We start from the raw sequence: 115,343 nt of genomic DNA, 5'->3' as shown, positions 1-115,343 counted from the left end.
AGGCCCTAAGGAAAATCGCCCTCGTCGCTTAGAATTAGCTTGGAGTGCTATAGAGACCAATCAGGTTGGAACCAATGAATTTATTGACTGGTCTAAAGCAGTAGGGGCAGAAGCAATGATGGCTGTTAATCTGGGGACAAGAGGGATAGATGCTGCTCGCAATTTATTAGAATACTGTAATCATCCAGGTGGCACGTATTGGAGTGAACTGAGAAGAGAACACGGTTATGAGCAACCACATAAAATTAAAACATGGTGCTTAGGGAATGAAATGGACGGGCCTTGGCAAATTGGCCAAAAAACAGCCCATGAATACGGTCGCCTAGCTGCTGAAACAGGGAAAGTAATGAAACTGGCGGATCCAACGATTGAATTGGTAAGCTGTGGGAGTTCAGGTTCGGGAATGCCAACATTCCCGGAGTGGGAAGCAACAACTCTTGAACACACGTATGAGTTCGTAGATTATATTTCTTTACATCAGTACTATGGTAATCGTGATAATGATACAGCAAATTATTTGGCCAATACATTGGACATGGATAATTTTATAAAAACAGTTATTGCAACCTGTGATTATATAAAAGCCAAGAAGCGAAGTAAAAAAACAATTAACTTAAGTTTTGATGAATGGAATGTATGGTTTCATTCCAATGATCAAGATAATGAACTTGAACCATGGTCAATTGCACCACCACAACTTGAGGATGTTTATACATTTGAAGATGCAATTTTAGTTGGTTCTATGATTAACACATTACTTAAACATTCGGATCGAATAAAGATTGCTTGTATGGCCCAGCTTGTAAATGTTATTGCGCCAATTATGACTGAAACTGGCGGAGGAATTTGGAAACAGACCATTTTCTATCCATATTACTATACGTCTGTTTATGGCAGGGGAACTGCGTTGAATTCAATAGTCAAATCACCGAAGTATGATAGTAAAGACTATACAGACGTGCCATACCTTGATAGTTCAGTTGTTTACAATGAAGAGCATGAGGAACTTGTCATTTTTGCTGTAAATCGCCATCTAGAAAATACGTTGAAGGTTGATATAGATATTCTATCATTTGGTGGATTAGAAATAGTAGAACATGTTGTGCTTGAAAATGATAATGTGAAAGCTACGAACACGCTTCATCAGCAGCAGGTAAAGCCACATTCTGAGGGACAATCTTTTATAGAAGATCAAAAGCTAATAGGGATATTGCCAAAAATGTCTTGGAACATGATTCGATTACGAAAGTCTAACTAATTTTAACGATAAAAGGGAGAAAACATGGAAGATTAATAGATAGTTATGCGTTTGGTTTGAAAATAGCCCAATAACATTTGTTTGATGTTAAGTGATGTTAAGGGATAGTGTAGATTTAAGAACAAGGATTATGAAAATATAATCAAGAAGCGTAAAAAACATAAAAAAGCAGATAGCATCTTATGCTATCTGCACTTATCCAATCGTGTTCATCTATTTTTTGCTATAATAAATAACCCCTGCAAGCGCATATAAAACAACCGTCGAAACAAAATGTGCTGAATTCTGATTTGAATCCTGTTGCGGGTAAACCTCCACAAAATCCATCCCAACAACACCTTGTTTACAAATTTCATGCACGAGTGTGAGCAATTCATAAGAAGTTAGACCATTCCCATCAACCGGACCACCGGGATTAAAAGCAAAATCCAATACATCGCTACAGATACTTAAATAGACACAGTCGACATCTTTATTTGCCATCGTGTGCAGTTCGCGAGCGAGCTGTTTCAAATCTCTATGCTCCCGAACATCATTGATTGTAACGGTGACAGCACCAGCATCTCGTGCATTTTGGCCAGCTTCTGGTAAGTTCCTTGGTCCGTGAATGCCGGTATGAATGATGCTTTCATTACGTACCCCATCTTGTTCATAAAGACGGGCGAAGGGACTGCAACGAGCGTACTCATCCCCATTGTGTGAAGGAAGGTTATCGTAATGCGCATCGAGATGGATGATTCCAACCTTTTTCCCTTGTTCAGCAAGTGCTCGAATGATCGGATATGTAATTCCGTGATCCCCGCCGAATCCAATCGGGAATTTACCAGTTTCCCAGAGTTTGCTTGTGAAGTTTGTAATTCTGCTCATTGTTTCCTCCACATCAGCTGGAACTACGTCGATATCACCCATATCCCCAAGCGTTAGATGTTCAAATACATCAATATGATCAAGTTCTGGCAGGTAGCCACTGTATCTTCCAGATGTTAACCGCATCACTTTCGGGCCGAGTTCACAGCCTGTATAATCACCCCAAGTGACAGCACCCTCCCAGGGTACACCATAAACAACAGCATCAACATCTTCAATTGATTGACCTTTTGAAAGATTTTTTGCTCCGAGGAAGGTCGGTGTATTTCCGTAAATATATTTTTCCAAAAATATCAATCCTTTCCATAGAAATCATCTTGTTTAAATAAAAAAGTAGAAAGCTATACGCTGTTCCACTTCCCTTCCTAGCCATTTATAAACATGCCGATGTTTCCTTATTGCCCTTCAATCGAGTTATAATGCCATATCTATTTTTTTCCCCATCTTTATTTAATGTTAACGTATTGGTTCCTTCATCAAATGTAACTTCTTTTAAAGAAGAATGCTTATCCATATCAATCGTTATACGGAAATTAACGAACGATATACCAAATGCACTGGAGAATCGTTCTATAAAAGATTGTTGATTTGTCATGCACTTCAGAAGCCAATTTCATTAGAAACGACGGGTTTATTTCAAAGGATGATTTGACAAGATACATCTAAGATGATAATATAAATTATTGAGTAACAAATAAGCACTCTGGCATTCTGCAAATGTTTTTGAAGATGCTTATTCAAACTGGAGCGACTAAGGGGTCGCAAGGACGCAAGAGCAGGTAGGGCTTGTGTTGCTTAAGTTAGAGAACATCCAGTGGAACACGTACCGCGGTTAAGTGAAATTCTTGAAATAACAAGTATAATTCATGCTGCGTTTTGAAATAATCACCCAATAACTAAAATTAAAACGAAGAATTTCCCACCCGAGATATTCGGGATATAAAATATTAAAAATAAGCTTATATGTTACTGAAAGATGAAAGGGATACTCCTGTATGAGGGGTATCCCTTTTCCAATGGAAGAAAAAATTAATAAATTCTATCTTCTGTCTCTACGTCAAAGAAATGAACTTTATTCATATCAAATCCTAATTTCACTGTATCTCCAGCTTTCACATCTGAACGAGAGTCGACACGGGCGATGAAGCTTTGATCAGCAACTTTCGAGTAAAGGAATGTCTCTGCACCGTTTAGTTCGGCAACTTCAATGCCAGCAGATATCGTTGACTCTGGTGTTGATTCAAGGAAAACAAGCTCATCTTTAATATCTTCCGGACGAACACCGAGAATCACTTCTTTATCAAGGTAGCCATTATCTTTTAATGGCTTCAATTTACCTGCCGGGATTTTAATTTTTACGTCACCCATTGTAAAGTAGGAATCGTTCACTACACCTGTAAAGAAGTTCATAGCTGGTGAGCCGATGAAGCCACCGACAAAAACGTTATTAGGATTCTTATACACTTCCTCAGGAGATCCGATTTGCTGGATATCTCCGTCTTTCATAACGACGAGGCGAGTGGCCATCGTCATTGCTTCCGTCTGGTCGTGTGTAACGTAAATTGTAGTTGATTGCAGCCGTCTGTGCAGTTTTTGAATTTCTGTACGCATCTGGACACGTAGTTTAGCATCAAGGTTTGATAAGGGTTCGTCCATTAAGAACACTTTAGGATCACGGACAATGGCTCGACCTAATGCGACACGCTGACGCTGACCACCAGAAAGTGCTTTAGGTTTACGAGTTAAGTATTCTTCCAAACCTAAAATCTTCGCTGCTTCATTTACACGCTTATCAATTTCAGCTTTTTTAAACTTCCGCAGTTTTAATCCAAATGCCATATTATCGTATACACTCATATGCGGATAGAGGGCATAGTTTTGGAAAACCATTGCGATATCACGGTCTTTTGGAGAAACATCGTTCATCCGCTTATTATCGATATACAGATTACCTTCCGTTATTTCCTCAAGACCTGCAATCATTCGTAGTGTAGTAGATTTTCCGCAACCGGATGGTCCGACGAATACGATAAATTCCTTATCTTGAATATGTAGGTTAAAGTCTTTAACCGCGACGACCTCTTTATCATATTTCTTTTGAATGTTTTCTAATACGAGTTCAGCCATAATGAAATCCTCCTTCAACTATATGAAAACGTTTTTATTTGTTGATTTCATTATAGGTGAAAACGGTTTCTCTTTAAATGGTAATCCTGCACAAAGCTTTGGATGTGTTTTAGGCAACTTTACAAATAAGTTTGTTTTATCCCGTCTTAACGGTCTGTAATCCCCACGCCTCTTAATATAAGGAAAACCCAACATCTGAAGGCGGGTGATAAACAGTCCGTAAATCTCTGATTCTGTTTAACTAACATTCAGTGAACCCTCACTGAAGAAGTTTCACTTTATCAGTAATGCTAAGTAAACTGTCAGTGCGTGATGGAAGTTCCGAATATCCAAATCGGTCTTTTCTTTGAATTTTTCAATTCGATATTGAAGACTGTTCCGGTGCATATACAATTTCTTAGCTGCTACAGATATATTTAAATTGCTCTTTAGAAAAACTTCCATCATTCTCAAGAATTCTTTGTCGTGTTGAAATTCCTGCGGGATCAGATTTTGTAGTTCGTCTTTTAATTCCAGTGTCAGTTGTTCAATAAGCATATAAGGTATTGCTTCAATATAAGAAATCACATTATTATCCGAGTAGGAGAAGACGATGCTTGCTTGGGAGATTAATTGATTAAAATGGTATTTGGCTTGCTCTACTTCTGTGAGATATGGGCTTACGAAAAAACGAATTTTTGTATATAGGTCACTCATTAAAACATCGATAATTTCCTCTAACGAAATTTCCTCTTCATAGTCAGCGAGCTTTATATCAACAATGACTCCTTTTATTTCACTTTCCCAAAGAATAATAATATTTTTTTCAAATAATTGATTCAGCGCGTCTTTGAAATCTGCCGGTTGCAATTGGTCTTTCGAGATTTGGAAAAAGATCAGGCGGAACGAATTTTCTATTTTTGGTAGTTCACCGTCTGCTTGAATATATTGCTGCCACTTTATTTCTTCTTCCGTCCTTGGTGGGAAAATATGTTTATAAGGTTTAAAAAGCATATGTAAAAGAACAGATTCTTTCTCATTGATTTCAGATGGGTCGATGCTGATAATTTGTCCACTCTCTGTAAAGAACCACGTCAGCTTTTCGTTGAGTTCGGTCGGTGTTTTTTTATAGGATTGTAATGAAGGAAAATATTTTTTTAACTGCTGGAGCATGGAAAAACCTCCTGGTTGTGTGTTGAACACCTAAAAAAATAGTAAACCATAATAGTATATAGTTTACCATTTTTCTGTTAAAGGTGCCTGGTAGAAGACATTTGTAAACGACAGATTTAGAAAATGTTAGATTAGTGCCAGACACCAACTATCTAATTCCCATCATACTCCGCAAACTGTTCAAACATCTTTTCATTTTCTATCAATCCACAGACTCCACATTGAACTCTGTATTGCGGCCCATTATATGCTTGATGAAAAGGAAGCGTATTCCCGCTTGTATATTCCTCTAAAACTTCCCCCGTTTTCGCATCTAGCTATACAGGAGTTGCGGTCTGCTCAATCAAATTGAAGCGTGATCTGTTTGTTTTGCAATTGGGACAGCGGTATGGTTTATCCATCATGCACCTCCGTATATTTCTAGCATCTTATTCAATCCATCCATCATTATTTTGACTTATTGAATGAATTTCATAATTACCAAAGTCGGCTTTTCCATCACCATATGTAGTTGGGAACGAACTAACTCAACTACATATGGTGATGGAAAAGCATTATGCTGTTAATATACGAAAAATGCATGATTAAAATTCAGAAATTAAAAAGATACGACTTCACCAAATCTCTAATACATCCAGCATGACGAAGATAATTAGCGCTGGGACGATATAGCGGACGAGGAAGAACCAAGCCTGGAATATGCCGTACTTTAAGTTACTGCCTCGCCTTAATTCTTCATACAATGCAGTTTTTTTCATTTTAAAAGATACGAAAATCGAAATGAACAATGCCCCAATTGGCATTAGAATATTACTCACGGTGTAGTCTGCCAAATCAAAAATCGATTTGCCGAATAATGATACCTCGCTTAAGACACCGAAAGATAGTGCGGAAGGGACACCAAAGAGAAAGATTGCTAATCCGACAATCCATGCCCATTTCTTCCTTTTCAAAGGATTTCCCTTGGAGATTACTGCAACAATAATCTCTAACATCGAGAATGCCGAGGTTAACGTCGCGAATAAAAAGACAACAAGGAACGTTGCGAAAAACAACATTCCGGCAGGCATTTGACTAAAAATGGTAGGAAGCACGTTAAATAACAAGGTTGGTCCTGCATCCGGCTCCATCCCGAATGCGAATACCGCTGGAAATATCACAAGACCAGCTAAGAGGACGACCATGATATTCATGACGACAATCGAGATTGCGGACCTTGGCAGGCTGTGATCCTTTGATAAGTACGAACTATAAGTGATCATTCCGGAAACACCGACACTTAAGGTGAAGAAGGATTGCCCCATCGCTTCAAGTACAGTCCCTGATGTCACTTTTGATAAGTCAGGCTGGAATAAAAATGAAATACCGGCAGAAGCGCCGTCCAGCGTAACGGAGCGGATGACGAGCACGGCAAAAAGAATGGCGAGTGCTGGCATCATAATTTTATTCGTCTGTTCAATTCCGTTTTGTACCCCTCTACTGATAACAAAAATGGTCATGATAATAAAAATGAGCTGTGTGCCAAGGCTAAGCGCAGGGTTCGCTATCGTGTCTGCAAACAGTTCGGCATACTGGGCTTCATTTAAACCTGATAATCCTCCGGTCACGACTTTCCATAGGTACGTAATAATCCATCCGCCAATTACGCTGTAAAAGGAAAGTAGAATAAAAACACTTATCATCCCAAGAATCCCGATAAAATACCATTTCGTTCCGGGTGCGATAACTTGGAAGGAACGAACGGCATTTTGCTGTGCAGTTCTGCCTATCGTGAACTCAGCTAACAATAATGGAAGTCCGAGTATGATTGTAAATAAAAGAAAGATAAGAAGAAATGCGCCACCGCCATTTTGTCCTGCGATATAAGGGAATTTCCAAATGGCGCCAAGGCCAATCGCAGCTCCTGCGGCTGATAAAATAAATCCAATTCTTGATGAAAATTGCTCTTGCTGACTCAAATAAAACTTCCTCTCATGTTGAATATCTATACTATTTTCTATTATCAAGAGGGAAATGTCAAAGAAGGACGAGGTTACCTGACATACCTTAGGTTGTTTCGAAAACCTATAATTATTTATCATAAGAGCGTATTTTTACAATATGCAGATACGAAATCATTTAAATTACAGTTGTACGTTGTTATTTAGAACGAAAGAGTGCCCTTATAATCAATAAGGGTGCCCCAACTGAAACGATTTAATTCTCGGTGAGAGAGGTTTATAACAAAGGAGGAATAACATGAGCAATCAAAGGAAGGTATGGTATGAAAATACTGCACCTAAACTAGATCCAGGCTTAGTGGAACAGTTACGGAGTTTTCCGAAAGCAAACCTGAAATCAACGAAGCGCGATGAGATTCCCATTATCCTTTATCTGAAAAAGAATTGCCAGCAAGATAAAAAAGACGACCTCCTAAAAATATGTAACATGGATTCTCCTAACAAACTAAGTAAAGGATTACCGAGCATTAATGGAGTAAAAGGTCATTTAACACCTGATAAAATCAAACAAATTAAGGATCATGAGGCAGTAGACCGGATTTTTTACGACCGGATTGTAACATCTTATCTGGATATTGCCTGTGAGCAAATAGGAGCGATTCAAGTGCGAGAGCAGTTAGGTTTAACAGGTAAAGGAATTTCCATTGCTGTGATTGATACAGGTGTTCATCCGCATGAAGACCTTGTTCAACCCTCAAATAGAATCATAGCTTTTCATGATTTTATAAACGGGAAAGAGGAGCCATACGACGATAATGGGCATGGAACACACTGCGCAGGAAATGCTGCTGGAAATGGCAGTCTTTCTAGTGGAAAATATACAGGGCCTGCATCAGAAGCTTCCATCATCGGATTAAAAGTATTAGATAACCAAGGTGGAGGCAGGCTTTCAACGATTATTGAAGGTCTGGAATGGTGTATGGAACATAAAGAAGAGCATCATATTCGAATTGTCTCTCTTTCACTCGGAGCTCCTGCCTACGAGTCTTTCAGGGATGACCCGTTGTGCTTAGCTGCTCAAGTTGCTTGGCACCAAGGAATCGTTGTATGTGCCGCTGCCGGGAATAGCGGTCCTGATCAAACGACAATCAGTACGCCAGCAATTGATCCATTCATTATAACGGTCGGATCAACAGATGATCATAACACATTAGACCGGGAAGATGATCAGATAGCAGATTATTCCAGTAGGGGACCTACAATTGATTCGTTCGTCAAGCCTGACATTTATGCACCTGGAACCAATATTGTATCCCTGCTTGCACCAGGATCAAGCATCGAATCGGAATTGCCAGAGATGATTAGAGATGAACATTATATTGAGTTGTCTGGCACATCGATGGCAACCCCGATTTGCGCAGGAGTCATTGCTCTTATGCTCGAAGCGAATCCGAATCTCAGTCCAAACGATGTAAAGAGCATTCTAAAAGCTACGGCCCACCCGACTCTCGGTGATATATGGGGGTATATGGATGCAGAACGTGCCGTAGAAATGGCGAAAAATCATCGATTACATTCTTCAACAGAAGTCGTTCAGGAATGGTAAATTTAAAATAAAGGGAGGACCATAAGTTCTCCCTTTTTCTTTGGTTTGGGAATGATTTGAGGGATTGTTCTTTATTTATTATATGCGACTTGAGGAGGGGCTTGTTAAGCATGTACAATCATTGGCAGTAAAGGGGCGAAAGTAAGAAAAATAAAGAGGCATGGGATATTCTCCTCCCACTTGAAGAATACTTGGGGAGATTTGCGTTATGTAGCCGTTCCCCTGAAAATGAAAGGGAACGGGACTTAGTGGCTGACGATAAATAAATTTGGTAACTCTATGATTATATAGAATTTGTATCCTCTCCCCCTATCATGAATGTTTAACTGGGTAATTAGAGTTTTCTTTTGCTTGATGTTTTGTTCCATGTTGTTCCTTTAATCGATTGGTAAATTCCCAAAAACCGTACGTATTATTGTAATCATACTTCCTGATAATCTCTATCACTCTAATTTTTAGTTCTTGGTATAAATCGGTCTGTTCTTGAGGTGAGGTTTCTTTTAATGATGCTCTGATTTTAGGTTCGAATAGGGTAAGAACAATTTCAAGTGATTCGGCATCATTATACTTTTGCACTTTTTTCGTTAAATCAATGAGTCTCGTCACGAAAGATCCCTCCTTAATTTGTTGATCGTATCCGATAAATCTTTAGAATGTTTTTCTAAACGTTCCATCCTGATTTCATAGCGTATTAGTAAAAACAATGCTACGATGACGGGGAATCCAACATTTTCTATAATATCAATCAAACCGGAAAGAGCAGAGATATCCATCATGTTTTATCCTCCTCTGCCAATAGTTGTCTTTTAAGCTCCTTTAAAGCTCTGTTTCTCGTCTTGGAAATGGATTGTTGGGATACACCTTCTTTAGCGGCGATTTCCGTATCAGACATGTTGCAAAGATACGCTTGATTTAAAATTTGTTTCTGCCTGGAAGTAAGGGAAGCAAAAGCTTGAAAAAGAGTTGGATTTTCAATATAGCATAGCAAATCCTGGTTATTTGCCAGCACTGCTTCATCAACAGGGATAGCATGTTTATCTGTGATAACATCTTTGAAGGAGATGTTGTTCTTCGTTTCGTCATGGATTGGCTGGTCCAAAATTAGTAATTGATTTCCTCTGTACATGTTAACCTTTTTGTCATAACGAATGGCATGTCTTCGCAATTCGTTTGATAATTGACTAATTAGCCTAATCTCGGCAAAATGGTCTTGGAATGCCTGATCTAAAGCTTGATTCGTTTTAGGCGTCGGATGGCGAATGGATTGATTGAGTAGAAAAAAATTTTCCTTCTTAAGCAAAAAAGACTGTACTAACCGATTTCGGAAAATTAATTCATTTTCGGCAATAAATTTTTTTGCCCACATGTACTCACATTGTTTCCCATCAAAAATTATAGTTTCTTCCATCCTTTTTTTCCTCCTTTCTATTTAATAAAGGCAAAATTGACGATTATTATACAACCTTAGACGGGCTTCAATTAGTCAATTATAATAAATATTTACAATAATTTCTATATAACCTAAAATTGCTCATTTTGACGAAAAAAAGTCTTATTCGGGACATTTATGATACTTTTTAGAAAGATAGGGAGAATATAACTAAGCTTCAGGTACTGAAATTGCAAAGACTGGGGGAAGGGATATAGAAAGTCAGTGGATTCAATCGACAATCGTGTACAATGGATTAGGACCAAGGCGCCTAAAAACTTTACAATTCATTGGATAACAGGGGTAAATGTTTCGGGAGTTTCTGTATTTTTAATTTTCGTGGTTGTTGTTAAAAAAGCTAGAAAGGATGAACGCAGTTGATCAACAATCCTAGCTTTTTTACATCATGTTTATAATGTTGATTCCGCTTCCATTAATCTGTTCTTTTGATATCATTAAACTCTTTTATACCGGTACATTCATGCTCATATTTCCGCCGCCGTCCTTATGCCGTTTTTGAATGTACCAGATCACTAATACTAAAACTAAGCCGATCGTACTGCTTACTATATTTGGAACGATCAAAATAATACCAGCCATGAAAAGAATAACCCGCTCCCAAAAATAAGAATTCCGAGCAAAAAAGCCGATGACTGCACTGCTTACAGCAATCATACCTAATAACGCTGTTGCGAGCGTAATGACGAGCCTTATAGGTGTAACGTCTACTAGTACGAGAATAGAGTCATAAACAAATATATACGGGATAATAAATGCTGCTATTGCGAGCTTCACAGCGATGACCCCAGACTTAAACGGATTTGCCCTCGCTATTCCTGCCCCTGCGTATGCGGCGAGACAGACAGGTGGTGTAATATCCGCTGCAATACCGAAATAAAAGACAAACATATGTGCAGCGATTGGGGCGACACCGAATTCATTAATAAGCGCTGGCGCTGCAATCGTCGCTGTTACCACGTAATTTGCCGTTGTCGGTAATCCCATGCCAAGAATCAAACAAGCAATCATCGTGAAGAATAGTGCTAAAAATAAATGTCCACTTGATAATGCAATAATACCAGAAGCAAATTTAGAACCGAGACCAGTAATACTGACTACTCCCGCGATTATCCCTGCAGTAGCAACGGCAGCTATTACCGGTAAGGCGACACGCGCTCCTTGCTCAAGTACATGGATCGTTTGTTTGAAACCCAGCCTTGATTCCTTTCGAATTAAACTGACTAAAAATGCGGATAATATCCCTAATAAAGCTGCCCGCTGTGGGGTAAATCCAATCATCACTGTTCCGATGACGACAGCTAAAGGTAAGAGCATATATCCATACTTAAACATTAATTTTCGAAAACTTGGAAGTTCTGATTTTGGCAGACCGACAATACCTAATCTTTTAGCTTCAAAATGTGTCCCAATAAATATCCCAGTAAAATACAAAACGGCAGGAACTGCAGCTGCAATCATAATCGTTGCGTAGGACACGCCTAAGTATTCCATCATAATAAATGCGGCTGCCCCCATTACGGGCGGCATAATTTGTCCACCTGTTGATGCTGATGCTTCCGTTGCCGCAGCAAACTCCGGTTTAAATCCAGCCTTTTTCATCATCGGTATTGTAAAGGAACCGGAAGCAACAGTATTACCAACAGAACTTCCAGAAACCATTCCTTGCAACGCACTAGCCGCTACAGCTGCTTTTGCCGTTCCACCAGTATATCTTCCGGTTAATGCGAACGCAAGATCATTGAAAAACTTACCGATTTTAGTGTGTACGAGCACTACACCAAAAAATAGAAAGAGGAAAATAAACTTCGCTGAAATTTGAATGGGTGTCCCGAACACTCCACTTTCCTTATACCATAAATCGGTTGCCAAGCGGTCAACTGCAAACCCTGGGTGAGACAAGATCTGTGTTGGTATAAAATTACCAAATAAAGCGTAAAGGATTGTTACGCTAGCAACGATTACAATCGGTAAGCCAACCGTACGGCGGGTTGCCTCGAGTAAGAGAAGGATACCCAGTATAGAAATGATCGTATCGGGCATACTATAGCCTGCAATCCGACTCTCTAAAATCGAATCGAAAAAGATGACTTTATGATACGTTACATACATAGCGAAAAACGCGAGAAGAACGTCATACCAAGGAATCGTCTTCTGTATTTTCTGCAGGCCGCTTTTTGCTGGGAAAAGTAAGAAGATAATACCGAGTGCCGTTCCTAAGTGGACAGCACCTTGTTGTTGGGATGGAAGATTTCCGAAGTAACCTGTATATAAATGGAAAGCGGTTAAGGCAACACCTAAAAATGTTACAATCCATGCCCATTTTCCGATACTCTCTCGGAAATTACTCTCTTTATCGTATTTCTCCAAGATTTCCTTAACATCGATTTCTTTGTAATCTTTCACCCCATCACATCCTTATCCAAAAAGATAAACGATGAGGGACCTTTACATAAAGATCCCTCCAACATTTGCGAATGATGAAATTAAAAGTCATCGAGACTTTCGATACCAGTAGTTTCACGAGTTATAATTTGGATAACTTCTGGATAAATATGACCGATAAATGCAGCATTTTCAACTTTCTCTCCTTCAAAATCGGCTTCCCCGTTAATCGCAGCTTGTGCAGGAACGTGAACGGTCATGCCGAGGTCGATATCCCCGTTCCGTATTCCAACAAGGTTTTCAATCGATGCTCCGGTTTCTGTATTCGTTATATTGATGTCATCAATATGATTATTCCAAATATTAGCCATTTCCCCTCCGAGTGGATAATAGGTTCCTCCCTGACTGCCGGTTCCTAAGATTAGCTCAAGCTTCGAGTCCGTTGTATTTAATTCTGCTACAGGGTTATCTACTGTTAAACCTTGTTCTTCATAATAACGTTTTGCACCCGGATGGATCGGCAGTCCCTCTGCTCCGAGAAGCGCATTTTCTAACGTCATATGTTGGGACTGTGCATGTGTATTTTCGTTCGCATGCTCAACCATACTTTTAGCAAGCTCATAACCAAGCTCTTCATCAATTGTATCAGTGCTTGCCATTAGAATGGCATAGGCCGTCACGGTGTCGATATCTGATTCAAGAAAATCGTACGTATCTTGTGGAATCGTAAAGCGCCTATATCCACTATTATCTTCAATATGTGCGATCGCTTCATCGGACAGCTCCAGCATTTTCACATCACCAACAGATGCTTGTAAGCTTTCAATGTTACCTGCAGGCAAACCTAAAATACCAATTGAAATATCAATGTTTCCGTCCTGAACGCCATCTGCCGCATCTCCAAAACCTTCTTGAAAGGCATTGTAATCACCATCACCAATCCCGTAAGCATCGAGAATTAAACTTGATGCCGTATTCGTTTCACTTGCTGGAGGACCAATTGCTATATTTTTCTTACCTTCTCCACAAGCAGTAAGAACGAGTAACATGCTCCCCATCAACAATAAAAAATAAATTAAATGCTTCATCTTCAACTTTATCGATCCCCTTTTCCTATTTAATTTGTCCACTTTTTAAACGTTCTTTGGTAACACATAGAAAAGGCAAGCTAGCCAAGTTATTACAAAATATGATGCAGAGCCTATTCGTATTACAAAAACTTTAAATGGGAGCAGTTTACTTTCCTAGAAAATTGTTATTCCTTTTCTTCTAAAAATGTGATTCTTTCAATACGATAGAACAAGACAAGAATGATCTATTTGGGAGGTAAAAAATGATTACGGTAGCTGATAAGGTGAAAAATTTACCGGCCTATGTATTTTCCGAGTTTCAGCATAAAAAAGCGGAACTTGAGAGAAAAGGAGTGGATGTGATTGATTTAGGGATTGGCGCTCCCGATTTACCTACGCCCGATTTCGTTTATGAGCGGCTCGTGCTTGAGGCAAAGAATCCTGCTAACCATCGCTATTCCCCTTACAGTGGCTGCTCTGAATTTAAAGAAGCAGTAGCAGAATTTTATAAAAAACAATATGACGTCGATCTGGATCCCGATAAAGAAATATTGGCATTAATCGGTTCGAAAGAAGGGATTGCCAATCTGTTCCAGGCGGTTTTAAACCCAGGTGATGCGGTGTTCGTTCCTGACCCAGGTTACCCGATATATACAAAAGGTGTTCTTTTAGCTGGTGGTGAAAGTATATTATTGCCATTGCATCAAGAAGCAGGATACATTCCGCAGTTTGGCAGGATTTCAAAAAAGAACAAGCAACGGGCTAAGATTCTGCTGTTAAATTATCCAAGCAATCCGCTCGGTGCAACTATTGAATTAAACACATTTAAGGAAGCTGCGACTTTTTCAAAGAATAATAATATCTTGCTTGTCAATGATGCGGCATATGATTTGATAACGTTTGACGATTATAAAGCTCCAAGTGTCCTGCAAGTTCCAGGCGCAAAGGACCTAGCTGTGGAATTTGGTTCGCTATCGAAAAGCTTTAATATGACAGGCTGGCGAATCGGTTATGTAGTCGGAAATAAAAATATTATAAAAGCTTTAACCACATTAAAAAGCAATATTGATTCTTCTCAGTTTCTTGCTGTGCAAAAGGCTGCCGCTACAGCGTTACGGAGTGATTTAGCTGCAGTCAGGGAGCATAATGCCATTTATCAAGAGCGGATGGAAAGACTACACACTGCACTAAACGAATTAGGGATTTATACGGAAAAAACGCGAGGAACAATCTTTCTTTGGGCAAAGGTGCCGGCCGGTTTTACGTCAAAGCGTTTTGCAAACAAACTGTTGGAAGAGGCAGGAGTGATTGTTACCCCAGGAACAGCTTTTGGTCCAACAGGCGAAGGGTATATTCGAATTGCTCTAACGGTGAGCACAGCTCGATTGGATGAAGTCGTGCATCGTTTGAGAGAACTCAGGTTGAAGGGAGAGTATGGTTCGTGACTGTTGTAAACAATAAAAAAATGTCCGCGGCACACGCCCTTGTCGAATGTTTGAAAAGGGCGGATGTGGAAAAAGTGTTCTGTGTGCCGGGTGAGAGTTATTTGCCGGTTCTGGACGCACTTTATGATGCGGAGTCGATTGAAGTTATTTCCGCAAGACATGAAGGCGGGGCTGCTTTTATGGCGGAAGGCTATGCAAAAGCAGCCAGCAAAGCAGGGATCGTTTTCGCGACAAGGGGAGTGGGTGCGGCGAATCTGTCTATTGGCGTACACACGGCTATGCAAGATTCAACGCCAATGCTCGTCTTTCTTGGTCAGGTCCATCGAAAGTTCAGAGGAAGAGAAGGGTTTCAGGAAGTGGAATTGACACAGTTTTTTGCGCCAATTGTGAAGTGGGCTGTCGAAGTGAAAGATCCGGAAAGAATGCCTGAAATCGTGGAACGTGCTTTTCGAATAGCTGAAACCGGGAGACCTGGACCGGTCATCATTTCCCTACCCGAGGATGTTTTGCCGCTTAAGGGAGAGATGCAATTTGGCCCACTACTACAAATACCAAGACCAACCCCTAGTGAAAACGATATCCAGCGAGTGGAAGAAACACTGTCTAAAGCAAAACGTCCAATCATCATTGCTGGTGGTGGCGTGAAACGTGCAGAAGCAGAAGCGATTTTACAAAACGTTGCTGGAAAATTCGCTATTCCAGTACTAGCTGCTTTTCGGAGACACGATGTTTTTCCTCATCATCATCCACTATATGCCGGTCACCTCGGACTTGGGACGGACCCAGAAATAGTGAAGACAGTAGAAGAGGCAGATGTCATTCTTGCATTAGGTACGCGTCTATCGGAAATAACGACACAGGATTATTCCATTATTACACCGGAGAAAAAACTGATTCATATTGATATTGACTTTGATGCGCTTGGGAAGGTGTATGCTCCTGATGTGGGAATTGTTGCCGATATAAAAGAAGCCTTAACCGTAATGGGGAAAATGACTGTGAAAGCTAATTGGGTTGAATGGGTGAAGGAACGAAGGCGAGCCTATACGGCTGTGAGCAATTTAGACATAAAAGAAGGGGAAGTGATGAATAAACAGATTATCCATGCGCTTGCAAAAAATCTTCCTGATGATGCACTCCTTACAACAGATGCAGGTAACTTCGCCGGCTGGCTGCATGCATTCTTTCCGTTTAAAGAAAAACAACGCTATATTGGACCCACGTCTGGTGCAATGGGATACGGCATGCCCGCAGCGCTTGGAGCAAAGCTAGCATTCCCAAGTCGACCGGTTATCGCCTTATCCGGTGATGGGGGATTTATGATGACGGTTCAGGAATTGGAAACGGCCGTCAGACATCGTATCCCTGTTATTTGTCTCGTATTTAACAATAATATGTATGGTACAATTCGCATGCATCAGGAAATGCATTATCCAGAGCGGGTAATCGGAACTGATTTAGGCTATGTCTCGTTTAAGGATTTAGCAAAAAGCGTCGGAGCGGATGGATATCTGGTTAATACTGCTGAACATTTTGAACAAGTTCTGCGTGTTGTATTATCTAAAAATAATGTTGCGGTGATTGAAATCCTCATAAGTAAAGAGGAAATCTCTGTTTCATCTACTATTTCAAAGATACGAAAATCGTAATCCATGATATATTTATAATAGAGAAAACTCTTTATATGAATGGAGATGGAGAGAGATGAACACAGTCTTTATCGCAGGGCATTCAAGACTACCATCAGGAATGGCGGCAAAAAATATCTATGAAACATTGACAATTACTGCAGAAATCGATAAGAAGTATGGCGTGATCGTGACAGCAAGTTGTACACTCGCAACAGAGCATGGTAGAGATTTTGTTCAATATTTACTAAAAGGGCATAGTTTGCAAGATGGAATTGATAAGCCCGTGCAAGCGATTAGAGAGCATTATCTGGGAAAGGCCGGTAACGCGCTCGCTTCGGCAGTGAAGGATTTATATAAACAGTACGAGAATATGGTTAAAACAGTAGAATAAATGGTTGAAAAAATGACGAATTCCTCTAGTTGGTTCGGAGGAATTCGTCATTGAATTTAGATACCGTGCACGGTTGAAGATTCTTCCCAAGCAGGCAGCATGTGATTAAGGGTTTTATCCTGACGAAGCCCGAGGACATATTCCGCTTGCATAATCGTATGAATTTCTCTCGTCCCTTCATAAATAACAGGGGCTTTTGAGTTACGTAAATATCTTTCTACCGGGTATTCATCAGAGTAGCCGTATGCCCCGTGGATTTGGACGGCGTCATCCGCAGCCCGGTTGGCAAAATCACAAGCCTGCCATTTGGCAAGGGATGTTTCTCTCGTGTTCCGTTTGCCTTGATTTTTTAACGCCCCCGCACGATAAACGAGCAGTCTGCTCATTTGAAAACCAGCTTCCATTTTGGCAATCATCTGTTGTACAAGTTGATGCTTCCCAATTTCTTTCCCGAAAGTTTCCCGTTCCTGACAGTATTTCACACTAGCCTCGAGACAAGCCATAATTTGCCCAACGGCACCGGCTGCAACGGTAAAGCGTCCATTGTCAAGGGCTGACATGGCAATCTTAAAGCCTTCTCCTTCTTCACCAAGCAGGTTTTCTTTCGGTACCTTCACGTTATCGAAAAAGATTTCCCCAGTATTCCCAGAACGGATACCATGTTTCCCTTTAATTGCTTTAGAGGAAAAACCATCCCACTCCCGCTCCACGATAAAAGCGGAAATTCCTTTATGTTTTTCTGACCTATCACCAGTATAGGCAAACACTAAAAAGTTGTCTGCGAGATCACAAAGGGAAATCCATGTCTTTTGACCGTTTAAAATATAATGGTCTCCATCTTTAACAGCGCTCGTTTCTAAAGCTGCAACATCCGAACCAGCAGCTGGTTCCGTAAGACCGAATGCGCCGATTTTTTCCCCCTTTGCTTGTGGAACGAGATATTTCTGCTTTTGTTCTTCTGTCCCCCATTGCAGCAACGTCATGCTATTTAATCCGGTATGGACGGAAACGGCAGTACGGAATGCCGTATCGCCGCGTTCAAGCTCTTCACAGACAATCGCAAGGGAATTGTAATCCATGCCGCTACCGCCATATTCCTCTGGGATACATACCCCAATGAGACCGAGTTCGGAAATTTTGTCAATTATACGTGGATCAAATTGTCCTGTGCGGTCCCAATCGGCAATATACGGCATGATTTCTTTATCGGTAAAATCTCTAACTGTTTTACGTAGCATATTTTGTTCTTCCGTGAATTCAAAGTTCATCTGATCATCTCCCAAATTTAGTTTTTTGTTTTTTGATTCATGAATTCCTCATTATGCTCCCCAACGTTAGGCGGGTGGTGACGGTATGTTACGGGAGTTCTCGATAATTTGAGTGGACTGCCAATCATTTTAATATGTCCGGCAGTCGGATGTTCGGTACTGATAAACATTTCTCGAGCAAGGAGCTGCGGGTCTTTCGTTACCTCTTCTAAATTTTGTATCGGTCCGCATGGAATATTATTTTCATTACAACGCTTTTGCCAATAGTTGGTGGGTTTCGTTGCAAATACTTCTTCTAACAATGGAACTAATTGTTCTCGGTGCTGTACGCGATCTGGGTTCGTTAAAAATCTAACATCTGTACTTAATTCTGGTTTTCCGAGAACGGTACATAATGCTTTATATTGGTTATCATTGCCAACCGCAATAACAATTTCGCCATCTATTGTTTTAAATGTCTGGTATGGCACGATATTGGCGTGATGATTACCGAGTGCTTCAGGGATTTTCCCTGACAGTAAATAATTACTCCCAATATTAACGAGCGAGCTGACCGCGCTGTCATAGAGTGAAATATCAAGTTTCTGTCCCTTGCCAGAGAAGTTTCTTTCAAGCAGTGCAGCTTGGATGCCGATACAGGCATATAGCCCTGTTAACACATCTGTAATAGCGACACCGAGCTTTTGTGGTCCAGAAGTTTTATCACCGGTAATACTCATCAAGCCGCTCATTGCTTGCACGATAAAATCATAGCCGGGCATCGCCTTATTTGGTCCTGTTTCGCCAAAACCGGTGATGGAGCAGAATACAATTCCAGGATTTAAGTTTGAAACGGTTTCAAACCCGAGTCCAAGTCTTTCCATTGTGCCAGTTTTGAAGTTGTTGATAATGACATCACTTTCTTTTACTAATTTCTTAATGAAGCTGATTCCTTCCTCCGTCTTTAAATCGACCGTAATACTTTTCTTGTTCCGATTCGCACTTAGGTAATAAGCGCTCACACCTTCTTGGAAGGGAGGACCCCATTTACGGGTATCATCACTCCCGCCGGGTGCTTCGACTTTAATCACTTCTGCACCGAGGTCACCTAGAATCATCGTGCAATAAGGACCGGCGAGTACCCGGGACAGATCTAGAACTTTAAAATTGGAAAGAGCCATGGATGAACCTCCTTTCAAATGTATTAAAAAAGCCAGCTCAAATGATATACAGCATCCTGTAAATCAATTTGAACTGGCTTTTGACTGTTGGAACAATCCTTGGAGGGACTGTAAACAGATTAGGCAGTTTTACTATTTTAATTGTTAGATTGATCATGTGGCACGAGCGTGGATGCGCCTTAACACGATTCATTATTCTTATTATAATATATTCTAAAATTTTTGTAAACAATGATTAAGCAATACGGTCAATTTCTTTTTTCATATGTTCCTCCGCGTTTTCTTTCCCGTATTTCCGCATCGAATAGTTATAAAAAACAGTTCCAATTAAAAACCAAAATCCGATAATAATCCATTCCGGAATGCCTAAAGCAGATGGCATGCCCGGTAAATATAAAGTGGCGATTCCAAAAGCAAGAATGGTTGCAATCCAGCCAATTACCGATCCGCCGCGAAGTTTGAATGGGCGCTCCATTTCCGGTGCCTTTTTTCGTAGGATGACAAAGGAAAGGGCGACCATAGACCAACCGATCACAAGTCCGATTCCCCCAGCATCGACAAACCAGACAAGGGCAGGGCGACCGAGCAGTGGCGCCATCGTGGACAGAAGTGCGATCAAAATAATTGCTTTATGCGGGGTTCGGTATTTAGGGTGTAACTCGCCTAGGAACTTTGGTAACATGCCGGCTTTTGCAAGGGCATAAATTGCTCTACTGCCACCAACGTAAAATCCTAACCAACTTGTCAAAATCCCACCGATTCCACCTAAAACAAGAATGTTAGCCATTAATTGACTTCCGCCAAAAGCATTCCCCATTGCATCCGCAGTTGCTAAATTTGTTGCTGCGAGTTCTGAGGGTGTCATCACGCGAGATACGCCGAATATAATGGCAACATACCAGATGACGGCTAAAATAACAGAAAAAATGAGCAGTTGTCCGATTCGCTTTTTAGGTAGATTTATTTCTTCTGCAGCCTGCGGGATAACGTCAAACCCTACAAACATAAATGGCGTCATCACAACGACAGTCAGCAATCCGGCAAATCCATTTTGAAAGAATGGCTCCATTGTTGCAGTGGTACCAGTAACGCTACTACCTGTAATGAGTAATATACCAGCGATAATAATTAATAATGTCAGGATAATATTGATGAAAGAAGTTAATTTAATTCCACGATAGTTTACCCAAGCGATGAAAATTGAACCGATCATCCCTGTACCAGCCCAAGTGATTGTTACATCCCAACCTTGGATAGTGTATAAATAGCCTTGACTAAAGTTCGGAATTAAATATTCGAATACGGTCGGTAAGGCAACAGCTTCGAATGCGACAACAGATACATAGCCAAAAATGATAGCCCATGTTGTAACAAAGGACATAACCCGCCCCATGGCTTTATACGTATAGACAAATTCACCACCAACGAGCGGCATCGCAGCAGCGAGTTCCGCATAAGTAAGACCTACGAAGATTACCATGATCCCACCGATAACAAAAGCTAAAATTGCTCCTAATGACCCAGCTTCATTAATCCAAATCCCTGTCGTGACAACCCAGCCCCAGCCAATCATAGCGCCAAAAGCAAGTGCCAATACGTCTTTATTGCCTAACAGTTTTAGTAGCTTTTGATCTGAATCCATTTAAGCCCTCCTTGCTGGAATTTGGAATGGAGAGTGGGATTCATTGTAAGGATGGAATCCCACCTGTGAAAAAGTTTATTTTAAAACAGCAGATAATCCCTTTCTCACTTCTTGTATCGCATCATGCAGTTTCCCGATCATTGTCTCAATTTGTTGTTCATTTATAATGAGAGGCGGACAGAAACAGATAATATCGGTTCCTTCATATGTTACCGCTCGGCAGATCACACCGCGCTGATGCAGTGCTTCGATTACTTTCGGAGCTACTTGCAAATCACTTGCAAACCGCTTATTTGTGGCAGGATCTTCCACAAGCTCCACGGCACCAAGTAAGCCAACAGCACGAACATCTCCAACAATGTCGAGTTCTTCTTTTAGCTTTTTAAAACCATTAAGCATTACTTCTCCCATTTTCCGTGCGTTCTCTAGCAGTCCTTCATTTTCCATGATTTCAATATTTTTTAGACCAACAGCAGTCGCAGTAGGGTGGCCACTATACGTGTAACCATGGAAAAGAGTACCAGCAGACTTTTCTTTTAATACATTATGGATTTGATCAGAGACAATAACGCCACCAAGCTGGATATACCCGCTTGTAACCCCTTTTGCAAAGGAAATAATGTCAGGAGTAACGCAATAATGTTCAACACCAAACCACTTTCCAGTTCGTCCAAATCCAGTGATTACTTCATCTGCAATATACAAAATTCCATATTCGTCACAAAGGTTCCGGACTTCTTGCAAGTAGCCTTCTGGTGGCACGAGCACACCGCCGGCTCCTTGAATCGGTTCTGCAATAAAGGCGGCGACTGTTTCAGGACCTTCACTTTCAATAACGGAACGGAGTGAGGAAAGGGCTTTATCTTTGCCATTGCCATATGGATTATCTGCATGATAAATATCTGTCATCATTTTCCCTGCCATATTCCAAAATTCAGGAATCCCTGTAGCGCTTGTCGAGGCAGCAGCAACGCCATGATAGGCTCGGTTGATTCCAATAATTTTCCGTCTCTCCGGTTTATCCTGAACGCGCCAATAATGTCTTGCGAGTTTTATTGCTGTATCATTTGATTCTGAGCCACCGGATGTAAAGAAGACTGCGTTTAATCCTTCGGGAGCAAGAGAGCTGATTTTTTCAGCAAGTACTATCGCTGGCTCATGGCTGAAAGTAGAAAAAGTTGAACTAAAAGCTAACTTTTTCATTTGTTCTGCGGCCGCGGTAGCGAGTTCATCTCTTCCGTGTCCCACATTCACATTCCATAGAGATGACATCGCATCGATGTAAACGTTATCATTTTTATCCGTCAGATAAATACCATCTCCTTTCTCAACAATCATTTTCGCTCCGTCTTTCTGCTGTTGCTGAATCGATGAAGTTGGATGGATGAAATGCCTCTTGTCTAACTCAATTAATTTTTCTTGATCCATATTCACGCCTCCTTAAAATGATGGAAAATATAAAAAACCAGCAATACTGCGAAAGGCATAGGAAAGAATATTTCCATAGATCTGCACAATATAACTGGTTTTATCTAATGAGTTGCCCTATTTATGCAATAGAGTCGATTAGACTAAGCAGCTAATAATATTCTATTATTTTTAATTTAACGAATATTGAATTGCTTGTCAAGAAAAAGTTATTTTAATATAAGTGCTTCATTTTTGGATGATAATCTAAAAAAACATTGCTTTCTAATAATTGTTTGTTATAATAATACCAAAGATTCAAAAAATACTATCCGGTAGGTTAGTTGTTAGAATAAAATATGAGGAGGAATAAAAAAATGGAATTTACCTACACAGAAAAAGTAGTTAAATTGCAGAAAAAGCTTAATGACTTCATGGAGAAGTATGTCTATCCCAACGAGAAGGTTTACAAGGAGCAGTTAAATCAACAGGAAACTAGATGGTCCACTGTACCTCCAATTATGGAAGAATTGAAAGAGAAAGCGAAGGCAGAAGGATTATGGAATTTGTTTTTACCGGAAAGTGAATATGGTGCAGGATTAACAAATCTCGAGTATGCTCCGCTTTGTGAAATAATGGGAAGATCCATGATAGGTCCTGAAGTATTTAATTGCAGTGCACCCGATACCGGTAATATGGAAGTATTAGTACGTTATGGTTCAGAACAACAAAAAAAGCAATGGCTTGAGCCCCTTCTTGAAGGTGAAATTCGTTCATGCTTCTCGATGACAGAGCCCGATGTTGCTTCGAGTGATGCAACGAATATCGAAACGAGTATTATAAGGGATGGTGACGAATATGTTATTAATGGACGTAAATGGTGGACGTCCGGTGCTGGAGATCCTCGTTGTAAAATTTCAATCGTCATGGGAAAAAATGATCCAAAGGCAGAGAAGTATGAACAACAATCTATGATTCTTGTTCCGTTAGATACAAAAGGCGTTAAGATTGAGCGCATGCTTCCAGTTTTTGGTTATGATGATGCGCCCCATGGTCATGCAGAAATTGTTTATGATAACGTAAGAGTTCCAGCAGAGAATATGCTTTGGGACGAAGGCAAAGGGTTTGCTATCGCTCAAGGACGTTTAGGCCCTGGAAGAATTCATCATTGCATGCGTTTAATTGGAGCTGCGGAACGTGCACTTGAAGATCTGTGTAAGCGCGCTCAACACCGGGAAGCTTTTGGTAAGAAAATTGCTGAGCAAGGTGTTGTTCAGGAATGGATTGCAGATTCCCGTATTGAAATTGAGCAAGCACGTTTACTAACTCTAAAAGCCGCATACATGATGGATACGGTAGGAAATAAAGAAGCAAAAGCTGAAATTGCGATGATTAAAGTTGTTGCGCCAAGTATGGCACTTAGAGTCATTGATCGAGCCATTCAAGCACATGGTGGTGCAGGGGTTAGTGAAGATTTTACCTTAGCAAACCATTGGGCAAATTCGCGAACACTTAGACTTGCGGATGGACCAGATGAGGTGCACCGCCGCCAACTTGCTAGATTAGAACTTAAAAAGCATAAGCTAGCTCAGGAGGTATATTAAAGTGACTGTATTCGATTTGTTTCGATTAGAAGGAAAAACAGCAATTATTACTGGTGGTGGACGTGGATTGGGGGCACAAATGGCACAGGCTTTTGCAGAAGCAGGAGCAAATGTTGTTGTTTGTTCCCGGAAATTGGAGTCCTGTAAAGAAACAAGTGAGGAACTAAAGAAGTTAGGAGTCGATTCGTTAGCATTTAGTTGTGATGTAACGAACCATGACGATATAAAGAGGGTTGTTAAAGAAACGGTAGAACATTTCGGGTCCATTGATATTTTAGTGAATAACAGCGGAGCTACATGGGGTGCATCAGTTGTTGATATGCCAATAGAGGCATGGCATAAGGTGATAGATGTGAATATTACTGGAACTTATCTCATGAGTTTAGAAGTTGGAAAGGTAATGATAGACCAAAATAAAGGGAAAATTATCAATATCGCTTCGATCGCCGGTTTTGGCGGTACAAACCCTGAAGTAATGGATACGATAGGATATAATACGAGCAAAGGTGCTGTTATAACGTTTACAAAAGATTTGGCAGTAAAATGGGGAAAACATAATATAAATGTAAATGCGATCGCCCCAGGTTTTTTTCCAACAAAAATGGCACGGGGATTATTAGAAAAAGGCGGAGACGAAATTTTACAAGGAACACCCTTGAATCGATTTGGGAATGACCAAGATTTGAAAGGAGCTGCATTATTTCTCGCGTCAAAAGCATCGGACTTTGTAACAGGTGATATTTTAACTGTTGATGGCGGATCTCACGCTTTTGCTTAGTGAAATATTACAGACCTTGTGGTAAGTTAAGAGTAACAAAATTATAAACTTGCGAGGTCAGACAAATGAAAAGTGAAATTGTAAAACAAAGTATTTTATTATTTGAAAAAAAGGGCTTTAGTACCACTTCCATTCAAGATATAGTGGATGAACTAGATGTTACAAAAGGTACATTTTATTACTACTATTCTAGTAAAGAGCAATTATTAATGGATATTCATGAGGAATATATAACAAAATTATTAGAAGCTCAGTATGAAATTATAAACAGAAGTTACACATCATATAAAGACCAATTAATTGAAATTATTCGTTTAATAATTACAGACATTGTTGAAAATGGTTCAAGTGCTCGTGTCTTTTTCCGTGAGATGCGACATTTATCCGAAAAGCACATTAAAATAATCAAAGAGAAGCGTAAACAATTCCGCTTAAATATTGAAAGTATTGTTGAGGAAGGAATTAAACATGGGGAAATTAGAGATGATTTACGTCCAGATATGATTTCATTTGGAATAGTTGGGATAACAAACTGGAGTTATAATTGGTATAAAACAGAAGGTGAAGTAACGCCAGAACAATTGGTATCCATTTATTCTAAAATGATACTAACTGGTATAGAAAAGTAGTATTGTAACTTTGGCTCTACAAATTTCATTTATACTATTTACTAATAGAATATGCTTTGCATGCTGACCGGATAGTATGCAAACGAAAGTCCCGACATATTGCTAAGAAGCTGCATAATGAGCAGTGTCGTGAGAGGAGATAGATAGGTGAAATCTTTATATAGAGACACAATGCCTGTTAGAAAAGGTGAAGAGCTGGATAGGAAAACACTTTATCATTATATTCGGGAAAAGATGCCTGAAGTTCCAAGTGGAGAATTAGAAATTGAACAATTCGGTGCAGGAGCATCTAACCTTACCTATCTATTGCGAATAGGAGCGTGGGAGGCAGTATTACGACGACCTCCCCTTGGACCGGTTGCTCCAAAAGCTCATGATATGGAAAGGGAATACAAGATATTATCTAGTTTATATCCATTATACCCAACAGCACCAAAACCTTATCACTTTTCGAAAAATGAGGAAGTTGTGGGAAGCCCTTTTTTTATCATGGAACGCAGAAAAGGCATAGTTCTTGATTCAACTTTTCCTGAAGGGGTAACTTATGACGAGCAATTAGGAAAGAAAATTTCAAAATTAATGGTTGAAAGATTAGTTGAATTACATCGTATTGATTATAAAAAAACAGAATTAGTGCATATCACAAAACCAGATGGATTCATGGAGCGTCAAGTAGCTGGTTGGATTAAGCGTTATGATAACGCAAAGACAAGTGAGATTTCTGGACTCAAAGAATTAACAAATTGGATGCAGAAAAGTATTCCATCTTCACCTAAACCGACAATTATTCATTATGATTATAAACTAAATAATGCAATGTTTTCTGAGGACTTTAGTGAAATGATTGGTTTGTTTGATTGGGAGATGACAACTGTCGGTGATCCCCTTGCAGATTTAGGTGTTGCTTTATCGTATTGGACACAGCCAGATGATCCTGAACAATTGAAAACAGGGTTAGGAAAAGCATCTGTAACAACATGGGGGGGATTTTTTACTCGAGAAGAATTTTCGGAACATTACGCAAATAGGAGCGGTCGTGACGTATCAATGATTAATTTTTACCTTACTTTTGCTTACTTTAAACTAGCGGTAATATGTCAACAAATTTATTATCGGTACTTTAAGGGACAGACGAGTGATCCAAGATTTGCTCAGCTAGATCAATATACAGAAACTTTAATTCAATATGCATTGGATTCTGCGAGGGGGCTGTGATTCGTTGAAAGTTCATTTGCTTCTCAAAAAGGAAGAAATAGATACGGTACAAATGAGTGACGATAAAATTGCAGTTGTGTTTGATGTATTACTGGCAACCTCCACAATCATTTCATGTTTGCAATTTGGTGCAAAAGAAGTAATCCCTGTAATGAATGGGGAAGAAGCAATTCTTATGGCTAAGGGTTATAAAACAGAGGATGTTGCCCTCGTTGGGGAATATGACGGTATTACAATTGATGGTTTTTTAAGCCCAGCCCCATCAAGATTAGAAGAACATGTAAAGAATAAAACAGTCTTACTATCTACTACGAATGGAACCGTTGCGATACGGCAATCAGCTCCAGCGAAAGAGGTTTATATTGCTTCCTTGTTAAATGGAGAGGCTGTAAGTAAACAGATTATAAAGACCTATGATAATGAGACAATAATTGTCGTTTGCTCTGGATCATCGAATCAATTTTGTCTTGAAGATTTTTATGGGGCTGGTTATTTTATTGAGCAATTGGTAAAAGAGTATGGTTTAAATAATATTGAATTAACGGATAGCGCATTAGCATCTAGAATATTCTATCAAAATTTATCCCATGAAGCCTATAATGTTCTAAGTGAATCAAGAGTTGGCCAAATGCTACACTCCCACGAACTCCAACAAGATCTAGCATTTGTTAGCAAACAAGGTGAATCATCGATTATACCCATACTATTGGAAAAGAAAATAATTTGTTTGGAAAAAATGGAAACTTGTAAGGGAAAATAATGAGTGAGAATCGGGAGGAAAGTGGAATGATGAAAGGAATTCAATTTAAAGAATTTGGTGGTCCCGATGTGTTGGAACTCATCGAGATGGAAATACCAGCATTTAGTCAAGATGAAGTATTAATTGAAGTAAAAGCTATTGGTGTGAATTATGCTGATACCGCCAGGAGGGAAGGTAATTATGTTGTACCGACACCGTTACCATTTGTTCCAGGCGCAGAAATCGCAGGGGTAGTAAAGAAGGTTGGAAAAAATGTCCAAGATATAAAGGAAGGAATGCGAGTTGTAACGTTAATCGGTTCAGGAGGGTATGCGGAATATGCTGTTGTGCATCCGAGTCAGCTAATTCCTATTCCTAAAGATGTGTCTTTCGAAAGAGCTGTTGCATTACCACTACAAGGGTTAAGTGCTTATCATATTTTGAAAACAATGGGGAGATTGGAAGAAGGAGAAACAGTGCTTGTTCACGCAGCTGCGGGAGGAGTCGGCTCTATTGCAGTACAGCTTGCCAAAAAAATAGGAGCAAAAAAAGTGATCGCAACGGCAAGTACGAAGGAGAAATTAGCTTTTGCAAAGGAGATGGGAGCGAACTACACTGTTAATTATTCAGAAGATGGATGGGAGAAGGAAATCCGTGAATTAACAGATGGTAAAGGTGTTGATTTAGCTCTAGAAATGGTAGGGGGAGAGGTTTTTAATAAAACAGTGAAATGCTTGGCCGCTTTTGGTAGGCTCGTCATTTATGGCGCAGCGAGCGGTGAACAGTCAGAATTTGATCCAAGAATTTTAATGCGACGTAATCAATCAATTATTGGATTTTTCCTACCACAGATAATGAGTAAACCTGCTTTGTATCAAAAGAGCTTACAGGAACTACTAGAGTATATGAATAACGGTGAATTAGTACTCACAATTGGCGGAACTTATCCATTAAGCGACGCTGCCAAAGTTCATAGGAAGTTGCAGGGAAGAGAAACAAAAGGAAAGCTTGTGTTACTTCCGTAGTAAAGATAATTTCATGCAATAGCTAAAGAGGAGGAGTCTATACATGAATAAAAATCATTTTAAGTTTTGGCCGCCTCGTTTATCTAAAAGTTTAACAATACCGAAGACAACCATATATGATAACCTAGTCATTTCAACAAAAAAATATCCTGATAAAATTGCCATACATTATTATGGAAGAAGTATTACGTATACAGAGCTACTTGAGGAAGTCGAGATACTTGCTGGGTATTTAAAAAAGAAATTAGGGGTAGAAAAGCAAGAGAAAGTATTGTTGTTTATGCAGAATTCTCCACAATACCTCATAAGCTTCTTTGCTATTTTGCGCCTACGGGCTGTAGTTGTTCCAATTAATCCGATGAGCACGACACAGGACTTAGCGTTTTATGTGAAGGATTGCAATATTAATTATGCAATTATTGGGGAGGAATTGTATGACAATATAGTCCCATTAATAAAAGAAACTTCCTTGAATAATATCATAGTAACTTCGTATTCCGAATACTCAGGTGAGTATAACGAGAATAATGATTTCAAACCTAATCTTGCGAATAATAATCAAAAGCTATCTAATGTTATTTTTTGGAAAGATGCTTTAAGTGAAACCTATCAAATAGATGAATATGATGGCTTAGAAGATGATGTAGCAATGATTCCCTATACGTCTGGAACAACAGGGATGCCGAAAGGATGTATTCACCCCAATAGAACAATTCAGGCAAATACTGTAGGAGCAAGCCTATGGATGAATATGACAGCTGATGCGATTCCATTGTTAACTCTACCATTATTTCATGTAACAGGGTTAATTCACAGTGCACTTGCCCCTATTCAATCAGGTAGTACGATCGTGATGATGACCCGTTGGAATCGTGATTATGCAGCGAAGGAAATGGAGAGACATGGTTGTACACATTGGATTAATATAAGCACGATGTTAATAGACTTTTTATCAAATCCAAATATGAATAGTTATAGCTTATCTTCCTTACAAGTAATAGGAGGTGGAGGAGCACCGCTTCCGGAAGCAGTAGGAGAACAATTGTATGAGAGAACAGGTCTTCGTTATTATGAGGGATACGGTCTGACAGAGACCATATCACATACGCACTTCAATCCACCAAATCGTCCTAAATTACAATGCTTGGGAATCCCTTCATTTGATGTGGATGCTAGAGTAATAGACCTAGCTACGGGAAGTGAGGTTGGACCTCATGAACTAGGAGAGCTTGTGGTCAATGGGCCCCAAGTCTTTTCCGGCTATTACAATCGAGAGGATGAGAATAAGGTATCACATATAGAGATAGATGGAAAACAGTTTTTTCGAACAGGTGATATTGTGAAAATGGATGAAGAAGGGTACTTTTTTATTGTGGATCGATTAAAGCGAATGATAAATGCTTCAGGATTTAAAATATGGCCGACAGAAGTAGAAGCTATCTTATATAAGCATCCAGCCGTTGAACAGGCATGTGTAGTAAGTGCTCCAGATAAAAAGCGTGGAGAAACTGTAAAAGCCTTTATCATATTGAAGACTGATTTTATCGGTAAAATAAAGGAAGATGAAATTATAGAATGGTCGAAAAGTCAAATGGCAGCGTATAAATATCCACGTATTATTGAGTTTGTCGAAAGCTTTCCAACAACTTCAAGTGGAAAAATATTATGGAGAGAATTACAAGAGAAAAGCTAACAGAATCTATTATTTTAAATCCTTTAAGGAGTTGATAGGTTTGGGCGAATGGATTGAAACGGTCACAGGTAAGATTCCTGTCGAAGATATGGGAAAGACATTAATCCATGAACATTTTATATTTGGCTATCCAGGATACAGTGGTGATGTAACGAATGGTCCCATTAATGCAGACGAAGCGTTAAGTGCGGGAACAAAGGCTGCAAATGCTGTTAAGAAGTATGGAATTAAAACAGTTGTAGATCCAACCCCCAATGAATGTGGTAGAAATCCTGAACTATTAAAACAAATATCTGAGGCTACAGGGATTCAGATAGTTTGTTCTACTGGCTATTATTATGAAGGGGAAGGGGCTACAACCTATTTTAAGTTTCGCGATTCGTTAGGAACGGCGAAAAAGGATATTTATGAAATGTTCATGACGGAGATCAACGAAGGTATAGCAGGGACTGATATTAAACCAGGAATAATTAAGCTTGCTTCAAGTAAGGATGAAATCACCCCGTATGAAAAAATGTTTTTCGATATAGCAGCAGAGGTGCATAAAGAAACAGGTATTCGAATTATTACGCATACGCAGATGGGGACAATGGGACCTGAGCAGGCTAGATTGCTTATTGAATTAGGAGTAGAACCATCTAAAATTATTATCGGTCATATGTGTGGCAATACAAATATTGATTATCAAAGAGATACTTTAAAAACTGGAGTAAAAATTGGTTTTGATCGATTTGGAATTCAAAAACTGGTTGGAGCTCCAATGGATGAAGAGCGTATAAATACGCTTATAAAGTTACTTGAAGAGGGGTATGAAAAACAAATCATGCTCTCCCATGATTCCATTAATTACTGGCTAGGGCGTCCATTGGAAATGAACGACGACACTGCAACATTAGTAAAAGATTGGTATCCGACTCACATTTTTGAAAATATTATACCAGATTTAAAATCACGGGGTATCTCAGAAGAAATTATTAAGCAAATGTTTTATTTAGAAACATAGGATGATAGAGGCGGAATGACTAGTACTAGATGTTATATAGTAAGCGCTTGCATAGTAATTTTTAGGGGGTATTTGTTCATGGATAAAGTATGGCTAAAACATTATCCGGATTATATAAGAAAGGAAATTAGTATACCTGACGAACCAATAACCGAAATCCTAAAGAAGTCCATCACCCATTATGGTGACAACCCGGCCCTATATTTCTATGGAAATGAGATGACCTATAAAAGGTTAGGGGAGTTGGTAGATTCTTTTACTGCCGCACTTCAACAAGAAGCGTTTGAGCAAGGAGAAAGGGTAGCAATTATGCTCCCGAATTGTCCACAATATGTCATTAGTTATTATGGAATATTACAAGCTGGTGGTATCGTAACACAGCTGAACCCAATGCTTGTAGAAAAAGAGTTGGAATACATTTTAAATGATTCAGATGCTGAAACGATTATAATTTATGAACATTTACTACCGGTTTTGAGGTCTATTATTGAAAATACATCTGTTAAACGAATAATTACAGTTAATTTTGAAGGTAAAGATACGAGGGACAGTGTAGCAATTGAATTTAACAGCTTTTTGAAAAGAGCAGAGCAATTACCAGTCGAAGTTGCCTTCAATCCATCTGAGGATATAGCAGTTTTACAATATACAGGCGGAACTACGGGACGTTCAAAAGGGGCAATGTTGACCCATCGAAATTTATTTGCAAATGTATTACAAACATACGAGTACTTTCGAGATACTATGGAACTAGGAAAAGAGCGGACTCTAACTGCAATACCACTTTTCCATGTGTATGGAATGACTTCAGCGATGAATCTTTCAATCTTTATAGGTGCAAAAAGCATATTATTGCCTAAATTTGAAATTCAGGAAGTCCTACAAACAATAAAGGAGACCAAACCAACATCATTTCCTGGAGTACCTACTATGTATATTGCATTAATCAACCATCCAGATGTAGAAGCATATGGTCTGGATAGTATTCGTACTTGTAATAGTGGTAGTGCACCAATGCCGGTAGAGTTATTAAAGAAATTCCAAGAAAAAACCGGTGCGAAAATATTAGAAGGATATGGTCTCACAGAAACCTCACCAACAACACATTGTAATCCGTCCTTCGGTAATAGAAAACCTGGGAGTGTTGGTATTGGAGTACCTTCTACGGATTATAAAATTGTTGATTTAGAAGAGGGTTCGAAAGAGCTTCCACCCGGTGAAATTGGCGAGGTTATTATTAAAGGACCACAAGTAATGAAAGGGTACTGGAATATGCCTGAAGAGACAGAGAATGTACTTCGCGATGGTTGGCTCTACACAGGAGATATTGCTTATATGGATGAAGGAGGCTATCTGTTTATTGTTGATCGTAAAAAGGACTTAATTATCGCAAGCGGGTATAATGTGTACCCTCGCGATGTGGAAGAAGTTATTTATCAACATCCCGCAGTCCAAGAAGCTGTCGCTATAGGGGTTCCTGATTCTTACCGAGGAGAAACAGTGAAAGCTGTAATCGTCTTGAAAGATGGGATGAAATGTGATGAGGAAGAATTAATTGCTTTCTGTAAAAAGAATTTGTCAGCTTATAAAGTACCGCGGATTATTGAGTTTAGAAAGGAATTACCTAAAACAGCTGTTGGCAAGATTTTAAGACGGCAAATTAGAGAAGAGACGGTTTGAAACGATGATATGAAATGCAAATGTGGAGGGATTTAATATCAATAATTTTGTGAATGAAATTTTATTATCTACAAATCAGTAATAGAAAAAATAGGATGTAATGAACAATGAATCGTTATAGCTTACTGGGATGCTACCGTGGGATTGAAGAAGGGGTTACTTTCAGACAGGACTCTTATACCAGGAGGTAGAGCAAATGAAATCCATTTTAAAGAAAAGCTGGCCAAGTGATATGCAGGAAACATTGCACTATCGTCTAGGTGAGAAACCATTACATGAATATTTGCTACAAAACGCGATTAACCATCCACAACAAACTGCCTATACTTATTACGGAAACAATATTACTTGGCAACAACTAAGTGATAATTCCCGCCGATTTGCACAGTTTCTTAAAGGGGAGGATGTTTCAAAGGGCGATCGAATTGCATTATATATGCAGAACTGTCCCCAATATCTGATCTGTCATTATGCAATTCAAATGATTGGTGCAATAGTCGTGCCATTGAGCCCAATGTACAAGGAAGCAGAGCTCCTCTATTTTATTAATGAAGCTGAAATTAAGGCTATCATTTCGGCTCAGGAATTGTATGAACAAGTAGAAGCAGTAAAACAGCAGACGACCTCGCTCCAATTTATCATAACTACTCATTATACAGATTTCCTTCCTGAGGCGAAAACATTACCATTACCAGACGAATTAAAAATTGAAAAAAAGAAACTTAATAGTAATTTCGATTTACTAGAAGAAATACAATCAAATAATCCAATTTCAGAGACTGAACAGATTGATATATGGGAAGATGTTGGCTTGATGGTTTTTACCTCTGGAACAACGGGAAGGCCAAAAGCAGCGATGCTCACATATGGGAATGCTCTGTTTAAAACAGCCGCAACAGCTCAAGGATATCAAATGAAACAATCAGATATTACGTTGGCAGTTGCACCCCTTTGTCATATTGCTGGCATGGTGATGGGAGTTAATCTTCCTGTTTATAATTCTTTATCATGTATTTTGCTGACGCGTTTCGATGTAGAAACAGCTGTAAAGGCAATTGAAGATTATAAAGTAAATAAATTATATACGGTCGCTACAATGAATGCTGCTATTCTTAATTTCCCAGAGATTGAACAGAGGAATTTAACATCACTTGAACTAAACTTCGCAACAAGTTTTGGAACGAAAGTGGATCAAAACCTAGCCGAAGCTTGGGAGAAAGTCACTGGAGGCTGTGTACTTTTAGAAGCTTCTTACGGATTAAGTGAAACACATACATGTGATACATTTATGCCGATTGAAAATATTAAATTTGGAACTTGTGGTATTGCTACGTATGATACAGAAATACGTATTGTAGATATAGAAACAGGTGAAGACTTACCACCAGGAGTTCAAGGAGAAATTGTTATAAAAAATCCTGGAGTATTTAAAGGTTATTTAAATCGACCAGACGCAACAAAGGAAACACTAAAAGATGGTTGGGTGTTTACAGGTGATATTGGGATGCTTGATGAGGAAGGATTTCTATATTTTAATGGTCGGGTAAAAGAAATGATTAAATCATCAGGGTATAGTGTCTTTCCTGAAGATGTTGAAGCTTTATTGAATGATCATGAGGCAATTTTACAAGTAGCGGCTATCGGTGTGCCTGATAAAAATAGAGGAGAGAGTGTAAAAGCTTACATTGTATTGAATCCTGCTTATAAAGGAAAAGTTAGTGAAAGGGATATCATTAAATGGTCAAAGGAAAAAATGGCAGCATATAAGTACCCGCGTGATGTAGAATTCCTTGATAGCTTACCAGCAACAAGTTCTGGTAAAGTTCTACGCAGACTTTTAATAGAGGATAGATAAATAAATGGACTATAACGAAGAAGGAGAAATTATATGGACGGGATGATAGAGGAATTATGGGAGCGAAAAGAGCAAGCAAAGTATGGGGGTGGAAAAGAAAAGCTTGAAAGATTGCATAAACATGGTCATTTAACTGCTAGAGAGCGAATAGAAAAGCTTGTCGATCCGGATACATTTTTAGAAATAGGATTACTTGCCCATTCGGACCAATTAGGTTCTGAAGAGAAAAGTGCTGGTGATGGAATAATTACGGGTTTAGGTAAAGTAGAAGGAAGGCCAGTTGTATTGCAGGCAGCTGATAAAACAGTTCTTGCTGGAACGGAAGGAATGGTTTATTTTCGTAAATCAAAGGCAGCACATCAATTTGCCGTTAAGCGCGGATTTCCGTTATTGAATTTAATGGAAGGTGGAGGCTTAAGGATGCCTGATGGTATGGGGTCTGACGGGATAAGCCAGATGTTGTTTCCGCAAGAACTTTTGCTCCACAATCGTAAAGTTCCATTAATAACTGCAATTTTAGGAGATAGCTTTGGCGGCCCAACATGGACAGCTGTAACATCAGATTTTGTAACACAAGTAAAAGGAAGCGCGATGGCAGTAGCGGGGCCACGTATGTTGGAAGTCGCTACAGGTGAAAAGATTTCAAATGAAGCCCTCGGTGGTTGGGAAATTCATGCAAATTATACTGGGCAAGTAGATCGCTTTGTTACGAGTGAGGAAGACTCTATACAGGAAATGAAGGAATATTTAAGTTATATGCCACTACATTCAAGTGAAGAGCCGCCGGTTAAAGAGACAAAAGATGATCCATATAGAAGACTTGATGAGATTGTTAATCTCGTACCGACTAGACGACAACGTGCCTATGATATGAAAAAGGTTATTCGTCAAATTGTTGATGATGGGAATTACTTCGAATTAAAATCTTTATATGGAACTGCGCTTATAACTGTTTTTGCTCGTATTAATGGAAAAGTAGTAGGTATTATCGCAAATCAACCATTGAAATACGCGGGCGCAGCAGGCCCTAAGGAATGTGAAAAGGCGACTGAATTTATTTGTCTTTGTGATTCTTACCATATTCCACTTGTTTTCTTACATGATATTCCGGGGTTTAGAGTATCCGGTGAAGCTGAAAAATTAAAGATGCCTACAAAGATTATGATGTGGAATCAAGCTCTTGCGCAGTCAACAGTACCTAAAATTTCAATTGTTATTCGAAAGAGTATTGGTGCCGCTTATGGGAATATGTGCGGCCCAACAATGGGGGCTGATTTTGTAGTTGCTTGGCCAACAGCCGAGATAAATTTTACTGGCCCTGAAGTTGGTATAAATGTTGTTTATGGCCGTGACCTTCAACAATCGCAAAATGCGAAAGAGGAACGATTAAAATTATTAGAATCATGGAGTTTCGACAGTTCCCCATATAAAGCAGCAGGGAAACATCTTATTGACGATATCATCGATCCAAGAGACACAAGAAAGTTTCTTTCTCAAACATTAGAATATGCCTGCATGAAAAATGGATCCATGAGTGAACGTAGACTTGCTAATTGGCAGACAGGGTTTTAAGTATTGAGAGATAAAATCCAAAGTGAATAGGCTGAATATACCGTCTATAAATGCATTTTATAAGCAAACTATACGTTTAGTATAATTATTTTGGAAAACGATTTTTTTAAATTCGAAATATAGGATGAAGGAGCGAAGAAGGAGGAATTTTAATGCGTAATTGGAAGGTAACGAAATTAGGTAATCCACGAGAAGTATTAGAATTGCAAGACCATTCACGACCGTCTATTCAGGAAGGTGAAATACTGATTGAAGTAGAAGCCTCTTCACTTAATTTTTTTGATATATTACTTTGTCAGGGAAAGTATCAGGAAAAGCCCCCAATCCCATTTACGCCAGGAGCGGAGATTTCAGGAGTAATTCGTGAAATTGGAAAAAACACTCAGTTAAAAGTGGGGCAACGTGTGATCGCAACTCCTCCATTACCGGATGGAGGGTTATCTGAATGGGTGAGTGTTCCAGAGGAATCTGTTTATCCTATTGTAGATTCAATGGCTGCAACGGATGCTGTTGCAATGTTCATAACCTATCAAACTTCTTATTATGGGTTATATTACCGAGGTAATCTCCAAAAAGGGGAGGTACTTTTGGTGCATGCCGGTGCGGGTGGAGTAGGATCAGCAGCTATCCAACTTGGTAAGGCAAGGGGGGCAAAAGTAATAGCAACTGCCGGTGGTCCTGATAAAGTCCAGATATGTAAAAATCTTGGAGCGGACATAGCTATTGATTATATAATGGATGATTTTGTAGAGGTTGTGAAAAGTGAGACTAACGGGCGTGGAGCAGATGTTATCTATGACCCAGTAGGAGCAGACGTGTTTGATAGATCACGTAAATGTATTGCATTTGATGGACGTTTGTTAGTAATCGGTTTTGCTGGTGGACGCATACCTGAAGCACCTGTAAACCATGCACTCATTAAAAACTATTCAATTGTTGGTGTGCATTGGGGATTATTTGCACGGTTACACCCTAGTAAAGTAAGGGAAATCCATGCAGACTTAATGCGACTTTACGATGAAAAATCGATTTGCCCATTAATATATCAAGCGTATGATTTTAGAGAAGTTCCAGACGCATTAGAAATTTTAGCCGATAGGAAGACGTATGGGAAATTGATTGTTAAGCCATGAGGCCACTTATTTAATAAATAGGTTTAACAATCCAGATATTAAGGGGGGAAGTCTATGCGCTTAAAAAACAAAGTTGCAATCATTACCGGTGGCGGTGGAGATATCGGTAAGGCAACAGCGATTCGATTTGCAAGGGAAGGAGCAAGGGTGGTCGTCGTTGATTTAAATGAAAAGACTGCATGTGAAACCGTAAATCTAATAAGAAAGGAAAATGGAGAAGCTAATTGTATAAAGACTGACGTAACTAATGATCATGCAGTACAAAATATGATTCAAGAAACGATTGCTAAGTATGAACGGCTCGATATTATGTTTAATAATGCTGGAGTAAATAGTGTAGAGAAAAAATTGCCCGATGTTTCATTTGAGGAATGGAAGAAAGTTATGGATATAAATATAACAGGTGTATTTCTTGGTATGAAATATGCCATTCCGCATATGAAGTCGGGAGGTTCAATTATAAATACAGCAAGTATTGCAGGCATAAAAGGGCAAAAGTTAGTTGCGGCATATTCGGCATCAAAAAGCAGTGTTATTGCACTTACTAAATCGACAGCAACTGAATTTGGGAGGAAGAATATACGAATCAATGCCATTGCACCAGGAATAATTGAAACAAGTATGGTTGATGACTGGAGAAAGACGGATAAATGGCCAGTTTTATCTACAAATAACGCTTTAAAAAGAATCGGACAACCGGAAGAAATAGCGAATGCTGTATTATTCCTTGCTTCAGATGAAGCTTCCTTTATTACAGGAGAAACACTTGTAATTGATGGTGGTGCGCTTAATATTTAGCGACTACAAACATTAGAGATGTTATTCGTGAGTAAGCACTTGTTATAAATTAGAAAATTACATTCAAAAATTATTACCCCAACAGTAAATAGAAAAAAGAGGAGGGAAAATGATGGATTTATTTCTCCAGCAATTATTAAACGGGCTTTCTAATGGCAGTGTTTACAGTTTGGTGGCGCTAGGTTTGACAATGGTATTCGGAATTCTTCACGTTCCTAACTTTGCTCATGGTGCGTAAAAAAAGATGTTTGAAATTATTAAGCAGATTAATGAGGTTTAAAAGCATTTCTTGTTTTGGAATCCTATTGCTATTTGTATTCGGATTAGCAGCCTGTCTAGATATGTCTTCAAGTGACTCTGGGGATAAAAATAGTAGTGAAACGGAAGAAGCGCCAGAAACTCTAGAAACTCCAACATTAAGTGAAGGAGAGGAGATTGTTGAGATAGGTTACAGCGGACCATTAAGTGGCCCGGCTGCTCAATATGGAATTAACGTTATGAATGGACTAGAGATGGCTGCTGAGGAAATTAATGAAAATGGCTTTGAAGTGGATGGAACGACGTATAAACTTGAAATCGTTGCATTTGATGATCAATATTTACCAAATGAGACAGGCGTAAATGTGAAGCGAATGGTTTCGGAAAATGATCCTGTAGCAGTTTGGGTACCTCACAGTGGAGGAGTTTTTGCCACTCAAGAATTTAATGAAGAGGATAATTTCATTCTTATGGCATATACAAGTGAACCAAGACAATATGAACAAGGGAATGAGTTAATGATAGGAATCCCACCCCAATATAATGTTTGGACAGAACCATTTAGTCGATATCAAATCGAAAAATTTGGAAGTAAAATGGCACTCCTTCCTACAAACTCCCAATATGGTAAGGACTGACTGAATCAATTGTTCCTGTATGGGAAGAAATGGGGGGAGAAATCGTCTATGAAACTGAGATTGATTTTGCAAAGGAAACCGACTATTTTACCATAATGACCAACGCATTAAATGAAGATCCGGATGTGCTTTTTGTTGGGGGACCTTCAGAACCTACTGCGCTTGTTATAAAACAAGCCAAGGAATTGGGATTCGAGGGTGGATTTATGATTATGGACCAAGCAAAATTAGAGGAAATGTCTGGTTTCTTAGGAAGCTATGATCTGCTTAACGGTTCAATTGGTTCTCTTCCTATTGAGAGTAGTGATACTTAACAAAGTGACAGATTTGTAGAGACATATAAAAAGAATTTTGGTGAACCATACGCAACTTCTGAATCTGCACTAAATTATCAGAGTGTGTATGTTTTGGTAGAAGCAATGAAAGTTGCTGGTACAGTTGAAGACAGAAAGGCAATTATGGAAGCTGTAAATGAAGGGATAAAAAATATACCAGAGGATAATTTGGTTCTTCCACTTCATGAAATTGACGAAGTAGGAAGTCTTCAATGGAAATTTGATGCAGGCATTGTTGAAGATGGAGAGGTAGAAATATTTCCATTTGAATAACGGATGAAAATATTTTCAATCATTAAAGGAAAAATTAAACCAGTCTTGAATATATATAATAAAGGTAGGGGGAATTTTTCCTTATATTTTACACTAAACATACCAACTAGTTGGTATGAAGTGATTAATAAATAAGAGGAGTGCATGAAATGTATTTACGCCTGACAGATGAACAAAAAATGGTGCAAGAAACAATCCGAAAGTTTGTCGAAAAGGAATTGATACCTTTAGAAAATGAGGTCCTTCGTAATGAAATGGAAGGTAAGCCCAGTTTATCTAAAGAAAAACAAAATGAATTGCAATTGAAAGCAAAGGAAGCTGGATTTTGGGGGATCAATACACCCGCTGAATATGGGGGAGCAGATATTGGTCAAATGATGCTAGCAATTGTACAAATGGAAGTTTCAAAGTCTTTTGTCCCGTTTCAATTCGGTGGTACTGCAGATAACATTCTCTATTATGGAAATGAGGATCAAAAAGAACAGTATTTGATACCAACAATAAATGGTGAGAAGAAGTCATGCTTTGCTATGACGGAGCCTGGAGCGGGATCGGATACAAGAGGATTAAAAACAACCGCCGTAAAGGATGGAAATGAATGGGTAATAAATGGAGAAAAGACATTTATTACGGGAGGAAATGAAGCAGATTTTGTAATGGTTATGGCTGTGACAGATAAAGAAAAGCATCAACGTACAGGCACAGATGGGGTTACATGCTTTATTGTTGATCGGGAAATGGGTTGGAAATCAGAATATATTCATACAATGGGAGAATGGGGACCGGCAGGATTAGTGTTTGATAATGTACGTATTCCAAAAGAGAACATTCTAGGAGAAGTCGATGGTGGTTATCAGCTCGGCTTAGAATGGATTGGTTTTGCTAGATGGATTGTTGGTGCGACTGCTGTAGGAGCTAGCGAAAGGCTACTTCAAATGGCGATTGATTATTCTAAAGAAAGGAAGACATTTGGAAAGCCGATTGCTGACAGGCAAGCAATCCAGTGGCAAATCGCTGATTCGGCAGTAGAAATTGAAGCCGCAAAATGGCTCGTATTAAATGCTGCTTTTACGCTTGATCAGGGAGAAGATAACCGCCATTTAGCCTCAATAGCAAAGCTTTATGGAGCGAATATAGGTAATAATGTGGTGGATCGTGTTCTGCAAATTCATGGTGGCATGGGGTATACACGCGAGCTGCCAATTGAACGCTGGTATCGTGAAGCTAGATTATGGAGAATTTATGATGGCACGGATGAAATACAACGATTAATTATTTCTAGAAATCTTTTAAAGGGCCATGTTAAAGTAGGCCAATTTATATAAAAATAAGGGAGGAATTTTTTATGACGGGTAGATTTGATGGAAGAACTGCTTTTATAACAGGTGGAAGTAGAGGGATAGGTAAAGGTATCGCACAAAGGTTTGCTGAGGAAGAAGCTAAGGTAGGAATCATAGATATAAATGAAGCAGCTCTAAGTGAAACAATGAGAGAATTAGAAGAACAAGGTTATGAAGTTTTTTCAAAAGTCGTGGATGTCGTTAATGCTGATGAAGTAGAAGCTGCAATGAAGGAGTTTGTTACATCATTCGGCTCACTTGATATTCTAGTAAATAATGCTGGAATTATTCGTGATAATTTATTATTTAAGATGACTGATAGTGACTGGGAACAAGTAATGGATGTCCATCTAAAAGGAACATTTTATGCTTCACGTGCAGCTCAAAAATATATGGTGGATAAAAAATATGGCCGAATCATAAACGTTTCATCTACCTCGGCATTAGGGAATCGTGGACAGGCAAATTATGCAACAGCAAAAGCAGGATTACAAGGATTCACAAAAACGCTTGCAATTGAACTTGGAAAATATGGAATTACAGTAAATGCAGTAGCTCCAGGATTCATTGAAACGGAAATGACAAGAGAAACAGCTGAACGAATCGGTATTTCATTTGAAGAAATGGTGAAATTCAGTGTAGCTTCTATTCCTGTTGCTAGAAGTGGAAAGCCTGCTGATATTGCGAATACAGTAGCATTTTTTGCAGACGAACAGTCTTCATTTGTTAATGGTCAAGTCATTTATGTTGCTGGTGGACCAAAAGATTAAATCAATAAACATGAGAAAGGGGAGTTGTGTAAATGTTTAAAGATATAATTGGAAAAAGATCTGAAAAGGTAAAAAACACTGTTGAAAGGGGAGCGGTTAAGAAGTTTGCAGAAGCTATTGGCGATGTACATCCGATTTATGTGGATGAAGAATATGGCAAACAATCAAGATACGAGCAAAATATAGCACCCCCAACTTTTCCTCGAGTTTTCGACTATGGAGAAATAGAGGATTTTAACTTACCAAACGTCGGTCTTATTCATGGAGAGCAGATATATCATTATAAAAGGCCATTATTGGTAGGGGAAGAGGTTTATTGTTATACCGAAGTTCTTGATTACTATGAAAAAACAGGAAAGATGGGTCTTCTTAGTTTTGTAATATTACAAGGCAGTGGTGAGGATAAAGACGGAAAAATTATATATACGGAAAGGCAATCTGTAATTATAACGGAACCAGTAAGAAAGGAGTTGGTAAGATGACTAGCATCTTTGATTTACAAATTGGTGATTCATTGGAAGAGATTACACTTCATCCAGTTTCAAGAATTGATTTAATAAAATATGCAGGTGCATCTGGTGATTTTAATCCAATTCATACAATCGATGCCGAAGCTTCAAAGGCAGGATTACCTGGCATCATTGCTCATGGCATGTGGACAATGGGGAACCTAGCAAAATTATTTACACCTTATTTAGAAGAAGGATTTATTCAATATTATAAAATTCGCTTTGCAGGGATGGTTTTTCTAGAGGATGTTATAACACTTAAAGGGAAACTACAAAAAGAACGTGAAGGATTACTTGATTTTACTGTAGCGGCTGTGAATCAAGATGGAAAAGAGGTAATTAATGGAGCAATCACATTCAAGAAATATGTCTAAACCCGTATACTACCGAATTCCTTCTATTAAATGTCTGGATATATCAATAAGATATATGGATTAAAAGTAAAATCATAAGGAGAGTATCCAATGGAGAGAGATGCAGTTATCGTATCAGCTGTTCGAACAGCAATAGCAAGACAGGGTGGTGCTTTGGCAACTGTTCCGGCACATGTCTTTGGAGCAGAAGTTATTAAAGAAGCAATTAAGCGTACAGGTATTGATCCGCAATCTATCGATGATGTGATTCTTGGAAATGTATTAAGTGGTGGAGGAAATATTGCTAGGTTAACAGCCTTGCAAACGGAATTGTCAATGGAATTACCGGGTCTTACAATTGATCGCCAGTGCGGTTCAGGAATTAATGCTATTCATTTAGCTGCACAAGCAATTCGAGCAGGAGATGGTGATATTTATGTTGCTGGTGGTACAGAGAGTATGAGTCGTGCACCATATTTGATGGACAGAGCTGAAGGGGCATATAGTTCAGCACCACCACAGTTTCGCGGCTCTCAACTTTCACCAAAGGAAATAGGCGATCCACCAATGGGCATAACGGCAGAAAATTTGGTGAGAAAATATGGAATTAGTAGAGAAGAGCAGGATGAATTTTCATTACGGAGTCAACAAAGAATGGCTAAAGCAATGGAAGAAGGACGCTTTGAGGAACAAATTGTACCAATTAGCGTTCCAGTTCGAAAAGGGGAACCCATTGTTTTTAAAACGGATGAACATCCTCGGCCGGAGACGACAATCGAAGGGTTATCTAAATTACAACCGGCTTTTCTAAAAGGAGGAACAGTGACAGCAGGGAGCAGTTCAGGATTAAACGATGCTGCATCGGCTCTTGTGATTATGTCAAGAGAAAAGGCAGAAGAATTAGGTGTTCAGCCATTGGCAACGATCCGCGCTTCAGCAGTTGCTGGCGTCGATCCGAATATTATGGGGATAGGTCCCGTTCCAGCTACTAGAAAGGTTATGGAGAAGTCGGGCCTTCATTTAAATGAGATGGATATTATTGAATTAAATGAAGCTTTCGCAGCACAAGTAATTGCCTGTGATAGGGAACTTCATTTAGATCCGGAAAAATTAAATGTTAATGGCGGTGCTATTTCTCATGGGCATCCACTAGGAGCCACAGGAGCAATTCTTGCAACAAAAGCTGTCTATGAATTAAGACGTGCAAATGGGAGATACGCACTTATCACCGCCTGTATCGGTGGAGGCCAGGGTATTGCAACAATTATTGAGGCGGAATAGCTAGGTTGATAGATTTTGGGTTTTCAACATTAATTTAATTTTAGGGAGGTTACCATGACAAAATCATTTGATATAGAGGTATTTGTTCGATTTGCGGAAACAGATGCAGCTGGTCATATAAATAACACAAGTTATTTTTTATATTTTGAAGAAGCACGGACAAAGTTTTTCTATGAAATTGGAATTGGAAAGACTAATAAAAATCCATTGATGATTAATTTTATTTTAGCTTCCACTAAATGTGATTATATATCACAAGCTTTTGGAGGCAAAATATTAAAGGTTTCTACTATTGTTACAGATATTGGAACAAAGAGCTTTACGGTACATCATGAAATTACAAATAGTAAAGAAGAAGTGGTTGCTCGTGCCACAGCTACATTAGTTTGTTTTAATTATGCAGAGCAAAAAACTGAACCCATTCCAGATTCAATTAGGAATAAACTTGAAGAAGTTTTTAGTGGGGTAAGTAAGTGATTCACTCATTAAAAAGTCTGCTTTTAATAAATGAACTAAAAGGAGAATGAAAATAATGAAAAACACTCAAAGTGAAGATTTAATTATAACAATTAACGCAGGGATAATGCATCTTACACTAAATCGACCGGAAAGTTTAAATGCCTTTAGCCCAGAAATGATGGAGGCCTTAATAAATGCTTTTAAGCTTGCTAAAAACGACAAAACAATACGAGTTGTTGTCCTATCAGGTTCAGGACGATCATTTAGCTCTGGTGGAGATGTAAAGACTATGGGAAAGAAAGCGCCGTTAGAAGCCTATGATCATATTGGAACATTGAATGAATTAATTCTATTGATGAGGGACTTAGAAAAGCCAATTATTGCGGCAGTACATGGCTTTGCAGCTGGAGCTGGGTTTAATTTAGCATTGGCAAGTGATCTTATACTAGCTGCAGATAACAGTAAATTTGCTTTAAGTTTTTCAAGAGTTGGCTTAATATCTGATGGTGGTGGATTATATTTCTTGCCAAGATTATTAGGTCCCTATCTTGCTAAAGAACTATTATTCAGTGCAGAACCGATTACTGCTGAGAAAGCACATGCATTGGGTATTGTTAATCACATTTATCCACTAGATGACTTTCAAATTAAGGTGAATGAATTTGCTGGCAAGTTAGCTTTAGGTCCTACTATTGCATATGGCTTTATAAAAAAGATTACTAATCAATCTTATAATTCTACACTAGATGAAATACTTGAACTAGAACGTATTGCCCAAGCATCTCTTATTACTACGGAAGATCATGAAGAAGGTGTTCAAGCATTCAAGGAAAAACGCCAACCTAACTTTGGTAAAACAATAGAGAAAGCACAAACTTGAATCGTTAAGAAAAAAGTCTTTGCCCCCCTTTTAGAGAGGATTATGCTAGTAACGCCATAATGAGCGAAAATGTTAATCATGCATTAATTTATCTTCTCGGCTGTTTCGTGCAGATCAGTAAATAACTTTGGGAGAAATTAAAAATAGAGTAAAAAAGGATAAGAAACACAAAAACTTTAGTGAACAAATGAAACAGCCGAGAATTCATTATTCATATGGGTTCAAGGCTGTTTCTTATTTTATTAACTGAAGAACTCAGGGTATTTTATTAGATTAATGAATTTAGCCGCTTGTAAAGGGGAATTTCAAAGTAAATCATTTCGGCTTTATTTGATAAAGTTGAGATATACCTATCACCGCTCCGCCAAAATGTCTTGAATAATTTCCACGTGCACAACAGCCCATGCTTTTTCTTTAAAGTGTAAGATTAAACTAATACTAAGCAGGACTAAATAAAGAAAAGCGAAAATCATCCAATTCGAGCTTCCATCGTGAAAAAGAAAGTTTTCAAGCGGGTTAGCAAAGAGAAAAAGGAGCCAGGGAATAGCAGTTGCTAAGATTGGAATGATCCCTGTGCCGTTCTTTTCTTTCGCGATTTGATAATAAATTAATTGTAATGTTTCCTTGTCCAGTGTTTCGTAAAACACTTTGATTGCATGCGTTTCTTGTAAATATCGACTCTTTTTTATCTCTGCGGTTGGCATCTCTTTTAAACGAAGATAGAGTTTATGTGCGTCTCCACGGCTAGAAAATTTCAGAGAACATCCTCCTCCTACTTTAGAGTGTATGCTATTATCTTTTCACAAAAAGAGGCGGAATCATACATAGAAATCGAGTTCCTTATGGAAAAAGCCTGCATAATAGGGAGGTTAACCCTATCACGCAGGCTTTAAAATGGTAAAAGATATTAGGCAATCTCTTTATCGTCCGAATCATCTTGACTTCTTTTTGCCCACCAGTTTGCAAGAAGTGGTCCTGAAATATTATGCCAGACACTAAAGATGGCACCAGGTACGGCAGCAATTGGCGAAAAGTGCGCGAGACCAAGAGATGCGGCAAGTCCGGAGTTTTGCATCCCGACTTCGATGGAAATCGCTTTTTGATCTTTAAAATCAAGCTTAAGTGCTTTAGCAGCAATATACCCAAGTAAATATCCGATACAATTATGTAAGACAACAACTGCAAAAATCAACAGCCCAGAAGTTACAATCGATTCCTTGTTGACTGCTACAACAGCTGCAGCAACTGCAACAATTCCGACTACGGATATGAGTGGCAAGACATCCATGCTCTTATTGACTTGCTTGCTGAATAGCATGCGGATAACGACACCTAAAATAATAGGCAATAATACAACTTGAACAATTGATATGAACATACCCATAAAGGAAACCGATAACCACTGGCTTGCGAGTAGATAGGTGAGTGTAGGCGTCATAATCGGTGCAAGCAAGGTGGAAACTGCTGTTATTGTTACAGATAATGCAGTATTTCCCTTTGCCATAAATGTCATAACGTTGGAAGATGTACCTCCAGGACAACAACCTACCAAAATTACCCCAGCTGCAATTTCAGGTGGTAAGTTAAAGGCATATGCAAGTGCAAAAGCCGTAAGTGGCATGATCGTATATTGGAAAACAACACCAATCAGCACGCTTTTTGGAGCAAGAAATACACCTTTAAAATCATCGACGGTTAAGGTCAGCCCCATCCCGAACATAATAATACCTAATAATAGCGATACATGTGGTGCAATCCACGCAAAACCTTGCGGGATAAAGAAACTAAGCACTGCAAAAATAATAACCCATAAAGCAAATGTGCTCGTCGCAAATCTGCTTACTTTGCCTAATGTTTGCAAAACTAATTACCTACCTTTCCATAAAAACTATAAATATTGCGAAATTTATAGTATGTATAATTAAAAATAATAGCATAAATAAGCTGTTTAATCTAGGCTTCTACTCTGTATTTCTTTAAATCAACTCTTCCCTTATCGTCAACTTCAACACCTTCTGCTTCTAAAGACAAGCGCTGTTCATTGAACTTTTCTTCTTCTTTCATCGCAATCTGACCTTTCGCATTAATAACCCGATGCCATGGCAGGTGATATTTTCTGCTCATCGTATGCAAGATACGGGCAACTTGCCGAGCCGCTCGTGGATTCCCTGCGAGTTTTGCAATTTGACCATATGTCATCACTTTTCCCTCAGGGATATCTTTAATAATTTGAATGACTTTTTCTGTAAAGGGTAGCATTAAAATCTCCTCTCTTACTGAAAATCAACTGATAATTGCTTTCATTCAGCGTAAGTGTCCATCCCGCAGGAAGCGGTTTTCTTCCGAGGCAGACTAAGTTCGCCACGTCCTGTGCGCCTGAGCTAAGGCCGTGCCTAAGGATGCGCATCGGTCCGCCGGGCAACTGAACGATGGTTAGTGCGCCCGAATAACTGAAAGCTCCTAACACTTACGCTCAATAAAAGGATACAGTAAATGATTATATTGCTTTTACATCTAACCCTCTAATAAAACGAATAAAGGCATGGACAATGTTCAATTGTAAGGAGTCTTCATGATAATACATCCACGTTTTTCTTATCATTGGTTCTCCTGATGGTTTATAGAGCGGTTTTACAAATAGCTCCGGATAGGGACGGACAACTAAATTTGCAAGAATGGAATATCCGAGTCCATTTACAATCATCTCTTTGCATGTTTCTACTTGATTGACTTGGATTGTTGTATGTGGACGCTCGGAATAATGATGGTACCACCATTCATCCACCATACTCTTCATATTTTCGTCCGTATGATAATCAATCCGCGGCATATTGGGAAGATCCATCCAGGTGAAATCCCACGGTGAGGCAACGCAAATTTCTTCATCATATAAAAGTTCCCTTTTTCCTTTCCATGGAAAATCTCCTTTAATAAAGCTTAAATGCACTTCATTGTTTAAAACGAGGCGGTGCATGGCACTGCTCCATCCTGTAACCATTTGGAATTCTACGTGAGGGTATTCCTGTTTAAATAATCGTAATAACTTCGGCATTTTATTAAGTGCAAAGAAATTGGATACGCCAACTCGTAATGTACCTGTGACCTGATTTTTCATGTTATTTATTTTTTCTTCCATTTTGCGTTGTTCGCGAAGCATATTTTGTGCATGTTGTGCCAATTGTTCACCTTCTGGGGTGAAGGTAACTCCTCTTCGTTTTCGTATCATGAGTTGCACATCATAATGTTCTTCTAATCTCTGGATACGCGAGGTTAGAGTGGGCTGAGAGACAAATAATTGTTCTGCAGCTTTCGTAATGTTCTCGGTAGAATAGAGAGCGGCTAACATTTCCCAGTCCTGATAATTCATGAAGTACGTCCTCCTCTTATGATATAGGAAAAGTCTATGGCTAATTATTAATATTATATATTTTTCCAATTTTACAATCAATATTATAATAATGACAGATGCGAAAACCTCATTAGGTCACTTACTTGCTAACGCTTTCGGAGATTTGAGGAAAATAAAAGATGAGGGATGGATGGTATTCATGGAAACAAAAGAAAAGTTTGTTCCAGGGTTAGAAGGAGTTATTGCGGCGGAGACATCAATTTCATTTTTGGATGTAGATGAGGAGAAAATCATCATTCAAGGCCATGATCTGATTGAGCTATCGAAAAGTAAGGAATATGCGGAAATTGTACATTTATTATTAGAAGGTACCTTACCAACACCTGCGGAAAAAATCTCCATAGAAGAAACACTGAAACAGCATTATGATGTCCCGGAAGTTGTAATCGACGTGCTTCGCTTATTATCGAAGCAGACACATTCAATGGATGGAATGCGTACTGGATTATCCGTTCTGGCTGGTTTCGATGAAGATATAGAAGACCGGACGCTTGCGGCGAATAAAAAACGGGCCTATCAATTATTAGGGCAGCTACCGACAATTACGGTCAATAGTCACCGGATTATCCACGGGGAAGAGCCAGTTTATCCGCAAGCCGATTTATCCTACAGTGCAAACTTTTTATACATGATTACCGGAAAGAAACCAAGTGATTTAGAAATTGAGATTTTTGATCGTTTGCTTCTTTTATACAGCGAGCACGAAATGCCGAATTCCACTTTTACTGCGAGAGTAATCGCCTCTACAAACTCGGATATTTACGGGGCATTAACCGGAGCAATTGCCTCTTTGAAAGGTAATTTGCATGGCGGGGCGAATGAAGCGGTCATGTATATGCTGAATGAAGTGCAAACGGTAAAAGAATTTGAGGAATTACTTCTAAATAAGCTGCAGCAAAAAGAAAAAGTGATGGGGTTTGGCCACAGGGTCTATATGAAGAAAATGGATCCGAGAGCCTTAATTACGAAAGAAGCTTTACGAAAGCTCTGCATGCGAGATGGCGATTATTCACTGCTAGAGATGTGTGAAGCGGGCGAAAGAATAATGGAAAAAGAAAAAGGGCTATACCCGAATTTAGATTATTACGCAGCACCCGTGTACTGGAAATTAGGGATCCCGATTCCACTATATACACCGATTTTCTTCAGCGCACGGACTGCTGGGTTAGCAGCTCACGTCATGGAACAGCATAGTAATAACCGACTGTATAGACCACGTGTGAATTATATTGGTGCACGTTATGTTTAGTCATACAAGTATAGAAAATGGAAATGGAGAGGACAAATGATGTTACAAACAGATGATTATCAAAAAACAGATATGTTAATAGAAGAAATCACGGATTATGTATTAAATAAGGATATTACGAGTGAAGAAGCTTTTCAAACAGCACAATATGTATTGCTTGATACCCTCGGCTGCGGCATTTTAGCGCTTGATTATCCAGAATGTACAAAACTGCTCGGACCAGTCGTGCCTGGGACCATTGTTCCTCACGGGGCGCGGGTCCCCGGGACTTCCCATGTACTCGATCCCGTTCAAGCTGCATTCAATATCGGTACGATGATTCGCTGGCTCGACTATAACGATACGTGGCTTGCAGCGGAATGGGGACACCCATCGGATAACTTAGGCGGAATTCTTGCAGTTGCCGATCACCTTAGCCAAGTAAGGATCCAGAAGGGTCAAGAACCGCTTAAAGTTGAAGAAGTACTGGAAATGATGATCAAGGCACATGAAATCCAAGGGGTGCTTGCACTCCAGAATAGTTTGAACCGGGTAGGACTTGATCATGTCTTTTTTGTAAAGATAGCGTCAACAGCAGTTGTCACGAAAATGCTTGGTGGAAATCGTGAAGAAATAACGAATGCACTAACGAATGCTTGGATTGATAATGCCAGTCTACGGACGTATCGTCATGCCCCGAATACTGGATCACGTAAATCCTGGGCTGCTGGTGACGCAACGAGTAGAGCAGTACGGCTAGCGTTGATGGCCATGCAAGGTGAAATGGGTTATCCAACTGCACTTAGTGCTCCGGGTTGGGGATTCCAAGATGTTTTATTTAATAAGAAGGAACTATTGCTTAGTCAGCCGCTGGATAGTTATGTAATGGAAAATGTGTTGTTCAAAGTTTCCTTCCCAGCTGAATTTCATGCACAAACAGCGGCAGAAGCAGGCGTACAGTTACATCCAGAAGTCGCTAGTCGCTTAGAGGAAATAGACAAAATTACGATTACAACTCATGAATCTGCTATTCGCATTATTGATAAAAAAGGACCTTTGAATAATCCGGCAGACCGGGATCACTGTTTACAATATATAACGGCTATCGCCCTGCTTGAAGGAGATGTACGTGCAGAACATTATGAGGCTGATTTTGCCGCAAATCCGATGATTAATATCCTGCGTGATAAGATGATCGTCGTAGAAAATAAGGAATATACAAAGGACTATCTAGATCCTGCTAAACGTTCAATCGCGAATGCTGTTCAAGTTCATTTTAAAGACGGGTCATCGACAGAAGAAGTGGAGCGCGAGTATCCATTAGGGCACCGCTTCAGACGTGAGGAAGCCATTCCGAAAATAATGGAGAAGTATACGGAAAACTTAGCAACCCATTATACAGATAAACAACGCAAGAAGATTGAAGCGATAAGTTATGATTATGAAAAGTTAGCAAATATGAATGTGGATGAATTTGTCGAGCTATTTCTTATAAATTAATACGTGCTAGTGATGAGAAGGAGGCCATAGATATGGCGTGGATTGTGGATCAACAGTCAACACAGAAAGAATTAGCTGAAAAATTAAAAGAAGAAATGGAAGCGGAGGATATTTTACAAATACCGGGGGCACATGATGCGATGGCTGCCTTAGTTGCAAGGGACGCAGGTTTCTCCGTTTTATATTTATCTGGCGGAGCTTATACGGCGAGCAGAGGACTGCCGGATCTTGGTATCGTTACATCAACAGAGATAGCAGAACGGGCAAGGGATCTTGTCAGAGCAACGAATTTACCAGTACTCGTTGATATTGATACAGGGTTTGGCGGTGTATTAAACGTGGCACGCACAGCGCGGGAAATGGTGGAAGCAAATGTAGCTGCCGTTCAGATTGAAGACCAGCAGCTTCCCAAGAAATGTGGACATTTAAATGGAAAACAGCTCGTTCCGACAGAGGAAATGGTACAAAAGATTAAAGCAATTAAAGAAGTTGCTCCTTCCTTAGTTGTCGTCGCCAGAACGGATGCACGGGCGGTAGAAGGACTAGATGCAGCAGTCCGGCGCGCAGCAAGTTATGTTGAAGCTGGTGCCGATGCAATCTTCCCTGAAGCTTTACAAACGGATGAAGAATTCCGTCTGTTTGCTGAAAAAGTGGATGCCCCGCTGCTTGCGAATATGACGGAGTTTGGGAAGACACCATTTATTACTGCAGAAGAATTTCAGAATATGGGCTTCCGTATGGTCATTTATCCGGTAACTTCTTTGAGAGTAGCAGCAAAGGCATATGAACGGATCTTTACCCTGATCAAAGAGCAAGGCTCGCAAGCAGATGGTGTATTTAATATGCAGACGAGAAAAGAACTATACGAAACGATTTCTTATGATGATTTTGAAGAATTAGATCAGACGATTGCAAAAACAGTATTAGAAGACTAGTCTATTGAAAAAGATAGGTGCCAAAGAGGAATTTGCCTCCGCACCTATCTTTTTCAAATTAGTTAAAAATGCAGGGGACCGTGAGTAACCTCACAAAACTGTCAAATAGTCGTACTCTTTTCGACACAATCTATATATAGTGATGGAGGTCACTTGGTGGTACAATATATTGTGTTAAGGTGAAGGTGGTTCATCAAGTTATGGATTAAAATGTCTAAAGGAGAGGGATTAATATGTTCCAAAGTACAATGGATATTGTTCAGAAATTCACATCACAGCAAGAGAATAAGCAAACAGATTATTTAAGACATGAAAATAGTAATTATGTCTATTCCTTACCACTTTTAAGGCACAATCTAACGAATCATGCAGAGGAAGAATTTTTATTTACACAAATTCTACCACCAAGAATGAAAGAGCTTTATGATGACGGTGTCGTTTATGTCCATGACAAACAGCTTGCCCCGTATTGTGTATCCATCAGTTGTATGGATATCGCGACAAAAGGAATTCCAACGCTTGCTAAAAACATGATTACTTCTAAACCAGCGAAGCGGATACCTACTTTACTCAGGCATTTCAGTAATGTTGTTACATTAGTATCCCAACAGGTTTCCGGTGCGGTGATGTTGGCACAGCTTTCTACCATTACAGCTTCTTATTTATTCGATGAAGAAAGCAGGGGCACTACATATACTGATGAGGAATTAGCAGAACTGTTTCAAAGTCTGATTTGGGAGCTTAATATGCCGCTTCGGTCCGGAGCTCAGAGTAGTTTTTCAAATATTACGTTAGAGTTTGGGAAGCCGTCTGAGGAAATCAAGGATGAATACGTTGTAATCGGCGGAGAAGGAAGGAATATACAATATAAAGATATTCCAGAGGTTTACTTTGACCGAATGAACCGGGCAATTATTGAGGTAATGAGGAACGGAACAGGAAGCAATGGCATTCCATTTACCTTCCCATTATTAACGGTGCAAATTGATGATTACTTCAATTATGAAAATCCCGTGTTTATCGAACTATTGGATAAAATGTATCAATGGGGTGGCGTCTATTTCGAAAACTTTAAAACAAAGCCATTTGAAGATCCGTATTATAAAACTCTGAATCCGCTAATCCAGGCGAAAGATCCTGAAGTGAGCAGAAGTCTTTGCTGCAGACTGCAAATTAATTTAGAAACGCTCTCGAAAGCGGGAGGAGGCGTGTTCGGATCATCAACCGGTTCAACAGGCGCTGTCCAAGTACTGAATTTAAATATGAACCGAGTTCTTCTGGAATTCGGACATGATATGGAACTTGTGAAAGTGAAGATCCGTGAATATATGGAAGTCATGCAAGAAGCGCATATGGCAAAAAGAAAATGGATAGAAGCGAACAAAGAATTATATCCTACTTTCTTTGCTTATAATAAAGATTTTAAAAACTATTTTAACGTGTTTGCCCTTACAGGTATGAATGAAGGATTAATTAACTTAGGATATCAAGACGGGATGAAAGATAAAGCTGGCAAAATGGTTGCTCATGCTATTATGCAATATATGACCGAGATTGTAAATGAATTCATTGTACGCGATAAAGTTGCCTGCGGGATTGAATATGCACCAGCTGAAAATGCAGCGATTAAATTAGCCCGCCATGACCTGAAATGGGGAAAAGCAAACGAGCGGGAAGTGTTTGTACAAGGTGAAGGAGAGAATCCATATTTGACGAGCGGTTGTATGACGCCATTTTCGGAAGAGGATTTTCTGGAACAGTTGGAGAATAGCGCTGAATTTCAAGGATATGCAACCTCTGGAAGTGTTTTACACCACTTCTTGGAAGCGAAGGTAAAACCGGAAAGTTTGGCGAAATATTTGGATAAAATCTTTGAGAAGCCGATCAATTATATTACATTAACACCGACGATTACTTCTTGCATGGAGTGTGGCCAAAGAATCGTTGCGGAAGATGCAAAAAATATAGATCAGTGTCCGGTCTGCGATTCAGAAGATATTGCGACCTTCAGCAGAGTGATCGGGTATTTGAAAATGATCTCAAGAAACAGGATCCACGTCGATGAGAAGGGCTATTATGAAGGAAAATATAATTTCTGGTCTAAAGCAAGAAGGCATGATTGGACCATTAGAAAAAGATTGAAAGAAGATGCGTTAAAGGAGGTTGTTCGTCGTTAATACACGGTGAACATATGATAATGAAACTATATAATACCTTTATTCGCACATTTACCGATTTGCCTGATCATACGACTTTATTGATTCATTCTTTATCTGGTTGTCCACTCCATTGTTTCGGGTGTCATAATTATGATGAAATCGTTGCAAACACACCGAAAGAATATAAAACGCTAGATGATCTTTATGACTATTTAAAGAAAAGTGGTTTTCTGTTTGATGCAATTATGTTCAGCGGTGGGGAATTCCTCATTAACCCATTGGACAAGGTTTGCGATTTATTGAGGCAAGTAAGAAATCTTTTTGATGGGAAAATCATCGTAACGACAAGCGGTATTTATTATAATAAGTTACGGACTTTATATGACAAGCAGCTTGTTGATGGTATCCATATCGATATGAAGTTGCCGTATCACGCATTGGACACTGAAAAAGATGCACAAATTTATAATGACATTATGGGAATCACGCCGAGTGAAAAACTTGTGGACCAATTAATCGCTAGTGTTGACGCGGTTATTGAACATAATTCGGTGTTGGATCAAGTTCGGACCGTTCGTTATCCTTTGCTGGATGATGCATTTTTTACAGAGATAAGACATTTTGTTGAAGAGAGAAAAGCTTATTATGATAGTATTGTACCTTATTACCTGAATGAATTTATTTATCCGGAAAATTAGTGGAACAGGTCTAGCTTCTTTAGCTATTTGGATAAGGAATAAGACAGAACCCCTCCTGAGTTGGATTAGGCTCAAGAGGGGTTCATTATTTACTTAAATTTGCTTCATTCTATTGGGTTAGAGGTTATTGTCTATACCCCATTGTATTAAGCGTGTAAAACTTCTGGGTCGTGATCCGTCTTTCTTAACCAATGCAGTATATGTTTTACTAAAAATTCGTTTGCGTAACTGTTTTTCTTTATTGCTGTTACGATCTCCCGTTCAAATTCCGTCATCGGACTTACCGGATATTCTCCGCAAATATCAATTCCGCTTATCTTCCGGTATTTCATAATTTCTTTAACGATAATAAGAAGTTGCCGTAATCGCATATTTCCGTGGTCCCAAGCAGTAATTGCTTCTCTTTTGTCCAACGCGTCTTTATCTATGCTGAGGTATACGAGTTCGATTGAAATTTCTTTTAGAATGGACTGAAGTGCCTTTTTAGTGAAAAAAATCACAATTAAATATTGAATCGTATATGTACTATTATACATTAAGATTATTTTCAGCATTAATTCCCCTTTTTCATCTTGGAAAATAATATATTAGACTTTTGCCTATTGTCAGTTGACTAATTAGGTGCTATAATCAATTCAATTTCCAATCCTTAGTAAATTGGTGTGAATACTAGATTATTAATTTGCGCACTTGAAAGGTGGATATTGATGATAAAAGTATCGAACATACGGAAGAGCTTTAAAGACCATGTTGTCTTGAAAGACATTAGTTTTGATGTCGATGAGGGAGAAGTTGTCGTAATTATTGGACCGTCTGGTTCCGGGAAATCAACACTCCTGCGTTGCATGAATTTTTTAGAAAGACCGGATTCAGGTCAAATTGAAATTGGTGGTGTCGCGATAGACGTGAATCAAACGAAACGGACAACGATAAATAAATTAAGAATGCAAACCTCTATGGTGTTTCAGCATTACAATTTATTTAAAAATAAAACAGCATTAGAAAATGTCACCCATGCTTTAGTCGTAGCGAAGAAGATGAAAAAAGAAGCTGCGAAAGAAATGGGAAGAGATTTACTGAGTCAAGTAGGAATCTTGGATAAAGCGAATCAATATCCGATTGCACTGTCTGGCGGGCAACAACAGCGGGTTGGAATAGCCCGGGCGCTTGCAGTTAATCCATATGCGATTCTCTTCGATGAACCGACTTCTTCACTTGATCCCGAGTGGGTAGGAGAAGTGCTTCGTGTCATTTCTAAAATCGCGAATCATAATAAAACGATGATTATCGTCACGCATGAAATGAACTTTGCCCGTGATATCGCGGATAAAGTAATTTTCATGGCCGATGGAGCAATTGTTGAGCAAGGGACACCAGAAGAGATATTCGATCATCCCAAGAAGGAGCGGACGAAAAAGTTTTTAAAGGACTTCCATCGAAATCATGGCTCTGCTGACGACTCGGCTAATCCAACTGAACATGTAAAGGAGCTAGCCTTGTAATCGTAAAGTATAGGAGGGGGAGAATACTTTGACATATAAATTAGGAATACTTGATCAAAGCCCGATTTCACCGGGGAAAACAGCGGGAGATGCGTTGAGGCGGACGGTCGAATTGGTGCAAAAAGCAGAAGAATGGGGTTACGAACGCTTTTGGGTTTCAGAACACCATCAGACGCTTGACCTTGCAGGGACTTCCCCAGAAGTGCTCGTCTCTCATTTATTAGCAAAAACAACTTCGATTAAAGTTGGTTCAGGCGGAGTGATGCTCCAGCATTATAGTCCGTTCAAGGTAGTAGAAGATTTCCAGCTATTATCCTTGCTCTCCCCTGGGAGAGTTGAGCTCGGGATAGGGAAGGCGCCAGGCGGTTTTTCATTGGCTACGCAAGCCTTGCGTTACGGTGGCGCTGGCAGTGATGTTAAGTTTGATGAACGATTTAGGACGCTTCATCATTTTATTCATGACACATTGCCGGAAGACCATGAATTGTATGGCGCGGAGGCTCTTCCGAAACCAGACGAAAAAGTACCTGTATTTCTGCTTGGAGCAAGTGCAAACAGTGCTAAGCTTGCGGCAGAGCAGGGCGCGAACTTCGTATATGCTCACTTTTTAAACAGTAATAATGATTTTCTCAAAGAAGCTATTCAGCAATATCGAAAGATCTATCCAGAAGGGAAATTTATCGTTGCGGTTGCTTCCTTTGCTGCAGAAACGCAAACAGCGGCAGAGCAAGAAGCACGTGATTATAAAATTTATAAAATCTTCACCGAAAGTGGCCGGTCGATGTCTGTAAGAACTCTTGATCAAGTTGAAGCCTTCCGCGAACAGACGGATGAAATCATTACAGAAATCAAGGAGCAGGAAGTGGAGATGATTGCGGGCAGTCCGGATTTTGTGAAAAATGAATTTGATAAGCTTGCATCTGCTTTTGGAGTTGAGGAGTTCATTATCCATACACCAATATTGGATGAAGAGAAACGATTGAGGTCATATGAGTTATTAAGTGAATTAGCAGTATTTGTTTGAAGTAAATAAAAGAGGAAGTGGTTTTATTGAATATCGATTTCGGTTATGTCGTGCAAATCATTCCGGAATTACTCACCTATTTGCCAATTACATTATATTTAACGATCGTATCGATGGTGATTGCGATTATGATCGGTGTCATCCTCGCGATTATCCTTGTGAATAAAGTGCCAGTTCTTTTACAAGTAGCGAAAGTATATATTTCTTTTTTCCGGGGGACGCCCGTGCTTGTTCAACTGTTAATGATCTACTTTGGACTTCCTCAATTGTTCCCGGTTTTCAATGACCTAGGGGCAGGAGCGGCAGCAATCGTCGCATTCAGCTTAAATACGTCATCTTATCTAGCGGAGATATTCCGTGCAGGCTTAGAGTCTGTGGATAGGGGGCAGGCGGAAGCTGCTACATCCGTGGGCATGAGCTATGCTCAAGCGATGCGGGGAATTGTTTTACCGCAAGCAGTAAGGAATGCGCTGCCGGCGACAGGGAATATGTTCATCGGGTTAATCAAAAACTCATCTCTTGCATTCACAATTGGTGTTACGGAGTTATTAGCGCAAGGGAAATTACTGGCATCGGCAAATTTACGATTTTTTGAAGCATATCTAGCGGTTGGCCTGATTTATTGGGCGATTACTTTCCTATATAGCCAATTACAAGGCTGGTATGAACAGCGGATAAGTAAACCATATATCGCTTAATCGTCAAAACAAAAAGGGGAGAAAAATAAATGAATAGATTCATATTGTTTCTCGCAGCAGGTTTATTGTTAGTTGTTGCGGGCTGTGGGGGAAGCGGAGAGAGTGAAGCTTCAGAAGGTACTAAGGGGGATAACGTCATTACGGTAGGTGCAGTACCGGATGGCTTTCCGACATCTTTTAAAGAAGATGATGAGTTGAAGGGATTCAGTGTCGATATTATTAAAGCAATTGTTGAAGAAGCTGGTTATGAAATCGAATTTGTCATGACGGATTGGAACGGGGTCCTTGCCAACTTACAATCGGGGAAGATAGATACAGCATCTAACTTTGCTGCAACGGAAGAAAGAGGGCAAGATTATAATTTTACAGATCCTTATTACAGTTCCAAAGCAGCGATCGCGACAGCGGCAGATGATGATACGTTAAAGGAAATAGAAGATCTGACTGGTAAGCAAATCGGTAACATTATGGGCACAAATTTTGAAAATGTATTAAAGGAACAATACCCAGATTTAGATTATGAACCTGTTACGTATGAATCAACGGACGTCATTTATACGGACGCCGGATCAGGCAAGGTTGAAGGCATCATACATGGCAGAGAACATTTAATGGCGCAAATCAGTAAAAGAGACTTACCGTTACGAATTGTAGGAGAACCTTTTGGCGACCAGCCAGTAGCCTTGCCATTTAAGAAAACAGAAGAAAATGATGCAATAATTGCTGATTTAAACAAAGCAATAGAGGCACTGAAAGAAGACGGAAAGTTCTCGGAAATATCACTGGAATACTTTGGTGTAGATTTACTGGAAGATGAACAGTAGAAAACAAGAAATAGAGGAGAAGTCAATGAGAAAGTTAGTTTTGTTAATGAGTGTGCTATTTTTGTCCCTTTTAGTAGGTTGTTCTAGCGGTGAGGGGGCAGAAGCAGGAGCAAAGGTTGTAAAGATCGGTGCTGGGCCTGACGGTTATCCACAATACTTTAAAGAAGCTGATGAGTTAAAGGGGTTTAGTGTCGATGTTATAACAGCTATATTTGACGAAATGGATTATGAAATAGAATGGGTGTTAACAGATTGGAATGGCATCTTAGCCAATTTGGAATCTGGGAAAGTAGATACGGTAGCAAACTTTGCCGCAACAGAGGAAAGAGGAGAGCATTATAATTTTAGCACTCCATATTACAACTCCAAAACTGTCATTGCATCAGGAACAGAGACCCAGAATATCCAATCATTAGATGATTTAAGTGGAAAAACGATAGCGAACGTGCTGGGATCAAACTATGGAAATGTGTTGCAAGAGAACTATCCAGACGGTGACTATGAAATTGTCACATTTGAATCGAATGACGTCATTTTTACAGATGTTGCAAATGGCAAGGTAGATGCGTTCGTATCAGGGAGAGAGATTTTGTTAGCGCAAATTAATGACAAAGGAATTCCGCTTGAAATTGTTGGTGAACCATTTGGAGATCAGCCTGTCGCATTACCATTTAAAAAGACAGAGGAAAATGATGCGTTAATTTCAGAGATTAATAATACGATAGAGAAACTTAAGGAAAATGGCACTCTCTCTGAGCTATCAGTGAAATGGTATGGTGTGGATTTACTGGAAGATGAGCAATAAGAAAGGATAGTGGAGGAAATGTCTAAGAAAAATATGAAACTTGGTGTTATTATCCAAGGTCCGGGCGGCCATATGAACTCTTGGAAATCAGAAGATGTTCCGGTAGACGGAAGTATCAATTTAGAACATTATATCAACGTAACGCAGAAAGCCGAAAAATCGGGGATGGACTTTATATTTATTGCAGATGGATTACACATTAATGAAAAATCGATTCCCCATTTTTTAAATCGCTTTGAGCCCATCACTTTATTAGCAACACTTGCTGCTGTAACAAAACAAATTGGCTTAGTCGGAACGGTATCAACAACGTACAGTGAACCATTTAATATCGCGCGGCAATTTGCATCATTGGATAAAATTTCCGGTGGCCGGGCTGGTTGGAATGTTGTAACGACACCACTTGAAGGAACGGCTGCAAACTTCAATAAAGGGAATCATCCAGACCACTCCTTACGCTATAAAATGGCAGATGAATATTTGGAAGTTGCGAAAGGATTATGGGATTCTTGGGAAGATGATGCATTTGTCAGGAACCGTGAAACAGGCCAATTTTTCGATGCGGATAAGATGCACCGCTTAAACCATGAGGGGGAGTTTTTTAAAGCGCATGGTCCTTTAAATATCGATCGTTCGAAACAAGGGCAGCCGGTTATATTCCAGGCAGGGGCATCGAAAACAGGAATCGCTTTTGCAGCGAAACATGGGGAGGCCATTTTCACGAATAAGGCGACATTGGAAAGCGCCCAAGAATATTATCGTGACCTAAAGGATCAAGCAGTTCAAAATGGCAGGAAACGCGATGACGTTGCTATTTTACCGTCACTCTCTCCAATCATTGGTGCAACTGAGGAAGAAGCGGAAGCGAAATACGACGAAATAAAAAACTTAATTAGTACGGAGGAAGCTTTACATTATCTCGGACGTTACTTCGATCATTTTGATTTCAGTCAGTTTCCGTTGGATGAAGCTTTCCCAGACATTGGCGATGTAGGGAAAAATAGTTTCCAATCAACGACAGATCAAATTAAAGCGATGGCACAGCAGGAAAACTTAACATTAAGAGAAGTTGCCTTACGTGTTGCGACTCCGAAAAGTGAGTTTATCGGTACGTATGAACAAGTAGCTGACAAAATGATCGAGTGGGTTGATCACGAAGCTGCGGATGGTTTCGTCATTAATCTGTATGTAATGGGTAAGCAATATGACGATTTCTTAAACTTTGTCGTTCCAATATTAGAGGAAAAAGGATATTTCAACCGCAACTATGAAAGTGATACACTGCGCGGAAATCTAAATTTACCATTTATCGAAAATCGATACCGGAAGCAAGCTGAAACATCACAATAAAAAAATATAGATTATATGTACAACTGAATGAATTTCATCATTACCAAAGTCGGCTATATGGTGAAGCATTAAATACGTATTATGAAATTCATTAAACTAATTTAAGCGAGGGATAAAGATGGCAAAACAGCAATCCATTGTCGTTTGGTCGAAAGAAGGATGCAGTTATTGTAATGAGGTAAAAAGTTATTTGGAGGAAAATAATTTAGCTTATGAAACGATTGATGTGACAGAAAATGATGATCGCAGGGATATCTTGGAAGCAAAATATGGCGTGCGTCATGTTCCAGTTGTTGAAATCGGCAAAGGAAATGTGTTTCAAGCGGTGACAGAAGTCGGGATTGAGCATTTGGAAAAGGCTTTAGCAACTAAGTAAACCGTGCTTGAGTGTCATAGGGTCACGTTGATAAGCGAAAAGGGGGATGATGAATGAGTCAAATTGTAATTGTGTCAGGCAGTCCATCTGCATTATCAAGATCGGAACGCATCCTTTATTATTTAGGCGACCTTGCGGAAGAGGAAGGATATTCCGTTAAGCATATTTCCGTGAAAGATATCGATGCAGAGGATTTGCTTTTTGCAAACTTCAACAGTCCGAAAATAAAGGAAATCGCCAAGACGTTAGAAAAAGCGGATGGAATAATTGTCGGTTCACCGGTATATAAAGCTTCATATTCTGGTGTACTAAAAGCATTATTCGATATCTTGCCGCAAGACGTTTTACAAGATACGTATGTACTACCTGTCATGACAGGTGGCAGTTCTTCTCATTTATTGGCGCTCGATTATGCGTTGAAACCGTTACTGGCGACGATGAAAGCTCAAAATTTAAAAGGACTTTATTACAAAGACAGTGACATTGATAAGACAGGGGATCGTGTTATTGTTGACGAAGATGTACTGAACCGGACAAAAAAGCAAGTCAACTATTTTTTAGAGAAAATCAAAGGAAATATTGGCGTAAAAATTTATTAGAAATAAAAGAGGCTGGGAGCGTGGGCTTACACTGAAAAAGTGTAAGCCCCACGCATTTTTATATTTAAAATGACAGAAATAAAGCTGTGAAGTAAAATGAAGTGGGGAGGGGTTGGATTGTTTGAATTCATAAAAATAAAATGTAAGTTTAAGTCGATTGAGAAAAGCGCCTGGTTGCAGAAATATTCAATCTTCATCGACAAAATTATGATCTTCCTCTTCTGGCAGCTTTTCTAAGGTCACTAATATAAGTGTTGCTACTGGTCCAAGGAACAAAGAAATAAAGAACCAATTAAGCCCCGATCTGTTTTTCCCTTGTGCCAATCCAGCGTTAATAAGGGTAAGAGTTCCCCAACCAACAAAAAATTGGTCTCCCATACCGATTCCTCCTTGTGGTGTATTAATCTTCTGGTATATGATTTAATCATTTATTTAGTCGTTGGTATTGTTCTCCAATAAAACATTTACCATCGCATCTTTGTAACAAGGTTTCATCTAAGAAAATACAACAGCTTTTATTATAGGTTTTGCACAACAACGTTTGTTTTAATATCAATTAAACCTATATCTCTCTTTCAAAGATTAATTCAAAATAAGTCGACGAGACTCCTTTATGACTATCTACGCTTGGGGAAAAAATTTGTACTAGTCTCCATCCTTCTTTCGCATGCTGATGAATGATAATCATCTAATGGTTGACTATCTTTAAAACCAAAAGTGGTTCTCCTACTAAAGCTTTTTCAAATATGGATTCAAACATACTTATCTTCCCCTCTTTTAACTTATTTTTTGGGTAATAGGCTGTGATACCCTGCTCTTAAACCAAACTTCCCCGCTAACTCATTATCTCTATACTTAAATGATAACATAATATTCCAAACGTTTTACACTTTATTTTATGTAATAGTTACTTGAATGAATTTCATCATTACCAAAGTCGGCTTTTCCATCACCATATGTAGTTGGGAACGAACCAACTCAACTACATATGGTGATGGAAAAGCATTACATACGTATTATGAAATTCATTAACTTAGTGTTCTTTAATTTGAATATCTGGATTCTTTTCTTGTAACGTCTCTACACAGAATTTTATTTCTTTGGGCGAAACCTGTACTGTTTCGTATTTGTTGTACGTAAGTTCAATTCTATGAATAGAGAGTGATGGAGATATAAAGGGGTTCATAGTTTTCCTAAATGATTTCATTTATATTTACTTTGGTTTCAAAATCCTATTGATGCTTACTAAATTGCCCAAAAATTCAAGTCGTGCAATCGCTTCCTCTATCGCTTATAATGACATTTAAGAATATTTTCACGTTTGATGAGGAGGGATTAACTTATGATAATTGTTCACGACATATTACAGGCGAAGCGGGATATTCAAGATGTGATTGATACGACACCAATTTTACATTCGCGCAGCCTGAGTGAAATCTGTGGAAATGGAATGTATTTTAAAGCGGAGCATTTGCAGAAAACGGGATCATTTAAAATTCGTGGGGCGACGAATAAAGTGAAGAAGATGGTCCGGGAGAAAGCGGCGTATATCACAACGGCATCCAGTGGAAACCATGGACAGGCGGTTTCCTATATTGCAACGCAGCTCGGGGTGCCGGTTACGGTTGTTGCACCGGAAGATGTCCGGGATACGAAACGTCAAGCAATTGAAACATATGGCGGGAAGATTGAAACGTTCGGTACGACTTCAGAGGAGCGGATTTCTCGGGCAAAGGAGCTTGCGAAAGAAAAGAACGGTGTATTTATACCACCATATAATGATGCATTTGTAATGGCAGGACAAGGAACAATCGGTCTGGAAATACTTGCTCAGCTACCTAAAGCTAATGTGGTTGTTGTTCCAATTGGTGGCGGTGGGCTAATAGCTGGTATTCTAACGGCAATTAAGCAGAGTAAGCCGAATGTGAAAGTAATTGGGGTGGAACCGGAAATCGCAAATGATACGTATTTGTCATTAAAAAGTGGGGAAATCACGAAGATTCCTAGATCATCTACGATTGCAGATGGGCTTCGGGCAAGTAAACCAGGATTCATGACCTATCCGATTATTCAGCAGTATGTGGATGATATTGTTCTCGTTTCAGAGGATGAAATTAAAGAGGCACAAATCCTTGTTCTTGAACGGATGAAGCAACTTATTGAACCGTCAGCGGCCGTTACGGTAGCTGCAGCGATGAGCGGGAAATTAGGAGTGGAAGATAAAAATATCGTTAGTGTGTTAAGTGGTGGTAATGTGGACGTTCGGTAAAAAATCCATATGGTATGAGTCTTTCTTCTTTCGGAATTTTTTGGGAAATAGTTCTTTCTTCCGCTTTCAAGCCTGCCTGTAAAACGATACGATTTTAATATGGTAACTATTGAAGTTCCTCATGTCACTCAAATGTTGTTGAATTGGTCAACTGGAGGTTTAGAGGATGGTGCTGGTGGAATAATATAAGTTAGGATACGGTTTATTGTTAAAGGAGCAGATAGACAAACAGGAGGTAACATCATGCATCAGAAAAGTATCGCATTAGCATATATCCTCTGGCTCATCTTCGGCCAGATTGGAGTTCATCGGTTCTACACTGGAAGAGTAGCAACTGGAATTATGCAGTTATTATTAGGGGTAACTGGGTGGGCAACGCAGTGGATCTTAATCGGCTACATTCCGCTTGGCATTCTTTGGCTATGGATGTTCGTCGATATCTTTCTCATTCCAGGAATGTGCAGGAATCCGCGCTAATAAGGAAGGAATCAGCAAAAGGGGGAATAGTTAATGGATAATTTAAAAACAGCAGACATTTGTGATGACCATGCAAGTGAGGTCCAGGTATGTAAAATGGACTTTCGTTCTTTCGGGAAGCGGCACCGTTTTTCGGGGAAAATTGAAACGGTTCATGTGTATGAAGATAATGTTTTATTCGAAGAAGCGCTTGAATCAGTGCCAGCTGGTTCTGTCATTGTCGTAAATGGCGGGGGGTCAAGGAACTGTGCACTTATGGGAGACCGATTAGCAGGGATTGCGGTTACCCGCGGGCTTGCTGGTGTGATTATTAACGGCTGTGTCCGTGATTCCGGAGATCTTGCTACGATGGATGTCGGGATTTTGGCACTTGGAACAAATCCGCTTAAAAGTAAAAAGAATGGAATTGGCGAACGGAATGTGAGGTTTACTTTTGGTGATGTAAAATGGAGACCGGGGAGTTTCGTTTATGCGGATGAAGACGGTGTAATCATTTCAGAAAAAGAAATTATATAAGGGAATGAATTTCATAATTACCAAAGTCGGCTTTTCCATCACCATATGTAGTTGGGAACGAATCAACTCAACTACATATGGTGAAGTAAGATTTTAACTAAACTAGGGCTGCTGGAATAAATTGCAGTTCTAGTTTTTTGTTTACATTTTTGTGGTATATTCAACAAAATTTTCGTCTTAACAGACATTATGGTGTTATATTTTGTAAATTCATGTAAATTAAAATTAATTGAATTTTTGCTTAACCCTGATATAATCGAATTCAGAGAGCAATGCCTACATGATAGACATCCTTATAAAATTTTTTTAAGGAGTGATTCGTTTGTCAAACAAAGCAGTAGTGTATTCCAAGCCAGGAGAGGTGGAAGTGAAGGATATCGGTTATCCGGATCTTGTTCTCCGTGATGGACCAGGTGTTAACCCGCTGAACGTCGGAAGGAAGTGTAATCATGGAGTTATTTTAAAAGTGATTGCAACGAATATTTGCGGAAGTGACCAGCATATGGTTCGCGGAAGAACGACCGCTCCAAGTGGTTTGGTGTTGGGGCATGAGATTACGGGAGAAGTGATAGAAGTTGGAAGTGACGTAGAATTCATTGAAAAAGGTGATATTGTATCTGTCCCATTCAACATTGCTTGTGGGCGTTGTGTCAATTGCCGCCAGCAAGACACGCATATTTGCTTGAATGTGAATCCGGATCGCCCTGGTTCTGCATACGGTTATGTAGATATGGGAGGCTGGGTCGGTGGTCAGTCCGAATATGTGATGGTTCCATATGCTGATTTCCAGCTGTTAAAATTCCCTGATAGGGATAAGGCGATGGATAAAATTCTTGACTTAACGATGCTTTCGGACATTTTTCCGACTGGATACCATGGTGCTTATAGTGCGGGAGTTAAAATGGGCTCGACGGTATATGTAGCAGGAGCTGGACCAGTTGGACTTGCTGCAGCGCATTCTGCACAACTGCTTGGTGCATCGGTTGTTATTGTAGGCGATTTGAATGAAGAACGGTTGGCCCAAGCGAGAAGCTTTGGCTGTGAAACGGTTAACTTAAGAGACCATGATGATCTCGGTGAGCAAATCGCAGAAATTCTAGGCGTTCCGGAAGTTGATTGTGCGGTTGATGCGGTAGGCTTTGAGGCGAGCGGACACGGCAAAGATGCCGGGGAAGCCCCTGCAACAGTATTGAATTCCATTATGGATATAACGCGAGCAGGAGGACGACTCGGTATTCCTGGATTGTATGTTACAGGTGACCCGGGTGCGGTTGATGCAGAGGCGAAAGAAGGAACACTGAAAATCCGCTTTGGATTAGGTTTCGCAAAAGCACATCATTTTGTTACGGGACAAACGCCTGTAATGAAATACAACCGCGATTTAATGCAGGCGATTTTAAGTGGCCGTGCACAAATTGCGAAAGTGGTGAACGCGACGGTCATTTCTATGGGTGAATCCCCAGATGGATATAAACAGTTTGACGGCGGAGCAGCAAGAAAATATGTCATTGACCCGCACGGAACGGTTCGTAAACACTTGAGCCTTGATACGGCAGAAGTGATTAATTAACAACTCTAATTTAGTGGATGGTTTTGCGTATAATTTTTATAGAGCTGGAACTGAAGTTTAGTTAAGATCAGTTCCAGCTTTTTTTGTCTTCATTAATGATTTGAGTTTAAGAGATATAGTCACAAATCTGTCAGACTTATCTATCCAAAAATAGTTTATACTTAAGTTAGTGCTCTTGTATGTGAAGTTATGAACATATAACTATTAAAATGAAAAGGATAGATGCATATGGATTACGTAAAACCGAATCAAGTAATCGAGTCTATTGCGACAGCTGGAGTGAATAAGTCACAGTTATCAATAAGCCATATTTTGATTAAAGCGATGCTAGCTGGTGCATTATTAGGATATGCGACAACATTGGCATTCACTGGAGCGACACAAACTGGATTAGATATTGTCGGCGCACTTATTTTCCCGACAGGATTTGTAATGACCTTATTACTGAATCTTGAATTGGTTACAGGCTCTTTTGCCGTGCTTCCGGTAGCTCGATTCCGCAAAAAAATTCCGATATCATCTATTGCTCATAATTTCACTTGGGCGTTCATCGGAAACTTAGCCGGCAGCCTCATCTATGCGGCATTGTATGTGATAACCATTACTTATTTTGGTAATATCGATGAGTCTATTATGATTCAAAAGCTGATTGCAGTAGCGGAAAGTAAAACACTAGATTATAAAGCAATTGGCATGGATGGCATGGTTGTTGTATTTGTGAAAGCAATGCTTTGTAACTTCATGGTCACCTTGGGAGTGGTGATGAATGCTACATCTACTTCTACTTTTGGTAAAATTGCTGCAATGTGGATACCAATTTTTATTTTCTTTGCGCAAGGATTTGAACACGCAGTTGTTAATATGTTCGTTATCCCAGCAGGAATGATGGTCGGTGCAGATGTTAGTTTGGCAGACTGGTGGTTCTGGAACCAAATTCCTGTTACGATTGGGAACTTTGTTAGTGGATTTTTATTTGTTGCATTAGCTCTTCATGTTGTGACGAGAGAGAAGAAGGAGAAAGTGTAGATTATAGGAAAGAAAGTGATTAACTTAGGGGTGTCAGAGCACCTCTATTTTTGTGTGGTAAACATACCATACTTGAATAAATAAAAGCTATATATGTTGAAACTGAAGTTTTCACTCCTGTAATAGGAACGGATCCATCTATTAGAAAGTTATGTTGTTTAAATTCGCTTTTGTTCGATAAAGCTCATCTAGGAGACAGTTTTATGGATAAAGTAACCGATTGTGTCTAATAGAACACCCCTCTGAGACAGTTTTATGGATAAAGCAGTCGATTGTGTCTAATAGAACTCATCTATGAGACAGATTCATGGAAAAAGCAGTCGATTGTGTCTGATAGAACACCCCTCTGAGACAGATTCATGGAAAAAGCAGTCGATTGTGTCTAATAGAACACCCCTCTGAGACAGTTTTATGGAAAAAGCAGTCGATTGTGTCTAATAGAACACCCCTCTGAGACAGATTCATGGAAAAAGCAGTCGATTGTGTCTAATAGAACACCCCTCTGAGACAGATTCATGGAAAAAGCAGTCGATTGTGTCTAATAGAACTCATCTATGAGACAGATTCATAGATATATAGCCGACCATTGTCTAATAGCACTCACCTATAAGACAATTTCATGAATTTGCCACTGCTCGTGTCTAATAGTGTTCTCCTACCAAGTCATAATGACAAGGAAAACAATTGATAAAATATTTAGTTCAACTTAATATAGCTTATTTAAATGAAGTAATACTTTGTAATTGACAAAATATTACCAAGACATTATAATGAAAGCGCTTTATAAACTGAAGGTATTTGAAAGAAGGGGAGAGGGGATCAGAAATGAGAAAGAAATGGTTTGGTTTACTAGTCATCGGTATTCTATCAATTGTGCTTGTAGCCTGTGGGGATGATGGAGGAGACGACGCGAATAGTAGTGACGGCGGGAGTGGGGATTCTGCCGGACTTGAAGCAAATATTGTGACCATCGCTACGGGCGGGGCGTCTGGTCCATATAATATTATCGCTACAACACTTGCGGATATTTACACGTCAACTTATGATGTCAACTCTCGTACCCAGACAACAGGGGCTTCCGCTGAAAATTTGAATCTAATGGCGGATGAAAAAGTAGAAATGGCGTTTGTTATGAGCGATGCACTGAGTCAGGCCTTGAATGGGGAAGAAAGCTTCTCAGAGCCACTAGAAGGGATTACACAAATTGCCACGCTGTACCCGAATGTCGTCCAAATTGTCGCGAGAGCAGATGCTGGTATTGAAACAATTGAAGATTTGGTTGGGAAACGGGTTGCCGTTGGTGACCAGGGATCCGGAGTAGAAATAAATGCACGTGCACTGCTTGATGGTCATGATATTACATATGATGACTTGCAGGTAGACTATTTAGGTTATGCGGAAGCGTCTGACGGTTTATCTGGCGGTACAATTGATGCAGCTTTTTTAACGAGTGGACTGCCGAATGCTTCTGTATTAGAACTATCTGAAACGCTTGATATTAATTTGGTAACAGTAGATGCAGATAAAGTTGCGGAAATTGCTGAAGAACACCCATACTTTATTCCATTTGAAATTCCAGTTGATATGTATGATAATGCTGAAGTTGTGGCAACAGCAGCTGTTCCGAATGCGCTCGTTGTACGCGAAGATTTAAGTGAGGATGATGTGTATGAATTAACGAAATCTTTCTTTGAAAATCTGGATCAGTTAGCTAATTCACACCAAGCAGCATCCGATATATCATTAGATACAGCCGGGGACGGACTCATTGCGCCATTACATCCAGGAGCTGAGAAATATTTTAATGAGCAATAAGAAAAAAATCTGGATAGGGAGCGCGTTTTTCATCGTGCTCCTTTTTCTTCTTTTTTTACGGCTGCCTGTCATTCTAATTGCGGGAGGCAGTAGCGCTTATTATCTTAAAGAGAACGAATTTACTTTAGGATGGATTCATTCCATTGAAAAAGAAGAATGGTTTGAGAGGTATAAGCGAGAAAAGCAGAAAATCATATTGGTAGAGACGTATTTTAAAACATTTGGTGCGGGCACACCGTATGAAGCTGAAGAAACAACGACAGAAAATGGTTTTATCCATATGGAAATGGATATCGCTCATGAGGAATTAAATATAACTGTATCAGAAAATGTAAATTTGACGATTTACGCGGAAAATCGGGAAATTCCTTTACATCATGATTTTGATGATCATGAGAGGGTCGTCATCAAGACGCGTTCTTTATCTATTTGGGAATACATAAGGGGGGAATTTTTGTGACGAACGAAAAGAAGCCAGCAGCATCTGCCGAAATTTCGGATGAACAAGTTCAGAAAGTATTGGAAAAGTTTGATTTGGAATCCAATGTGCGGGAGGTAAACAACAAGGGGATCTTATGGTTCATTTCAATTTTCGCAATCGCTTTTGCTCTATTCCATTTATATGTAACGTTTAATCCACTACCGACTCTCTTGCAGCGGAACGTCCATTTAATGGGTGGACTTGCTCTCGTATTTTTACTCTATCCGACATTCAAAAAACAAAGCCGCGCTAAAATACCGTTCTATGATTGGATTCTCGTTGGACTAAGTGTCGCTTCCTGTGTTTATTTATTTGTCGTATACCCTGAACTTGTCACAACACGAGGAGGGATTGCCACTACGACAGATATTATAATGGCGATGATGACTGTTATTTTAGTCTTTGAAGCAGCACGCAGGGTCACAGGCTGGGTTCTGCCGATATTGGCCATGTTATTTCTTGTCTATCCATTTTTCAGTCATCAGGACTGGCTGCCGAGGATGCTTCTGACAAGACCGTTTGATTTAGCCGATATTTTTGGTCAGCTTTATATTAAAACGGAAGGACTTTTTTCAACGGCAATCGGCGCTTCGGTTCAATTTATCTTCCTCTTCATTTTGTTTGGGGCATTTCTTGCAAAATCTGGCATGGGACAGTTTTTCAATGATCTTGCCCTTGCGCTAGCTGGTCATAAACAAGGAGGACCAGCGAAAGTTGCTGTTATTTCAAGTGCCTTTATGGGATCGATTAACGGTTCAGCAGTTGGTAACGTCGTTAGTACTGGTGCTTTTACAATTCCGTTAATGAAAAAAATTGGTTACGATAAAAACTTCTCTGGTGCTGTTGAAGCAAGTTCCTCTATTGGTGGACAAATCTTACCACCAGTAATGGGAGCGAGTGCTTTTATTATGGCGGAAACAACTGGAATATCGTACGGTACGATTGCTCTCGCAGCTTTAATCCCAGCCTTGTTGTTCTTTTTAAGTAGTATCATGCAAGTTCACTATCGGGCAGGCCGATCGAACTTAAAGGGACTGCCAAAGCCGGATCTTCCGGAGTTAAAGAATGTATTTAAAAATGGCTGGCATCTGCTCATCCCTCTAATTTGTTTGATAGCAATGCTTTTCTACGGACTACCTGTATCTTTTTCGGCCTTTTATACGATTGTAATCACCGTGATTGTATCTTGGTTTCGGAAACATACGCGAATGTCGATTAAAGATATTTTCGAGGCATTGGAAATGGGAACAAGACAATCCTTATCAACAATCATCGCTTGTGGGGTTGTCGGTGTTGTTATCGGTGTCGTTAATTTAACAAGTTTCGGAGCGACATTAACATCTGCAATTACTAGTCTTGGGGCTGGATCACTCATGCTGACGTTAATTTTGACGATGCTTGCTTCGATTGTACTTGGAATGGGGTTACCTTCCATTCCAGCTTATATTATTACAGCAACAATGGCAGCTCCTGCACTTGCAGAATTCGGAATTCCTGTTCTCATTGCACACTTGTTTGTATTCTACTTTGGAATTTTTGCAAACATTACACCGCCTGTTGCGCTCGCTTCCTTTGCTGGAGCTGGTCTTGCAGGAGGCGATCCGATGCGAACCGGATTTATCTCGCTAAGGTTATCGATAGCAGGGTTCATCGTTCCGTTCATTTTTGTTTATGAACCCGCATTACTTCTGATTAACCCGGCAGGGCTGCCAGTGAATGCAACAGAGTTTCCATTTGCCGCAATCCTGGATATCCTTATTGTTGCAGTTAGTTCAGCCATAGCTGTCATTGCAATTAGTGCTGCAGTCGAAGGTTATTTTAAAACAAACTTAGGCGTCATTACCCGAATTATTCTTGGAATCGGTTCCTTGCTTTTAATTGTCCCGGAACTTGTAACGGATATCATTGGTTATGTGATTATATTTGTGGTTTTTGCATGGAACTATATGAAGGGAAGAAAGGAACCTGGAGTTGCGCTTGAGACAAGGTCAGGTTGAACGAATTCCTTCATTAAAATTCCCAAGTTCAATTTTAAAATGGACTTGGGTTTTTTTGAGGATCTAGTTATTTTCGGAATAGCTTGCGATTGCTTGTTTCCGGTATTCAAATATATCTTCCAACTTCTTCCGGATAAAGACTCGATGTGCAATCTCCCCAAAGACTGAAAACGGCATCGCGTAGTTTACTGTGTCGCGCATCTCTACGCCATCCGCTTTTTCAATCAGGCGATGCTCGTGCTGCCAATACCGAAAGGGACCGGAGCGCTGTATATCGATGAACATGCTGCCTTCTTCGATATGAGTGATTTCAGTGTGCCAGTTCATACGAATACCTAAAAAAGGTTTAATTTGAAAACGAAAAATCATTCCTACTTCCATTACTTCAGGGAGTGGGGCGAGTGGTTGAAAGGATAAGTCACTAGAAGTAATATTTTCTAATTGGGAAGGGTTAGATAGAAATTCCCAAGCTTGTTGCCGGGAAATGGGAAGGTGCTGTGTTGAAGTCAGCGTGTATATTTTCAATATGGCTCCTCCTGAGTGTTTTGGATTTTGTCGAATAAGCTTGTCTCTTGTATTCAATGAAAAAAGCATGAACGGTCTATATGCTTTTTCTAATCGGTTTTGATAAAGTGAAACTTCATTCAGTGGGGGATTCTTTACCTATCTCACCGGGACTTTCGGACTGTCCTTTAATTTGAATGTTTATCCAAAATCATTCATTTCCTTCATTTTCAATCCGGATATTAATATATTGCTTTTTGCAGAAAAATGAAAACAGTTATCTAATTTGGATGATACTAACAATATTTTCCTTTGTCAATATAAACCAAAAAGATTTAAATCATAAAGAGAAACTTCATTCAGCGGGGTTTTCTTACCACCTCCACTACGGGATAAATAAAATTATGATTATCATATGCAGGAACGATTGGTTAGTGAGGGAGATGACCAGATGAGAATTGAAGCGTTGTTTTTTTAATAGAAAGCTCAATAAAAAAGACCCGCTCCAAACTAGGAAAGCGGATCTTTTGAAGTATTATTGATTCAATAATACAGTTGCCTCTTCATATGGCAGGTCAAATGTTTCTGCTACTGCTTTATAGGTTACTTTGCCATCTAGCGTGTTCAAGCCTTTTAGCAGTGCTGGATTGTCGAGTAGCGCTTTTTGGTATCCTTTATTCGCAATTTGAATCGCGTAAGGGACCGTAACATTCGTTAGCCCCATTGTTGCTGTTCGCGGTACAGCACCAGGGATATTCGCTACCGTATAATGGATTACGCCATGTCTTGTATAAACTGGATCAGCATGTGTTGTCGCGTGGTCACTTGTTTCAAAGTTTCCGCCTTGGTCAATCGCAACGTCCACGATGACAGAACCATCTTCCATTTGCTTAATCATCTCTTCTGATACAAGTACAGGAGCTTTTGCGCCTGGGATGAGCACGGAGCCGACTACTATATCAGAATCAATCACTTCTTGTTCAATGTTTACATCATTGGAAATAAGCACGTTAGCGTTATTCCCAAAGATTTCGTGAAGCTCACGCAGGCGAGTTGGGTTCAAGTCGAGAATGGAAACTTGTGCACCGAGTCCTACAGCAATTTTCGCAGCATTTGTGCCTACTACACCTCCACCGATGACTGTAACTTTCCCGCGTTTAACACCTGGTACACCGGCGAGTACAACACCTTTTCCGCCTTGCGTTTTTTCTAAATAATGTGCTCCAAGCTGTGTTGCCATCGTACCTGCTACTTCACTCATTGGAGTTAATAATGGCAGTGAGTTGTCTGGAAGCTGCACCGTTTCGTAAGCTAAAGCGACAACCTTTTTATCAACTAGTTCTCTTGTTAATTCTGGCTCATTTGCTAAGTGCAAGTAAGTGAAGAGAATAAGTCCTTCTCTGAAATAGGTATACTCTTCAGGAATCGGTTCTTTTACCTTCATGACCATATCCTGAGCCCATGCTTCCTCAGCAGAAGATACAATGATAGCACCTGCATTTTCATAATCTTCATCTTTGAAATTGGAACCAAGTCCAGCAGACGTTTCAATATATACGTCATGCCCAGCTCTTTTCAAATTAATTACTCCAGTTGGTGTCATGGCAACTCTGTTTTCATTATTTTTAATTTCCTTAGGAATACCGATTCTCATTAAAATCCCTGCTTTCATATCGTTTTTAGTTTGTGTAGTTTATATATAGCTTTATGCTTTTTTCTGTATTTGCTGTCTTTCAATTGGATTGGCGAAGTAGTCCTCTGTATGTTTCTGAACTACTTTATATAATAATAATAGACCAATTAAGTTAGGAATAATCATAAGTGCGTTTGCCATATCGGCAAATGCCCAGACTAATTTAAGATCCGCTACGGACCCAATATAGGTTGCAACTAGGAAAAGAGCGCCATAAATGCCGACGTATTTTACGCCGAATATATATTCAACACTTTTGGATCCATAGACATACCAGGCGATAATCGTCGAAAATCCGAAGAAAACAACGGAAATGGAAACGATATACTCTCCCACCACGCCGAGAACAGCTCCAAACGCAGCACTAGTTAATGCACCGCCATCAAGCGTAGGATCATGCTGGACTCCTGATATAAGTCCGCCGGATGGATCCCAGAAACCCGTGATTACAAGCACTAGTCCTGTCATCGAGCAAACGATAATCGTAACAATGAATGTACCTGTCATGGCAACAAGTCCTTGTTTTGCCGGATGGCTTGTCTTAGCATTTCCCGCAATCATCGCTACCGTACCCATACCAGCCTCGTTGGAGAAAATACCTTTCGAGATCCCGTGCTGGATAGCTTGGGTAACAACAAAACCAGTGAACCCGCCTGCTGCGGAAACCGGTGTAAATGCATACTGGAAGATTAAACCAAACGCAGGGATGATTTGATCATAATTCAAAATTAAAATTACCATCGACCCGGCAATGTATAAAATAGCTAAGACGGGGACAAATACCCCAGCAACATTACTGATTCGTTTTAACCCACCGAATATAATCAGACCAGTCAGCACAACTAATAGTATTCCTGTAACCCAGCCCGTTACGTGGAAGCTATTATCCATGACGTCAGCAATTGTATTTGATTGAACGGCATTACCTGTCCCCAATGCCGCAATCGCAGCAAAAAATGCAAATGCAATTGCTAACGGTTTCCACTTTTTACCTAGTCCGCGTTCAATATAGTACATTGGCCCACTCGAATATTCGCCATTTGGATTTTTGACACGGTAGACTTGCGCAAGCACTGCTTCGGCATACTTGGTCGCCATTCCAATTAGTCCGACAAGCCACATCCAGAAGAGCGCTCCAGGTCCGCCGAGCGTAATCGCCGTTGCTATCCCGGCAATATTCCCGTTACCAATCATCCCGGCAAGCGAGGTCATCAGCGCTTTGAAGTTACTAACATCTCCCTCAGCTTCTGAGTCCTCTTTATCCGGTGCAAACGCTAAGTTGAAAGCATACCCTAATTTAGTGAACTGCAGCCCTTTTAACGCAAATGTTAAAAAGAGACCAGTACCTACTAATAGGATCATACTAGGTGCACCCCAAAGAAACGCATTAATTTTATTTAATGCTTCTAACAAAATTCCCAACCCCCTTACTTTGTATTATAACAAATGATGTAAGCGCTATCTGGTGAATGCAAAAAAAGAGAAGTGCTTTTTCTGACAGCGATTACAATGCTTATGAATAGAGATTCTATCAGTTTTATTTTCTTGTATAATAGGATCTCTACTGTTATTGTACTGCTAGAATTATTTAACGTCAACTGATTGATTTTTATCGTTAAACTTAATGATGGAAGCCGTACTTTTGATATATTTTTTAAATAATTTGGAATGGCGTGAGTATTGGAATGAGTGGGTTTGTTCCGCTAAGTGGGGAGAGGGTTTACTTTTATGAATTAGCGACAGTGTTGGATTGGAGTGGGGGAAAGTTACTATAGAGGCTAAAGAATTGTGGGTAGTATTGTAGTTCATAAGATCTATTTTGGCGGGGCGGTCAGTTGCTTCGATCCTCTGTCTTAGTAAAAAACAGCTCTAAGCAAACTGTTTGCGAGAGCTGTTTCTGCATAGAATCTATAATTTAAATTAATGGATTAATTCATTCAATTCTTCCGCAAGTGAAGCTAGTTCATCCGAACTTGAAACTACTTCTTCCATTGAACTGCTAATTTGTTCGGAGGAAGCTGACGTTTCTTCAATGCCAGCAGCGGATTCTTCTGAAATCGCAGCAATTACTTGAATCGACGTGTTCATTTTCTCACTGTTTGTCGAGATGACGGATAAGTTATCCGAAATGGTTCGGATACCGTCAACCTGCACGGACTCATAAATGATCTGATCAATTTTTGCCATTTGCGCAGTCGAGCGCTCCATTAAACTACTGTCTTCTTTCGTTTGCTCAAGCACTGTGTTGGAAGAGTCATAGGCTGTTCGACTATTGTTATGCGCCTCCTCGGCTTCTTCTGAGAAAGAAGACATAAGGGAGGAGAGATCCGTTGTTGCGTTCGCTTCAGATTCAGAGCCATAGGCTAAATCCTGCAGAAGCCGGTGGTGGAAAATACGAGCAGGATCGCGACGAAGAGTGCGGCAGCTACTTTTCTTGAAATACGTTTTTGAAGCCAGTTGAATCGTGTGGTTTTTTCTTTGGTGTTCGTTGACATTTTGTTTGTACCTACTTTCACATATTTATTATTGATGAGTACCTGGATCGATTATTCAAAAGTGATGCACAGCTATTATGTCGGTCAGAATAGTAAGATTATATAGCTTTTTATGAAAAACACTTTAAATTGCAGAAAACTTTGCTATAATCAGTTAGGTAGTCGAAAAGACTTATATTGTTATATTACTAGGGTTATAAAACTACTTTCCTTTACATAGAGTCATCAAGGCAAGCGTGTGAAAGGGAGAAGTTAATATTATAAAGGAGAATGTCTAATGTTAGTTTGTCCAAGTTGTAACCATCAGCAGGAGACTGGGAAGTTTTGCGGTGTATGCGGTACGGCAATGCAGGCTCAACATGCTGCTGATCATTCGAATCAACAATCTGAGAGAGAGGAGGACTCACAAGTAAATGCCGAGCAAATGAAGGCACAAGCAGAGCCGCAAGCAACAACAAATTCAAATCCAGCAGCGGCAACAATCGAAGGAAATGCACAACCAACAACAGAAACGATTAAAGAAGGGTTAAATAATTATTGGTCTTATTTCTTACATCTATTAAAAAATCCGGTGCGTGCATTCAAGTCCGGTGAAAAACAAATGACGAATAGCTTGATCAATATCGGGCTCTTTGCATTATTTTTCTCATTAAGCATTTATTTTCTTGGGAATTCCTTATATAAATCAATTGGAGGGGGCTGGTTAGGTGAATCAGTACCGTCACTTCCATTCTTCGGCATCGTTTCAAGACTCTTTTTCTTTGCACTCATTTTAATTGCAATCACGTTCGGAAGTGCTTTGGCAATGACGAAACTCGCGAAGAGCCAAGATTCAATTAAAAAGATTATCGCCCAATACGGTTCGATCTATGTTCCGTTCGTAGGGTTAAATCTAGTCGCTGTAATTGGTGGACTGATTGGTTCTTATCAATTAACACTCTTTACTTTAGCTATTTCCGTAATCATGATATTTTCATATGTTCCTGTTTTATTTGTTTATGAAAAGATTTCTGAGATTAATCGAAATGGACAAAAAATATACTTTAGCCTCGCAACCATTCTATTAATCAGCTTTATCTGTTTCTTGCTTGCCGATGCAATCCTAATGGACTTCATCACACAGATTGAAGAACTGACATCTTATGGTTGGTAACAGAATTGAAAGACAGCTCATGATTGCAATCCAAAATTGTTGTCATGAGCTGTCAATCTTTCTAGATAGAGAGGAGAAAGAGAGTTGAAGTATTGTATACAATGCGGGCATGAGTTAAAAGAAAATGAAGCTTTTTGTACAGAGTGTGGCACAAATCAAAACTCGGCTGCATCAACACCTCCAACTGTCGAATCCGAGAAAAGGACGGCAAACAATGCACCGAAAAAGCCGATGTCAAAAAAGAATAAATGGCTGCTTGGCATTGCTGCTGGGTTTGTGGTTGTTTTAATTGGAGCTCATTTATTTTTATCATCGTATTTCGATCCAATGAAAAATTTCCAGGCGATGGATCAATCGATACTGGATGATGATGTGGAAGCTTTTGTCGACCAGATTAATTTTGATGATTCGGCTTTACTCGATGAAGCTAGCTATTTCGAATACATAAAAGATTATGAGTGGGGGACGATCAAGGATCAGTATGTCGATTTATTGGAACAAGACAATCACCCGTTAAGTAAATCTATCTATAGTAATAATGGAGAAAAACTGTTTGATGTGCGTCAGGAAAAGAAATTGCTTATTTTTAATACATACTCGTTCCAGGCAGAGCCTGCGACATTGAACGTGAGCACAAATGTAGCGGATACGAATGTGGCAATTAATGAAACGGAATTGAAACTGGAAGACAGTGAAGCTATGGAAACAGTAAGCATTTATCCGGGAGTATATGCTTTTGTAGCGGAAGCGGAAAACCACTTTGGTTCATTTATAAGTGAAACGGAGCTGGAAGTTACCCCTTCTGCTGAAAAAGATTTCATGATTGAGTTTGAAGCAAATGAGTATACTTTCACTACAGACGTGGAAGAGGCGCAGTTGTTTGTAAATGGGGAAGGGACAGGATTGACATTTGCAGAGTTGGAGAAAATCGGTCCGGTTCCTTATGATGCTGAGTTTGAATTGCATGCTGAGTTGGAAAAAGCGGACGGTAAAGTTATTAAGACAGATGTTCTGACAGACGATGATTTAGGTTGGTATGGTTTTGAGTTTTATTTTAATGAGGGTGAAGAAGAGGATGCTTCGGATGCTGAAACTGATTCAAGTGACACGGATGTAGACATTGATAGTCTCAGCGATATTGTTTTGGATTTCCGTGATGCTTATGAAACAGCTTTGAACAATAAAGATTTTAGTTTAATCACTCCTTATCTTGAAGAAGGGAGTATTGTTTATGATGAGCTTGAAGAATATGTTGGTGATTTAGAAGATACGGCTTATCATTATGATTTCACGTCGAATGAGATAGTGGATGTGGAAGAGTCGGCCGCTGATGAAGTTATTGTAACAACAAATGAGGTTTTTACATTTACGAATCATTTGGATGACAAAATCGATTATGACCGGACGAAGGAGTATGTGCTTGTAAAGTCTGGTGAGGCATATAAGATAAAAGCGATTGATTATGTGGAGACGAATCGGGATTATTGAGGTGGGTGCCTTGCATGGAATTATGCTGGGCATTTTTTCTGCAGTTATCGATGTTTTTCCAGGGAAAAATTTTTTCGTGAAAAAGTATTAAACAATTCGAGAGTCTTGCCGATATAAGTAATAGAACAGCGGGAAAGGTACATAGCTATGGCCATTCAACCTGTACATAGGTGGAAATTTCGGCTGTGATCAATTCTGAGTGTTCTACTTAAATAGGTAGTAACTTCACCAAATGTGGGGTTATTATAGATCAGCAAGATCACAAGGACGTGGCTTGCTAGAAAACAAAATACATGGAGGTAGATTGAACATGATTATCAATCACAATATTTCAGCTCTTAACGCACATCGCCAATTAGGAGCAAACCAAGGTGCAGTACAAAATTCATTGGAGAAGCTTTCTTCAGGACTTGGAATTAACAAAGCTGGAGATGATGCTGCAGGTCTAGCGATCTCTGAGAAAATGCGTGCACAAATCAGTGGATTAGAAATGGCGGGCAAAAACGCTCAAGACGGTATTTCTCTAATTCAAACTGCAGAAGGTGCAATGAACGAATCACATGCAATTCTTCAAAGAATGCGTGAATTAGCAGTTCAAAGTGCTAACGATACAAATACTGATTCAGACCGTGCGGAACTTCAAAAAGAAGTAGACCAACTTGCTGAAGCATTAACAGATATTTCTAAGAACACACAGTTTAACGAAAAAGATTTATTAACAGGAGCTTTTGCTGAGGAAGGCTTAACATTCCACGTAGGTGCGAATCAAGGACAAGCTCTATCAGTAAAAATTAGTGATATGAGTGCTGATGCACTTAATGTTACTGAAGACTATACAGTAGTTGCTAATAAAGCAGCGGCAACAGAAGCAGGTCAAATTTATTACCAAGAAGCACAAGAACCAGTAGAAGCACAAACTATTGAAGTTACTGGTAATACATTCACATATACAGACGCTTCAGGAGCTGAAGCAACAGCTACTTGGGCTGATGCAGATTCAGATCCAGCTGGAGATGGTTCATTACCTGCAACAGAAGCAGGTTACTTTTCTGAGGATGGAGAATTACTTCTTCAAGCAGATGCTCCCTTTGATGGCGATGAAGCAGGAACAGGAACAGGAACTGCTGAGATTGCAGCTACCAAAGGAACAGAAGCTGGGTACTATAACAGTGATAGTGAATTAGTAATTGTAACAAATGATGAAATTCATGCCGTAGATGCTGAAGTGAAAACAGGTATCAATATCTCTTCACAAACATCAGCTGATGCAGCAATTACCACAATTCAATCAGCTATCGATAATGTATCTGCTGAACGTTCTAAACTTGGTGCAGTTCAAAACCGTTTAGATCACACAATTAACAACTTAGGTACTTCTCAAGAAAACCTAACAGCTGCAGAATCAAGAATTCGTGACGTTGACATGGCGAAAGAAATGATGGAGTTCACTAAGAACAATATCCTTTCACAAGCGGCACAAAGTATGTTAGCTCAATCTCAACAAATACCGAACGGGGTCTTACAACTCTTACAGTAATTGTTGAGAAGGGCGTCTAATCTGGCAACGGATTAGATTACCACTGGGTGAATTGCTGGAAGTTCCTAAAGTGTTTTGTACCACAACGCAACTGGAAACGGTAAGCGTGAAGGTTCGAAAAACAAAACAATGCAACAATGGATAATCAGCAGCCAAGCGCCTGTGAGGAAACTCTGGCGAAGGTTCAACGACTAGAATGCACTGCCTAACAGCTATTAGCTCACGGCAATGAGATTCGTAGGGTGATGAGATCGTACATCATTCGAAGTGCCCAGCCTCTTAAGAAACTTAAGGGTGAAGATATAGTCTATTCTACGATTGAAAGACGTAGCGGCGAAGCAAGCCAACCAACAACCACAAGGTGTTTTACAGTTATTACAATAATTTAAGATTATTTGAGAGGGACTCTAGTTTTCCTAGGGTCTCTTTTTATTTTAACTATGGTGAACCGTATTATAAGTAGATGCGGTTTTTAAAAAATAGCAAGTAATAGATATATGAGCGATCTACTCAAAGCTTAGGTTTAGTAACTAACTCTTGATTTTTTAAAAAAAGCCTAACAAGTAATTCACAATAAGAGCCAAGCTAAGTATAAAAATAGGACCGATTCTCTAATAAGAATGGTCCTAGGAGTTAATTATTATTAATAAAATTTAAGAATCACTTTCACCATAATCATGGAAAAGTTGGTTCAGTTGATCAGGGCTTGATATATTTCTAACAGATTCTCTGACAGCTGACTTTGATAAATCCAATCGTACATATTTATTTCGATCGCGTCCAGATGTTAATTTACGAATTAATTGAATACGACCAATACCTGGGTTGTTATTAGCATATTCAGCCATTCCCTTAGCTTTAGGTAAGTTATCATCATAATCAGGACTATGTGGTTCTAATATGTCGATTACATACTCGAGCACTGGATCTTTTCGAATGATTAAGAAGTCTGGATACATTGGTTTCGAATGTCTCTCATCAAAGTAGGGTATAGTCAGGGATGAAGGCTTACGTGATGGGTTTCTAAACCAAAATACAAAGTCATCACGCTGCTCTTCTTCACGAATAATATCAAGCTCCCAATTATTTAGCTTAATTCGGGCAACTCCTTCACTATTTAGGTACAGATGGTTATCGAATGGTGTTCCGTCTTTATGATCTAGAATGCTTTCATAGAATTGCTCAGGTAGTCGTAGGTTACGCTCACTGACTTTGTCACTACTTGAAACAATACGCTCATAGCGTTTTTGTAATTCTTCATTCAGTTTGGTGGTATACACCCGGTATTGATCTGACAGCTCATGGAAAGTATCTCTCGCAAAGATTTCTAATTGCTCTTGGGAGGCTTCGTCAACAACAAATAAAATCACATCAATCCGGCTTTGGTTTGGGTTATCCTCATCGTAATACTTTTCCAGGTAGCGCTGTCCAATACCTTGGTTTCCGAGTTGTCGCTCAGCCTGCTTGAATTGACGTTCAATATCAATGTCTGTGGCCATGTAGAAGCCATACTCTCCATTTTGCTCGAAAATTTCTTCCCCAAATACGTCATAAATTGATGTCGATAGTCTAAATGCCATAACGTCATCCGATAATTTATTATATTGGCCTGATGTTTCCAGCTTTACAATATAGTTACGAATATCATTAACGATCTGCTCATAAACTTCATCCATTACGTTAGGTGCAATGTTTGTTTGATTTAAGAAGCGAACCAAATCGTACATAGACGGAAGGTAATCCTTCATATTAACAGTTTTTACGGTGTAGTTAAGAAGACCACTTTCGTTAATGAATTTAAGTACCTTTTCACGCTCGGTTGGTTGGTTATCAAAATCATATTCTTCAAGTTCAACGGTTTCTGGTCGAAACATATCGAACTCATCGTTATTCTCAGTTATATCAATGAAAGGTTTTACTTGACGTGTTGAATCTTCTTCTTGATGAGTTTCAGGGACAGTTGGTGTATCTGTACCAATGCTTGTCTCTCTGCCAGGAGTCTCAGTTGAACTTTCATGCTCAGTATTAGTTACCTGAGATGGCGAATCGGTTGTTGACTGAGGCATGCGGCAAGTTGGTCGAATAGACCAGACCTCTTTAGAAGGGTCATTTAAGCTATGACCTTCAACATCTGTTGCCAACTCTTGACCTTCTGATGATTGCAAGTTATCAATCACCTCTTCAACACTTTCTTGATTGAAGTAGGGGAGAAAGACAGCAACCTCATTAAGGGATTCGTCTACCATAATCCGCATTTGTTTTGGTGTTCGAATCATTCGACCAAGTAACTGAGCGATATAGGTAATATCGCTTGCTGACCGGAATGACATTAGTACCTCTGACCGGGGTGAATCCCAACCGGTACTTAAGCTTTCTTTGAAGAATACGATTTTAATATTTCGGTCATCGTCAATCCTTGACGGTTCGATATAAGGAACTGATAATCCGTTAATCACAATGTCACTCGTCGTATCACCAAAGGCATGAACGACTTCACCTGGTTTAAACTTCTCGCCCAATCGGCGTTCAATCGTTTCTAAGCTTGCGTCTAAATCGGTTTTAGAGATACGATTCCCTGAGCGGTTTTCAACTTGAATTAAAAACATTGGGTTCACGTGCGAGTAGTGTTGTTCGACACAGTACTGGTACCAATGATCCCATTTAGACTTCCATTCATCAGTAGCTGCTTGAAGGATAGCCATATCCTTGTTTTGAATATCATCGTCAGGGTAGGTGATGACAATCTTGTCTTTGAGAAGGCCAGATTCACGTAGATCATCAACGGATATGATTGTTCGATGAGTAGATGAGTCAACGTTCGCGATAAGCTTATTGAATCGTTCAATGGTTGCTGACATACCAATTACTAAAGGCATGACAGGTAACCTATCACTTGGACTCCCTTTAATGAATTTTTGCATAGTCGTTAATTGACGATTTTGATCCTCCTGCTTAGCACCGCGGTGGGCTTCGTCAATTACAACATAAAATCGGTCTGATTTTTCTTCGGCAGTATTAGCAATCGTTTCCCAAATTGTATGCTGACGACCATCACCTGTAATTGTGAGATTACTTGAAACTGAAAGTTTCTGCGTGTTAAGGAAATAGATATGACCATCATCAAAGACTTCTTGGTCAAAACCTGGATGTTCAATCGTAATAGTTTGACCGAGTGTAATTTTATCTGATTTTGTCTCTACTTTAATCTTGGATTGCTCATTTAGTTCAGGAGAGTCTGAAATCCATAAAAAGATGGCGTCAGGTTGCTCTGGGAAGTTATCTGACCCAAACAGAATCGACTCGAATAGGGCAGTCATAATGATCGTTTTACCTGCACCTGTTGGCGCGGTAAATGATACAACCTGTGGTGAGTTAGTTTTTCTATAATAACCAAGTGCCATCGCTGTTTTCATCCGTAAATCCTCTAAAGCTCCCTCCTGGAAGGAAAATAATTCAACTTTCATGGTTAAGACCTCCTTACATTAATTCTAAAATTATCTAAATAATCGCGATACAACTGGTATGTTTCGGCAACTCCCAGACCTGATGACATCTCGGTGAAGCCTTTTTCAGAGTTAGTTACAATAAACACTGTTTCAATCTCTGAATGGCCGTCTAACTCATCCTTAAAGCTTGCGTAATGTGTTTCATTTAATAGAACCGCAAACTTATTATCTGGGAAGAATAGATATCCTGGGAGCTCTGAATCATCCAATTCAGGGCATTCACCGATTGCTCCTGCTTTCATCCAAAGCACAGATAGAAGCTCCTTGAACTGGCGTCCTAGTGCGACAGAGTCTTTGTTAAGGAAACCAAGCTTGAAGAAGATTGCGTTTGTTGGAAATCCATTAGACATTGGCACTTCAATTTCCCCGATTTCTTTATAATCTCCCAACAAATTTTCCAGCTCTTTTTTAATGTTGTTATACTCACGGTTATTAGCAACTATATAAAAGTTGATAATGTGATTCATATCTTCTAAAGCATCTAACCATTCATCTTTGTAATCAATATTGAAAAGGAAGGAAGTGTTATGTTCATCTGACACAATAAACTCAGTGTCGGCTTTGATCATAGATTGGGTTAGATCGTTCTTATCTTTATCAATTAAGGATAGTAACCCCTTTTTCTTACTTGCAGTATTTAACTCCATGTTATTCGTAAAATCAATCTTTTTGAAATAACGAGGTTTTGACACAGGGTCTTTTGGCTGAAGTATGTAGTTTTCATTAATAGGGTCTCCATTAACGGTGAATCCTGTTATTGTGCTAGTAAGCCTTGGCCAAGTAACATATCTAGCAATTCCTAATTTTACCCACTCATAGTCACCGGGTTGGTAGCCACCTTTTAAAAGTTTATTAGATTCGGATTTAGAAACTTCATTATTAGTAACCATGATACATTGTCTTGATCCACCATCTTGAAGGTTTAATAAATTCACAGCATGGGCTGTTGTACCTGAGCCTGCAAAAAAGTCTAAAACTATAGCCTTAGGTTTGGTTTCTAATATCATACGGAGCGCATCTCTTACAGCATATAGCGACTTTGGATAATCAAATCTTTTTTCACCAAATATCTTTGTTATCAAACCACTACCCCATTTTCCACCAGCCTCATGGGTTTTTATATTCCATTGAGTGCTAGGTATCCATTTGGGTTTATATCCTTCGGAGGAAATAATCATAGCTCCATTAGGTTTATAACCAGTAACAGTATAAATACCAGTTTGAACTTTATTTAATTCTCCTTTTTTCAGATATTTTAAGGTAGTATTCTCGCCTTTAAAATTACCCCAATCAAATGCACCTATCTCATATAACTCATTAGCTCTCTCAGCCGAAATCCTCCACCTTGCTTCTTGACCATTTGATGAATATGGTAAAACAGCTATAGTTCCGTCTGGAGCACGATAATCAGAACCAGAGACTCCCTGTTCCACTGGTTTTCCAAATCCTACTAATTGTTCAGTCTTTGTGTCGAAAAGCACGGGGTAAAAAAGATTTGGTGAGTCTTCACGAGCACTCCCTACTCCAGATCTTAATAGACTTTCCCATCTGACGGTAGATTGTCTTTTTACACCATCCTGTTGCCATTCAGACCCAAACACAATAGGTGTTGGACTTGAATCTCCCATAAAGACGTAATAATAATATTCATCGTTTCTTGAAAATTCAGCTCTTGCATTGCCAGATGAATGGATAGCCACACTTATCATTTGGATTCTAGCTTCAGGGAAAATTTCTTCCAAAAGTACACCTAAGTGATGATACTCTTTTTCGTCAATTGTACAGATAAGTACAGAGTCTTTAGGATTAAGTAACCTTTTGGCCAACTTTAGACGTTTTTCCATCATGGATAGCCATTTGCTATGGCGATAAATGTCACTACTATCAACGTAATTATTATTGTACTTCCAGTCACTTGCTCCCGTATTATACGGCGGATCAATATAGATACAATCTATCTGACCTACATACAAGTACTCTAGTAACTGCAATGCATGGTAGTTATCTGATTCGATAAGGATATGCCATAGGTCATCACCCGGAGCGTTTTCAATAGAATCGAGCTTTTTCAGGTAAGGATAAATAGGCTCACCAAACTCAGCAACCACTACTAATTGTTCTATCGGGTAGGCAGAAGCCTCTTTTGTTACTTTATCTATCACTGTGGGAGCTTGAATGCTTCGATTGTACATCCAAGAGAGGTCATGAAACCAGCTATTCTATCTAATGCCGCTTCCATTTTAATTGGGCATAATCATCCTTCGGGGCAGCCATTATATAGAGTATTATTAAAGATAGAACTCTAAGTATTTCAAGATGGAGTTTCTAACTGTCTAAGGCAGAAGCTATGACAATGAGATTCGTAGGGTGATGAACATTCATCATTCGAAGAGCCCAGCCCCTTATGCATGGTAACATGGTAAGGGTGAAGATATAGTCTATTCTATGATCGAAAGACATAGCGGCGAAGCAAGCCAACCAACAACCACAAGGTGTTTTACAGTTATTACAATAATTTTAGATTTTAAAAAGACTCTAGCGCTATGCTGGAGTCTTTTTAAAAGCAATAGGTGATGTCAAAGAGTATCAGCTTAGTATATAAAAGTCTAAGCAGTTATTTTTACCTTTTATATGAGTGTATTTTTACCAAATAAAACACCTCACATTTTTATCAATGTGAGGTTGAATCATCTATTGCTAGGTATTCACCAGGTGTATAACACTCAAATGGAGTATCCTCTAAATTAAGAATTCCACTCTTTTTATCTGAAGTAATTAAGTAGTCGGCATCTGAGGCATATGCGGCTTCCACTAACATTTGATCGTCAGGATCATTTATTTTAGGTAAAGTCTCTTTGTCTATATGTCTAGTATTAATGGATTTGCCTAGTTGGAAAAAATCAACAACATACATTAGGTTTTCTTTAGTTTCTTCATAATCAAACCCTAATTTATTACATTGTCGTTTCATTATGTACATCAATTCCCCAAATTAATTCTTGAGAAAATACCAGTCTGGCACCGATTTCATCCAATGAGGCAAACAAATTAGCACTATCTGATGTTTCTTCACCAAATAGTGCATCAATAAATACATTAGTATATCTATAACCATCCTATTTGTTTTGGTCATCTTTGATTTCCTTCGTCCACTTTAATATATCTTCATAGGACACATTCTTTTTCTTCATTTGATTTTGCATTTTTCGTCTAAGCTTTAAGAAAGAGTTGGACTAAGTAGTTTGTTTTTTTACAGTAGCTTGCATTCTGTTTTCCTCCTCCTTGTTACACATGCATATCACACCCATTTTAGTATGTATATGCAGTGTTCCACTTGTTAAGAATATTATAACACCGGGTCAGTGATGTTGACAAATTAAAATAATTAGTGATTTTTATACTACATATTTTCATCAAATGAACCGATATAATAATTAAGACATAGGTCATTATGATTGTAAAGTGCTATAGAGAGGGTTAATTACAGTGAATACGTTTATTAATGTACAAGCTTTGCGGACGATTAATAATATGGAACGGATAAATAAAGGAAATGCCCAGGTACTGGAACGACTAAGCTCTGGGCTATCTATAAACAAAGCTGCTGATGACGCAGCTGGTTTGGCGATTTCAGAGAAAATGCGTGCACAAATACGTGGCCTTTCGCGAGCTGATCGTAATATTCAAGATGCAGGTTCATTACTTCAAACAGTTGAAAGTGGGCTTGGTACAGTTACAGAATTAATTCAGCGGATGCGAGAATTGACAATTCGCTCGATGAACGATACGCTCACGGAAACAGATAGAAATGCTTTAAATGAGGAATTGACACAATTGAAATTCGCTGTTGATTCCACATCTCAACAAAATGAGTGGAGTGGGAATCCTGTCATTGAAGCGCACAGTCCCACGTTTAATAAAATAAAAGGGAATCATTTCTTTTCATCTGATCGGGTTGTACATATCGTCGATGGATTCAATGATGATTTAGAAATTGTAATTGATGGGGTATCTCGCAAGGTCACATTGCCAGCGGGTGAGTACAAGTCTGTTGATGCTTTGGTAGATACATTAGATGATTTATTATTAAGTGTAGATAAGAATTTGATTGCTCATGTGACGGAAAATCGAACGGTGTCCATTCAAGCAGAAAATAGTCAGTCCATTGATTACATAAAGGGTGGAGCATCTTTTTTATTTTATGATTATACCCCTGGAATTCCTCCAGGTATGATAATTGGTGCGACAGAATATAGAGAAAATGGGTTTATTGAAGCGAAAAGAAATCAGAGTGATAAACTCACCTTTTTTGTCGGAAGTGATCGACTGTATGAAATTGATTTCCCTGAAGGTAAGTATTCCAGGGATGAAGCGATTAATCACATCAATGAAGAACTTGAAAAAAAAGGAGAAACCGATGTAAAGGCAATTCCGTATGAAGATGATAAAATTGCTCTTACTTCCAGTAAGTATGTAATTACTGGAGTTGGAGGGAATATGATTGAGATTGATAATATAACATCTGTTTTATATGACAACCGGAAGTCGGGATCAATTTCCAAAAGTCAGGCATATGTATTGGGCCATAAAGACATTTCGAACGGGCTGGATTTCACTTCAGAGAATAGTGAATTAATCGTATATATTGAGGGAAAGCAAGTTAAAATAAACTTTTTAGATGAGTCAGAATCAGAAAAACTTCTAACGGGTACAGAAATCACACGAATAATTAACGAGATCTTTGAAGAACATGACATAAATGCAAGGGGATCCATTGTTTCCGGAAGGCTTGAAATTAGAAGTGATTACTATGGTTCAGGAAGTCAAGTCACTGTTGACATGGCATCAACTGCATTCGATCATTTATTTGTAAGGCATCAAGTGGGCTATGCTTCGATTAGCCCTAATCAGGGAAGAAATGCTTCCTTCAAAGGATATTACGGGATTGAAGAGATAACATTCATTACAGAAGAAAATAATAAGCTAACGGGTTCGGTTGGAGAAGTTCAGTTTTCTATTGAACTGGAAACGAAAGAATATACAAAAGATGAACTTATTACAGCATTAAATGAGCAAGTAAATGATATTCCAATTGAATTTACCTTATCATCTTCAACAAGTGGAGAGCGATCTGCTATTGTCGTATCAAATGTAACAACGAATGAAATATTTTCCTTCGATACGGATTCCTCCATGTTCTCTACCCTTATGAAAGGCGTTCGAATAGACGAACCGACTTTAAAAAGTGGGGAAACAATTGAACATAGGGAGGCGGAAGGAATAGCTGCCCCGCCTGAATATGAATATAAACCGGCTGTAGCAACTGGTCGGTCCTCTTTAGCTGGATTAGAAATAACAAGTGAAAATAATAAAATGACATTCACATTAAATGGAGAACAAAAAGAAGTGCTTTTAATTAATGGAAACTATGATTCGGCGGAAGCATTTTTAGATAAGCATAGAGAAGCATTTTATAATGCGGGGGTTATTGCTTCGAGTAATGGTTTAAATCAGTTGATGCTAACAACGAGGGAAGCCGGTGATGGGCAAACATTGGGATCATTTGGCGGTAGTGCGCATGAATATATGATGGCTAGAAGAGTGGAGTCAATCCCAGCAAATGGCACTGGAACCCCTCCTACCTTGTCAACGGTGAATGGAGTATATGAAGTGCCAAAGAACTATAAGATTGATGATACAAATAATCAGTTATCATTCACGTATACACAGGATGATAAAGATTATGATATAGCCATTGAGTTGGATAAAACAACTTATGTAACTCCAAGTATTTTAGCGGCTTACATCGAAAATCATATTTCTCAAGCGTTAGAAAAATATGAACTTCCGGTTGATGCACTATCCGTTAATATCGATGACCTAGGAAGACTTTCGCTTCGAGCAGAAAATGCTGGACAAGCGCATACATTCAGTAATCTGGACGGAAATCTATTTAAAGAGTTATTTCAAAAACGGGAAACGACTTCTATTCCACTTGCATACAGGACAGGTAGTGCCATTCAATCGGATGCTTATATCATAGGAAGAGATAGTATTAAAGACAAGGAATTCATTATTCATCCTGAAGTAAATGATTTATTATATTTCGATTTCAAACATAATGGAAGCACAACTATTATTGATTTGAAATTGAAACCAGGGAGTTATACAGATCAGACATTGATTGAAGAAATAAATGAAAAACTTGAATCTGAGCTTGAGCAACATGGCTTCTTTACAGATTTGATAAAAGCTCAGATTGGTGGTGTCGAGAGTGAGACAGCCTCAGACGATGAGGACAAATTGGTTTTTAAAATTAATATGCAAGATGATGGTCGGGACGATACAGGAACCTATGTAATTGACAGTGTCCGTGGAACAGCAGCATTTACATTTTTCTATCCGTCGCTAGGAGAACCCGAACCTACATACACGATAGGGATAACAGATTTATCAAATGGGGTAGTGATAAATGAAGGAGAAAATGATACATTTATTTTCGATGTAGACAATATGGAGAAGAAGATCGTTCTTCCGCCAGGTAAATATAACGTAGAAGCTTTATTGAATCAATTGAATACAGAGTTTGAAAAAGAAAATGCGAATGTCATTGCTTCCTTATTTGAAGGACGGCTGAAGTTAAGTAGTATTGATGTTGGTCAAATTCCGATTGATGGAATACGTGGTAACGCTAGGGGCACCTTATTTTATGAAACAGATTCGCGCAGTGCAGATGATGAGTGGACATTCCAGATAGGAGCAAATAGCGGAAATAATGTCACAGTAGATAAGGTAAGAACTTCTGCAAAACTGTTACGGATAAATACAATCATGATTGATGATTCAGCTCGTGCGGAAAAGGCTTTGGAGAGACTTGATGAAGCGCTAGGGATAGTAAATAGTGAACGTTCCCGGATTGGATCCTATACGAACAGACTAAACCATACGCTTAATAATGTCCGGCAAACAGCCGAAAATATGGTGCAAAATGAATCGCAGATCAGAGATGCTGATATGGCAAAAGAAATAATGGATATGGCTAAAGCTGGCATACTACTGCAAGCAAACCAACATGCGCTTGCCCATGTTTATAATAATCCGCAGAACATATTGGAGTTGTTGAAGGGCTAAAGAGGGAGAACAGAAGGATAGGTTCCACGTCTGGTTAATCCTATAGTTGGGCAAGAGATGCCTACTCCTCTGGCTTAAGATTGAGTATATTGGACTGAAATGTGAGTACAAAAAGAAGTTTTGAAGTATATTATGCCGATTATGGAATACTTTGGCTTGTTCCAGTTGAGGGTATACAGAAATCGAACAGCCTAACTTTACAAAGTTAGGTTCCTATGCTGGGGCGATTGAGTATATTATTCAGCGTGAAATTTTCCAAATTGAATGAGGGAATCAGATATCATTTGTTGCGATTATATCTCGAAGTGGAAATTTATAATTTAGCTAAGAGATTGCTTAGGCAATACAAGAATGATGCATCTACTAATTTTGCTTTTTATGAAGTGCTGTTGCATTATTTCCGAGATGGATTCACGGCAAAAACAATATTGAAACATGCGGTGAACGAGAACCCCTATGCGATTTTTTAACGGGTGAAAAAACAATTCGATCATACGACACGAACATAGTGGCAAATGTTCAGGATGGAAGCGAATGATTATGTTCTGGAGCACATTCTTTTATGGGAGCAAGCGGGAGAACTGATTGAAGCGATGAAGGGGATGTAGTTTATTGATCACGATGAAATGAACAAATTGGTTAATTCCGGCTGTCGTAATGGTTGAGACTATAGCAGCCGGATTTTTTATTTATTTAAAACAGAAACACTTGTTCTGTTTATGTGAATGCGTTATAATATAATCAAACAAACATCACGTCCAGTCCCAGAAAAAACTCAAAGGATGTGTTAAAATGCATTTAACAACATTACAGAACGAAAATACTCCCCTGTATGCAGCCACGTCGATTATTATGGAAGAATCGAGCAACTACGAAAAACAAGCGAGGAAACGATCGAAAACAACATTACTAAAACAACTCCCAATTGACCGTCTCATGGATTTAAAGGTTGATTTTGCCTTCAAACAGCTTTTTGGAAATGAAAAGAATAAGGAAATCATGATTGTATTCTTGAATGCAATTTTACAAAAAACAGGTCGTAATCCAATCAAGGACATCACATTTTTAAACATCGAAGCGGGTGGGGAATTTGTTGATGATAAACAGTCAAGACTTGATTTGCTCGTTACAACAGAAGATAAAGAACAAATTCATGTCGAGATACAGTTTACGAACAAGTATGATATGGTAAAACGTTCGATCTATTATTGGGCGGGGGTGTACCGCAGCCCGTTGCGCAAGTCAATGAGTTATAAAGAACTGCAAACTGTTATCTCCATCAATATCTTAAATTTCAATTTATTTAACGACACCGAGAAATTTCATACAACCTACCACCTGTTTGAAGATGAAGAGAAATTTAAATTAACAGATGTGATGGAGTTTCATTTTATCGAGATGCCAAAACTAATCAAGGCTTGGAAGGAAGGAAAGTTAGACCCGTGGAATGATGTTTTAGCTCGCTGGTTGTTAATGCTCGGCATGATTGATCGACGTAATGAACAAATCTATGAGGATATTTTTCATGAACTGGAGGAAATAGCAATGAAAGATGAATCATTAAAGAAAGCTTTTGGAAGTTGGGAAGAGCTTAGCATGAGTCCAGAAGAATATTTTGCTTATGAGTCACGATTAAAACGTATCTTTGATGAAGAGGCTGCTCAGCGTGAAGCGGAGTTAAGGCTTCGGGAAGCAGAGAAAAAAGCGGTAGAGAGAGGGTTGGAGGAAGGAAGAGAGGAAGGAAGAAAGGAAGGCAGGGCAGAAGGGAGAGAAGAAGGTAGAAAAGAAGGTAGAAAAGAAGGTAAAAAAGAAGGTAAAAGAGAAGGAAGAATAGAGGGGAGAGAAAAAGGAAGAGAAGAAGGGCAATTTGAAGAAAAATTGAATACTGCTAAACGTCTTTTAGAAGCGGATATGGATATCGAGTTTATCCGAAATGTCACAGGTCTTCCAGCGGAGCAGATAATGGAATTAAGATAATCCTACGTATGATGTTTTTAAGAAAGCAGAATAATCATCCAAAGGGAAGGAGGATTATTCTGCTGGGTTTTTACACGGTAATTCTTTCTTTAATCATTTTCTTTATTTCCGTCGCAGCCTTCACTTTGACATTCAGACAAGGAGATATTTTCACTTCATAATTCCCTTGCTGGATAGCGGTTCTAAGTTCGTCAATTGTACTGCATTCAGGAAAAGCATTATAGATCGCCCCGTATTGCATGTGGTGATGGGTATCGCTGCCACCTACAACAGGAACATGATATTGCATAGCGAATGAACGGACGCGTTCTTCCATGTCACTGCCGTACGTATATAAATCTTTCCCATTTAAATCAAAGGCATCGAATTGTGAAAGGACGGTAATAGGATGCTGTGTCCATGGAGTTGATTCGCGTAAAGGATGACCACCGATTTTAAGCACATTAAAGTTGGCAAGCAATGCAATTAAGTCATCAACTGCAATAAAGTTTTCTTGATCCTGATAAGGCAATAAATAGCGGGCAATCGTCAATATATCGTCTCGATCCCCGATGACAAGAAAATGTCCGGTTTCTTTCACGTCAACTTCCAATCCGCAAAATACCTTCAAGCCATTGATGTGGTAATAGTTTTCTGTATAAGGAAATGCATTATATAGTGTTTCGTATAATTGGATGATGTTTTTTGAGTTAAAATGCTCCGTAATGGCAAGGGCAGTAAGTCCACTCGCTTTTGCCTCCTGTATTTTCGTTGTAATATCCTCAAGGGAAGATGTTATTTTTTTTGCTAAGTTTGCGTGTGTATGAAAATCGATCAGCATGAAATGTCTCCTTTCGGCTGGAAATCCTTTAAGAAGGAAATGTATTTCCAAACCACCAAATGATTAGTAAAATTCCAAGTTGCGTAAGAATGAATAGATAGTCTTTAGTACTGACTTTTAAATAAGATAATTTTACTCTTTTTGCCTCTGGATTGTGCAATGAATAAGAGAAGCCGCGTACTTCTAATGCTTCTACTGTAAGTCTTGTTCGTTTAGCGATATTTAGCATTAATGGGTAGAATGATTTAATCACTACTAATATGTAATAGTAAACAATACGCCATTTGAGGAAGCCATGATTTTCCGGCGTTTTTCCCCGTAAACGAAAGGATTGGAAAATTTGGTGATACTCATCCAATAAAATAGGCAGCATTCTGTAACCATAGGAAACGGCGAAACTAAATTGAGCTGGTACTTTTAAAGAGAGCAGCCCATCACTTAAGCGTTCTGGACTCATGCTGGCAAAGACCGAGACACTTGCAATCGACATAATGAAAAGTTTCATTGAAAATGTGAGCAATGGTAGAGTCGCTTCGAATGTTCCTCCGCCAAAAACCAATGATACAATGACAATTGTAAAGAGCTCCGTGACAATACCAATCCCAAGTAATGTCAGGATTAACGGGCTTACCCTGGAAACGACAGCTAAGACAGCTGTATAAGCGATAATGAAAAGCAGAATGGTATTATTAAACGTAAACCATGGTAAGATGCTGACTGTTAAATACCAAAACATTAGTACTCTAGGGTCGATATTTGCCAAATATACATCAGGTTTCCCGAAGGCGGTTTTGATTAATTCGAGTTTAATCGTTTGGACATTAAGAACATCTTTGATTTTATCCGTTAGCTCCATTTAATTGCACCTCCTTTACCCTTGCGACAAATTCTTCTACCGATAGTGCTGGGTGTATGTTTAGTCCCAGACTTAATTCCGTAATTTGCGGCAACTTTAGCCCAGCGCTTTTCCAAATCTCAACCCGTTCAAAGAGTGCTCGGGGTGTCCCGTCAAATACGACAATGCCATGTTCCATTACGATAACTCTCGTTGCCCATTCGGATACGAGCTGCATATCGTGTGTGGCAATTAATACTGTCTTTACTCTGTCACGAATGGAGTGGAGAATACGAATTAGTTGTTTCCGATTCCCGACATCTAAGCTTGCAGTAGGTTCATCGAGCATCATGACGGTTGGCATCATCGCTAAGCCAATTGCTACAGACGATCTTCTTTGTTGTCCACCACTGAGCAGTCTGCCGTCTTTTGGAAAGAGGTCACGCATATCTAATTGATCGGCAATCTGTTCATAACGTTCGTTCTGTTCCAAATTGCGCACACTGCCGAAATAGGTTACATCATTGTAAATGGTATCTTGAATAAACATTTCCTCAGGATTTTGATAAATGTAGGAAATGTGACTCGAAAGCTTTTCAACAGGTGCCCGCTTTACATCTATGTTATCAACAATGATTTCACCTATACGTGGCTTAATAATGCCGGCTAGACTTTTCATTAATGTTGTTTTACCAGCACCATTGTTGCCAACAATTGCAACTCTTTCCCCCTCAAAGAAAGTCAGCGCATCAATATCCAAAACCGTTCGTCTTTCCTTTTGTAGTGTTTTAACTTCGTATTGGACATCTTTTATTGATAAAATGGCTGAATGGCTTGCATGTAAATTTGCTTGATGGCTGTTCGTTCCTGGATGAAAGAAGTAGCCATTGAAATAATCCTTCGCTTCCTCTACTGTAATTGGCAATTCGTCTGCATCGGCAAAATGAGCGATTTGCAAGGCTGCCTGTGTTACTTGAGGCGGGTAGATATGCACTTCTTCAAGCTCGGTTATATTTAACAACCCCTGCTTCACATTGGTATGCCATTTTACTTTTCCTTTTTCAATAAGAGCAACATGTTTACAATAATTCGCAATGAATTCTGTATGATGCTCAATGACAATAATTGTTTTTCCAAGCTCCTCATTTAAATACTTCAATTTATCATAGATTAAGGTTGCATGTTGGGGGTCAAGCTGTGCAACTGGTTCATCTATGATTAACACTTCAGGATTTAAAGCCAAAGCGCCTGCAAGTGCGGTTAAATGTTGTTGCCCGCCGCTAAGTTCCCAGACCGTTTTGTCCTTCAAGTGTTCGATGCCGAGCAGTTCTAATGCCCACATCGCTTTGTCTTCATAATCGGGATAGCCGAAATTGAGTGGTGCAAATCCAACGTCTTCTAGAACGGTTAACTTCATTAATTGATTTTGAAAATCCTGATAAACATAACCGACATGATGACTAAGAATCGAGACAGGCTGCTCTTTAACAGATAACCCGTTTACAATCACCTCTCCCTCGTAATCACCAGAAAAATAATGAGGAATTAAACCGTTTATCGTTTTACATATCGTTGACTTTCCACTGCCATTTCCACCAATAATGGCGAGAAAGTCGCCTTTGTTGATAGTCAGGCTTGCTCCGTTTAATACTGGATCCGGCGCTCCTGGATATTGATAGTGAACATCTTTAATTTCAATAATTGATTGATTTAAGCTGACCATTTATCCTTTTCAACCTTCTTTCTTCCCATTTTTACAGCAATCGTAATAATTAAGATGACGATAATCGCCGCGGCAGAAATTGGAAGCCATATAAATCCATCCCCGAATTGGTCTAAGAAATCAGGTTCCCAGACTGCGAAATTGATATCCATTTCGGCCATGTATTCAGCAACCAGTCCGACAAAAGCTAAGAAGATTGCTACAATCAGAAAGCGAACGGAAATATATTCAGTCATCGAAGCTTTGATATTTGGATTCCGTGGCTTCATGCCCATGAGGGGCTCGATTTTACCATAAAGTTTTGGCAGGAGATAAAGTGTTGGAATTAAACCAAACAATACTCCAGAGATAACCATTTCATTCACAAAGCTAAATGCTTCAATTGCAAGAATACTTTCAGGCAGACCAGCAACAGCTTCTAATTCTTCTACTCCGAGCCATACTTTTCCGATATCGACTATTGAGCTCAGCATTTGGTCTATACCTACACCAATAATCGCGGCAGCGCCAATCTGCCTTTTGTTCGTTGGATCTCTTACAAGTAAACCTGCAACATACATCGCTAAAGAAAACTCTATAAATCCTTCTACTTCCCCAATTCCGCTAAAGTCCCCAAGCAATAATTTCCCGAAAATTATATCGCCAACGGATGCCCCAATTGCCGCGTATAATGGATGGAATAAAATAACGAGTATGAGTGGGATAAAAGCTAGATACGAGATGGATATATCAATTGGACCTAATTGGAACTCTGGCAATAATTCTGTAAATAAACTTGCAAGCCCATATAGTGACATTGCTAGGATGAAAATCATCATTTTCTGCGATTGCGTATACGCATCCCTATTCGGTAATTTGTTTGACACGATTGTTTCCTCCTTTAAATTTTTACTATCTTCATCATAACGTTCCATCATTAAATGAGTATGATGACTTGGTTAAAAGGAGGTGAAATAAAGTAAGGTTATTTCCAATATGAAAATAAATTTACACAGTCCATCGATGAATCGCATTATAATAGAAGGAAATGGAGAAAGGCTGGTGACGGATATGGCTTTATTTTTAAACGTTGATAAAACACAGTTGTCAACGAAACAGCAGCAAGTAATGGAAGTCATTGAAAAAAGAGGGATAAAAGTTGCGTATCTGTCGATTGATGAACTTGCTGAAGAAGCTGGCGTGAGCACGGCTACAATATCACGCTTTTTCCCATTAGCTGGCTTTGAAAACTTTAAACAGTTTAAGGAATATGTGAAAAAGCGGATTGAAACGACACCAGAGAATAAGCTACGAAATTCGATTCTTGATATCGGTGGGGGCGATACACTTGACCGCATGATTGAACAAAACTATGAATATCTTTTTCAAACACATACCCATCTGAATCGGAAAGATCTGTTGCAGGCCGTAACAGAGGTGATTCATGCAAAACGCGTAATCATTCATGCGCCGTCATCTTCTGAGGGTCTTGGTACGCTGCTCTCCTATCGGTTGAAGCGATTTGGCATCCTTGTTGAGCGAACAGCAAGGAGTGGAGCAGATATTTTTGAGTCGATGATTCACTTTGACGAGAAGGATGTCATCATTATTTTCCAGTATGTAAAATTACTGCCGGAATCGAAAGCAATTCTCGATTATGCAAACCGACTCGGTATTAAAACGATTCTGTTTACAGACCAGCTGGTAGGCGAAATGAATCGTCTCGCTGATTACGTACTTTATGCTTATCGGGGTGATACATGGGAATTTCATTCGATGGTAGCCGCTACAACTGTTGTCGAAATGCTCGTTATGCTTGTAGGCCAGCGATTGGAGGAAAAATCGATGGAGAACTTGCAGAAGCTAAGTAAATTGCGAAGGGAGTATGGAGATATTGTGCCGAGCTGATTTGTAGAGAGATTAAGATTCCATAAGAATTTGTACCCATCGTTCCGTTTATGGAGTGAAATAAGGTCTGATTGTAAATAATCAATTTCCACAAAATCCCTGTTCTATAGAAACTTTTCTAAAATCTATCCGTAATAAAACACACAACATCTTCTTTACTAGAAAATTGTATATCAGGGAGGAAAGCATTCATGAAAAAATTATTACTATTATTCGCAGCTTCCATGTTTCTATTAATCACTGTCGCCTGCAGCGCAGATGATTCAGAAGCAGGTACAGAAAAAGATGACACGGCTACGAACGAATCAGAAGAAAATACATCTGAAACAAATGATTCGACGGACGAAAGCGCATCTAATTCAGGGGAGTTTTCAGAAGTTGATTCCATCATTGTCGATGGAGATCTTCTTGCAGGTCTGCTTCACTTAAGCGATGACGGTGAGGTAGTTCAATGGGCAGAAATTGACTCTGGGATGATTGGGGACGCGAACCGGATGAAAGTCTGGGCTGACGGTGAGGTCGAGGAGCTGGATATGGAGAAATTTAACCAGCATTCGTATGTAAATGCAGAAGGGAACATATATGGTAGTGTAGTCGACCACGATCAAGCAGGCAGTCCGCAAACGGTTTACGTATATAATCCGCTAACTGGTGAATCAGAGGAGTATTTAAAACCGGAGGAAATCGAGGAATTTATCGGGGTCAGTCCTCAACGGGTAAGTGACGAACAAAAAACGATACTTTCTCAGAAAAATTATACAGACGGCGAAATTATTTTCCATCTATGGAATTACGAAACCGATGAAGTAGAGGAGCATAATATTTCAGAAGGCACGTATGCGCTCATCCCCGAGATTGATAATATCCGCAGTGGACATCTTGGTTTAACCCGTGATACGAAGTCAATTTATGTCGGTTACTCGGAAGGTATTGTACATTATAATACAGAAACAGAAGAAGTCGATGCAGTGTCCCTTGAGGAAGACATGGAATACGTGATTACACCTACCGTGGATAGTCAGTATGTTATTACACAAAAGTATATCGGTGATGAATCGGAAGTGAATAATAGATTCTACATCACAGATCGGGATACTCTTGAACAAACAGAGATTGGTAATGCAGACAACGCTATTTCCATTACAGATGGTAGAATTCTGTTAGTGGCGGAAAATGAATTGCAGGTTTATGATATCGAAACCGGTGAAACATCGCTGTACTATACGATTGAACTTGATGAGGAATTTGATCTGAAAGGCGTCCGTGTGAGCGGAGATGGCAACACAATTGCTTATTATTATGAAGAAGAAGTGCCGCGAGAAGATGATCCAGAGAAGACGACAGATCAGACGACGATACAAATTTTGCGTAAGTAATTTTAAAAATGCAAGTAATAGAGCTCAAGTGTTTGTGCCCTTGAGCTCTATTATAAGTTTCATCCGGTCGGAAAATCATCCTGAACGCTTATGCGCCACCAGAAATCCCACTCCAGTAAAAATCTACAATTTCCTTTGCTAAATCATCTACGGAAGAAAAAGAACGTTTAAAATCCTCATCCATTGAATTTCTTACGGTTAATAAATTGACAAAGATCAAAGTTGCGAGCCGTGTATTCGTTTCAGGGATTTCTCCTTGCTCCATGGCATGTGAAAGGGCTGTTTCAAGTTCTTTATATAGTGCTTTTTCGGCCTTTTCCATCTGCTCAAGCTGCTCCTTTGATAAGGCAAGCTTTGCTTCTCTCATGAATACATTAATATCGATATCCACTGTTGCTTGCAGATGACCTTTCGCAAAATGAAATAATTTCGTTTTAAACGGTTCATCCGTCGCTAAAATAGTGGTCGATTTCTCTTTGATAACGTTCATTAATTGCACCATCGCAGCGGTGAACAAGTCTGTTTTTGTTTTAAAATAATAGTAGACGGTCGCTTTCGTCACGTGACAGCTTTCCGCTACATCGTCCATGGAAACGGAAGGAAATCCATTTTCCAAAAATAACGTTGTTGCCGTATGTAAAATGATATCTTTTGTTGAGGCCGCACCTTGTTCTTTACGCGGCCGTCCTATTGAACGGTGTTGTTTCTTTTCCATTATTCATCCAACTCCAGCTTATTTTCGTGATAATAGTATAACATAATAGCTACAACTTGATTAATTAACTATTCAGTATATATAATTAAAAAGGATTTTACTTTTTGAGTGAAGGGATTTGAAATCGTGAAGAATTTCCTTAAAAGCTGGAGTGGCCTCGTTGCTGGTTCAAAGACGCGTTGGCTCACTTTATTTATTTGGATTTTACTTATTGGTGTATTTTCATTGATTTGGCCGCAAGTAAATGATGAGGAAACGACAGATCAGCAGCTGCTGCCCGATGATATGATGTCCGTTCAAGCAATGGAAATCGTGGAACAAGAATTTGCTGATGACTCGGGTACACCATTATTGCTTGTTTGGTACCGTGATGGTGGCCTTGAAATGGAAGATATGAAAATGATTCAGGGTCTTTATAAGGAATTGGACGCTGAACCGTTAGCAAAACAGAAAATGATTCCGCCATTTTCGGAGGTTCCTGTTGAAGCATTACTTGGAAGTGCTTCGGAAGACGGAGAGGCACTAACTACGCCGGTCTTTTTCGAGAAAGGGACGACGACAGACGAATATAAGACGATATTAGAAGATTTACGCCTTCTGATTGAAGATTCCGCGAGTGAGAGAATCACACAAAAAGAGCTGGATGAATCAGGTCTTCACGTACGTTTTTCTGGTCCTGTAGGAATTCAAACCGACACAGTTTCCTTATTCAGTAATGCAGACTTCACGCTACTGCTCGGGACGGTAATTATTGTATTTGCTCTTCTTATTATTTTATATCGTTCACCGATTCTTGCACTCGTCCCGCTTGTGGCGGTAGGGATTGCTTATGGTGTTATCAGTCCATTGCTCGGATTTTTAGCGAGTAAGGGCTGGATTGAAGTCGATGCCCAAGCGATTTCCATTATGACGGTTCTTTTATTTGGAGCGGGGACGGATTATTGTTTATTCCTGATTTCACGCTACCGTGATGAATTACGCTATGAAAGAGATAAATATACAGCATTAAAAAATGCGATGAGCGGTGTCGGCGGAGCGATTATGATGAGTTCGTCATCGACTGTGATTGGTCTATTATCGCTTGCACTGGGAGTTTATGCTTCTTATCACCGGTTCGCGATTCCGTTTAGTTTATCCATTTTCCTAATGGGGATTGCGGCGCTTAGTGTCCTGCCAGCAATCTTGGCATTGATTGGGCGCTTTGCCTTTATTCCATTCGTACCACGGCCGGAAGAAATGATTCAGGAGTTAGAAGAGAAAAAAGGGAAGAAATTAAGACGGCCGAGAGAAACGAATCGATTCGGTAAAAAAATTGGCGAAGTTGTTACCAATCGCCCGTGGACGGTCATTCTCATCACACTCGTCGTTCTTGGTGGATTAGCTGCATTTGTGCCAAAAATTCAATACACATATGCTTTGCTTGATTCCTTCCCAGATGATATGCCGTCAAAAGAAGGTTTCACAATTATCTCCGACCATTATCCACCAGGTGAGATTGCACCAATTGAAGTAATTGTCGATGCGGATGGGGAAGAGATTGGATACTTAAAAGAAGAATTAGAGGACCATCCGTATGTGGAAGTTGTTTCTGACATGGTAGAGGGTGCTGAAAACAGTGAAATTAAGAAGTGGAAAATTACGCTTTCTATCGATCCATATTCAGCGGAAGCCGTGGAGAGCATACCTGAAATTAAAGAAATTGCTACAGGTGAACTAAGTGGTGACGATGACCAAGTTTGGCTCGGCGGGGAGACGGCAACTCTTTATGATACCGATCAGGCGACGAGCCGGGATCAGTCGGTCATTATGCCAGTGCTGCTGTTAATTCTTGCTGTCATGCTTGTAATTTTCTTGCGTTCGTTCGTTGCAATGGCCTATTTATTATTTACGGTCATTATCTCATATGCATCCGCACTTGGACTTGGTTGGATTGTGTTGCATTATATCTTTGATGTGTCCGCAATCCAGGGGCTTATTCCACTATATTCGTTTGTGTTCCTTGTTGCTTTAGGAATCGACTATAATATTTTCCTCGTATCAAGCTTATGGGATTATAGAAAAACGATGCCATTAAAAAATGCGATATCTAGAAGTGTTGCAGTTACAGGCGGTGTCATTAGTTCAGCAGGACTAATTCTTGCCGGAACCTTTGCGGTACTCGCAACGATGCCGTTTGATGTTCTCGTGCACTTCGGTACGATTACAGCGATTGGAATTTTACTTGATACGTTTATTGTCAGACCACTGCTTGTACCAGCGATTACTTCTGTTCTTGGCAGATTTTCGTTTTGGCCGGGTAAACTGTGGAAATTGAAAGATGATGAAACATTGAATGGACGGTCTAGAAATGAATAGTTTCATAAAAATGCGGATGGGTTTGGATATTAAGCAACACTAGCATTAAAAAAATGAGGATCTTTCGGTCCTCATTTTTTGCATTTTGGAAATGAGAAAAAGTGAAGTGATAGAAATTAGGTTCGAGATTTAGGAACCGTGGTTACTATGAAGCGGCAATTATATCATTCTTTCATGTGCCAGGCAGCCGAAGTATTGGCTAAGTATACGTAAAATGTGAAGTAACGTGTATATAGGCAAACTATCACTTGTTTGCCTAGGAAGTAGGGAAACGGAGCGAAGTACTAGAATGTTACGGTGGACAGGTTCAAGATATTTAACACATAGCTGTGGGCAACGATTCACTTTGTCGTTTTTGCTTTGTTGAAGGAGTAACATAATGATTCCAGGAAAGTAAGACATTACAAGCTTGAAGTTGCTCCTCAAAATGACGAATATATACTTTCACTTTTTTACCGTTTCCCTCTGCCGGTGTTGTTACAATGGAAGCAACTGCTTCATACCAAACACCTGAAATTTTTATCGAAATTGGATGGTAACCTGTTGTAGGTAATAGGATATCAGGATGAATGTTTATGTCTGCTATTTGGTAGTCCAAAAACTTCGAGCGAATATTTTCCTGTGTAATTGTGCCTTGTGTTTGGTACAGACAAGCAATTTTAGAATTAGGATTGTTCATATTATGTCCTCCTTTTTGTGTATTTACTGTTTGTGAAGAATATCACTTAGTTTTATTATATAAAAAAACAGGTGTGAATGCAAGGGCTTTCATAAGTGGGGGGATGAATAATAATTTGCTTTAGGAAAGAGGAAATTAGAACTTTGGTGATATTATTGAAAGCTATGATAGTGTTGAGACTTGAAGATCAGAGCATCTGTCCATTGAAAAAACGGGATTGTGGACTCTGACACTCTGACCCTCAAAGCTCCTTTTTATTTGATTGTATTCCCACCGTCAATAACTATGTTTTCACCTGTTATTAGGTTTGTTGCATCACTTGCAAGGAATAGAGCGATTGCTGCGACTTCTTCCGGGTAACCGAATCGTCCAAGTGGTATTTCTTTTTTCGCCTTTTCTCCTTTTTCGCCAGCCCATGCTTTTTGACCAAGTTCAGTTAAAATCACAGTAGGGGAGATTGCGTTCACATTAATGCCGAATTGTGCCCATTCCAAAGCAAGTACCTTCGTCATTCCTACAATTCCCGCTTTACTTGCCCCGTAAGCAACATGATTATCGAGAGCAATAATTGCTGCCTGGGAAGCTAAGTTGACTATCTTCCCACCATTACCTTGATCGATCATGACATTACCGACTTTCTGACACATCTTGAATGACCCTGTTAAATTCAAGTCAATCGTTTTTTGCCAGAAACTATCAGAAATATTTTCCGCATCGTCTAGTAGTGCCACGCCAGCACAGTTTACGAGAATATCAATCTTACCAAATATCTCTCTTACTTTCGAAACCGCTTGATCCATACTTTCATCATTCGTAATATCACATGTTACACCGATTGCATCCTGATCACATATTTCCTTGGCTGCCTCATTTACTCCTTCTTTCAAGTCAAGAATGGCTACTTTAGCACCTTTTTCCACATATAATTCTGCGATAGCTTTACCGATGCCGCTAGCCCCGCCTGTTATTACAGCAACTTTATCTGTAATATTAAAATTCTTATCAAATCCCTGAAAACCCATTCTAATCCCTCATTCCTCATTTTTTTTTTCATTAAGTAAGCGATTACTAAAAGATAAGAAAAATGAACAACAATTACATAACTGTAATGTTGTTATCTTGTAGGTTCTTCGCAATACTCGTGCTAATCTGCTTTTCAGATATTAGTACATCAATTTCATCTGTAGTAGCAAATACAGAACTTGACGTTTTTCCTATCTTAGAGTAGTCGATAATAGCAACTATCTTTTTGGAACGCTTTACCATTTCCCTTTTTAATTCCACTTCATATAAGTTGAAGTCGGTTAGCCCATTTTCAACGGTATATCCACTTGCAGAAGTAAACATGATATCAATATTTACATGATCCAGGATACTAACACCGAGCTTGCCTTCAATAGAAGTTGAACCATTTGTAACAACACCGCCAACGAGAATAACTGTAATGGCAGGATTATCTTTTAGTTCAAGAGCAGATTGTATCCCACTTGTTACAACAGTTAAACGCATGGAACTTTCATTTATTTTACGAGCTAACGCCAATGCAGTCGAACTGGCATCAAGTAATATACATTGTTGATCCTCAATTAAATCAAAAGCCTTATCAGCTATTTTCATTTTTTCTTGAATGTTTTTCTTTTCACGAACAGAGAAGCTTCGATCGTTATCAGGGCTATCGTTTAAAATTGCCCCACCGTGAGTTCTTTGAAGAAACCCGCCTAATTCCATTTTGGTTAAATCTGTTCTCAATGTAGCTTCCGATACATCTAAATTCGATGCAAGCTCTTTGACGGTTACCCTTCCCTTATCCTGCAAGAGCTGCAAAATTTTATCTCTTCTTTCACTTGCGAACATTTTCATCTCTATAACATCCTTATACTTTATATTATCTCTTATGTTAGACGAAAAAGTGGAAATAATCAACGTGGAAACGAACTTTCTTTTGTTGTCGGGAATGAGCTTTAGTTTTATATAACGAAAGACTACGAAAATCTTCAATAATAATATTGACAAAACGAAAATCAATGATAATATATAAAGTGAGATGTAACCGATTCCAATTAAATGAATGAAAGTTACCTTTTATTTTTCATTGATTGAATCGCTTTTTTATAAAAATATTAATCTATCAAAGGAGAATGGAAAATGACAAATACAGTAGAGAATAGCAAGGTACAAAACCAAGAAGTACCAGAGACGATGAAGGCTGTCGTGGCATATGCTCCAAAAGATTATCGATATGAAGAAATAGAAACTCCGACTTTAGAAAATGATGAAGAAATTATTGTTAAGTTAGAAGCTTGTGGAATTTGTGCAGGTGACGTGAAAGCGTTTGAAGGTGCACCGAGCTTTTGGGGGGACGAAACCCAGCCGGCTTATATTAAAGCGCCGATGGTACCGGGACATGAATTTATAGGAAGAATTGTAGCGAAAGGTGATGCAGTAACTGATTTTGAAATTGGTGACCGAGTAATCTCCGAACAGATTGTTCCTTGCTGGGACTGCCGCTTCTGTAATAGAGGAGAATATTGGATGTGCCAGAAACATGATCTTTATGGCTTCCAAAACAATGTGAACGGTGGTATGGCGGAGTACATGAAATTTACAAAGGAAGCGATTAACTATAAAGTTCCTGAAGATCTTCCTTTAGAAAAAGCTATTCTGATTGAACCGTATGCATGTAGTCTTCATGCTGTACAACGTGCACAAGTGCAACTCGGGGATGTTGTTGTGTTGTCTGGTGCAGGTACACTTGGTCTGGGAATGATTGGTGCACTTAAAAAGTCAGGTCCTAGCAAACTTGTTGTATTGGATATGAAAGAGGACCGTCTAGAATTAGCGAAGAAATTCGGTGCAGATGTTGTACTAAATCCAGGCGAGGTTGATGTTGTTAAAGAAATTCAAGATATGACGGAAGGGTATGGCTGTGACGTTTATATTGAAGCAACCGGTCATCCATCATCCGTAGAGCAAGGACTTCACGCAATTAGAAAACTCGGGCGCTTTGTAGAGTTTAGTGTATTTGCAGAGCCGGTAACGGTGGACTGGAGTATTATTGGAGACCGTAAAGAGCTTGATGTTTTAGGTTCACACTTAGGTCCTTATTGCTATCCGCTTGTTATTGAAGGTATTGCGAACGGTGACTTCCCAACTGAAGGTGTAGTTACACATGAGTTGAGCTTAGAAAACTTTGAAGAAGGCTTTGAACTAATGGCAAAAGGCGATAAATCATTAAAAATTATTTTAAAACCTTAAAATTCAAGGGAGAAGGGATGGCGTACAAAGATGACGGATTTAGGGCAAAAAGGAACTTTGCTAGATAGAATGGGAATGCCGGCGCACTTAGCATGGGGTTATTTCGGTGTACTTATCTTCATGATGGGAGATGGGTTAGAACTGGCATGGCTCAGTCCGTATCTTGTAGAACAAGGGCTTACCGTCCAGCAAACGGCAACACTTACAACGGCTTACGGTATAACGATTGCAATAGGTGCTTGGTTTTCAGGTGTACTGGTTGAGGCGATTGGACCAAGGAAAACGATGATGTTAGGGGTAGCTTCTTATATTATTGGACATGTGTTGTTTGTTGGGCTTGCTATTACTACATTAAATTATGGATTAATGATTCCAACTTATGCGATGAGAGGATTTGGCTATCCATTATTTGCTTATGCATTCCTGGTCTGGATTACGTACAGGACACCACCGCATCAATTAGGGCGAGCAGTAGGCTGGTTCTGGTTTGTATTTACAGGAGGATTAAGTGTACTCGGTGCATTCTACTCTAGTTGGTCAATTCAAGTATTTGGCCATATCACCACATTATGGAGTGCGATTATTTGGGTGTTAATTGGAGCATTCTTTGCAACTGTAGTTAATCGGGATAAATTTGAAATGCCGGAAAAAGAAGAAGTGAGTGGAGCAGCATCTAAGGTTAAAGAGCTGCTAAACGGAATTACAATCTTAAAAAGAGAGCCAAAAGTTGCGATTGCAGGTGTAGTTCGTGTCATCAACCAATCATCACAATACGCATTTCCATTATTCTTGCCGTTATATTTAGCAGATCATGGAATCGCGACGACGGTTTGGTTAAATATTTGGGGTACTATCTTTATTTCAAATATCGTATTCAACTTAATCTTTGGTTATCTGGGTGACAAGTTAGGTTGGAGAAATACAGTCACATGGTTCGGTGCCGTTGGTTGTGGGGTCTTCACTCTCATGTTATTCTATACACCACAAATATTTGCCGGTAACGTAACGCTTGTAGCGATTGTTGGAATGCTATGGGGTGCATGTATCGCTGGTTTCGTGCCACTATCTGCATTAACACCATCATTAGTTGGTGACGGAGACAAAGGTGCCGCGATGTCGATTCTAAACCTTGGAGCAGGTCTATGTGTATTCGTTGGTCCTGCACTTGTAGCATTATTCTTTGATATGGTTGGCCCTCAAGGATTAGTATGGATTTTAGCTGGTCTATACTTCATCGCCGCTGTTTTAACAAGATTCTTGAAACTTCCAAACGAAGAAGGGAAAGAAGAAAAAGTAAAAGCGGGAGTACATTCGACAATATAATTGAATTACCCCCACAACAGTGGGGGGGAAACTTAAAAATATAAAGTGAATGAATTTGATAATTACCAAAGTCGGCTTTCCCATCACCATATGTAGTTGGGAACGAACCAACTCAACTATATATGGTGATGGTGATGCAATAAATACGTATTATGAAATTCATTAAAGTAATAAACAAATGAATACCTATTGAAGGTTTGGTATTTTTAACGGAAAACGCTTTATTCTCTGATATAATGAGTAGTTAGTTGATTGAGTAAATAAATAATGAGCAAGGAGTGCATCAAGGTGAAAAAATTAATGAATGATTCTAGATATGTGGTTGAAGAAATGATAGAAGGATATGTCAAGGCGCATCCCGACTTGATCAAACAGTTACCAGAAAATGATAGAGCATTAGTAACCGCGAAGGAAACACGAGAAGGAAAAGTTGGGGTTTTAATCGGTGGCGGTTCTGGACATGAGCCTGGATTCTTAGGTTATGTTGGAGAAGGAATGGCTGATGGTGTAGCGGTTGGTAACATTTTTGCTTCACCTTCGCCGGATCCAATCTTGGAAGTAACGAAAGCAATTGATAAAGGAGCCGGAGTTGTCTATCTATATGGAAACTATGCTGGTGACGTGATGAACTTCGGCATGGCTGCGGAAATGGCAGACTTAGAAGAGGACATTGAAGTTGGTATGGCTTTAGCGACAGATGATGTAGCCTCAGCTCCTAAAGAAGAAAAAGAGAAACGTCGTGGAATTGCTGGTGAATTCTTCATTTTTAAAGCGACTGGAGCAGCTGCTGACTTCGGTTATAACTTGGAAGACGTTGTCCGGGTTGCTAAGAAAGCAAATGAAAATACCCGCTCTATGGGTGTAGGCCTTACTCCGTGTTCGTTACCGCAAACTGGTGAACCTAGCTTTGAAATTGGTGATGACGAAATGGAAATTGGGTTAGGACACCATGGAGAGCCGGGAATTGAAAAAGGACCACTTCAATCGGCTGATGAGGTTACAGAACGCTTAGTTAATGACATTTTAGCAGATATTGAAATTAAGAGTGGTGATAAAGTTGCGGTTCTTGTCAATGGACTTGGGTCCACAGCTAGAATGGAACTATATACAATGTTTCGGAAGGTAGAACAAATGCTAAGTGAATTAGGTATTGAGATTTACCGTTCTTATGTTGGAGATTATATTACATCCCTTGAAATGGGTGGAGCGTCTGTTACATTAATGAAATTAGATGATGAATTGATTAAAACAATTGATCATCCAGTAAATTGCCCAATGTTTGTTCAAAAATAAGGTGAAGGAGTTTTCAAAATGCAATTAACAGCTAAAGAATTAAAAGCTTATTATAAAGAGATTGTTAGTATGGTAGAAGAACAAAAGGACTATCTTTGTGAACTTGACCGTAAAATCGGTGATGGGGATCACGGTGTGACGATGTCTATCGGTTGGCAAGCTGTAAATGAGAAACTTGATAATGAGCTTGTAGACGAAGAAGATTGTGCGAAAGTAAGTATTACGGTAGGAAAAACATTCTTAAGTGCTGTAGGTTCTTCTGTAGGTCCACTATATGCAACAGGATTCATGAGAGGCGCTAAAGCAGTTAAAGGAAAAACAGTTCTTGAAGATAAGGATTTAGCGGAATTCTGGATTGCTTTTGCAAGAGGAATTAAAGAGCGCGGTCAAGCTGAAGTGGGAGATAAAACAATGGTAGATACGCTTGATCCATTTGCGAATGAATTGGAAACGAAATTTACAGAATCTGGAGAATTTCTGTCTGCATTTACTGATGCTGTCGCAGCTGCTAAAGTTGGTATGGAATCAACGAAAGAACTCGTTTCTAAAAGAGGTCGTTCCAGTCGTCTAGGGGATCGCTCAGTTGGTGCCCAAGATCCAGGTGCAACTTCTGCCTATATGACTTTAGCTACTTTTTTAAACTTTGTTCAAGCTAAAACAGAACAAGCTATTTAATAACTAATTAACATAAAATAAAAAATAGAACCAGAGATATTATTTCTGGTTCTTTTTTATCAAAAATTACCAAAAATGAAAGCAAACGAAAGTAAAGAGTAAATAATAAAAGCAAATAACTTGAAAAACAATAATTTTTATATTAAAATGAAAGTAAATAATAAGAAGTACATGAGTATGGAGGAATGTAAAAATGAAAATCGCAATCGGCAGTGATCACAACGCATTTCAATTAAAAGAAACAATTAAAGAATTTCTAGCAGATACAGAACACGAGGTAATCGACTTTGGATGTTACTCAGAAGATGCAGTAGACTACCCGGACGTGGCTTTCCAAGTGGCGGAAGCAATCAGTGAAGAAAAGGCCGAGAGAGGTATTTTAATTTGCGGAACTGGTATTGGAGTATGTATTGCAGCAAATAAATATCCAGGAATCCGTGCAGGACTCGCGCATGATGTTTATTCTGCAGAACGAGCACAGTTAAGTAATAACGCGCAAATCCTTACAATGGGATCACAAATTATTGGACCGGAAGTTGCGAAGAAAGTTGTTGAAGCTTACTTGAATGTAGCGTGGGCGGAAGGTTCCAAACAAAAGGTAGATAAGATTATCGAAAAAGAAGCAGCATTCGTAGGGGAAAACTTTAAGGAAGCAGCAGCAGGAAGTAATTGTGCAGTTAACTAAACATGCGAATCGAGGAGAATAAGCATGCAATCATTATTATTGGACTTTTTAAAAGTGACCGAATCAGCTGCAGTCGCTGCTTTGCCGTGGGTAGGCAGTGGCGACAAAATTGCAGCTGACGGCGCTGCAACAAATGCGATGCGAGAAACCTTGAATAAAATGAAAATGCACAGCAAGATTGTAATTGGTGAAGGCGAAATCGACGAAGCTCCGATGCTTTATATCGGTGAAGAGTTAGGAAAAGGTGGCAGTCACGAAGTCGATATTGCAGTAGATCCAATTGAAGGAACAACACCAACTGTAAATGGACAAGGAAATGCGATCACTGTAATCGCGGCTGCTGAAAAAGGGGCATTGCTTCACGCTCCTGACATGTATATGAAGAAGATGGCAGTTGGACCAAAGGCGAAAGGGCATATCGATTTAGACGCACCAATTGAAGAGAATATTAAAAATGTCGCAAAGGCGCTAGGAAAAGAAGTAACAGATTTAAATATTCTTATCCAAGACCGGCCGAGACATGAAGAATATATTGAACGAATTCGAGAAACAGGTGCGAAAGTACGTTTATTCCATGATGGGGACGTCATTTATGCGATTGCCACTTGTATTGAAAGTTTAGGTGTAGACATGTTCCTTGGAATTGGCGGTGCACCTGAAGGAGTCTTAGGAGCGGTTGCGATGCGTTGTATGGGTGGAGAAATGCAAGCAAAACTCTTACCGCGTAATGAAGAAGAGATTGCTAGATGCGTAGAAATGGGTATCAATAATTTCGAAAGCGTTTTAACGCAGGATGATTTAGTGCGCACCGATGATTGTCTGCTCGCGGCTACCGGAATCACAGATAATATTATCATTGATGGAATTGAAACAATCGATGGCAACTACCACACTTCTTCTATTCTCGTAAATGGCAGGGAAAAACAGGTGAGATATGTGAAAAGTGTTTACCCAGTGAAAGCGCTCGTTTAGCACAATAAAATCTTAGGAGGTTTTTTAGATGGATTTCTATTTAGATACAGCAAATGTTGAAGAAATCAAACGAATTAATCGATTGGGATTAGTGGACGGTGTTACAACAAACCCTTCCATTATAGCAAAAGAAAATAGAGATTTTAAAGAAACAATTAAAGAGATTTGTGCACTTGTGGATGGCCCGGTCAGTGCGGAAGTAATCGGACTTACCGTGGAAGAAATGGTTGGAGAAGCGCGTGATATCGCAACATGGGCATCGAATGTCGTTGTAAAAATTCCAATGACGGAAGCTGGATTAGAAGCCGTGAATATCCTTTCTAAAGAAGGAATCAAAACGAATGTTACGCTGATCTTTTCCGTATCCCAAGGATTAATGGCGGCAAAAGCAGGTGCAACGTATGTCAGCCCATTTGTAGGAAGAGTTGATGACATCGGGGAAGATGGAATGAAATTGATTCAGAACTTGAAAACAACGCTTCATAATTATGGTTTTGAAACGAAAATCATCACAGCAAGTATCCGGACGATTAATCATCTGGAAAAAGCGGCAATTGCCGGAGCAGATATTGCGACGATTCCAGGATCCCTATTACCGAAATTATGGAAGCATCCATTAACGGATAATGGAATTGAGCAGTTTTTAGCTGATTGGGAAACTGTTCCAAAATAAGCTTACGAGCTATATTTGAAAGGGATGATGACACATGACTACTTCAACTGTTTCTGTAGAACAATTATCAATCAATACGGTACGCACACTCGCTATTGATGCCATTGAAAAAGCGAATTCTGGACATCCTGGGCTTCCGATGGGAGCGGCGCCGATGGCTTATACCCTTTGGACGGATTTTATGACGCATAATCCGAAGCATTCTAAATGGTTTAATCGGGACAGATTTGTACTTTCGGCAGGACACGGGTCAATGCTTCTGTATAGTTTACTACATTTATCTGGCTATCAGGTGACGATGGGTGATTTGAAGAATTTCCGCCAGTGGGGATCGAATACACCGGGTCACCCGGAGGTACGGGACACAGATGGGGTTGAAATGACGACTGGTCCACTTGGGCAAGGAATTGCCTCTGCAGTAGGGATGGCAATGGCTGAAGCGCATTTAGCAGCTACGTATAATAAAGAGGAATTCTCTGTTGTTGACCATCATACATTTGCACTTGTTGGAGATGGCGATTTAATGGAAGGGATTTCACATGAAGCAGCCTCCCTTGCCGGACATCTCGGTTTAGGAAAATTAGTCGTTCTTTATGATTCCAATGATATTTCTTTGGATGGAGATTTGGACAGGTCATTCTCTGAAAATGTTGAGGGGCGGTTCCGTTCCTATGGCTGGCAAGTTCTTCGTGTCGAGGATGGTAATGATATAGGTGAACTGCGTAAAGCGTTGACAGAGGCGAAGAAAAATCAAGAGCAGCCGACATTAATTGAAGTGAAAACCGTAATCGGTTACGGTTCACCGAATAAAGGAGGTTCTTCTGATTCCCACGGTGCACCACTCGGTGAGGAAGAAGTGAAGCTCGTAAAGGAAAATTATAACTGGGAGCAAGAAGCGTTTTTCGTCCCGGAGGATGTATATGAAGACTTTAACGAAAAGATCGTGCGTAAAGGTACGCAGGCTGAGAAAGAATGGGAAGCGTTAATTGAAAAGTATAAAGCGGTTTATCCAGAAGAAGGCAGACAGTTACAGCTAGCAATTAATGATGAGCTGCCAGTTGAATGGGATAAAAACTTGCCAACCTATGAAGTCGGCTCAACGCTAGCAACACGTGCTTCCTCAGGAGAAGTGTTGAATGCGATTGCTCAAGCTGTACCGAATTTTATTGGCGGTAGTGCAGACCTTGCAAGCTCGAATAAAACGATGATTGATGGAGCAGGTGATTTCACAAAAGCAAATTATGCTGGAAGAAACATTTGGTTTGGAGTACGTGAATTTGCGATGGCAGCAGCGCTAAATGGGATGGCGTTGCATGGAGGCTTGAAGGTATTTGGCGGTACATTCTTTGTCTTCAGTGATTATTTACGTCCAGCTGTTCGTTTAGCAGCACTAATGAAAACACCTGTGACGTATGTTTGGACACATGATTCAATTGCTGTAGGGGAGGATGGCCCGACGCATGAGCCTGTTGAGCAATTAGCGTCGTTCCGAGCAATGCCAGGCTTATCGGTGATTCGTCCGGCTGATGCGAATGAAACGCAGGCAGCTTGGCGTCTGGCGGTGGAATCAAAGGATGAGCCGACTGCGCTCGTGCTTACCCGTCAGAACCTTCCTACGTTAGAAGGTACGAAAGAAAAAGCATATGACGGTGTAAGAAGGGGAGCTTATGTTGTAAGTGAAGCGGAAAAGGAAACACCGGATGCTTTAATTCTCGCAAC

Annotated in this window: 103 protein-coding genes and 3 pseudogenes (2 of these 106 only partly in view); 68 read left to right on the top strand and 38 right to left on the bottom strand. The window is 39.4% G+C overall.

What is annotated here, in order from left to right; genetic code table 11:
* On the top strand, positions 1–1,258 hold the 3' portion of the coding sequence (gene arfA, locus L3V42_RS01875; protein WP_235762119.1) for an arabinosylfuranosidase ArfA. 233 nt of this gene lie to the left of the window's left edge; 1,258 of the gene's 1,491 nt are visible here — the last part of the coding sequence; its start codon lies off the left edge, out of view; it ends in the stop codon at positions 1,256–1,258.
* 213 nt (positions 1,259–1,471) lie between these two features.
* On the opposite strand, the gene L3V42_RS01870 is transcribed toward arfA, so the two are convergent.
* The 6 genes and pseudogenes from L3V42_RS01870 to L3V42_RS01845 form a co-directional block, all read right to left on the bottom strand.
* A complete protein-coding gene (locus tag L3V42_RS01870) occupies positions 1,472–2,413 on the bottom strand; it encodes an agmatinase family protein (RefSeq protein WP_235762043.1) in 942 nt (313 codons plus the stop codon).
* 85 nt (positions 2,414–2,498) lie between these two features.
* Complete coding sequence (locus tag L3V42_RS01865; protein WP_235762044.1) at positions 2,499–2,720, bottom strand: hypothetical protein; 222 nt, start codon at positions 2,718–2,720, stop codon at positions 2,499–2,501.
* 434 nt (positions 2,721–3,154) lie between these two features.
* Complete coding sequence (locus L3V42_RS01860; protein ID WP_235762045.1) at positions 3,155–4,252, bottom strand: ABC transporter ATP-binding protein; 1,098 nt, start codon at positions 4,250–4,252, stop codon at positions 3,155–3,157.
* A 273-nt stretch (positions 4,253–4,525) separates the two neighbouring features.
* Positions 4,526–5,404, bottom strand: a complete 879-nt coding sequence (locus L3V42_RS01855; protein WP_235762046.1) for a PucR family transcriptional regulator — start codon at positions 5,402–5,404, stop codon at positions 4,526–4,528.
* 152 nt (positions 5,405–5,556) lie between these two features.
* Positions 5,557–5,805, bottom strand: a pseudogene (locus tag L3V42_RS01850) (DNA alkylation repair protein).
* A 213-nt stretch (positions 5,806–6,018) separates the two neighbouring features.
* Positions 6,019–7,362 (bottom strand): sodium-dependent transporter, encoded by a 1,344-nt coding sequence (locus L3V42_RS01845; protein WP_235762047.1) that lies wholly within the window; start codon positions 7,360–7,362, stop codon positions 6,019–6,021.
* A gap of 280 nt (positions 7,363–7,642) precedes the next feature.
* On the opposite strand from L3V42_RS01845, the gene L3V42_RS01840 reads away from it, so the two are divergent.
* Entirely contained in the window at positions 7,643–8,950 is a 1,308-nt protein-coding gene (locus L3V42_RS01840; RefSeq protein ID WP_238471117.1) for a S8 family serine peptidase, read from the top strand.
* Positions 8,951–9,262: 312 nt separating this feature from the next.
* Here the strand turns inward: L3V42_RS01840 and L3V42_RS01835 are convergent, their stop codons facing one another.
* The 5 genes from L3V42_RS01835 to L3V42_RS01815 form a co-directional block, all read right to left on the bottom strand.
* Positions 9,263–9,556, bottom strand: coding sequence for a helix-turn-helix domain-containing protein (locus L3V42_RS01835; RefSeq protein ID WP_238471116.1), 294 nt, complete (start codon positions 9,554–9,556; stop codon positions 9,263–9,265).
* Positions 9,553–9,726: a YvrJ family protein gene (locus L3V42_RS01830; protein ID WP_235762050.1), complete on the bottom strand. Its 174-nt coding sequence runs from the start codon at positions 9,724–9,726 to the stop codon at positions 9,553–9,555. The genes L3V42_RS01835 and L3V42_RS01830 overlap by 4 nt, the downstream gene beginning before the upstream one ends.
* Positions 9,723–10,358, bottom strand: a complete 636-nt coding sequence (locus tag L3V42_RS01825; RefSeq protein ID WP_235762051.1) for a sigma-70 family RNA polymerase sigma factor — start codon at positions 10,356–10,358, stop codon at positions 9,723–9,725. The genes L3V42_RS01830 and L3V42_RS01825 overlap by 4 nt, the downstream gene beginning before the upstream one ends.
* 486 nt (positions 10,359–10,844) lie before the next feature.
* Positions 10,845–12,803: a TRAP transporter permease gene (locus tag L3V42_RS01820; protein ID WP_238471115.1), complete on the bottom strand. Its 1,959-nt coding sequence runs from the start codon at positions 12,801–12,803 to the stop codon at positions 10,845–10,847.
* A gap of 80 nt (positions 12,804–12,883) precedes the next feature.
* On the bottom strand, positions 12,884–13,870 hold the full coding sequence (locus tag L3V42_RS01815; RefSeq protein ID WP_238471442.1) for a TAXI family TRAP transporter solute-binding subunit: 987 nt from the start codon (positions 13,868–13,870) through the stop codon (positions 12,884–12,886).
* A 245-nt stretch (positions 13,871–14,115) separates the two neighbouring features.
* Here L3V42_RS01815 and L3V42_RS01810 point away from each other — a divergent pair, with 245 nt between their 5' ends.
* The 3 genes from L3V42_RS01810 to L3V42_RS01800 are packed head-to-tail and all read left to right on the top strand — an operon-like array spanning position 14,116 to position 17,319.
* Entirely contained in the window at positions 14,116–15,297 is a 1,182-nt protein-coding gene (locus tag L3V42_RS01810; RefSeq protein WP_238471114.1) for an aminotransferase class I/II-fold pyridoxal phosphate-dependent enzyme, read from the top strand.
* 20 nt (positions 15,298–15,317) lie between these two features.
* A complete protein-coding gene (locus tag L3V42_RS01805) occupies positions 15,318–16,946 on the top strand; it encodes a thiamine pyrophosphate-dependent enzyme (protein ID WP_238471441.1) in 1,629 nt (542 codons plus the stop codon).
* A gap of 55 nt (positions 16,947–17,001) precedes the next feature.
* Positions 17,002–17,319 (top strand): DUF3870 domain-containing protein, encoded by a 318-nt coding sequence (locus L3V42_RS01800; RefSeq protein ID WP_238471113.1) that lies wholly within the window; start codon positions 17,002–17,004, stop codon positions 17,317–17,319.
* Positions 17,320–17,375: 56 nt separating this feature from the next.
* On the opposite strand, the gene L3V42_RS01795 is transcribed toward L3V42_RS01800, so the two are convergent.
* The 4 genes from L3V42_RS01795 to L3V42_RS01780 form a co-directional block, all read right to left on the bottom strand.
* The gene (locus L3V42_RS01795; protein ID WP_238471112.1) at positions 17,376–18,587 is read right to left on the bottom strand and encodes an acyl-CoA dehydrogenase family protein; all 1,212 of its coding nucleotides are present in this window, start codon (positions 18,585–18,587) and stop codon (positions 17,376–17,378) included.
* A 17-nt stretch (positions 18,588–18,604) separates the two neighbouring features.
* A complete protein-coding gene (locus tag L3V42_RS01790; RefSeq protein WP_238471111.1) occupies positions 18,605–19,747 on the bottom strand; it encodes a CaiB/BaiF CoA transferase family protein in 1,143 nt (380 codons plus the stop codon).
* 235 nt (positions 19,748–19,982) lie between these two features.
* Positions 19,983–21,389, bottom strand: a complete 1,407-nt coding sequence (locus tag L3V42_RS01785) for an APC family permease (protein ID WP_235762057.1) — start codon at positions 21,387–21,389, stop codon at positions 19,983–19,985.
* A 75-nt stretch (positions 21,390–21,464) separates the two neighbouring features.
* Complete coding sequence (locus tag L3V42_RS01780; protein ID WP_235762058.1) at positions 21,465–22,817, bottom strand: aminotransferase family protein; 1,353 nt, start codon at positions 22,815–22,817, stop codon at positions 21,465–21,467.
* Between the two features lie 356 nt (positions 22,818–23,173).
* Here L3V42_RS01780 and L3V42_RS01775 point away from each other — a divergent pair, with 356 nt between their 5' ends.
* The 24 genes and pseudogenes from L3V42_RS01775 to L3V42_RS01665 all read left to right on the top strand — a co-directional run bounded on the left by L3V42_RS01775 (position 23,174) and on the right by L3V42_RS01665 (position 45,616).
* The gene (locus tag L3V42_RS01775) at positions 23,174–24,400 is read left to right on the top strand and encodes an acyl-CoA dehydrogenase (RefSeq protein ID WP_188856113.1); all 1,227 of its coding nucleotides are present in this window, start codon (positions 23,174–23,176) and stop codon (positions 24,398–24,400) included.
* A gap of 1 nt (position 24,401) precedes the next feature.
* Positions 24,402–25,178 (top strand): SDR family oxidoreductase, encoded by a 777-nt coding sequence (locus L3V42_RS01770; protein WP_188856112.1) that lies wholly within the window; start codon positions 24,402–24,404, stop codon positions 25,176–25,178.
* Positions 25,179–25,243: 65 nt separating this feature from the next.
* Entirely contained in the window at positions 25,244–25,807 is a 564-nt protein-coding gene (locus tag L3V42_RS01765) for a TetR/AcrR family transcriptional regulator (protein ID WP_188856111.1), read from the top strand.
* Between the two features lie 171 nt (positions 25,808–25,978).
* Positions 25,979–27,022 carry a phosphotransferase family protein gene (locus L3V42_RS01760; protein WP_235762122.1) on the top strand — a complete coding sequence of 348 codons (1,044 nt, stop codon included), beginning with the start codon at positions 25,979–25,981 and terminating at the stop codon, positions 27,020–27,022.
* A 4-nt stretch (positions 27,023–27,026) separates the two neighbouring features.
* Positions 27,027–27,782, top strand: a complete 756-nt coding sequence (locus L3V42_RS01755; protein ID WP_235762059.1) for a 2-phosphosulfolactate phosphatase — start codon at positions 27,027–27,029, stop codon at positions 27,780–27,782.
* A gap of 29 nt (positions 27,783–27,811) precedes the next feature.
* Positions 27,812–28,786, top strand: a complete 975-nt coding sequence (locus L3V42_RS01750; RefSeq protein ID WP_235762123.1) for a quinone oxidoreductase family protein — start codon at positions 27,812–27,814, stop codon at positions 28,784–28,786.
* Between the two features lie 43 nt (positions 28,787–28,829).
* On the top strand, positions 28,830–30,479 hold the full coding sequence (locus L3V42_RS01745; protein ID WP_235762060.1) for a long-chain-fatty-acid--CoA ligase: 1,650 nt from the start codon (positions 28,830–28,832) through the stop codon (positions 30,477–30,479).
* Between the two features lie 40 nt (positions 30,480–30,519).
* Positions 30,520–31,482 (top strand): phosphotriesterase family protein, encoded by a 963-nt coding sequence (locus tag L3V42_RS01740; protein ID WP_235762061.1) that lies wholly within the window; start codon positions 30,520–30,522, stop codon positions 31,480–31,482.
* A 78-nt stretch (positions 31,483–31,560) separates the two neighbouring features.
* The gene (locus tag L3V42_RS01735; protein ID WP_305082614.1) at positions 31,561–33,162 is read left to right on the top strand and encodes a long-chain-fatty-acid--CoA ligase; all 1,602 of its coding nucleotides are present in this window, start codon (positions 31,561–31,563) and stop codon (positions 33,160–33,162) included.
* 196 nt (positions 33,163–33,358) lie between these two features.
* Positions 33,359–35,017, top strand: a complete 1,659-nt coding sequence (locus L3V42_RS01730) for an AMP-binding protein (protein ID WP_235762063.1) — start codon at positions 33,359–33,361, stop codon at positions 35,015–35,017.
* 33 nt (positions 35,018–35,050) lie between these two features.
* On the top strand, positions 35,051–36,589 hold the full coding sequence (locus L3V42_RS01725) for an acyl-CoA carboxylase subunit beta (RefSeq protein WP_235762064.1): 1,539 nt from the start codon (positions 35,051–35,053) through the stop codon (positions 36,587–36,589).
* 152 nt (positions 36,590–36,741) lie between these two features.
* Positions 36,742–37,722, top strand: a complete 981-nt coding sequence (locus tag L3V42_RS01720) for an NADPH:quinone oxidoreductase family protein (protein ID WP_235762065.1) — start codon at positions 36,742–36,744, stop codon at positions 37,720–37,722.
* Between the two features lie 54 nt (positions 37,723–37,776).
* On the top strand, positions 37,777–38,520 hold the full coding sequence (locus L3V42_RS01715; RefSeq protein ID WP_235762066.1) for an SDR family NAD(P)-dependent oxidoreductase: 744 nt from the start codon (positions 37,777–37,779) through the stop codon (positions 38,518–38,520).
* Between the two features lie 112 nt (positions 38,521–38,632).
* Positions 38,633–38,755 (top strand): annotated as a pseudogene (locus tag L3V42_RS01710) (ABC transporter permease subunit); the annotation flags it as partial.
* Between the two features lie 106 nt (positions 38,756–38,861).
* Positions 38,862–39,416: an ABC transporter substrate-binding protein gene (locus L3V42_RS18235; protein ID WP_255770846.1), complete on the top strand. Its 555-nt coding sequence runs from the start codon at positions 38,862–38,864 to the stop codon at positions 39,414–39,416.
* A gap of 29 nt (positions 39,417–39,445) precedes the next feature.
* Positions 39,446–39,730 carry a type 1 periplasmic-binding domain-containing protein gene (locus tag L3V42_RS18230; protein WP_255770848.1) on the top strand — a complete coding sequence of 95 codons (285 nt, stop codon included), beginning with the start codon at positions 39,446–39,448 and terminating at the stop codon, positions 39,728–39,730.
* Positions 39,731–39,823: 93 nt separating this feature from the next.
* Positions 39,824–40,024 carry a hypothetical protein gene (locus L3V42_RS01700; RefSeq protein WP_235762067.1) on the top strand — a complete coding sequence of 67 codons (201 nt, stop codon included), beginning with the start codon at positions 39,824–39,826 and terminating at the stop codon, positions 40,022–40,024.
* A gap of 149 nt (positions 40,025–40,173) precedes the next feature.
* On the top strand, positions 40,174–41,349 hold the full coding sequence (locus tag L3V42_RS01695; RefSeq protein ID WP_235762068.1) for an acyl-CoA dehydrogenase family protein: 1,176 nt from the start codon (positions 40,174–40,176) through the stop codon (positions 41,347–41,349).
* A gap of 20 nt (positions 41,350–41,369) precedes the next feature.
* Positions 41,370–42,134 (top strand): 3-oxoacyl-ACP reductase FabG, encoded by a 765-nt coding sequence (fabG, locus tag L3V42_RS01690; RefSeq protein WP_235762069.1) that lies wholly within the window; start codon positions 41,370–41,372, stop codon positions 42,132–42,134.
* 32 nt (positions 42,135–42,166) lie between these two features.
* Entirely contained in the window at positions 42,167–42,616 is a 450-nt protein-coding gene (locus tag L3V42_RS01685; protein ID WP_235762070.1) for a MaoC family dehydratase N-terminal domain-containing protein, read from the top strand.
* On the top strand, positions 42,613–43,017 hold the full coding sequence (locus L3V42_RS01680) for a MaoC/PaaZ C-terminal domain-containing protein (protein WP_235762071.1): 405 nt from the start codon (positions 42,613–42,615) through the stop codon (positions 43,015–43,017). Before L3V42_RS01685 ends, L3V42_RS01680 begins: the two co-directional genes overlap by 4 nt.
* 90 nt (positions 43,018–43,107) lie before the next feature.
* Positions 43,108–44,277 carry a thiolase family protein gene (locus L3V42_RS01675; RefSeq protein ID WP_235762072.1) on the top strand — a complete coding sequence of 390 codons (1,170 nt, stop codon included), beginning with the start codon at positions 43,108–43,110 and terminating at the stop codon, positions 44,275–44,277.
* A gap of 54 nt (positions 44,278–44,331) precedes the next feature.
* A complete protein-coding gene (locus L3V42_RS01670) occupies positions 44,332–44,754 on the top strand; it encodes an acyl-CoA thioesterase (RefSeq protein WP_188856097.1) in 423 nt (140 codons plus the stop codon).
* A gap of 55 nt (positions 44,755–44,809) precedes the next feature.
* Positions 44,810–45,616 (top strand): enoyl-CoA hydratase/isomerase family protein, encoded by an 807-nt coding sequence (locus L3V42_RS01665; protein ID WP_235762073.1) that lies wholly within the window; start codon positions 44,810–44,812, stop codon positions 45,614–45,616.
* A 353-nt stretch (positions 45,617–45,969) separates the two neighbouring features.
* Here L3V42_RS01665 and L3V42_RS01660 read toward each other — a convergent pair whose 3' ends face one another.
* The 4 genes from L3V42_RS01660 to L3V42_RS01645 form a co-directional block, all read right to left on the bottom strand.
* Positions 45,970–46,320, bottom strand: a complete 351-nt coding sequence (locus tag L3V42_RS01660; RefSeq protein ID WP_235762074.1) for a hypothetical protein — start codon at positions 46,318–46,320, stop codon at positions 45,970–45,972.
* 203 nt (positions 46,321–46,523) lie between these two features.
* On the bottom strand, positions 46,524–47,477 hold the full coding sequence (locus L3V42_RS01655) for a bile acid:sodium symporter family protein (RefSeq protein WP_235762075.1): 954 nt from the start codon (positions 47,475–47,477) through the stop codon (positions 46,524–46,526).
* A gap of 92 nt (positions 47,478–47,569) precedes the next feature.
* Positions 47,570–47,875, bottom strand: a complete 306-nt coding sequence (locus tag L3V42_RS01650; RefSeq protein WP_238471110.1) for an MGMT family protein — start codon at positions 47,873–47,875, stop codon at positions 47,570–47,572.
* Between the two features lie 238 nt (positions 47,876–48,113).
* Complete coding sequence (locus L3V42_RS01645; RefSeq protein ID WP_235762077.1) at positions 48,114–48,983, bottom strand: LysR family transcriptional regulator; 870 nt, start codon at positions 48,981–48,983, stop codon at positions 48,114–48,116.
* A 181-nt stretch (positions 48,984–49,164) separates the two neighbouring features.
* Here L3V42_RS01645 and mmgD point away from each other — a divergent pair, with 181 nt between their 5' ends.
* The 5 genes from mmgD (at position 49,165) to L3V42_RS01620 (ending at position 55,545) form a co-directional block, all read left to right on the top strand.
* On the top strand, positions 49,165–50,274 hold the full coding sequence (mmgD, locus tag L3V42_RS01640; protein WP_235762078.1) for a citrate synthase: 1,110 nt from the start codon (positions 49,165–49,167) through the stop codon (positions 50,272–50,274).
* 39 nt (positions 50,275–50,313) lie between these two features.
* Positions 50,314–51,753 (top strand): bifunctional 2-methylcitrate dehydratase/aconitate hydratase, encoded by a 1,440-nt coding sequence (locus L3V42_RS01635; protein ID WP_235762124.1) that lies wholly within the window; start codon positions 50,314–50,316, stop codon positions 51,751–51,753.
* 32 nt (positions 51,754–51,785) lie between these two features.
* A complete protein-coding gene (gene prpB / locus L3V42_RS01630) occupies positions 51,786–52,688 on the top strand; it encodes a methylisocitrate lyase (RefSeq protein WP_235762079.1) in 903 nt (300 codons plus the stop codon).
* A 233-nt stretch (positions 52,689–52,921) separates the two neighbouring features.
* Positions 52,922–54,865 (top strand): anaerobic ribonucleoside-triphosphate reductase, encoded by a 1,944-nt coding sequence (nrdD, locus tag L3V42_RS01625; protein ID WP_235762080.1) that lies wholly within the window; start codon positions 52,922–52,924, stop codon positions 54,863–54,865.
* A gap of 20 nt (positions 54,866–54,885) precedes the next feature.
* Positions 54,886–55,545: a 4Fe-4S cluster-binding domain-containing protein gene (locus L3V42_RS01620; protein ID WP_235762081.1), complete on the top strand. Its 660-nt coding sequence runs from the start codon at positions 54,886–54,888 to the stop codon at positions 55,543–55,545.
* 146 nt (positions 55,546–55,691) lie between these two features.
* On the opposite strand, the gene L3V42_RS01615 is transcribed toward L3V42_RS01620, so the two are convergent.
* Positions 55,692–56,099 carry an arginase family protein gene (locus L3V42_RS01615; RefSeq protein ID WP_235762082.1) on the bottom strand — a complete coding sequence of 136 codons (408 nt, stop codon included), beginning with the start codon at positions 56,097–56,099 and terminating at the stop codon, positions 55,692–55,694.
* A gap of 153 nt (positions 56,100–56,252) precedes the next feature.
* On the opposite strand from L3V42_RS01615, the gene L3V42_RS01610 reads away from it, so the two are divergent.
* The 8 genes from L3V42_RS01610 (at position 56,253) to ssuE (ending at position 62,723) form a co-directional block, all read left to right on the top strand.
* Positions 56,253–57,047: an amino acid ABC transporter ATP-binding protein gene (locus tag L3V42_RS01610; protein ID WP_235762083.1), complete on the top strand. Its 795-nt coding sequence runs from the start codon at positions 56,253–56,255 to the stop codon at positions 57,045–57,047.
* A gap of 28 nt (positions 57,048–57,075) precedes the next feature.
* Positions 57,076–58,071: an LLM class flavin-dependent oxidoreductase gene (locus tag L3V42_RS01605; RefSeq protein WP_235762084.1), complete on the top strand. Its 996-nt coding sequence runs from the start codon at positions 57,076–57,078 to the stop codon at positions 58,069–58,071.
* Between the two features lie 26 nt (positions 58,072–58,097).
* On the top strand, positions 58,098–58,769 hold the full coding sequence (locus tag L3V42_RS01600) for an amino acid ABC transporter permease (RefSeq protein WP_235762085.1): 672 nt from the start codon (positions 58,098–58,100) through the stop codon (positions 58,767–58,769).
* A 29-nt stretch (positions 58,770–58,798) separates the two neighbouring features.
* Entirely contained in the window at positions 58,799–59,593 is a 795-nt protein-coding gene (locus L3V42_RS01595; protein WP_238471109.1) for a transporter substrate-binding domain-containing protein, read from the top strand.
* A 25-nt stretch (positions 59,594–59,618) separates the two neighbouring features.
* The gene (locus tag L3V42_RS01590) at positions 59,619–60,398 is read left to right on the top strand and encodes a transporter substrate-binding domain-containing protein (protein ID WP_238471108.1); all 780 of its coding nucleotides are present in this window, start codon (positions 59,619–59,621) and stop codon (positions 60,396–60,398) included.
* 18 nt (positions 60,399–60,416) lie between these two features.
* Positions 60,417–61,748, top strand: coding sequence for an LLM class flavin-dependent oxidoreductase (locus L3V42_RS01585; RefSeq protein WP_238471107.1), 1,332 nt, complete (start codon positions 60,417–60,419; stop codon positions 61,746–61,748).
* A gap of 118 nt (positions 61,749–61,866) precedes the next feature.
* Entirely contained in the window at positions 61,867–62,124 is a 258-nt protein-coding gene (locus tag L3V42_RS01580; protein WP_235762089.1) for a glutaredoxin family protein, read from the top strand.
* Between the two features lie 53 nt (positions 62,125–62,177).
* Positions 62,178–62,723, top strand: a complete 546-nt coding sequence (gene ssuE / locus L3V42_RS01575; RefSeq protein ID WP_235762090.1) for an NADPH-dependent FMN reductase — start codon at positions 62,178–62,180, stop codon at positions 62,721–62,723.
* 186 nt (positions 62,724–62,909) lie between these two features.
* Here the strand turns inward: ssuE and L3V42_RS01570 are convergent, their stop codons facing one another.
* From L3V42_RS01570 to L3V42_RS18440, 3 genes are all read right to left on the bottom strand, one after another.
* Positions 62,910–63,101, bottom strand: coding sequence for a hypothetical protein (locus L3V42_RS01570; RefSeq protein WP_235762091.1), 192 nt, complete (start codon positions 63,099–63,101; stop codon positions 62,910–62,912).
* A 184-nt stretch (positions 63,102–63,285) separates the two neighbouring features.
* A complete protein-coding gene (locus tag L3V42_RS01565; RefSeq protein WP_438822749.1) occupies positions 63,286–63,411 on the bottom strand; it encodes a DUF4177 domain-containing protein in 126 nt (41 codons plus the stop codon).
* A 345-nt stretch (positions 63,412–63,756) separates the two neighbouring features.
* Positions 63,757–63,930 carry a PH domain-containing protein gene (locus L3V42_RS18440; RefSeq protein ID WP_369412809.1) on the bottom strand — a complete coding sequence of 58 codons (174 nt, stop codon included), beginning with the start codon at positions 63,928–63,930 and terminating at the stop codon, positions 63,757–63,759.
* 135 nt (positions 63,931–64,065) lie between these two features.
* Between L3V42_RS18440 and L3V42_RS01560 the strand changes: the two genes are divergently transcribed.
* The 8 genes from L3V42_RS01560 (at position 64,066) to L3V42_RS01525 (ending at position 72,874) form a co-directional block, all read left to right on the top strand.
* Positions 64,066–64,992 (top strand): threonine/serine dehydratase family protein, encoded by a 927-nt coding sequence (locus L3V42_RS01560; RefSeq protein WP_235762092.1) that lies wholly within the window; start codon positions 64,066–64,068, stop codon positions 64,990–64,992.
* Between the two features lie 243 nt (positions 64,993–65,235).
* On the top strand, positions 65,236–65,469 hold the full coding sequence (locus tag L3V42_RS01555; RefSeq protein ID WP_235762093.1) for a TM2 domain-containing protein: 234 nt from the start codon (positions 65,236–65,238) through the stop codon (positions 65,467–65,469).
* A gap of 33 nt (positions 65,470–65,502) precedes the next feature.
* Positions 65,503–65,985 (top strand): ribonuclease E activity regulator RraA, encoded by a 483-nt coding sequence (gene rraA / locus L3V42_RS01550; protein WP_238471106.1) that lies wholly within the window; start codon positions 65,503–65,505, stop codon positions 65,983–65,985.
* Positions 65,986–66,307: 322 nt separating this feature from the next.
* Positions 66,308–67,555 (top strand): formaldehyde dehydrogenase, glutathione-independent, encoded by a 1,248-nt coding sequence (gene fdhA, locus L3V42_RS01545; protein WP_238471105.1) that lies wholly within the window; start codon positions 66,308–66,310, stop codon positions 67,553–67,555.
* Between the two features lie 228 nt (positions 67,556–67,783).
* The gene (locus tag L3V42_RS01540; protein WP_238471104.1) at positions 67,784–68,581 is read left to right on the top strand and encodes a formate/nitrite transporter family protein; all 798 of its coding nucleotides are present in this window, start codon (positions 67,784–67,786) and stop codon (positions 68,579–68,581) included.
* Positions 68,582–69,406: 825 nt separating this feature from the next.
* Positions 69,407–70,396: a TAXI family TRAP transporter solute-binding subunit gene (locus L3V42_RS01535; protein WP_238471103.1), complete on the top strand. Its 990-nt coding sequence runs from the start codon at positions 69,407–69,409 to the stop codon at positions 70,394–70,396.
* Positions 70,386–70,856 (top strand): DUF1850 domain-containing protein, encoded by a 471-nt coding sequence (locus L3V42_RS01530; protein WP_238471102.1) that lies wholly within the window; start codon positions 70,386–70,388, stop codon positions 70,854–70,856. The genes L3V42_RS01535 and L3V42_RS01530 overlap by 11 nt, the downstream gene beginning before the upstream one ends.
* Positions 70,853–72,874: a TRAP transporter permease gene (locus tag L3V42_RS01525; protein ID WP_238471101.1), complete on the top strand. Its 2,022-nt coding sequence runs from the start codon at positions 70,853–70,855 to the stop codon at positions 72,872–72,874. Before L3V42_RS01530 ends, L3V42_RS01525 begins: the two co-directional genes overlap by 4 nt.
* Before the next feature lie 63 nt (positions 72,875–72,937).
* On the opposite strand, the gene L3V42_RS01520 is transcribed toward L3V42_RS01525, so the two are convergent.
* From L3V42_RS01520 to L3V42_RS01505, 4 genes are all read right to left on the bottom strand, one after another.
* Entirely contained in the window at positions 72,938–73,399 is a 462-nt protein-coding gene (locus tag L3V42_RS01520) for an SRPBCC family protein (protein ID WP_238471100.1), read from the bottom strand.
* Positions 73,400–73,913: 514 nt separating this feature from the next.
* Positions 73,914–75,032: an alanine dehydrogenase gene (gene ald / locus L3V42_RS01515; protein WP_238471099.1), complete on the bottom strand. Its 1,119-nt coding sequence runs from the start codon at positions 75,030–75,032 to the stop codon at positions 73,914–73,916.
* Between the two features lie 51 nt (positions 75,033–75,083).
* Positions 75,084–76,484 carry an alanine/glycine:cation symporter family protein gene (locus tag L3V42_RS01510; RefSeq protein WP_235762102.1) on the bottom strand — a complete coding sequence of 467 codons (1,401 nt, stop codon included), beginning with the start codon at positions 76,482–76,484 and terminating at the stop codon, positions 75,084–75,086.
* Between the two features lie 507 nt (positions 76,485–76,991).
* Positions 76,992–77,384, bottom strand: a complete 393-nt coding sequence (locus tag L3V42_RS01505; RefSeq protein ID WP_238471098.1) for a hypothetical protein — start codon at positions 77,382–77,384, stop codon at positions 76,992–76,994.
* A gap of 459 nt (positions 77,385–77,843) precedes the next feature.
* On the opposite strand from L3V42_RS01505, the gene L3V42_RS01500 reads away from it, so the two are divergent.
* The 3 genes from L3V42_RS01500 (at position 77,844) to L3V42_RS01490 (ending at position 81,744) form a co-directional block, all read left to right on the top strand.
* Positions 77,844–78,719 (top strand): DUF6574 domain-containing protein, encoded by an 876-nt coding sequence (locus L3V42_RS01500; protein WP_238471097.1) that lies wholly within the window; start codon positions 77,844–77,846, stop codon positions 78,717–78,719.
* Positions 78,720–78,803: 84 nt separating this feature from the next.
* A complete protein-coding gene (locus L3V42_RS01495) occupies positions 78,804–80,207 on the top strand; it encodes a TcaA NTF2-like domain-containing protein (protein ID WP_238471096.1) in 1,404 nt (467 codons plus the stop codon).
* 310 nt (positions 80,208–80,517) lie between these two features.
* Positions 80,518–81,744 carry a flagellin N-terminal helical domain-containing protein gene (locus tag L3V42_RS01490; protein WP_238471095.1) on the top strand — a complete coding sequence of 409 codons (1,227 nt, stop codon included), beginning with the start codon at positions 80,518–80,520 and terminating at the stop codon, positions 81,742–81,744.
* Positions 81,745–82,397: 653 nt separating this feature from the next.
* Here the strand turns inward: L3V42_RS01490 and L3V42_RS01485 are convergent.
* Positions 82,398–85,208 (bottom strand): DEAD/DEAH box helicase, encoded by a 2,811-nt coding sequence (locus L3V42_RS01485; RefSeq protein WP_238471094.1) that lies wholly within the window; start codon positions 85,206–85,208, stop codon positions 82,398–82,400.
* A gap of 2 nt (positions 85,209–85,210) precedes the next feature.
* Positions 85,211–87,442: a site-specific DNA-methyltransferase gene (locus L3V42_RS01480; RefSeq protein ID WP_255783329.1), complete on the bottom strand. Its 2,232-nt coding sequence runs from the start codon at positions 87,440–87,442 to the stop codon at positions 85,211–85,213.
* Between L3V42_RS01480 and L3V42_RS01475 the strand changes: the two are divergent.
* A pseudogene (locus tag L3V42_RS01475) lies at positions 87,404–87,523 on the top strand (JAB domain-containing protein); the annotation flags it as partial. The gene L3V42_RS01480 and the pseudogene L3V42_RS01475 overlap by 39 nt on opposite strands.
* A 398-nt stretch (positions 87,524–87,921) precedes the next feature.
* On the opposite strand, the gene L3V42_RS01470 reads toward L3V42_RS01475, so the two are convergent.
* The gene (locus L3V42_RS01470; RefSeq protein WP_238471092.1) at positions 87,922–88,221 is read right to left on the bottom strand and encodes a PIN domain-containing protein; all 300 of its coding nucleotides are present in this window, start codon (positions 88,219–88,221) and stop codon (positions 87,922–87,924) included.
* 515 nt (positions 88,222–88,736) lie between these two features.
* Between L3V42_RS01470 and L3V42_RS01465 the strand changes: the two genes are divergently transcribed.
* The 3 genes from L3V42_RS01465 to L3V42_RS01455 all read left to right on the top strand — a co-directional run bounded on the left by L3V42_RS01465 (position 88,737) and on the right by L3V42_RS01455 (position 94,358).
* Positions 88,737–92,381, top strand: a complete 3,645-nt coding sequence (locus tag L3V42_RS01465) for a flagellin N-terminal helical domain-containing protein (protein ID WP_238471091.1) — start codon at positions 88,737–88,739, stop codon at positions 92,379–92,381.
* A 284-nt stretch (positions 92,382–92,665) separates the two neighbouring features.
* Complete coding sequence (locus tag L3V42_RS01460) at positions 92,666–92,851, top strand: hypothetical protein (RefSeq protein WP_238471090.1); 186 nt, start codon at positions 92,666–92,668, stop codon at positions 92,849–92,851.
* Positions 92,852–93,173: 322 nt separating this feature from the next.
* Positions 93,174–94,358, top strand: coding sequence for an Rpn family recombination-promoting nuclease/putative transposase (locus L3V42_RS01455; protein WP_238471089.1), 1,185 nt, complete (start codon positions 93,174–93,176; stop codon positions 94,356–94,358).
* 70 nt (positions 94,359–94,428) lie between these two features.
* Here L3V42_RS01455 and L3V42_RS01450 read toward each other — a convergent pair whose 3' ends face one another.
* Genes L3V42_RS01450 through L3V42_RS01435 form a run of 4 tightly spaced genes read right to left on the bottom strand, consistent with a single transcriptional unit; the run spans position 94,429 to position 98,602 of the window.
* On the bottom strand, positions 94,429–95,178 hold the full coding sequence (locus L3V42_RS01450; protein WP_238471088.1) for a PHP domain-containing protein: 750 nt from the start codon (positions 95,176–95,178) through the stop codon (positions 94,429–94,431).
* A 28-nt stretch (positions 95,179–95,206) separates the two neighbouring features.
* Positions 95,207–96,034: an energy-coupling factor transporter transmembrane component T family protein gene (locus tag L3V42_RS01445; RefSeq protein WP_238471087.1), complete on the bottom strand. Its 828-nt coding sequence runs from the start codon at positions 96,032–96,034 to the stop codon at positions 95,207–95,209.
* Entirely contained in the window at positions 96,018–97,736 is a 1,719-nt protein-coding gene (locus L3V42_RS01440; RefSeq protein ID WP_238471086.1) for an ABC transporter ATP-binding protein, read from the bottom strand. The genes L3V42_RS01445 and L3V42_RS01440 overlap by 17 nt, the downstream gene beginning before the upstream one ends.
* A complete protein-coding gene (locus L3V42_RS01435; RefSeq protein ID WP_238471085.1) occupies positions 97,724–98,602 on the bottom strand; it encodes a DUF8171 family membrane protein in 879 nt (292 codons plus the stop codon). The genes L3V42_RS01440 and L3V42_RS01435 overlap by 13 nt, the downstream gene beginning before the upstream one ends.
* Positions 98,603–98,711: 109 nt before the next feature.
* Here L3V42_RS01435 and L3V42_RS01430 point away from each other — a divergent pair, with 109 nt between their 5' ends.
* Positions 98,712–99,623, top strand: coding sequence for a MurR/RpiR family transcriptional regulator (locus tag L3V42_RS01430; protein ID WP_238471084.1), 912 nt, complete (start codon positions 98,712–98,714; stop codon positions 99,621–99,623).
* Between the two features lie 191 nt (positions 99,624–99,814).
* Complete coding sequence (locus tag L3V42_RS01425) at positions 99,815–100,999, top strand: hypothetical protein (RefSeq protein WP_238471083.1); 1,185 nt, start codon at positions 99,815–99,817, stop codon at positions 100,997–100,999.
* A gap of 88 nt (positions 101,000–101,087) precedes the next feature.
* On the opposite strand, the gene L3V42_RS01420 is transcribed toward L3V42_RS01425, so the two are convergent.
* Positions 101,088–101,714, bottom strand: coding sequence for a TetR/AcrR family transcriptional regulator (locus tag L3V42_RS01420; RefSeq protein ID WP_238471082.1), 627 nt, complete (start codon positions 101,712–101,714; stop codon positions 101,088–101,090).
* A 123-nt stretch (positions 101,715–101,837) separates the two neighbouring features.
* On the opposite strand from L3V42_RS01420, the gene L3V42_RS01415 reads away from it, so the two are divergent.
* The gene (locus L3V42_RS01415) at positions 101,838–104,069 is read left to right on the top strand and encodes an MMPL family transporter (protein ID WP_238471440.1); all 2,232 of its coding nucleotides are present in this window, start codon (positions 101,838–101,840) and stop codon (positions 104,067–104,069) included.
* A 316-nt stretch (positions 104,070–104,385) separates the two neighbouring features.
* Here L3V42_RS01415 and L3V42_RS01410 read toward each other — a convergent pair whose 3' ends face one another.
* The 3 genes from L3V42_RS01410 to L3V42_RS01400 form a co-directional block, all read right to left on the bottom strand.
* Entirely contained in the window at positions 104,386–104,748 is a 363-nt protein-coding gene (locus L3V42_RS01410) for a riboflavin kinase (RefSeq protein ID WP_238471081.1), read from the bottom strand.
* Positions 104,749–105,002: 254 nt separating this feature from the next.
* Complete coding sequence (locus tag L3V42_RS01405) at positions 105,003–105,770, bottom strand: SDR family oxidoreductase (RefSeq protein ID WP_235763648.1); 768 nt, start codon at positions 105,768–105,770, stop codon at positions 105,003–105,005.
* Positions 105,771–105,843: 73 nt separating this feature from the next.
* A complete protein-coding gene (locus tag L3V42_RS01400; RefSeq protein ID WP_235763649.1) occupies positions 105,844–106,608 on the bottom strand; it encodes a DeoR/GlpR family DNA-binding transcription regulator in 765 nt (254 codons plus the stop codon).
* Positions 106,609–106,893: 285 nt separating this feature from the next.
* Between L3V42_RS01400 and L3V42_RS01395 the strand changes: the two genes are divergently transcribed.
* The 8 genes from L3V42_RS01395 to tkt all read left to right on the top strand — a co-directional run.
* A complete protein-coding gene (locus L3V42_RS01395) occupies positions 106,894–108,003 on the top strand; it encodes an MDR/zinc-dependent alcohol dehydrogenase-like family protein (RefSeq protein ID WP_235763650.1) in 1,110 nt (369 codons plus the stop codon).
* Positions 108,004–108,033: 30 nt separating this feature from the next.
* Positions 108,034–109,326 carry an MFS transporter gene (locus L3V42_RS01390; protein ID WP_235763651.1) on the top strand — a complete coding sequence of 431 codons (1,293 nt, stop codon included), beginning with the start codon at positions 108,034–108,036 and terminating at the stop codon, positions 109,324–109,326.
* 288 nt (positions 109,327–109,614) lie between these two features.
* Positions 109,615–110,619 carry a dihydroxyacetone kinase subunit DhaK gene (locus L3V42_RS01385; protein ID WP_235763652.1) on the top strand — a complete coding sequence of 335 codons (1,005 nt, stop codon included), beginning with the start codon at positions 109,615–109,617 and terminating at the stop codon, positions 110,617–110,619.
* Between the two features lie 18 nt (positions 110,620–110,637).
* A complete protein-coding gene (gene dhaL, locus L3V42_RS01380; RefSeq protein ID WP_238471080.1) occupies positions 110,638–111,294 on the top strand; it encodes a dihydroxyacetone kinase subunit DhaL in 657 nt (218 codons plus the stop codon).
* A gap of 193 nt (positions 111,295–111,487) precedes the next feature.
* Entirely contained in the window at positions 111,488–111,979 is a 492-nt protein-coding gene (gene rpiB / locus L3V42_RS01375) for a ribose 5-phosphate isomerase B (RefSeq protein WP_238471079.1), read from the top strand.
* Positions 111,980–112,003: 24 nt separating this feature from the next.
* A complete protein-coding gene (glpX, locus tag L3V42_RS01370) occupies positions 112,004–112,951 on the top strand; it encodes a class II fructose-bisphosphatase (protein WP_238471078.1) in 948 nt (315 codons plus the stop codon).
* A gap of 28 nt (positions 112,952–112,979) precedes the next feature.
* On the top strand, positions 112,980–113,624 hold the full coding sequence (fsa, locus tag L3V42_RS01365; RefSeq protein WP_238471077.1) for a fructose-6-phosphate aldolase: 645 nt from the start codon (positions 112,980–112,982) through the stop codon (positions 113,622–113,624).
* A 34-nt stretch (positions 113,625–113,658) separates the two neighbouring features.
* On the top strand, positions 113,659–115,343 hold the 5' portion of the coding sequence (gene tkt / locus L3V42_RS01360) for a transketolase (RefSeq protein ID WP_238471076.1). The gene runs 328 nt beyond the window's last position; 1,685 of the gene's 2,013 nt are visible here — the first part of the coding sequence; the start codon lies at positions 113,659–113,661; its stop codon lies beyond the right edge, outside the window.

The organism is Oceanobacillus alkalisoli (assembly GCF_022213125.1).
Taxonomy (GTDB): Bacteria; Bacillota; Bacilli; order Bacillales; family Amphibacillaceae; genus Oceanobacillus; species Oceanobacillus alkalisoli.
This window is presented reverse-complemented; position numbering and strand designations above follow the sequence as displayed.

Excerpts from the sequence above, each read along its gene's own strand:
- L3V42_RS01615 (WP_235762082.1), bottom strand. The coding sequence starts at position 56,099 with ATGCTGAAAATAATCTTAATGTATAATAGTACATATACGATTCAATAT.
- L3V42_RS01650 (WP_238471110.1), bottom strand. The coding sequence starts at position 47,875 with ATGCTACCCTTTACAGAAAAAGTCATTCAAATTATTAAAGATATCCCT.
- L3V42_RS01430 (WP_238471084.1), top strand. The coding sequence starts at position 98,712 with ATGAAAATAAATTTACACAGTCCATCGATGAATCGCATTATAATAGAA.
- L3V42_RS18235 (WP_255770846.1), top strand. The coding sequence starts at position 38,862 with ATGTCTTCAAGTGACTCTGGGGATAAAAATAGTAGTGAAACGGAAGAA.
- L3V42_RS01810 (WP_238471114.1), top strand. The coding sequence starts at position 14,116 with ATGATTACGGTAGCTGATAAGGTGAAAAATTTACCGGCCTATGTATTT.
- ald (WP_238471099.1), bottom strand. The coding sequence starts at position 75,032 with ATGAGAATCGGTATTCCTAAGGAAATTAAAAATAATGAAAACAGAGTT.
- L3V42_RS01805 (WP_238471441.1), top strand. The coding sequence starts at position 15,318 with ATGTCCGCGGCACACGCCCTTGTCGAATGTTTGAAAAGGGCGGATGTG.
- dhaL (WP_238471080.1), top strand. The coding sequence starts at position 110,638 with ATGCAATTAACAGCTAAAGAATTAAAAGCTTATTATAAAGAGATTGTT.
- L3V42_RS01765 (WP_188856111.1), top strand. The coding sequence starts at position 25,244 with ATGAAAAGTGAAATTGTAAAACAAAGTATTTTATTATTTGAAAAAAAG.
- fsa (WP_238471077.1), top strand. The coding sequence starts at position 112,980 with ATGGATTTCTATTTAGATACAGCAAATGTTGAAGAAATCAAACGAATT.
- L3V42_RS01855 (WP_235762046.1), bottom strand. The coding sequence starts at position 5,404 with ATGCTCCAGCAGTTAAAAAAATATTTTCCTTCATTACAATCCTATAAA.
- L3V42_RS01390 (WP_235763651.1), top strand. The coding sequence starts at position 108,034 with ATGACGGATTTAGGGCAAAAAGGAACTTTGCTAGATAGAATGGGAATG.
- L3V42_RS01785 (WP_235762057.1), bottom strand. The coding sequence starts at position 21,389 with ATGGATTCAGATCAAAAGCTACTAAAACTGTTAGGCAATAAAGACGTA.
- prpB (WP_235762079.1), top strand. The coding sequence starts at position 51,786 with ATGGCGTGGATTGTGGATCAACAGTCAACACAGAAAGAATTAGCTGAA.
- L3V42_RS01685 (WP_235762070.1), top strand. The coding sequence starts at position 42,167 with ATGTTTAAAGATATAATTGGAAAAAGATCTGAAAAGGTAAAAAACACT.
- L3V42_RS01580 (WP_235762089.1), top strand. The coding sequence starts at position 61,867 with ATGGCAAAACAGCAATCCATTGTCGTTTGGTCGAAAGAAGGATGCAGT.
- L3V42_RS01470 (WP_238471092.1), bottom strand. The coding sequence starts at position 88,221 with ATGAAACGACAATGTAATAAATTAGGGTTTGATTATGAAGAAACTAAA.
- L3V42_RS01540 (WP_238471104.1), top strand. The coding sequence starts at position 67,784 with ATGGATTACGTAAAACCGAATCAAGTAATCGAGTCTATTGCGACAGCT.
- L3V42_RS01750 (WP_235762123.1), top strand. The coding sequence starts at position 27,812 with ATGAAAGGAATTCAATTTAAAGAATTTGGTGGTCCCGATGTGTTGGAA.
- L3V42_RS01535 (WP_238471103.1), top strand. The coding sequence starts at position 69,407 with ATGAGAAAGAAATGGTTTGGTTTACTAGTCATCGGTATTCTATCAATT.
- L3V42_RS01760 (WP_235762122.1), top strand. The coding sequence starts at position 25,979 with ATGCCTGTTAGAAAAGGTGAAGAGCTGGATAGGAAAACACTTTATCAT.
- glpX (WP_238471078.1), top strand. The coding sequence starts at position 112,004 with ATGCAATCATTATTATTGGACTTTTTAAAAGTGACCGAATCAGCTGCA.
- L3V42_RS01585 (WP_238471107.1), top strand. The coding sequence starts at position 60,417 with ATGTCTAAGAAAAATATGAAACTTGGTGTTATTATCCAAGGTCCGGGC.
- L3V42_RS18440 (WP_369412809.1), bottom strand. The coding sequence starts at position 63,930 with ATGAAATCATTTAGGAAAACTATGAACCCCTTTATATCTCCATCACTC.
- L3V42_RS01860 (WP_235762045.1), bottom strand. The coding sequence starts at position 4,252 with ATGGCTGAACTCGTATTAGAAAACATTCAAAAGAAATATGATAAAGAG.
- L3V42_RS01590 (WP_238471108.1), top strand. The coding sequence starts at position 59,619 with ATGAGAAAGTTAGTTTTGTTAATGAGTGTGCTATTTTTGTCCCTTTTA.
- L3V42_RS01490 (WP_238471095.1), top strand. The coding sequence starts at position 80,518 with ATGATTATCAATCACAATATTTCAGCTCTTAACGCACATCGCCAATTA.
- L3V42_RS01715 (WP_235762066.1), top strand. The coding sequence starts at position 37,777 with ATGCGCTTAAAAAACAAAGTTGCAATCATTACCGGTGGCGGTGGAGAT.
- L3V42_RS01505 (WP_238471098.1), bottom strand. The coding sequence starts at position 77,384 with ATGTCTTCTTTCTCAGAAGAAGCCGAGGAGGCGCATAACAATAGTCGA.
- L3V42_RS01670 (WP_188856097.1), top strand. The coding sequence starts at position 44,332 with ATGACAAAATCATTTGATATAGAGGTATTTGTTCGATTTGCGGAAACA.
- L3V42_RS01400 (WP_235763649.1), bottom strand. The coding sequence starts at position 106,608 with ATGAAAATGTTCGCAAGTGAAAGAAGAGATAAAATTTTGCAGCTCTTG.
- L3V42_RS01745 (WP_235762060.1), top strand. The coding sequence starts at position 28,830 with ATGAATAAAAATCATTTTAAGTTTTGGCCGCCTCGTTTATCTAAAAGT.
- L3V42_RS18230 (WP_255770848.1), top strand. The coding sequence starts at position 39,446 with ATGGGGGGAGAAATCGTCTATGAAACTGAGATTGATTTTGCAAAGGAA.
- L3V42_RS01800 (WP_238471113.1), top strand. The coding sequence starts at position 17,002 with ATGAACACAGTCTTTATCGCAGGGCATTCAAGACTACCATCAGGAATG.
- L3V42_RS01620 (WP_235762081.1), top strand. The coding sequence starts at position 54,886 with ATGAAACTATATAATACCTTTATTCGCACATTTACCGATTTGCCTGAT.
- L3V42_RS01425 (WP_238471083.1), top strand. The coding sequence starts at position 99,815 with ATGAAAAAATTATTACTATTATTCGCAGCTTCCATGTTTCTATTAATC.
- L3V42_RS01660 (WP_235762074.1), bottom strand. The coding sequence starts at position 46,320 with ATGCCAACCGCAGAGATAAAAAAGAGTCGATATTTACAAGAAACGCAT.
- L3V42_RS01635 (WP_235762124.1), top strand. The coding sequence starts at position 50,314 with ATGTTACAAACAGATGATTATCAAAAAACAGATATGTTAATAGAAGAA.
- L3V42_RS01610 (WP_235762083.1), top strand. The coding sequence starts at position 56,253 with ATGATAAAAGTATCGAACATACGGAAGAGCTTTAAAGACCATGTTGTC.
- L3V42_RS01440 (WP_238471086.1), bottom strand. The coding sequence starts at position 97,736 with ATGGTCAGCTTAAATCAATCAATTATTGAAATTAAAGATGTTCACTAT.
- L3V42_RS01445 (WP_238471087.1), bottom strand. The coding sequence starts at position 96,034 with ATGGAGCTAACGGATAAAATCAAAGATGTTCTTAATGTCCAAACGATT.
- L3V42_RS01500 (WP_238471097.1), top strand. The coding sequence starts at position 77,844 with ATGTTAGTTTGTCCAAGTTGTAACCATCAGCAGGAGACTGGGAAGTTT.
- L3V42_RS01570 (WP_235762091.1), bottom strand. The coding sequence starts at position 63,101 with ATGGGAGACCAATTTTTTGTTGGTTGGGGAACTCTTACCCTTATTAAC.
- L3V42_RS01790 (WP_238471111.1), bottom strand. The coding sequence starts at position 19,747 with ATGGCTCTTTCCAATTTTAAAGTTCTAGATCTGTCCCGGGTACTCGCC.
- L3V42_RS01695 (WP_235762068.1), top strand. The coding sequence starts at position 40,174 with ATGTATTTACGCCTGACAGATGAACAAAAAATGGTGCAAGAAACAATC.
- fabG (WP_235762069.1), top strand. The coding sequence starts at position 41,370 with ATGACGGGTAGATTTGATGGAAGAACTGCTTTTATAACAGGTGGAAGT.
- L3V42_RS01675 (WP_235762072.1), top strand. The coding sequence starts at position 43,108 with ATGGAGAGAGATGCAGTTATCGTATCAGCTGTTCGAACAGCAATAGCA.
- L3V42_RS01410 (WP_238471081.1), bottom strand. The coding sequence starts at position 104,748 with ATGAACAATCCTAATTCTAAAATTGCTTGTCTGTACCAAACACAAGGC.
- L3V42_RS01680 (WP_235762071.1), top strand. The coding sequence starts at position 42,613 with ATGACTAGCATCTTTGATTTACAAATTGGTGATTCATTGGAAGAGATT.
- L3V42_RS01865 (WP_235762044.1), bottom strand. The coding sequence starts at position 2,720 with ATGACAAATCAACAATCTTTTATAGAACGATTCTCCAGTGCATTTGGT.
- L3V42_RS01720 (WP_235762065.1), top strand. The coding sequence starts at position 36,742 with ATGCGTAATTGGAAGGTAACGAAATTAGGTAATCCACGAGAAGTATTA.
- L3V42_RS01480 (WP_255783329.1), bottom strand. The coding sequence starts at position 87,442 with ATGTACAATCGAAGCATTCAAGCTCCCACAGTGATAGATAAAGTAACA.
- L3V42_RS01825 (WP_235762051.1), bottom strand. The coding sequence starts at position 10,358 with ATGGAAGAAACTATAATTTTTGATGGGAAACAATGTGAGTACATGTGG.
- L3V42_RS01405 (WP_235763648.1), bottom strand. The coding sequence starts at position 105,770 with ATGGGTTTTCAGGGATTTGATAAGAATTTTAATATTACAGATAAAGTT.
- L3V42_RS01730 (WP_235762063.1), top strand. The coding sequence starts at position 33,359 with ATGAAATCCATTTTAAAGAAAAGCTGGCCAAGTGATATGCAGGAAACA.
- L3V42_RS01485 (WP_238471094.1), bottom strand. The coding sequence starts at position 85,208 with ATGAAAGTTGAATTATTTTCCTTCCAGGAGGGAGCTTTAGAGGATTTA.
- L3V42_RS01725 (WP_235762064.1), top strand. The coding sequence starts at position 35,051 with ATGGACGGGATGATAGAGGAATTATGGGAGCGAAAAGAGCAAGCAAAG.
- L3V42_RS01780 (WP_235762058.1), bottom strand. The coding sequence starts at position 22,817 with ATGGATCAAGAAAAATTAATTGAGTTAGACAAGAGGCATTTCATCCAT.
- rpiB (WP_238471079.1), top strand. The coding sequence starts at position 111,488 with ATGAAAATCGCAATCGGCAGTGATCACAACGCATTTCAATTAAAAGAA.
- L3V42_RS01645 (WP_235762077.1), bottom strand. The coding sequence starts at position 48,983 with ATGAATTATCAGGACTGGGAAATGTTAGCCGCTCTCTATTCTACCGAG.
- nrdD (WP_235762080.1), top strand. The coding sequence starts at position 52,922 with ATGTTCCAAAGTACAATGGATATTGTTCAGAAATTCACATCACAGCAA.
- L3V42_RS01530 (WP_238471102.1), top strand. The coding sequence starts at position 70,386 with ATGAGCAATAAGAAAAAAATCTGGATAGGGAGCGCGTTTTTCATCGTG.
- L3V42_RS01815 (WP_238471442.1), bottom strand. The coding sequence starts at position 13,870 with ATGAAGCATTTAATTTATTTTTTATTGTTGATGGGGAGCATGTTACTC.
- L3V42_RS01420 (WP_238471082.1), bottom strand. The coding sequence starts at position 101,714 with ATGGAAAAGAAACAACACCGTTCAATAGGACGGCCGCGTAAAGAACAA.
- L3V42_RS01595 (WP_238471109.1), top strand. The coding sequence starts at position 58,799 with ATGAATAGATTCATATTGTTTCTCGCAGCAGGTTTATTGTTAGTTGTT.
- mmgD (WP_235762078.1), top strand. The coding sequence starts at position 49,165 with ATGGAAACAAAAGAAAAGTTTGTTCCAGGGTTAGAAGGAGTTATTGCG.
- L3V42_RS01735 (WP_305082614.1), top strand. The coding sequence starts at position 31,561 with ATGGATAAAGTATGGCTAAAACATTATCCGGATTATATAAGAAAGGAA.
- L3V42_RS01455 (WP_238471089.1), top strand. The coding sequence starts at position 93,174 with ATGCATTTAACAACATTACAGAACGAAAATACTCCCCTGTATGCAGCC.
- L3V42_RS01795 (WP_238471112.1), bottom strand. The coding sequence starts at position 18,587 with ATGAACTTTGAATTCACGGAAGAACAAAATATGCTACGTAAAACAGTT.
- L3V42_RS01830 (WP_235762050.1), bottom strand. The coding sequence starts at position 9,726 with ATGATGGATATCTCTGCTCTTTCCGGTTTGATTGATATTATAGAAAAT.
- L3V42_RS01560 (WP_235762092.1), top strand. The coding sequence starts at position 64,066 with ATGATAATTGTTCACGACATATTACAGGCGAAGCGGGATATTCAAGAT.
- L3V42_RS01665 (WP_235762073.1), top strand. The coding sequence starts at position 44,810 with ATGAAAAACACTCAAAGTGAAGATTTAATTATAACAATTAACGCAGGG.
- L3V42_RS01555 (WP_235762093.1), top strand. The coding sequence starts at position 65,236 with ATGCATCAGAAAAGTATCGCATTAGCATATATCCTCTGGCTCATCTTC.
- L3V42_RS01450 (WP_238471088.1), bottom strand. The coding sequence starts at position 95,178 with ATGCTGATCGATTTTCATACACACGCAAACTTAGCAAAAAAAATAACA.
- L3V42_RS01565 (WP_438822749.1), bottom strand. The coding sequence starts at position 63,411 with ATGATTATCATTCATCAGCATGCGAAAGAAGGATGGAGACTAGTACAA.
- L3V42_RS01840 (WP_238471117.1), top strand. The coding sequence starts at position 7,643 with ATGAGCAATCAAAGGAAGGTATGGTATGAAAATACTGCACCTAAACTA.
- rraA (WP_238471106.1), top strand. The coding sequence starts at position 65,503 with ATGGATAATTTAAAAACAGCAGACATTTGTGATGACCATGCAAGTGAG.
- ssuE (WP_235762090.1), top strand. The coding sequence starts at position 62,178 with ATGAGTCAAATTGTAATTGTGTCAGGCAGTCCATCTGCATTATCAAGA.
- L3V42_RS01395 (WP_235763650.1), top strand. The coding sequence starts at position 106,894 with ATGACAAATACAGTAGAGAATAGCAAGGTACAAAACCAAGAAGTACCA.
- L3V42_RS01775 (WP_188856113.1), top strand. The coding sequence starts at position 23,174 with ATGGAATTTACCTACACAGAAAAAGTAGTTAAATTGCAGAAAAAGCTT.